This window comes from Dysgonomonadaceae bacterium zrk40 (assembly GCA_016916535.1).
Lineage (GTDB): Bacteria > Bacteroidota > Bacteroidia > Bacteroidales > Dysgonomonadaceae > Proteiniphilum.
Map to the genome: position 1 here is coordinate 2075230 of CP070276.1, position 115343 is coordinate 2190572.

The 115343-nt window shown below is 49.2% G+C and carries 98 protein-coding genes, 6 tRNA genes and 3 rRNA genes (2 of these 107 only partly in view); 60 read left to right on the forward strand and 47 right to left on the reverse strand.

Annotated features, from left to right (window positions below; translation table 11 throughout):
- The 4 genes in view from JS578_08725 to JS578_08740 are tightly spaced (at most 58 nt apart) and all read right to left on the reverse strand, a layout consistent with a single transcriptional unit that may run on beyond the window.
- On the reverse strand, nucleotides 1-233 hold the 5' portion of the coding sequence (locus tag JS578_08725) for a hypothetical protein (GenBank protein QRX62971.1). Its footprint begins 202 nt before the window's first position; the window shows 233 of its 435 coding nt (coding positions 1-233); it begins with the start codon at nucleotides 231-233; its stop codon lies off the left edge, out of view.
- A 58-nt stretch (nucleotides 234-291) separates the two neighbouring features.
- Nucleotides 292-858: a hypothetical protein gene (locus JS578_08730; GenBank protein QRX62972.1), complete on the reverse strand. Its 567-nt coding sequence runs from the start codon at nucleotides 856-858 to the stop codon at nucleotides 292-294.
- The gene (locus JS578_08735; protein ID QRX62973.1) at nucleotides 842-1153 is read right to left on the reverse strand and encodes a hypothetical protein; all 312 of its coding nucleotides are present in this window, start codon (nucleotides 1151-1153) and stop codon (nucleotides 842-844) included. Before JS578_08735 ends, JS578_08730 begins: the two co-directional genes overlap by 17 nt.
- A gap of 39 nt (nucleotides 1154-1192) precedes the next feature.
- The gene (locus JS578_08740) at nucleotides 1193-1729 is read right to left on the reverse strand and encodes an RNA polymerase sigma factor (protein ID QRX62974.1); all 537 of its coding nucleotides are present in this window, start codon (nucleotides 1727-1729) and stop codon (nucleotides 1193-1195) included.
- Between the two features lie 500 nt (nucleotides 1730-2229).
- Between JS578_08740 and JS578_08745 the strand changes: the two genes are divergently transcribed.
- Nucleotides 2230-3141 (forward strand): IS982 family transposase, encoded by a 912-nt coding sequence (locus JS578_08745; GenBank protein ID QRX62975.1) that lies wholly within the window; start codon nucleotides 2230-2232, stop codon nucleotides 3139-3141.
- 35 nt (nucleotides 3142-3176) lie between these two features.
- Here JS578_08745 and JS578_08750 read toward each other — a convergent pair whose 3' ends face one another.
- Genes JS578_08750 through JS578_08780 form a run of 7 tightly spaced genes read right to left on the reverse strand, consistent with a single transcriptional unit; the run spans nucleotide 3177 to nucleotide 8841 of the window.
- Nucleotides 3177-4238 carry a 4Fe-4S dicluster domain-containing protein gene (locus JS578_08750; GenBank protein QRX62976.1) on the reverse strand — a complete coding sequence of 354 codons (1062 nt, stop codon included), beginning with the start codon at nucleotides 4236-4238 and terminating at the stop codon, nucleotides 3177-3179.
- The gene (locus JS578_08755) at nucleotides 4238-4516 is read right to left on the reverse strand and encodes a hypothetical protein (protein QRX62977.1); all 279 of its coding nucleotides are present in this window, start codon (nucleotides 4514-4516) and stop codon (nucleotides 4238-4240) included. Before JS578_08755 ends, JS578_08750 begins: the two co-directional genes overlap by 1 nt.
- A gap of 4 nt (nucleotides 4517-4520) precedes the next feature.
- Nucleotides 4521-6245 carry a CoB--CoM heterodisulfide reductase iron-sulfur subunit A family protein gene (locus JS578_08760; protein ID QRX62978.1) on the reverse strand — a complete coding sequence of 575 codons (1725 nt, stop codon included), beginning with the start codon at nucleotides 6243-6245 and terminating at the stop codon, nucleotides 4521-4523.
- Between the two features lie 6 nt (nucleotides 6246-6251).
- On the reverse strand, nucleotides 6252-7559 hold the full coding sequence (locus JS578_08765) for a CoB--CoM heterodisulfide reductase iron-sulfur subunit A family protein (GenBank protein ID QRX62979.1): 1308 nt from the start codon (nucleotides 7557-7559) through the stop codon (nucleotides 6252-6254).
- 6 nt (nucleotides 7560-7565) lie between these two features.
- Nucleotides 7566-7961, reverse strand: coding sequence for a hydrogenase iron-sulfur subunit (locus JS578_08770; GenBank protein ID QRX62980.1), 396 nt, complete (start codon nucleotides 7959-7961; stop codon nucleotides 7566-7568).
- Nucleotides 7962-7974: 13 nt separating this feature from the next.
- Complete coding sequence (locus tag JS578_08775) at nucleotides 7975-8226, reverse strand: sulfurtransferase TusA family protein (GenBank protein ID QRX62981.1); 252 nt, start codon at nucleotides 8224-8226, stop codon at nucleotides 7975-7977.
- Nucleotides 8227-8274: 48 nt separating this feature from the next.
- Nucleotides 8275-8841, reverse strand: a complete 567-nt coding sequence (locus JS578_08780; GenBank protein QRX62982.1) for a DsrE/DsrF/DrsH-like family protein — start codon at nucleotides 8839-8841, stop codon at nucleotides 8275-8277.
- Nucleotides 8842-9041: 200 nt separating this feature from the next.
- Here JS578_08780 and JS578_08785 point away from each other — a divergent pair, with 200 nt between their 5' ends.
- Nucleotides 9042-9719 (forward strand): Crp/Fnr family transcriptional regulator, encoded by a 678-nt coding sequence (locus JS578_08785; GenBank protein ID QRX62983.1) that lies wholly within the window; start codon nucleotides 9042-9044, stop codon nucleotides 9717-9719.
- 39 nt (nucleotides 9720-9758) lie between these two features.
- Here JS578_08785 and JS578_08790 read toward each other — a convergent pair whose 3' ends face one another.
- The gene (locus JS578_08790) at nucleotides 9759-10451 is read right to left on the reverse strand and encodes a Crp/Fnr family transcriptional regulator (GenBank protein ID QRX62984.1); all 693 of its coding nucleotides are present in this window, start codon (nucleotides 10449-10451) and stop codon (nucleotides 9759-9761) included.
- Nucleotides 10452-10630: 179 nt separating this feature from the next.
- On the opposite strand from JS578_08790, the gene JS578_08795 reads away from it, so the two are divergent.
- The gene (locus tag JS578_08795) at nucleotides 10631-10978 is read left to right on the forward strand and encodes a thioredoxin (GenBank protein ID QRX62985.1); all 348 of its coding nucleotides are present in this window, start codon (nucleotides 10631-10633) and stop codon (nucleotides 10976-10978) included.
- 85 nt (nucleotides 10979-11063) lie between these two features.
- On the forward strand, nucleotides 11064-11990 hold the full coding sequence (gene trxB, locus JS578_08800; protein ID QRX62986.1) for a thioredoxin-disulfide reductase: 927 nt from the start codon (nucleotides 11064-11066) through the stop codon (nucleotides 11988-11990).
- Between the two features lie 386 nt (nucleotides 11991-12376).
- Here the strand turns inward: trxB and rpsO are convergent, their stop codons facing one another.
- Both rpsO and JS578_08810 read right to left on the reverse strand, forming a co-directional pair.
- A complete protein-coding gene (gene rpsO, locus JS578_08805; GenBank protein ID QRX62987.1) occupies nucleotides 12377-12646 on the reverse strand; it encodes a 30S ribosomal protein S15 in 270 nt (89 codons plus the stop codon).
- A gap of 85 nt (nucleotides 12647-12731) precedes the next feature.
- The gene (locus JS578_08810) at nucleotides 12732-14000 is read right to left on the reverse strand and encodes a carboxypeptidase-like regulatory domain-containing protein (GenBank protein ID QRX62988.1); all 1269 of its coding nucleotides are present in this window, start codon (nucleotides 13998-14000) and stop codon (nucleotides 12732-12734) included.
- Between the two features lie 263 nt (nucleotides 14001-14263).
- Here JS578_08810 and nadB point away from each other — a divergent pair, with 263 nt between their 5' ends.
- The 5 genes from nadB to JS578_08835 all read left to right on the forward strand — a co-directional run bounded on the left by nadB (nucleotide 14264) and on the right by JS578_08835 (nucleotide 19115).
- Complete coding sequence (gene nadB, locus JS578_08815; protein ID QRX62989.1) at nucleotides 14264-15844, forward strand: L-aspartate oxidase; 1581 nt, start codon at nucleotides 14264-14266, stop codon at nucleotides 15842-15844.
- 222 nt (nucleotides 15845-16066) lie between these two features.
- Nucleotides 16067-16864: a dihydropteroate synthase gene (gene folP, locus JS578_08820; GenBank protein QRX64972.1), complete on the forward strand. Its 798-nt coding sequence runs from the start codon at nucleotides 16067-16069 to the stop codon at nucleotides 16862-16864.
- Between the two features lie 7 nt (nucleotides 16865-16871).
- Nucleotides 16872-17636 carry a diadenylate cyclase CdaA gene (gene cdaA / locus JS578_08825; protein ID QRX64973.1) on the forward strand — a complete coding sequence of 255 codons (765 nt, stop codon included), beginning with the start codon at nucleotides 16872-16874 and terminating at the stop codon, nucleotides 17634-17636.
- A gap of 72 nt (nucleotides 17637-17708) precedes the next feature.
- Nucleotides 17709-18815: a DNA replication and repair protein RecF gene (gene recF / locus JS578_08830; protein ID QRX62990.1), complete on the forward strand. Its 1107-nt coding sequence runs from the start codon at nucleotides 17709-17711 to the stop codon at nucleotides 18813-18815.
- A 6-nt stretch (nucleotides 18816-18821) separates the two neighbouring features.
- The gene (locus tag JS578_08835; GenBank protein QRX62991.1) at nucleotides 18822-19115 is read left to right on the forward strand and encodes a DUF721 domain-containing protein; all 294 of its coding nucleotides are present in this window, start codon (nucleotides 18822-18824) and stop codon (nucleotides 19113-19115) included.
- A 16-nt stretch (nucleotides 19116-19131) separates the two neighbouring features.
- Here JS578_08835 and JS578_08840 read toward each other — a convergent pair whose 3' ends face one another.
- The 11 genes from JS578_08840 to JS578_08890 all read right to left on the reverse strand — a co-directional run bounded on the left by JS578_08840 (nucleotide 19132) and on the right by JS578_08890 (nucleotide 29619).
- A complete protein-coding gene (locus JS578_08840) occupies nucleotides 19132-19773 on the reverse strand; it encodes a hypothetical protein (GenBank protein ID QRX62992.1) in 642 nt (213 codons plus the stop codon).
- 101 nt (nucleotides 19774-19874) lie between these two features.
- The gene (gene secG / locus JS578_08845) at nucleotides 19875-20243 is read right to left on the reverse strand and encodes a preprotein translocase subunit SecG (protein ID QRX62993.1); all 369 of its coding nucleotides are present in this window, start codon (nucleotides 20241-20243) and stop codon (nucleotides 19875-19877) included.
- A gap of 3 nt (nucleotides 20244-20246) precedes the next feature.
- The gene (locus JS578_08850) at nucleotides 20247-20990 is read right to left on the reverse strand and encodes a hypothetical protein (GenBank protein ID QRX62994.1); all 744 of its coding nucleotides are present in this window, start codon (nucleotides 20988-20990) and stop codon (nucleotides 20247-20249) included.
- A gap of 3 nt (nucleotides 20991-20993) precedes the next feature.
- Nucleotides 20994-21500 (reverse strand): LptE family protein, encoded by a 507-nt coding sequence (locus JS578_08855; protein ID QRX64974.1) that lies wholly within the window; start codon nucleotides 21498-21500, stop codon nucleotides 20994-20996.
- The gene (locus JS578_08860; protein QRX62995.1) at nucleotides 21500-22765 is read right to left on the reverse strand and encodes a sigma-54-dependent Fis family transcriptional regulator; all 1266 of its coding nucleotides are present in this window, start codon (nucleotides 22763-22765) and stop codon (nucleotides 21500-21502) included. Before JS578_08860 ends, JS578_08855 begins: the two co-directional genes overlap by 1 nt.
- Before the next feature lie 46 nt (nucleotides 22766-22811).
- Nucleotides 22812-23642, reverse strand: coding sequence for a 1-acyl-sn-glycerol-3-phosphate acyltransferase (locus tag JS578_08865; protein QRX62996.1), 831 nt, complete (start codon nucleotides 23640-23642; stop codon nucleotides 22812-22814).
- Between the two features lie 98 nt (nucleotides 23643-23740).
- The gene (glmM, locus tag JS578_08870; protein ID QRX62997.1) at nucleotides 23741-25123 is read right to left on the reverse strand and encodes a phosphoglucosamine mutase; all 1383 of its coding nucleotides are present in this window, start codon (nucleotides 25121-25123) and stop codon (nucleotides 23741-23743) included.
- A gap of 40 nt (nucleotides 25124-25163) precedes the next feature.
- Entirely contained in the window at nucleotides 25164-25718 is a 555-nt protein-coding gene (locus JS578_08875; GenBank protein QRX62998.1) for a DUF4827 family protein, read from the reverse strand.
- A gap of 102 nt (nucleotides 25719-25820) precedes the next feature.
- Nucleotides 25821-26822 carry a DHH family phosphoesterase gene (locus JS578_08880; protein QRX64975.1) on the reverse strand — a complete coding sequence of 334 codons (1002 nt, stop codon included), beginning with the start codon at nucleotides 26820-26822 and terminating at the stop codon, nucleotides 25821-25823.
- 93 nt (nucleotides 26823-26915) lie between these two features.
- Nucleotides 26916-28880: a ComEC/Rec2 family competence protein gene (locus JS578_08885; GenBank protein QRX62999.1), complete on the reverse strand. Its 1965-nt coding sequence runs from the start codon at nucleotides 28878-28880 to the stop codon at nucleotides 26916-26918.
- 88 nt (nucleotides 28881-28968) lie between these two features.
- Nucleotides 28969-29619 (reverse strand): ribulose-phosphate 3-epimerase, encoded by a 651-nt coding sequence (locus JS578_08890; protein QRX63000.1) that lies wholly within the window; start codon nucleotides 29617-29619, stop codon nucleotides 28969-28971.
- Between the two features lie 388 nt (nucleotides 29620-30007).
- Here JS578_08890 and JS578_08895 point away from each other — a divergent pair, with 388 nt between their 5' ends.
- From JS578_08895 to JS578_08925, 7 genes are all read left to right on the forward strand, one after another.
- The gene (locus JS578_08895; protein ID QRX63001.1) at nucleotides 30008-31120 is read left to right on the forward strand and encodes an AhpC/TSA family protein; all 1113 of its coding nucleotides are present in this window, start codon (nucleotides 30008-30010) and stop codon (nucleotides 31118-31120) included.
- Nucleotides 31121-31223: 103 nt separating this feature from the next.
- Complete coding sequence (locus tag JS578_08900) at nucleotides 31224-32315, forward strand: N-acetylmuramoyl-L-alanine amidase (protein QRX64976.1); 1092 nt, start codon at nucleotides 31224-31226, stop codon at nucleotides 32313-32315.
- An 8-nt stretch (nucleotides 32316-32323) separates the two neighbouring features.
- A complete protein-coding gene (locus JS578_08905) occupies nucleotides 32324-33214 on the forward strand; it encodes a hypothetical protein (protein ID QRX63002.1) in 891 nt (296 codons plus the stop codon).
- A 372-nt stretch (nucleotides 33215-33586) separates the two neighbouring features.
- On the forward strand, nucleotides 33587-34990 hold the full coding sequence (dnaA, locus tag JS578_08910; protein QRX63003.1) for a chromosomal replication initiator protein DnaA: 1404 nt from the start codon (nucleotides 33587-33589) through the stop codon (nucleotides 34988-34990).
- A 136-nt stretch (nucleotides 34991-35126) separates the two neighbouring features.
- Nucleotides 35127-36044 carry an endonuclease gene (locus tag JS578_08915; protein QRX63004.1) on the forward strand — a complete coding sequence of 306 codons (918 nt, stop codon included), beginning with the start codon at nucleotides 35127-35129 and terminating at the stop codon, nucleotides 36042-36044.
- 3 nt (nucleotides 36045-36047) lie between these two features.
- Nucleotides 36048-37319 (forward strand): metallophosphoesterase, encoded by a 1272-nt coding sequence (locus tag JS578_08920; protein ID QRX63005.1) that lies wholly within the window; start codon nucleotides 36048-36050, stop codon nucleotides 37317-37319.
- Nucleotides 37320-37357: 38 nt separating this feature from the next.
- Entirely contained in the window at nucleotides 37358-37942 is a 585-nt protein-coding gene (locus JS578_08925) for a ribonuclease HII (protein ID QRX63006.1), read from the forward strand.
- Nucleotides 37943-37965: 23 nt separating this feature from the next.
- Here the strand turns inward: JS578_08925 and JS578_08930 are convergent, their stop codons facing one another.
- Nucleotides 37966-40089, reverse strand: coding sequence for an RNA-binding transcriptional accessory protein (locus tag JS578_08930; GenBank protein QRX63007.1), 2124 nt, complete (start codon nucleotides 40087-40089; stop codon nucleotides 37966-37968).
- Between the two features lie 83 nt (nucleotides 40090-40172).
- On the opposite strand from JS578_08930, the gene radA reads away from it, so the two are divergent.
- Nucleotides 40173-41540 carry a DNA repair protein RadA gene (gene radA / locus JS578_08935; GenBank protein QRX63008.1) on the forward strand — a complete coding sequence of 456 codons (1368 nt, stop codon included), beginning with the start codon at nucleotides 40173-40175 and terminating at the stop codon, nucleotides 41538-41540.
- A gap of 98 nt (nucleotides 41541-41638) precedes the next feature.
- Nucleotides 41639-41709 (forward strand) — tRNA-Cys (locus tag JS578_08940).
- A 91-nt stretch (nucleotides 41710-41800) separates the two neighbouring features.
- Here the strand turns inward: JS578_08940 and JS578_08945 are convergent.
- Entirely contained in the window at nucleotides 41801-42118 is a 318-nt protein-coding gene (locus tag JS578_08945) for a hypothetical protein (protein ID QRX63009.1), read from the reverse strand.
- Nucleotides 42119-42311: 193 nt separating this feature from the next.
- Here JS578_08945 and JS578_08950 point away from each other — a divergent pair, with 193 nt between their 5' ends.
- Genes JS578_08950 through pgeF form a run of 3 tightly spaced genes read left to right on the forward strand, consistent with a single transcriptional unit; the run spans nucleotide 42312 to nucleotide 44865 of the window.
- Nucleotides 42312-42887, forward strand: a complete 576-nt coding sequence (locus JS578_08950) for an adenylate kinase (protein QRX63010.1) — start codon at nucleotides 42312-42314, stop codon at nucleotides 42885-42887.
- Complete coding sequence (gene obgE, locus JS578_08955) at nucleotides 42887-44038, forward strand: GTPase ObgE (GenBank protein ID QRX63011.1); 1152 nt, start codon at nucleotides 42887-42889, stop codon at nucleotides 44036-44038. Before JS578_08950 ends, obgE begins: the two co-directional genes overlap by 1 nt.
- 8 nt (nucleotides 44039-44046) lie before the next feature.
- A complete protein-coding gene (gene pgeF / locus JS578_08960; protein ID QRX63012.1) occupies nucleotides 44047-44865 on the forward strand; it encodes a peptidoglycan editing factor PgeF in 819 nt (272 codons plus the stop codon).
- 95 nt (nucleotides 44866-44960) lie between these two features.
- On the opposite strand, the gene JS578_08965 is transcribed toward pgeF, so the two are convergent.
- The 4 genes from JS578_08965 to JS578_08980 all read right to left on the reverse strand — a co-directional run bounded on the left by JS578_08965 (nucleotide 44961) and on the right by JS578_08980 (nucleotide 49872).
- Entirely contained in the window at nucleotides 44961-45536 is a 576-nt protein-coding gene (locus tag JS578_08965; GenBank protein ID QRX63013.1) for a superoxide dismutase, read from the reverse strand.
- Nucleotides 45537-45823: 287 nt separating this feature from the next.
- Nucleotides 45824-47938, reverse strand: a complete 2115-nt coding sequence (gene ftsH / locus JS578_08970; protein ID QRX63014.1) for an ATP-dependent zinc metalloprotease FtsH — start codon at nucleotides 47936-47938, stop codon at nucleotides 45824-45826.
- Between the two features lie 100 nt (nucleotides 47939-48038).
- Nucleotides 48039-48398, reverse strand: a complete 360-nt coding sequence (gene rsfS, locus JS578_08975) for a ribosome silencing factor (protein ID QRX63015.1) — start codon at nucleotides 48396-48398, stop codon at nucleotides 48039-48041.
- Between the two features lie 205 nt (nucleotides 48399-48603).
- Entirely contained in the window at nucleotides 48604-49872 is a 1269-nt protein-coding gene (locus JS578_08980) for a DUF1080 domain-containing protein (GenBank protein ID QRX63016.1), read from the reverse strand.
- A gap of 185 nt (nucleotides 49873-50057) precedes the next feature.
- Here JS578_08980 and JS578_08985 point away from each other — a divergent pair, with 185 nt between their 5' ends.
- Together JS578_08985 and JS578_08990 are read left to right on the forward strand one after the other, a co-directional pair.
- Complete coding sequence (locus JS578_08985; GenBank protein ID QRX63017.1) at nucleotides 50058-51050, forward strand: bifunctional riboflavin kinase/FAD synthetase; 993 nt, start codon at nucleotides 50058-50060, stop codon at nucleotides 51048-51050.
- Nucleotides 51047-51871, forward strand: a complete 825-nt coding sequence (locus JS578_08990) for an aldo/keto reductase (GenBank protein ID QRX63018.1) — start codon at nucleotides 51047-51049, stop codon at nucleotides 51869-51871. Before JS578_08985 ends, JS578_08990 begins: the two co-directional genes overlap by 4 nt.
- On the opposite strand, the gene mltG is transcribed toward JS578_08990, so the two are convergent.
- Nucleotides 51868-52911, reverse strand: coding sequence for an endolytic transglycosylase MltG (gene mltG, locus JS578_08995; protein QRX63019.1), 1044 nt, complete (start codon nucleotides 52909-52911; stop codon nucleotides 51868-51870). The two genes, JS578_08990 and mltG, sit on opposite strands and share 4 nt — an antisense overlap.
- Nucleotides 52912-53037: 126 nt before the next feature.
- Here mltG and JS578_09000 point away from each other — a divergent pair.
- The 17 genes from JS578_09000 to xylE all read left to right on the forward strand — a co-directional run bounded on the left by JS578_09000 (nucleotide 53038) and on the right by xylE (nucleotide 73975).
- Nucleotides 53038-53124, forward strand: a tRNA-Ser gene (locus JS578_09000).
- Between the two features lie 769 nt (nucleotides 53125-53893).
- Entirely contained in the window at nucleotides 53894-55087 is a 1194-nt protein-coding gene (locus JS578_09005) for a pyridoxal phosphate-dependent aminotransferase (protein QRX63020.1), read from the forward strand.
- 344 nt (nucleotides 55088-55431) lie between these two features.
- Nucleotides 55432-58848: an isoleucine--tRNA ligase gene (locus tag JS578_09010; GenBank protein ID QRX63021.1), complete on the forward strand. Its 3417-nt coding sequence runs from the start codon at nucleotides 55432-55434 to the stop codon at nucleotides 58846-58848.
- Nucleotides 58849-58984: 136 nt separating this feature from the next.
- Nucleotides 58985-59365: a TraR/DksA family transcriptional regulator gene (locus JS578_09015; protein ID QRX63022.1), complete on the forward strand. Its 381-nt coding sequence runs from the start codon at nucleotides 58985-58987 to the stop codon at nucleotides 59363-59365.
- A gap of 98 nt (nucleotides 59366-59463) precedes the next feature.
- Nucleotides 59464-60141, forward strand: coding sequence for a lipoprotein signal peptidase (locus JS578_09020; protein ID QRX63023.1), 678 nt, complete (start codon nucleotides 59464-59466; stop codon nucleotides 60139-60141).
- Nucleotides 60131-61006, forward strand: a complete 876-nt coding sequence (locus JS578_09025) for a DUF4296 domain-containing protein (protein ID QRX63024.1) — start codon at nucleotides 60131-60133, stop codon at nucleotides 61004-61006. Before JS578_09020 ends, JS578_09025 begins: the two co-directional genes overlap by 11 nt.
- 123 nt (nucleotides 61007-61129) lie before the next feature.
- Nucleotides 61130-63850, forward strand: a complete 2721-nt coding sequence (locus JS578_09030) for a pyruvate, phosphate dikinase (GenBank protein ID QRX63025.1) — start codon at nucleotides 61130-61132, stop codon at nucleotides 63848-63850.
- A 181-nt stretch (nucleotides 63851-64031) separates the two neighbouring features.
- Nucleotides 64032-65396, forward strand: coding sequence for a peptidylprolyl isomerase (locus JS578_09035; GenBank protein QRX63026.1), 1365 nt, complete (start codon nucleotides 64032-64034; stop codon nucleotides 65394-65396).
- Nucleotides 65397-65450: 54 nt separating this feature from the next.
- Nucleotides 65451-67025 (forward strand): hypothetical protein, encoded by a 1575-nt coding sequence (locus JS578_09040; GenBank protein QRX63027.1) that lies wholly within the window; start codon nucleotides 65451-65453, stop codon nucleotides 67023-67025.
- A gap of 66 nt (nucleotides 67026-67091) precedes the next feature.
- Entirely contained in the window at nucleotides 67092-67412 is a 321-nt protein-coding gene (locus JS578_09045) for a hypothetical protein (GenBank protein QRX63028.1), read from the forward strand.
- Between the two features lie 19 nt (nucleotides 67413-67431).
- Entirely contained in the window at nucleotides 67432-69288 is a 1857-nt protein-coding gene (gene mutL, locus JS578_09050) for a DNA mismatch repair endonuclease MutL (GenBank protein ID QRX63029.1), read from the forward strand.
- Between the two features lie 25 nt (nucleotides 69289-69313).
- A complete protein-coding gene (locus JS578_09055) occupies nucleotides 69314-70279 on the forward strand; it encodes an aldo/keto reductase (GenBank protein ID QRX63030.1) in 966 nt (321 codons plus the stop codon).
- A gap of 51 nt (nucleotides 70280-70330) precedes the next feature.
- Nucleotides 70331-70783, forward strand: a complete 453-nt coding sequence (locus tag JS578_09060) for a Rieske 2Fe-2S domain-containing protein (protein QRX63031.1) — start codon at nucleotides 70331-70333, stop codon at nucleotides 70781-70783.
- A 140-nt stretch (nucleotides 70784-70923) separates the two neighbouring features.
- Nucleotides 70924-72132 carry a sodium:proton antiporter gene (locus tag JS578_09065; GenBank protein ID QRX63032.1) on the forward strand — a complete coding sequence of 403 codons (1209 nt, stop codon included), beginning with the start codon at nucleotides 70924-70926 and terminating at the stop codon, nucleotides 72130-72132.
- Between the two features lie 170 nt (nucleotides 72133-72302).
- Nucleotides 72303-72378: transfer RNA gene (locus JS578_09070), tRNA-Gly, on the forward strand.
- Between the two features lie 5 nt (nucleotides 72379-72383).
- A tRNA-Leu gene (locus tag JS578_09075) sits at nucleotides 72384-72467 on the forward strand.
- Nucleotides 72468-72583: 116 nt separating this feature from the next.
- Nucleotides 72584-73975 (forward strand): D-xylose transporter XylE, encoded by a 1392-nt coding sequence (xylE, locus tag JS578_09080; GenBank protein QRX63033.1) that lies wholly within the window; start codon nucleotides 72584-72586, stop codon nucleotides 73973-73975.
- Between the two features lie 6 nt (nucleotides 73976-73981).
- Here the strand turns inward: xylE and pepE are convergent, their stop codons facing one another.
- The gene (pepE, locus tag JS578_09085) at nucleotides 73982-74689 is read right to left on the reverse strand and encodes a dipeptidase PepE (protein ID QRX63034.1); all 708 of its coding nucleotides are present in this window, start codon (nucleotides 74687-74689) and stop codon (nucleotides 73982-73984) included.
- A gap of 113 nt (nucleotides 74690-74802) precedes the next feature.
- Here pepE and JS578_09090 point away from each other — a divergent pair, with 113 nt between their 5' ends.
- Nucleotides 74803-75468: a DNA alkylation repair protein gene (locus JS578_09090; protein ID QRX63035.1), complete on the forward strand. Its 666-nt coding sequence runs from the start codon at nucleotides 74803-74805 to the stop codon at nucleotides 75466-75468.
- Here JS578_09090 and JS578_09095 read toward each other — a convergent pair.
- The 3 genes from JS578_09095 to rlmH are packed head-to-tail and all read right to left on the reverse strand — an operon-like array spanning nucleotide 75465 to nucleotide 77539.
- The gene (locus tag JS578_09095; GenBank protein QRX63036.1) at nucleotides 75465-75650 is read right to left on the reverse strand and encodes a hypothetical protein; all 186 of its coding nucleotides are present in this window, start codon (nucleotides 75648-75650) and stop codon (nucleotides 75465-75467) included. The genes JS578_09090 and JS578_09095 overlap by 4 nt on opposite strands.
- Nucleotides 75643-77073 carry an alpha/beta hydrolase gene (locus JS578_09100; protein ID QRX63037.1) on the reverse strand — a complete coding sequence of 477 codons (1431 nt, stop codon included), beginning with the start codon at nucleotides 77071-77073 and terminating at the stop codon, nucleotides 75643-75645. Before JS578_09100 ends, JS578_09095 begins: the two co-directional genes overlap by 8 nt.
- Nucleotides 77066-77539, reverse strand: a complete 474-nt coding sequence (gene rlmH, locus JS578_09105) for a 23S rRNA (pseudouridine(1915)-N(3))-methyltransferase RlmH (protein ID QRX63038.1) — start codon at nucleotides 77537-77539, stop codon at nucleotides 77066-77068. Before rlmH ends, JS578_09100 begins: the two co-directional genes overlap by 8 nt.
- 242 nt (nucleotides 77540-77781) lie before the next feature.
- On the opposite strand from rlmH, the gene nadC reads away from it, so the two are divergent.
- The 4 genes from nadC (at nucleotide 77782) to JS578_09125 (ending at nucleotide 82787) form a co-directional block, all read left to right on the forward strand.
- Nucleotides 77782-78627, forward strand: a complete 846-nt coding sequence (gene nadC, locus JS578_09110; protein ID QRX63039.1) for a carboxylating nicotinate-nucleotide diphosphorylase — start codon at nucleotides 77782-77784, stop codon at nucleotides 78625-78627.
- A 7-nt stretch (nucleotides 78628-78634) separates the two neighbouring features.
- On the forward strand, nucleotides 78635-79072 hold the full coding sequence (locus JS578_09115; GenBank protein QRX63040.1) for a dCMP deaminase family protein: 438 nt from the start codon (nucleotides 78635-78637) through the stop codon (nucleotides 79070-79072).
- Nucleotides 79073-79086: 14 nt separating this feature from the next.
- Entirely contained in the window at nucleotides 79087-80721 is a 1635-nt protein-coding gene (locus tag JS578_09120) for a S41 family peptidase (GenBank protein ID QRX63041.1), read from the forward strand.
- A gap of 122 nt (nucleotides 80722-80843) precedes the next feature.
- Nucleotides 80844-82787 carry a polysaccharide biosynthesis protein gene (locus JS578_09125; protein ID QRX63042.1) on the forward strand — a complete coding sequence of 648 codons (1944 nt, stop codon included), beginning with the start codon at nucleotides 80844-80846 and terminating at the stop codon, nucleotides 82785-82787.
- On the opposite strand, the gene JS578_09130 is transcribed toward JS578_09125, so the two are convergent.
- Nucleotides 82782-84623, reverse strand: coding sequence for an ABC transporter ATP-binding protein (locus JS578_09130; GenBank protein QRX63043.1), 1842 nt, complete (start codon nucleotides 84621-84623; stop codon nucleotides 82782-82784). The two genes, JS578_09125 and JS578_09130, sit on opposite strands and share 6 nt — an antisense overlap.
- 16 nt (nucleotides 84624-84639) lie before the next feature.
- Here JS578_09130 and JS578_09135 point away from each other — a divergent pair, with 16 nt between their 5' ends.
- The 6 genes from JS578_09135 (at nucleotide 84640) to rrf (ending at nucleotide 90900) form a co-directional block, all read left to right on the forward strand.
- Nucleotides 84640-84996, forward strand: coding sequence for a hypothetical protein (locus tag JS578_09135; GenBank protein ID QRX63044.1), 357 nt, complete (start codon nucleotides 84640-84642; stop codon nucleotides 84994-84996).
- Between the two features lie 370 nt (nucleotides 84997-85366).
- Nucleotides 85367-86897 (forward strand): 16S ribosomal RNA (locus JS578_09140).
- Nucleotides 86898-87275: 378 nt separating this feature from the next.
- Nucleotides 87276-87349: transfer RNA gene (locus tag JS578_09145), tRNA-Ile, on the forward strand.
- Between the two features lie 14 nt (nucleotides 87350-87363).
- A tRNA-Ala gene (locus JS578_09150) sits at nucleotides 87364-87437 on the forward strand.
- Nucleotides 87438-87728: 291 nt separating this feature from the next.
- A 23S ribosomal RNA gene (locus tag JS578_09155) occupies nucleotides 87729-90619 on the forward strand.
- Nucleotides 90620-90789: 170 nt separating this feature from the next.
- Nucleotides 90790-90900: ribosomal RNA gene (rrf, locus tag JS578_09160) — 5S ribosomal RNA — on the forward strand.
- Together the 16S, 23S and 5S rRNA genes with 2 tRNA genes alongside form the textbook arrangement of a ribosomal RNA operon.
- 235 nt (nucleotides 90901-91135) lie before the next feature.
- Here rrf and JS578_09165 read toward each other — a convergent pair.
- Nucleotides 91136-92302 (reverse strand): aminopeptidase P family protein, encoded by a 1167-nt coding sequence (locus JS578_09165; GenBank protein ID QRX63045.1) that lies wholly within the window; start codon nucleotides 92300-92302, stop codon nucleotides 91136-91138.
- A 182-nt stretch (nucleotides 92303-92484) separates the two neighbouring features.
- Here JS578_09165 and JS578_09170 point away from each other — a divergent pair, with 182 nt between their 5' ends.
- Entirely contained in the window at nucleotides 92485-93861 is a 1377-nt protein-coding gene (locus tag JS578_09170) for a sigma-54-dependent Fis family transcriptional regulator (protein QRX63046.1), read from the forward strand.
- On the opposite strand, the gene JS578_09175 is transcribed toward JS578_09170, so the two are convergent.
- From JS578_09175 to JS578_09200, 6 genes are all read right to left on the reverse strand, one after another.
- Complete coding sequence (locus JS578_09175) at nucleotides 93856-96285, reverse strand: response regulator (GenBank protein QRX63047.1); 2430 nt, start codon at nucleotides 96283-96285, stop codon at nucleotides 93856-93858. The genes JS578_09170 and JS578_09175 overlap by 6 nt on opposite strands.
- 540 nt (nucleotides 96286-96825) lie before the next feature.
- On the reverse strand, nucleotides 96826-97584 hold the full coding sequence (locus JS578_09180) for a shikimate dehydrogenase (protein ID QRX63048.1): 759 nt from the start codon (nucleotides 97582-97584) through the stop codon (nucleotides 96826-96828).
- A 5-nt stretch (nucleotides 97585-97589) separates the two neighbouring features.
- Nucleotides 97590-98327, reverse strand: coding sequence for a bifunctional demethylmenaquinone methyltransferase/2-methoxy-6-polyprenyl-1,4-benzoquinol methylase UbiE (gene ubiE / locus JS578_09185; protein ID QRX63049.1), 738 nt, complete (start codon nucleotides 98325-98327; stop codon nucleotides 97590-97592).
- The gene (locus JS578_09190; GenBank protein ID QRX63050.1) at nucleotides 98324-99265 is read right to left on the reverse strand and encodes a phosphoribosylaminoimidazolesuccinocarboxamide synthase; all 942 of its coding nucleotides are present in this window, start codon (nucleotides 99263-99265) and stop codon (nucleotides 98324-98326) included. The genes ubiE and JS578_09190 overlap by 4 nt, the downstream gene beginning before the upstream one ends.
- An 85-nt stretch (nucleotides 99266-99350) precedes the next feature.
- The gene (locus JS578_09195) at nucleotides 99351-100325 is read right to left on the reverse strand and encodes a PhoH family protein (protein QRX63051.1); all 975 of its coding nucleotides are present in this window, start codon (nucleotides 100323-100325) and stop codon (nucleotides 99351-99353) included.
- On the reverse strand, nucleotides 100318-102249 hold the full coding sequence (locus JS578_09200) for an amidophosphoribosyltransferase (protein ID QRX63052.1): 1932 nt from the start codon (nucleotides 102247-102249) through the stop codon (nucleotides 100318-100320). The genes JS578_09195 and JS578_09200 overlap by 8 nt, the downstream gene beginning before the upstream one ends.
- Before the next feature lie 187 nt (nucleotides 102250-102436).
- On the opposite strand from JS578_09200, the gene dgt reads away from it, so the two are divergent.
- The 5 genes from dgt (at nucleotide 102437) to JS578_09225 (ending at nucleotide 105883) form a co-directional block, all read left to right on the forward strand.
- Complete coding sequence (gene dgt, locus JS578_09205; protein QRX63053.1) at nucleotides 102437-103765, forward strand: dNTP triphosphohydrolase; 1329 nt, start codon at nucleotides 102437-102439, stop codon at nucleotides 103763-103765.
- A 339-nt stretch (nucleotides 103766-104104) separates the two neighbouring features.
- A complete protein-coding gene (locus JS578_09210) occupies nucleotides 104105-104509 on the forward strand; it encodes a hypothetical protein (protein QRX63054.1) in 405 nt (134 codons plus the stop codon).
- Nucleotides 104510-104520: 11 nt separating this feature from the next.
- Nucleotides 104521-105072 carry a DUF4339 domain-containing protein gene (locus JS578_09215; protein ID QRX63055.1) on the forward strand — a complete coding sequence of 184 codons (552 nt, stop codon included), beginning with the start codon at nucleotides 104521-104523 and terminating at the stop codon, nucleotides 105070-105072.
- 26 nt (nucleotides 105073-105098) lie between these two features.
- Entirely contained in the window at nucleotides 105099-105482 is a 384-nt protein-coding gene (locus tag JS578_09220; protein ID QRX63056.1) for a CD225/dispanin family protein, read from the forward strand.
- Nucleotides 105483-105499: 17 nt separating this feature from the next.
- Nucleotides 105500-105883 (forward strand): DUF2752 domain-containing protein, encoded by a 384-nt coding sequence (locus JS578_09225; protein QRX63057.1) that lies wholly within the window; start codon nucleotides 105500-105502, stop codon nucleotides 105881-105883.
- Nucleotides 105884-105890: 7 nt separating this feature from the next.
- Here the strand turns inward: JS578_09225 and uvrA are convergent, their stop codons facing one another.
- Nucleotides 105891-108686: an excinuclease ABC subunit UvrA gene (uvrA, locus tag JS578_09230; protein ID QRX63058.1), complete on the reverse strand. Its 2796-nt coding sequence runs from the start codon at nucleotides 108684-108686 to the stop codon at nucleotides 105891-105893.
- Between the two features lie 154 nt (nucleotides 108687-108840).
- On the opposite strand from uvrA, the gene JS578_09235 reads away from it, so the two are divergent.
- The 3 genes from JS578_09235 to JS578_09245 are packed head-to-tail and all read left to right on the forward strand — an operon-like array spanning nucleotide 108841 to nucleotide 114008.
- Nucleotides 108841-110910 carry a cation:proton antiporter gene (locus JS578_09235; GenBank protein ID QRX63059.1) on the forward strand — a complete coding sequence of 690 codons (2070 nt, stop codon included), beginning with the start codon at nucleotides 108841-108843 and terminating at the stop codon, nucleotides 110908-110910.
- A 25-nt stretch (nucleotides 110911-110935) separates the two neighbouring features.
- Nucleotides 110936-112456, forward strand: a complete 1521-nt coding sequence (locus tag JS578_09240) for a family 10 glycosylhydrolase (protein ID QRX63060.1) — start codon at nucleotides 110936-110938, stop codon at nucleotides 112454-112456.
- Nucleotides 112457-112502: 46 nt separating this feature from the next.
- Nucleotides 112503-114008, forward strand: a complete 1506-nt coding sequence (locus JS578_09245) for an RNA methyltransferase (protein QRX63061.1) — start codon at nucleotides 112503-112505, stop codon at nucleotides 114006-114008.
- Between the two features lie 4 nt (nucleotides 114009-114012).
- On the opposite strand, the gene JS578_09250 is transcribed toward JS578_09245, so the two are convergent.
- Nucleotides 114013-115110 carry an AMP-binding protein gene (locus JS578_09250; GenBank protein ID QRX63062.1) on the reverse strand — a complete coding sequence of 366 codons (1098 nt, stop codon included), beginning with the start codon at nucleotides 115108-115110 and terminating at the stop codon, nucleotides 114013-114015.
- Nucleotides 115091-115343, reverse strand: the end of a protein-coding gene (locus JS578_09255; protein ID QRX63063.1) for an o-succinylbenzoate synthase. Its footprint extends 812 nt past the window's final position; only the last 253 of its 1065 coding nucleotides appear in the window; its start codon lies off the right edge, out of view; the stop codon is at nucleotides 115091-115093. The genes JS578_09250 and JS578_09255 overlap by 20 nt, the downstream gene beginning before the upstream one ends.

The following is a 115343-nucleotide window of genomic DNA, read 5'->3' on the forward strand; positions in this document are numbered from 1 at the left end:
CCCTTGCCATTGACTCTTCCGCTGCCGTCTAGCAGCCGTCCTTTACCGTTGGCATTGGGATTTCCGGGCGTCCCCTTCTCAAAGTTGTCGCAGATGCCGTTGTTGTCGTTGTCCACGAACGCTGGCCCATTTTGGGTGGTGGTTTCCTTTTCGGTTTCTACAGGTTCCTGTGCAGTGGCCAGACCGATGGAAAGCACGACGGCCAATGCTGAAAGAAAAATTTTTGTTTTCATCTTGTTGTTCATTTTATAGAGTTTGTATGGTTGTTTTATCGTTTGAGCCACCAATACTTCATTCGCTTCTGCCGTTCCTGCCATAGCGGTGCCGGTATCCTGGAGTAATTGCGGTACTGTCGTTCCAGTTATAACCCCTGCCCCGGTTCATGGTCCCGTCGCGAAACAGCGGAGTGAATGCCTGTTGTAGTTGTAGGCACTGCGAGGAGTCGCAAAGGGTTCGCAGAGTGAGGTAAAGATTATTGGTGATTTTTTTCAGGTCGGCATGGTGGCTCCCTACATGTTCCGAGAGAGTGTTCAGTCGGACTGTATCGGGTAAGGAAGCGTTCAGCTCGGTGAAAAGTTCATTTTTCAGTGAGTCCATCTCGAAGATCAGCTCGTTTGCCGTGTACTGGAAGTTACGGTGCGCATCCCTGAATTTCTGCATCTGTGCATCATTGAAGCCAAGTTGTTGTCTGAAAAATTTTCCCGTGAGGGGATTGGGCTGATCCTCATCCAACACGATGGCAACCTCCTGCTCCTTAGCCATTGCCCGATTTCTGACAAGGATGGTGCCAATGGTGGAGAGATTGAGAATCACCAGCAAGGCGATGACCCACCATAGAATTTTAGTCGTTCTGTTCATGATCGGTGAAGTTGTAATATCCCAGGTTTTCGATTTGTCCATCGTTGATGTTGAGGCTCATACCCGCGGTTGGCCGCTCACTGTAACTGCTGCCGATGGTGATGCCCAGAAAAACTACCGCGACGATTGTTCCCGCCAGCACGACGCTCTGCCAGATCGGCACCCTTCTGCCCGCTCTGTCGCTTCTCCGCTCAATTTCTGCCATCACGCGACTGGCAAGGAAAGGGTTGGATTCCGTTGCCCTTTCACGCCGGATAAGTTCATCGACAAGATGTTCTCTTTTCATCATTTTCATCAGTTCGTTCATTGTTTAGACACACGGTGCAGAGATTTCCTACGGACTCTGCAGTTTTTTTCTCAGTTTCTCGTTGGCTCGTTGCAATAGCTGCTCAACCGCGCCCTCCGTGCGGTTCATGATGGTTGCGATTTGCTTCTGTGGCAACTCCTCGTAGCGGCTCAGGACGAAAGCCATCCGTTGCTTTTCAGGCAGTGCGTCGATCGCTGCCCGAATCTCCCGATCCTGCTCTTCACGTTCCAGCATCTCAAGTGGTGTCTTATCACTGCTGCCCCTGTTGAAAATCGTATCGAGCGATTGCAGCAGCCGTTTCTTCTTGTTTTTGCGGAGTTGGTTGAGCGACATGTTAAGGGTGATCCGGTAAAGCCAGGTGCTGAATGCCGCTTCTCCATGGAAGGTGTGGAGCATTTCGTAGACGCGGATGAAGACCTCCTGTGTGAGATCTTCCGCATCCTCCTTAGCATGCAGGTACCCCATTACCACACGGAACACCTGCTGCTGATAACGTTCCATCAGGGTTCTGAAGGCAGTGGAGTTGCCTGATATGATCTCTTTTATGAGTTGTTGGTCCGACATGCAGTTTGGTTGGCACACTTTTGCTATGTTTGACACGATAGGAAGCCGATTCCTACGGTAAAGGTATTCTTTTTTTAGCAAGCAGCTATTCCTGCCTGGGAATGATTCGGTTGACTTTGCTCGTCATTGCCGGTTAGATTTGCCAGATGAGTATCTCATCTAGAAATAGCGTTACACTAAAAAGTGAACCTTTTCTGATATTTTTGGAAGCTCATCCTATATTTTAAGTTTATTGCACCCTTATATCCACTCCAATAATTATGGGAGTGGATATAAGGGTGCAATAAGGCTAGAGCTTTTCAGAACCCATGAAAGTCCTTGTCTCGTCCTGAAATAGGGTTCACAAAAAGGCCGTCTCATGTGATATGATGAGACGGCCTCTTTGAATTTTTTCTTTTAACGTGAGTTCGGGATAAGAAAAGCATAAAAAAAGTTGTGATATAGGGAGATTATTTGTATATTTATAGCTGATAATCAAACAAATAACAAACATCAGCCCTATGATCACAACAGACAAAGTTATTGAAATATTTTGTATTGCCGACGATTTTTGTGCAGAATATGAGAATGAAATTCAGAATCATCAACTTCAAGCCGGGGGTACAACTAAAAGGAGAAACAGGAAAACGCAAATGTCCCAGAGCGAGATTATTGCCGTGATGGTCTGTTTCCACTGCGGAACCTTCCATAATTTCAAGAATTATTACCTGTTTTATATTTGCAAACACATGAAGAGCTATTTTCCAAATGCCGTTTCCTACAACCGTTTTGTCGAGTTGCAACCCAGGGTGATTGTACCTTTCATGCTCTTGCTCAAACTCTTTGGATTTGGTGAATGCACAGGCATTACATATGTGGATAGCACTCCCATTAAAGTATGTCATAACAAGCGTATACACTCGAATAAAGTATTCAGGGATCTGGCACAAAGAGGGAAAAGTACGATGGGCTGGTTTTTTGGATTCAAGCTTCATCTGGTCTGTAACGAAAAGGGTGAATTGCTGAATTTCTCTCTCACAAAAGGCAATGTCGACGATAGAAACCCTGACGTAATCAATGTTCTTACCAAAGATCTTTTCGGTAAACTATATGCAGACAAGGGTTACATCAGCACAAAGCTCTTCGAGATGCTGTTTGACCAGGGTGTTCATTTAGTGACCGGTATACGCTCAAATATGAAAAATTCCCTGATGTCATTCCGCGACAAGATTCTCTTACGCAAAAGATCTGTAATTGAGTCCATCAATGATGAACTGAAGAATATCTGCCAGATAGAACATTCAAGGCATCGTTCCACACATAATTTCATCATGAACATAATTGCTGCATTGGTGGCATATTGTTTCTTTCCCAAAAAGCCTTCAATCAAATTTGAAGTGGAAAAGTCAAGTCAATTAACCATTTGGGGATAATATGTTATCCCGAACTCACGTTTTTAGTCTGCTGTTCAGGATTGCTGCAGACTCCTGATCTTCGTGAAATAGTGTGCGAAGGAACGGTAGAGGAAATGGGTCCACTTACCGAAAGGCACGATGATCAGTGCCCACTGAGCAAGTATGGTGAGGTGGAGGATGTGCATCCAGATATTGCTTTCGAGCAGCTGAAGGTCGATGAAGAGGCGCACCAGGAAGGCGGTCAGTCCCATCATCAGCAGCCAGATTACGAAGAACCAGTCGGAGGGTTGAGAGAACTTGTTCAACGACTTGTTCTTTTTGATCCTTCCGGAGACGAAATGGATGGTGATCACGAATACCAGCAGACTCTCCAGGTAACCCAACAGGATCACGAAGAGATGCTCTGTGCCAAACCAGTTTAGAAAGACCGTGGTGAAGAGCAGCGACAGGTAGGCGAATACCAGTACCATGTGTTCCAGCCAGCGGAAGTTGTCCTCTTCGTCGCAATCTTTGGCCCTTTTCTGGGTGAACATGTTTACGAAAAGTTCGGTGAGTGCCGTGAAATAGCTCTTCAGCGGAACCTTCACCTTCTGCTTCACGATTGTGAAATACCACATCCGTAAAAGGTTTGGCACGAAGATCACCAGGAAGACGGTTGCGATGGCCATCATCTCGAAGAGGTGTCCCGCATGGATCAATCTCTCAGCATCAAAGCCTGTGGAGCGGGCGAAGAAGAAAACACCTGCGGCTACCAGCAGCAGTGCCATGATGGTGAAGGGTAGAGAACGGTAGAGCAGTCCCGAGAGACCGGTCCAGTCATACTTGGCGGTGAGCCAGCGCCGCAGCGACATCATCAGCTCACCCGGGTTGGCAGTCTGCGGACACTGCGCGGTGCACTCGCCGCAATAGTAGCACTCCCAGGGCTTAAGCGACTGCTTCAGTTCATCCTCCAATCCCAGTGCACTGAGCCGCACCATCTCACGCGGAAAGGATTGGTCTGGGGTGGATAGTGAGCAGACAGCTGTGCAGTTACCACAGTTGTAACATGCATTGAAATTGACGGAACCGTACTTCTTCAGCTCCTCCGCGAAACGGGGATTTATTTTACTTGCCATTATTTTACCAGTTTATACGAATAGTATTCGTCCATGTCGTCGATCTCGCCGGTGGCTACCACCCCATATTTCACCAGGGTGAGCAGGTAGTATGTCGCTTCGTGGAGGGGCATCTGCAGTCGTTCAGCGAGCTGCGCGATGGTGAGCTCCTCCTGCTCCAGTGCACCGGTGATTGCCCGTTTGATCCGGTTGAACTCTTTCAGCTCCTCTTTCACCCGTTTAGGGACACCCTGTTTCTCCCGCAGGTAGCGGGATGTTTTTCCTTTTTCTACTTCCATACTCTTATACCAATGCGTCAATCATACTCATTATCTCTTCACTCGAATAGTTGATCAGGTTGATGGCGTCTGGCGGACATACCGGGGTGCACATGCCGCATCCCTTGCAGACTGAATTGTTGACTGCAGCCACCATTTTGCCGCCCACCTCCTGCTGCAGGATGGCATCGAAGGGACAAGCCTCGGCACACTTCCCGCACCAGCTGCAGGTGTCGCTGTTCACCTCCGCCACGATTGGCTCTGTTTCGAGTGTACCCTTGCTGATCAGCGAGTAGGACTTAGTTGCTGCCGAGAGGGCCGAGTTGACCGATTCGGTGATGTTCTTCGGGCCCTGACAACTGCCGGCGATGGTGACCCCGTCGATCACAGTCTCCACCGGACGCAGCTTCATATGGACCTCGTTGAAGAAGTGGTCTCTTCCCTTGGGTAACTTGAAGAGAGTTCCCACCTTGTTGTCGGCGCGCGGCACCATACCGGTTACCAGCACCACCAGGTCGGCTTCGAGCTCCAGCTCGCGGTTGGCCGAGAGGATATCACGCAGGGTGATTGTTGTCTTCTTCCCTTCCGTTACTACTGCCGGTGGGGTCTCCTCTGCCCATTGCAGATACAGATCGCCCAGCGCCAGCGACTCGGCATAGAGCAGCTCCTGCTTGCCGTAGGTGCGGATGCCGCGGTTAAGGTGGTAGTTGCTGATCTTCCGAAATCTCTTTTTTGCCAGGATGGAGGCATGGATGGCCGAGGTGCAGCAAAAGCGGGAACAGTAGGTGTTCTCCCCGTTGGTCTGACGGCTGCCCACACAGTAGATGTAAGCGATGTTGCGAATTTTCCTCCCTTTGTAGATAAGTTCTTTCCCTTCGGCATGGTCAATCAGGTGACGGAAATCAGGTAGCGTGATCACGTTGTCGCTCTGTGCAAAGCCAAACTCACCCTCCTTGGGCTGGTAGGAGTCGAAGCCGGTGGCTACCACTACCGAACCCACGGTGAACTCGGCGGTTTCTACCGGATCACCCTCCTTCAGTGGCCGCTTGCGCACCTTGAGGGTGAAGTTACCGATGCTTCCCTTGGAGGTGATTACCTCCGTACCGGTCATGATGGTCACATTCTCCCGTTGCAACAGGTCGTTGTAGATCCGCTCCGAGAGTGCACTCCCGCTCTCTTCGCTCATCGCCAGGGGACCCCAGGTGGCGGTATGTCCCCCCACGCGATGCTCCTTCTCGATCAACAGCACCTCCGTCCCTTTGTCCGCCAGGGCGGCTGCCGCCTTCATCCCGGCGATGCCGGCGCCGATCACTGCGATGGATTTCTCGGCTTCGAACAGGTTTGGGTGGAGCGGCTCAGCGTATCGTGACTTGGCGATGGCGGCTTTCACCAGTCGGATCGCCTTGTCGGTAGCACCCTCCTTGTCGTCGGAGTGCGCCCAGGAGGCCTGTTCGCGGATGTTGGTGTGTACGTAGGTATACTTGTTCAGATCACCCCGCTCCGTCACGTTTCTGAAGGTGGTGAGGTGGAGCTTCGGGGAGCAGGAGGCCACGATTACCCCGTCGAGGTTGTGGGTGTGAATGTCCTCCACCATGTCGTTCTGGTTGGCGTCGGAGCAAGCGAAGACCGTTGTCTTGGCCATCGCTACCCCTGTTTCATGTTCCACTGCCTGACGCACCTTCTCCACATCGACATAATCGGATATGTTGCCGCCGCAATGGCAGATGTAGACACCTATTCTCTCTTTCATAATCGTTTATGCTTCCTGGTGCTGTTTGATGTAACTGATTGCTTCTGATGATGCTGAGCCTGCCGAGAGGATTGAATCGGGAATATCCATCGGGGCGGCAGCGGTGCCGGCCACGAAGACTCCGTCGATGCTGGTCTTGGCTGGGCTGCCCATCAGGTCGGTCTGGGCCACAAAGCGCTGGGGATCGAGCTTCAGTGTTCCCTGCGGGAAGATCTTCCCCGCATCGGGGTTCGATTTCACCCCTACCGAGAGCACCACCATGTCGTGCTCCGCCTCCTTGACCACCCCCTCGCTAATATCCTCATATCGCAGGATCAGGTTGCCGTTCTCTTTCTCACTGATGGTGCCGATCTTGCCCTTCACGAACGAGACACCCATTCCCTTGGCCTGCTGGTAAAACTCCTCAAAACCCTTCCCGAAAGAACGGATGTTGATGTAGTAGATGGTGACATCTGCCATGGGCAGGGCACCCATAAGCAACTGTGCCTGCTTGATGGAATACATGCAGCATATCTGCGAGCAGATGGGGTTGCCCACCGAGGCATCGCGTGATCCGGCGCAGAGCACGTAGGCGATCTTGTCGGGTACCTTGCCGTCGCCCGGTCGTAAGATGGTGTTGAAGGGACGAGTGGGGGCGATCTCTCGCTCCATCTGCATGGAGGTGATCACGTTCTTGTGCTGTCCATACCCGTAGCGTGGTATCTCCAGCGGATCGAAGAGTTTGAAGCCGGTTGCCATCACCACAGTGCGGGCATGCAATTCGAACTGCTCCGGCTTCATGGTGAAGTCGATACAGTTGGTGGGGCACACCTTCTCGCAAGCACCGCAGAGCGTGCAGTTCTCGATGTCGATGGCTGCTGCCTTGGGGTTGGCGATGCTGAAGGGGATGAACGCTGCTTTTCTGCCAATGAGCCCCTCTTGGTACTCATCGCGCACACTTACCGGGCAGGCCTGTTCACAGAGCTGACAGGCAGTGCAATCCTCCACGTGCACGTATCGCGGTTTTTTTGTGATCTGCGCCACGAAATCGTTTTCCGATCGTTTGTCAATGGCGGTCACCTCACTCTCGGTGAAGATGGTGATGTTCTTGTGGCGGGCGATCTCCGACACCTTGGGTGTGGTGATGCAGGCGGAACAGTCGAGGGTGGGGAATACCTTGCTCAGCAGGATCATCTTGCCCCCCAGGGAACGTTCTTTTTCCACCAGCAACACCCTGTAACCGGTGTTGGCCAGGTTGAGCGCAGCCTCGCCGCCGGCGATGCCGCCCCCTACCACCAGGGCATCGTAGTGAATGATCTTCTTCTCTTCGTTCATCAGAATTTATGTGTGGATTGTTTTGATCAGGTATTCGTTGAAGCTGCGTATCTGCTTCACGAACGCTTCACTGCATACGGAACAGATGGCAGCCATGCGCAGACGGGCGGGGTCGAGGTTTTGTGCCTTCATCCGCTCGTGTGTATCGCCCACCAGGTTGCCCGTCTTTTCCGTGCAACTCTCTCCATAGACACAGTCGCTGCCGTCGGCCGCGATGAACACCCCGTCGAACCCTCGTTCGTAGGCATGCAGGATCCAGCTGGGCTTGATGCCGCTGGAACAGGGAACCGTGATGGTGTAGACCGTTGGCGGGTAATGGAGCTTCAGCAACCCCGCCATGTCGATGGCGGGATCGGAGATTTTTTCCGTCGAAAAAACCAGTATCCTGGCACTTTTTTTCATCGTTGCTGGAAACTTATTTCTTCTTCATGTATACCTTGAAGTAGCCGTTCTCCTCCACGGCGCCGAGGTACTCGTGTCCCTGCTTCTTGCACCACTTGGGGATGTCTGATTTGGTACCCTCGTCGGCCGAGAGAATCTCCATCACGTCGTCCGTGCCGATAGTGCCGATTGCTTTCTTCGCTTCGAGGAGCGGTCCCGGGCAGGCTGTGCCCCTTGCATCTACTGATTTAGCCACTGTCAGGGCTCTTAATTCTTCTGTTGTCATTGTTTTAATTATTTAGGTGTGAATAAATTTTATTTCAATTTTGTAACGTTAGATGAACCATTGCATGCTGCTCTCGCCGGCATCTGCCACAAAGGTGGTGGCTCCGGCATAGCGCAGGTGCGGGTAGTCGATGATCTCCTCCTTCTTGAATCCCATCAGGTTCATCGACATCTCGCAGACGGTGATCTCAATGCCCAGGTCGGCGGCTTCCTTAAACATCTCATCGAGTGACATTACATTCTGCTGTTTCATCAGCCGCTTGATCATCACCGGTCCCATGCCGCACATATTCATGTTGGAGAGCTTCAGCTTGTTGCGCCCGTTGGGTAGCATCATGCCGAACATTTTTGAAATGAAATCTTTACCCTTCGCCTTCTTTTTAGGATCGCGCAATGCGGAGAGTGCCCAGAAGGAGAAGAAGAGCTTCACCTCTGAATCCATTGCTGCGGCGGCCAGTGAGATGATCATCGCGGCCAGGATCTTGTCCATGTCGCCCGACACGATGGCGATCGAGAGCTGGTCTTTCCGTGCTTCCTCAATGTCGGAGGTTTTAGCCTTGAGCTTCTCCAACTCTTGCTGGAGCAGTTCCATTGAAAGGGGAGTTGATTTTTCCATAATTTGTCAGTATGATTTTGTAATTGAACAGTATGCAAATTACGGAAAAAAATCTGCAATATTTTTTTTTGTGCCGGTGCAGAATGATACACTATTTTGTGCGATATATCACATCTTTCCCTATCTTTGCAGGGTTAGCAGGTTAACCGGGTGAATGCCACATGTTTCTTCGGAAGACTACACATAAAAGTATAGCAGCAATGAAAAATGAATGTATCGATTGCGACTGTGTCCTGAAATCATCCGTTCAGATGAAGGATTGTCAGCTGGAGCTGCTGGGTGGCAGCCATGCAGTGGTTAAATTCAAAAAAGGAGATACCATCATCCGGCAAGGTGTCTTCTCCACCAATGTGGTATTCCTGCGCAAGGGGATGGCCAAGGTTCATCTCACCGGCCCTTCCCGCGAGCAGATCGTGAAGCTGGTGAAGGCTCCCACCTACCTGGGACTACCCACTACCTTTGGTGACAAGATCAACCAGTACAGCGTTACGGCTGTGGTGGAGTCGGAGGTTTGTTTCATCGATATCGAGGTGTTCAAAAAGCTGTTGGCCGAGAATCCAGACTTTTCTGCCTACATACTTATGGAGTTATGCAAGAGCGAGTTGGAGGCATACCACCGTTGTGCCGGTCGTACGCAAAAGCAGCTCAGGGGCAACCTGGCCGATGTGCTGCTGGAGTTTTCCGAACGGCTGTTCGAATCGGACCGCTTCCTGCTTCCCCTCTCCCAGTCGGATATCGGCAACTGGGTGGATGCCGGCAGGGAGAGTATCAACCGTGCGCTTTCGGAGTTCATCGCCGACGGCATCATCCAGATGGATGGTAAGCAGGTGACCATCACCGACAAGAAACTACTGCAGTTAATCAGTCAAAACGGATGATTGCTTTCATCTCATCCTTTAAACCCCGTTGTTTACTGCTTATCCCAGTCTTTCAATCTTCTCCAATTCTGTTTTGTTGAGAATGGTGATTCCTTTCCCCTCAAGGGCGATGATCCCATCCCGTTCAAACTCCTTGAGCAATTTGATGGCGCTTTCGGTGGCTACCGATGCAAAGTTCGCCAGATCCTGGCGCGACAGGTATTGAAACAGGTTTTGCTCACTGAAATTTTCTCCACTCAGGTAGAGCAGTGTGGATGCCAACTTCCCTCTCATCTGCTTGTAGGTCATGTTCGCAATTATGGTGAGGAGTTGTCGCTCGTTGCGGTAGTTGCGGGAGGTGATGCGCATTGCAAATTGGGCATTGTTGAGCAAGATATTGCGCATCTGCTCCTTGTCGATCATGCATACCTCCGTGTCGGTAAGTGCAACGGCAGAGGTGGCATGCAGCGTCTCGCCGAAGAGAGAAGCGAAGCCCAGAAAGTCTCCTGTCTGCGCCAGCTGCAGATTCAGTTGCTTCTCCCGTCCGGTCTGAAGGTAAACCTTGACCAGTCCCCTGGTAATCAGTAACAGGTGCGTCGAGAAAGCACCCTGTTTGAAAAGGTTCTCACCAGCCAGGTAGGTCAGCTCAGTCTTACCACTGTTGATCTGTTCCAACTCTTGCGTCGTGAGGTCACGGAAGCAGGCAACCAACTTTCCGCAGTTGTCCGGTTCATTTATGTTCCTACCATTCATAGGATTGTTGTTTGATCTCCAAAGATACAACTTTTCATGTAACTGTTCTCCATCATGCGGGAAACTGATGCATATCAACTTTACAGGCGGTATCTCTCATCCTCTCAGTCGTCGGAGGAGCAACTATTGCCGTTACCTTTGCACCCGGAAACAAAAGAACAATTTAAAGACGAAACAAAATGAATTATTTACGGACCAATATCCAGGAGGTTGAAACAGCAGATGAACTGCAGAAGATCATCAACGAGAATGAAAATGTAATGGTGTGTTGTGGACGGATGGGCCCCATGTGTATCCCTGTCTATGAGATCATGGAAGAGCTCGAGGAGGAGTACGAAAATGTGAAGTTCTATTCTATGGGCTTTGACAATCCCGAATCGGTTGTGATTCGCAGTGCACCCGAGTGCCGTGGATTCATGGGACTCCCCTTCACCATGTACTACAAGAACGGTCAGGTAGCCAAGGCAACCACCAGCATCCAGAATATGACGCAGGTGAAAGAGAACCTTGATAACCACCTTGCTTGAGGAATAACGATAATAGTGGAGGCAGTACTTGCCTCAGGTGAAAATCAATGCCGGAGTCATCCGGAGAATGGAATAGAGAAACAAAATGGACAAGATATTTGATGTGATGATTTTGGGTGCAGGCGCTGCCGGGCTAACTGCGGGGATTTATACTTCCCGCGGTAAGCTCGACACGCTGATCCTGAGCGAAGGTGTCACCGGGGGACAGATGGTGCTGACCAACGAGATTGCCAACTATCCCGGTGTGGATACCATCAAGGGGTATGAACTCTCCGCCATCATGAAGCGGCAGGCGAAGAACTTCGGTTGCACCATGAAGGCCAATGTGAAGATAAGCAAATACCGGCTCAGCGACGAGGTGAAATCGGTTGAACTGGAAGATGGCAGGATGTTCCGTGCCAAAGCTGTGATCCTGACTCCCGGCGGCAGACCAAGATCGCTCGACATCCCAGGTGAGAAGGAGTTTGAAGGAAGGGGCATTTCCTACTGTGCCACCTGCGATGCAGACTTCTTCCGGGACAAGCGGTTGGTGGTGGTTGGAGGCGGTAACTCTGCCCTGGAAGAGGCGGTCACCCTGACTCACTTTGCATCACATGTCACCATCGTCCACCAGTTCGAACATTTCCAGGCTTTTGCCCATGCGGTGGAAGAGGCGGAAAAGAATCCGAAGATCAGCTTCATCATGGAATCGGAGCTGAGAGCCTATATTGGAGGAGAACAACTGGAAAAGGTAATGATTGAGAACCTGAAAACAGGAGAGATGCGGGAACTCGAAACTGACGGGGTCTTCGTATTCATCGGTTACCAGCCCAACACTGAAGCCTTCAACGGACTGATTGAGATCAACGAACGGGGTGAGTTCCCGGTTGACCAGGCGATGAAAACGAATCTTCCGGGTGTATTTGCAGCCGGCGACTGTATTGCGAAACGCTACCGGCAGGTTACAACCTCTGTGAGTGACGGTACCATTGCGGCTCTCAGTGCCATCGAATATATCCGTACCGGGAAATAAAAAATGAAGAAGTAAATCTAAAGACTGTTATGTAACCCTTACCCGTGAAAGCCTTGCCGCTTTCGCGGGTATTTTTTTTATTTAGCAAGCATTCATATAGACACAGAAAAAGAGGCCACCTCGAACGAGAAGGCCCCTTTTGTGATGGTTAACGTGATATCAGCGTTAAGGTAAAAAAGATTGTTTTAGGTTATCGATACAAAGATAGAGGAGTATTTTGAACGGGCAAAATAAAAAAACATATTATAAAACATAGTTTTAGAATATGTTTTTGGTTTTACTTCTCTCATCTCTTCTTACTTGTCAGATTCTATGATTGTTATGGATAAAACAAAAAGAGGGAAGAAACATGATTCAACCCTCTTTTTCTTTTTTTCATGAGAAAATTATTTTCTGATACCCAATTCTTTGATGATTGCACGATATCTTTCGATATCTTTCTCAATCAGGTAATCGAGTAAACGACGACGTTTACCCACCAAAATTCTCAATGACCGTTCCGTGTTATAATCTTTTTTGTTTGACTTCAGATGCTGAGTCAAATGCGAAATACGGTATGAAAACAATGCTATCTGCGACTCAGGTGAGCCGGTATCAGTGTTAGACTTTCCGTGCTTTGCAAAGATTTCCTCCTTTTTGGTAGAATCTAAATACATACTTGTTTGTAAATATTACTTGTGTATAAATATTTGGGATGCAAAGATACTCCTAATATTTAAAAAAACAAACCCTTTTCACTTTTTATTCACTCCTGCGTTTCAGTTTGCCGCTCAGCCGTTTGATTGCATCGCTGATTTCCTGGTCCGGTTCAATCACGTTGTATGCGCCCCAGAAGTTGGGGTCGAGAAAATGCTCGACCTTCTCGGCGATCACATCTGTGGAGCGGATTCTTTCCTTGCGGGGGAATTTCACCACGTTGTCGTTATACTTGTCAGTGATGGCCATCTCCGAGCGGATGGTGTAGTTAGTGGCAAAAAGGCCGAAGAAACGATTGGTCCATCGCACGCGGAACGAAACCTCTGTACTGCTGTAATTGAAATACCATTTCCCCCCATTCTCCGTATAATCTACTACGTATCCGGCACCGGAGACCTCCACCCGCATCTTGGAGGGTTTACGTCTGATAAAGATGCTTGCCGCATCATTGCGATCTTCAACGTTCATGTTAAAAACCATGCGGGCAAAAGCCAAGGATGCTGCATCCAGGTAGATTGTTCCCCTGAAGAGAATCTCTTCGATACCTTCGTTGGGTTTAAAGGCAATGATGTAGTGAGGTTTGTTGTTGATGTTGATGAGTCCCTCTATATGGAAGTCATACTCATCACCTTCTGTGCCGAAGACTACCTCGGGGTTTTTTGCGATATCAAGCAACAGCGCGTCACTGATGCCTCCCTGGAACTTGAGCAGCACCGTGTCACGAGGTGAGATATCGGTTGCTTTCCGTCCGATGTAAATGCGAGCCTGGTCATTGCTGTAGGATCGGTATGATGCTTTGTAAATATCAAGTACCGCCTCCACCAGTGAGATGTAGTTGTTCCCCTTCTCTACCGACTCACGGTAGAAGGCAATCATCATGTTGGGATCGGTAGCGTAGTTCTCGGGGATGCGTTGCAAAGCTTCCTTCACCAGGTCCCTTCCGTCGCCCGAAACCACCAACACCTCGCTTAGCTGGATGGGTGAGGGGCTCATCATGATGTGGTTGTTGGGACTTTCAATCAGTGTGATTACCGGTATGCTCTTGTTCTGGTAGCCCAGGTGTCGTATCACAAGTTGTGCATTACGGGAAGACGAAGGTACCCGGATGGAGAAATATCCTTCCTGGTTGGTGATGCTTGAGACACTAATCTCTTCGACCATGATGCTTGCATTGACGAGTGGTTGGTTCGTGTCACTGCCTACAACTCTGCCTCTTAGTACAAAAGTGCTGTCACCCTCTTGAGTTGTCTCTGCTAAAGAGAGAGCGGGTGAAATGAGAAAAAAGATGAGAGAGAAAATTACCGGTAATTTCATCTTATTGTTGTTTTGTGTCAGATAATTCTTTTCCGCGCGATTTTATCCAATTACAATGATACCAGATGCTTTTTGCAACACCATCTACCGGTACAAAGTAAGTAAAAGGAAACAATATGACAAATAAACCACTCATTTTTAACTTAGTTTCCTTCTATTTCATTTCCTGCATCTGTGGCAACCATGTCCTAAAAAAAGGAATCTGTGACAAATGACACAATAATTGTGTAAATTTGTGGAATCATAAACCAAAATGAGAGACGATGGTACACAGGTATGATTTCCTGGTAATCGGTTCCGGCATTGCCGGGATGAGTTTCGCCCTGAAGGTAGCCAAAGAGGGCAGGGTGGCTATTGTGGCCAAAAACCCTCTTGAAGATGCAAATACCTATTATGCACAAGGTGGCATCGCCTCTGTTACCAACCCCTGGGATAATTTTGAGAAGCATATCGCTGACACCCTCGACGCAGGTGGAGGGCTTTGTGACCGAAGGGTGGTAGAGAAAGTAGTGCGGGAAGCTCCCGCTCAGATCAGGGAGCTGATCAGCTGGGGGGTGGATTTCGACCGGGATGAAACAGGTAATTTCGACCTGCACCGGGAGGGAGGGCATTCCGAGAATCGCATCCTGCACCATAAAGACAGTACCGGAGCGGAGATTCAGGTGAGTTTGATCGATGCTATCCGCAACCATCCGCAGATTGATGTTTACGACCATCATTTTGCCATTGAGATACTCACGCAACATCACCTGGGACAGATAGTAACACGCCATACGCCGGGCATAGAGTGCTACGGTGCTTATATTCTGGATCAGGAGACCAACGAGATTGATACGTTCCTTGCACGTGTTACCATGATGGCTACCGGCGGTATCGGATCGGTATACCAGACTACCACCAATCCACTGGTGGCTACCGGCGATGGTATTGCCATGGTTGCTAGAGCCAAGGGTGAGATTAAAGGGATGGAGTTTGTACAGTTTCACCCTACCGCACTCTATCATCCCGGTGCACGTCCATCTTTCCTGATTACCGAAGCAATGCGTGGTTATGGGGGCGTGTTGAAAACAACGGATGGTAATGAGTTCATGCATAAGTATGACCGTCGCGGTTCACTCGCTCCACGTGACATCGTGGCGCGTGCCATCGACAGCGAGATGAAGGAGCGGGGTGATGAACATGTCTTTCTCGATGTCACACACAAGGATGCAACAGAAACCAAAAAACATTTCCCCGGGATATATGAGAAGTGTCAGTCGTATGGTATCGATATCACACAAGAGATGATTCCTGTCGCACCTGCTGCCCATTACCTTTGTGGTGGTGTTGTTGTGGACTTACATGGATGCACCAGTATTGGTCGGCTTTATGCCAACGGCGAGTGTGCCTGTACCGGTTTGCATGGCGCCAATCGTCTCGCCTCCAACTCGCTGATAGAGGCGGTGGTGTTTGCCGATGCTGCTGCACGGCATTCGATACCCTTTTTCAGGCACTACCCTCTTAGGGAGGATATCCCTGCCTGGAATGCCGAGGGTACAAGTTCCCCCGAGGAGATGGTGCTTATTACCCAGAGTTACCGTGAGGTGGGACAGCTGATGGCCTCCTATGTGGGGATTGTACGTTCTGACCTGCGGTTACGCCGTGCCATGGATCGACTCAATATTTTGTTCCGTGAAACGGAGGATTTTTTCCACCGTTCGGTGGTGTCGCGTGAGATCTGTGAACTACGTAACATCATCAAGGTAGGGTACATGGTAATCAAGCAGGCAATGGCACGTAAGGAGAGCCGTGGGCTTCATTATACCATTGATTACCCAAATCTCGATCCGGATTCGGTGTTGTAGATGCTTGCAGGTTACATAGTTGGGTAGTTATTTAGGTGTTGGTTTGAAGTTCAAGGTTATTAAATTCACAGACTGGTAGGTTTGTAAGCAGAATAATTTGAAGAACTTCGAAGCAAGAACTAATATTTTAACAGCTTGTTGTTTTTATTACTTAAACAAATCATTTTGAGGAAAACAATCAACATCGATGGAGAACTGCTGGATCTCACCACCCCAAAGGTGATGGGGATACTAAACGTGACCCCTGACTCCTTTTACTCCGGTAGCCGAAAGCAGACGGAAGAGGAGATCCTCCAGCGCTGCCGTCAAATTCTGGAGGAGGGTGGAGCGATGATTGATGTTGGGGCACAGTCAACGGCACCTACATCTTCTTTACTTACAGCAAAGGAAGAGGCTGCGAGGCTGATGCCGGCATTAAAGCTAATCAGACGGGAGCTGCCGGAAGTCATTCTCTCAGTCGATACCTTTTATGCCGATGTGGCCAGGCAGGCTGTTGAGGAGCATGGAGTTCAGATCATCAACGATATCTCTGCCGGACAGATTGATTCACGGATGTTTTCAGTGATGGCTGAGTTGAAAGTTCCATATGTATTGATGCATATGAGAGGCACTCCACAAAACATGCAAAAGCAGACCAACTACGATAATCTATTCCAGGATATAACATACTTCTTCTCCGAACGAATTGCACAACTTAAAAGCCTTGGAGTGAACGATGTGATTGTTGATCCCGGTTTCGGTTTTAGCAAAACGGTGATGCAAAACTTTGAACTGATGGCTTATCTCAAATATTTTCATATCTTTGATGAACCCATACTGGTAGGGATCTCGAGGAAATCGATGATTTATCGGTTGCTTGGGAATACCCCGGAGGAGAGCCTCAACGGCACCACCGTCCTCAACAGTATCGCTCTGCTTTCGGGTGCATCCATCCTCCGCGTACACGATGTAAAAGAGGCGGTGGAGTGTGTGTTGCTTACAAGCCAGATTAAACAATTTGATCATCAAACTGCTCAATAGCTACTCTATGTTCGCACATTTCGGGATAAAGGACTTTATTGATGTTCTGCTGGTGGCCTTTCTTCTTTACTACCTTTTCCGGCTGGTAAAGATTTCCGGGTTGAGACCACTTTTCATCGGTATTCTTGTGTTCATGGTGATTTGGATTCTGGTGTCACGTGTCTTCAACATGGTGCTGTTGGGTTCAATCCTTGACCAGTTTGTCAGTGTGGGGCTGTTTTTACTGGTGATCCTCTTTCAGGATGAAATACGTCGATTCCTGATGTCACTTGGTTCAAAGAGAGGTTGGAACTTCATCTCGAAGCTCTTCTTCCCCAGCGACAGGCAAAAGAAAGACAATTCACACCTTACTGCAATTGTGCTGGCTTGCATGAATATGTCGAAAAGCTACACAGGTGCCTTGATAGCAATTCAGGGGGATATTCACCTGGGACTTTATGAACAGACCGGTGAGATTGTCAATGCAGAGATCTCATCCCGCCTCATTGAAAACATTTTTTTCAAGAACAGTCCCCTGCATGATGGTGCGATGATAGTTGTGGGCGATAAGATTAAGGCTGCCGGGTGTATTTTACCCATCTCTCAGAATCCCAATATCCCGACCCACCTGGGGCTGAGACACCGGGCTGCACTTGGTATCTCACAAGAGACCGATGCAAGGGTGATCATTGTCTCTGAAGAGAGGGGGAAAATCTCATTCGCATCAAAAGGACGACTTAAGGTGAATATTTCACCCGAAGATCTGCAAAGGCTCTTGCTGACAGATGAGTAGTTGGGGATGCTCCCTAAGGATTGAAATCACTGCCGGGGACATGACCTGTTCCGCATTAAACATAACTTTTAAATGATATTACAATCTCTCTCAATCATCAACTATAAGAATCTGAGGCAGGCAGAGCTGCAGTTCTCCCCCAAGATGAACTGTTTCATCGGTAACAACGGGATGGGTAAGACTAACCTGCTGGATGCGGTTTATTATCTATCGTTCTGTAAAAGCTACACAAATCCCGTTGACTCGCAGATAATATGTCACGATGCTGATGTATGCATGTTACAGGGACGCTATCACACGGAAGATGGTAAAGAGGAAGAGGTATACAGCAGTATCCGTCGCCGACAAAAAAAACAGTTTCGCCGCAACAAAAAGGAGTACGAACGGCTTTCGGATCACATAGGGTTAATTCCCCTGGTGATGATTTCGCCAGCTGACAACGACCTGATTACAGGTGCCAGTGAGGAACGGCGAAAATTCATGGATATGGCGATCTCTCAGTTTGACAGGGAATACCTCCGTGCACTGGTTCGTTACAACAAAGCTCTCCAGCAGCGCAATGTACTGCTCAAGAGCGAAGAGGGGGCAATTGATCCTGATGTTCTGGAGTTGTGGGAGGAGCAGCTTGTGGTGGAAGGCAACTATATACACCGGGAGCGGAAGGCATTCATAGACGTTTTTACTCCAATATTCAATCGCTTTTATGAACGAATCAGCGGTTCTCATGAGGATGTTTCCTTCGCTTATAGCTCCCAGCTTAACGTGGATGATTTTGGTGAAAGACTAAGACGTAACAGACAGCGAGACATGATTATGGGGCACACTACAACAGGTATTCACCGTGATGAGCTGGAGATGTTGTTGGACGGGTATCCAATCAAGAAAGTTGGCTCACAGGGGCAGAACAAGACTTTTTTTGTTTCGCTCAAACTGGCACAGTTTCACTTTCTGTTGTTGAAAGGAGGTGCCAAGCCGATACTTTTGCTCGATGACATCTTCGACAGGCTTGATGCTGCACGCGTGGAGGAAATCGTGAAACTGGTCTCCGAGCCTGAATTCGGACAGATATTTCTCTCCGATACCAACCGTGAGTCTCTCGATCGAATCCTGCAGGGTGTCGGCAACAACTCTCATATCTATACCGTCATTGATGGCGAGATTACACTGATAAACGATTAGAAGCCTATGGAGAAGAAAAATGCCCAACCCTTGTCGGAAGTACTCTCCGATTTCTTCGACAGTAACAGTCCACTAAAAATGAAACTTGCCGAACACCGCGCCGTTAAAGGGTGGTATGAGTTGCTGGGAGAGGGAGTTGCAGCATATACTCGAAGTGCATATTTCAGTCGTGGAGTGCTTTATGTACAACTCTCTTCATCAGTCTTGCGTGCTGAATTGCTGATGAATAAAAAGGGGCTTGTAGAGAAGATCAACCAACATGCAGGAATGAACGTTGTACGTGATATCGTGTTAAGATAATGAATGGCTGGTCTTCTCAGAAGAAAGCCGAAACCCCGAGGTAAAAACCTTCCGGATGTGGTGAATTCACATGCTGCACCAGGTCGTAATTCAAAGTGATATGTGATCTCCCGATACGTAGACCACCACCCACGACCAGAGAGGGGACCATGCCTCTACTCCTTTCCTTATTCCCATTTGATTTGTATATCAATGTTGAATGTATATAATTTAGCTCCGGTTGCGCAAAGAACGTGATGAATCGGGTGGGATATAGATAACCGAAGAGGTTTGCTCCCGTGAGATTGCTTTTGATCTCATAGCTGGTTGTGGCTGCGCGGGTGTAATAGTACTTGATACCCGCACCGGCCAGCAGGTAACGGTTCAGTTGGTATCCAATCTGCGGGCCTATCCCCAGGCGGGTGTAGTTTCTGCTGATTGACAATCCCAGGTCTGCTCCGAAACGAAGCTTCTTGCGGTCGAACATCGGAACGTCATTTCCATTTAACTGATTGTCTGTTGATTTGAGGGGTTTTGCCACCGTGTGGTGGTATTGCCCGTCGGCAGGATAGATGTTTCGTTCATCATCAGCAGAGACGCTGATGGTGTCGTAACGAATTGTCTGTGCTTCAGTAAGGAGGCTGAATGTGAGAAGAAGGACTGTTAGAAGCTGTTTCATAAGGAATCAGACAAAAAGGAGGGAGAGAGGTTTAACTAAAAAAAAAGAAGTTGAAAAACAATTCAACCTCTTTTTGTCATTTTTTCTATTCCTGAACAGAATTACTCTGCGGTTCCCCCTTCTTCCGGTATCGGTTGAGTTGGGACCTCCGTCGGAATGGGCAAACCGGGTGCTACATCGGGAGCCGTGGAGGGGTTGAGGGGAGCAGGCTGCTGTACTTCTACTTGCGACTGAGGGCTGTTGCTCTGAGAGGTAGTAAATTTGGCAGTCAGGACGCTCAGCACAATCATGATGCCGGCCAATGTCCAGGTGAATTTTTCCAGGAAATCGGTCGTTTTGCGTACCCCCATGATCTGATTTGATGAAGAGAACCCGCTTGCCAGGCCACCTCCCTTTGATTTTTGAACCAGTACGGCGAGTATCATCAGGATGGCTGCCAGCAGGATGAGAATTGTGATGAAAATATACATGTCTTATTTGTTTTTGTTCTTCTCGTTTGCAATCAATAATTCCAAGAAACGAATTTGGTCGGCAAAGTAAACACTTTTTTTTGGAAAATTCAAACTTAATCGTTTAATAATTGTGAGTGCCTGCTCATATTTATGCTGTTTAATATAAATACGAGCAAGTGTTTCGGTAAGGAACTCACCTCCATCCTCATCATTCCTGTTCTCCAATCTTCTTTCCCTGGGAGCCTGTTCAGAGGAGGTGAAAAGATCATCTGTCTCTGCTTTCTCAATAAAAGCATCGATGATGCCTTGATGTTGAAAAGGTTGACTCTCTGTATCCACTTGTTTATCAGTTTCGCCAAGTGACTCCAGGTAGGCGAAATAGTCGGTACCGGCAACTTGTAGATAGTCATCCGGGAGAGAGAGCTCATTCGTCTCCATTGAAAGTGTGCTCAGAAAGGAGTCGAGAAGGGTTTCGGTGCGATCTTCCGTTTGCTCCTTCCCTTCTGCGTGATTTGTCACAAATTGGGCATATTTTTCATGGCGAATCAGGTAAAGAAGCTGCCTCCTGTCGCTGCAAAGCACCGCTGTCCTTGCCAGCTCTTCCTCAAACCGTTCACTGATGTGCATTTCCAGGCTTTTGGTGAGGAGCATCCGCGAAGTGGGAAAACAGGGGTACTCCTCCACCACCTTCTCCAACACCTGGAGGCTTGTATCATCCATGCCGCCGGGGTCGTCCATCCATTTGTAAAGCAATTCTTTCGTCATAGACTACCAGTTAGCCATGGTTGCATTGAATATTTGGTCAACGATCTCTTCTATCAGTTCTCCCATCAGCTGATCCTGTACACTGTCGAAGACGGTGTTGCTGGAAAAGGTGCGGTTTGCGGATATACGCTCTTCAATTTGGGGAGCGTCAGTTTTGTTGTTGCGGAAACGCATTCTTACGGTCATGGTGAGCTTGGTCTCCGATGCGAAAGCATCCTCCTGTACCGCAAGAGGTGTTAGTTCATACCCTACGATTTCTCCTTCAATCTCCATGTCACCATTTTGGTTTACCAGTTGCAGACGGGTGTTTCGGGTGAACATATCTTTCATCTCCTCATTGAAACGTTGCTCCAGTGGTGGATATACCAGAGGGGCCTGGTTCACGAAATGAGCTATCATCAGAGTTTTCGTCAGTTCATAGTCAATCGAAGTAGTCCTGAAAGAGTAAGATATCCTACAAGAGCTAGCCATCACAGAGAGTATGAGAAGAAACAGGATTTTTTTCATCATCATCCTTCCAGTTTGTATTCCTTGATTTTGCGGTATAACGTTCGTTCGGAGATCCCCAGATCGGTTGCGGCCAGCTTTCTCTTTCCCTGATGTCTTTCGAGTGCTCTTGCAATCATCTCCTTTTCTACCTCGCTGATGGAGAGTGCACTTTCTTCGTACTCTGTGGCCTCCTGAACGTCTCCTCGCTCGTGTTCCTGCAGTTTGATTTTCTTTGGCATTGTATCAAGTTTTACCGGTAGGGAGACATCTGCCTCTTCATGACGAATCAAGGAGGAGTGCATAGCAGCTGCATCTGTATCGTATGAAGACGAGCTGTTTCCCGTTCCCTCCATCAGATTTTTCACCACCTGTTTCAGGTCGGTGATATCTTTCTTCATGTCAAAGAGCACCTGGTAAAGGATCTCCCGTTCGTTTGCAAAAGAACGTTGGTCTGAATCGTTTAGTTGCGAAACAGGCACGGGCAGCATGCCCACTTCATTGTAGGGGAGGTATTTTTGCAGGATATCAGCGTTGATCACCCGTTCCTGCTCGATAATGGAGATCTGTTCGGTGATGTTCTTGAGTTGGCGTACGTTTCCCGGCCAACGGTAATTTTTCAGCAGTTCACGTGCATCGTCGGTAAGGCTGATGGGCGGCATCATGTATTTCTCTGCACAGTCACCTGTGAACTTGCGAAACAGAAGAGGAATGTCATCTTTTCGGTCACGAAGCGGCGGGATTCTTATCGGCACGGAGTTGAGACGATAGTAAAGATCTTCACGGAACTTGCCCTTCTCAACCGCTTTTACCATGTCCAGGTTGGTGGCTGCTACCACCCTCACATCGCTCTTCTCCACCTTAGAGGATCCCACCTTGATGAACTCCCCGCTTTCCAGCACGCGCAACAGACGTGCCTGCGTGGAGAGCGGCAGTTCACCCACCTCGTCGAGGAAAAGTGTCCCACCGTCAGCCACTTCAAAGTAGCCCTTACGGCTACCGGTAGCTCCGGTGAAGGAGCCTTTCTCATGGCCGAACAGTTCAGAGTCTATGGTTCCTTCAGGGATCGATCCGCAGTTGATGGCGAAATAGGGCCCATGCTTGCGACGGCTGTACTGGTGCACAATTTGTGGAAAGTTCTCCTTGCCGGTACCACTCTCTCCCGTGATCAGCACCGAAAGGTCGGTGGGAGCCACTTGCAAAGCTACGTCGATTGCCCGGTCCAGCTCGGGAGAGCTGCCGATGATACCGAAACGCTGCTTGATTTGCTGTATAGGGTTCTTAGCCATATCTGTTTGTTGTAATGCAAATGAACTACCAAAGATACACAATTATTCAGATTCTGCCCAACGAGTAGGTTCTAGCTTTGAGAAATCTGCCCAGTGCTTGAGTGTCATCTTCAAAGTGGCCGATTTCCTCCGGCAGGATGGGATCGCCAAAGGTGAGTATCATCTCATATCCTTTTTTGTTATAGAGTTCGTGACAGAGTCGCAGGTTTCTTATACGCCACCCCAGTATGCGTGAAAGGTAGAACAGGGGACTGTTGTGGCCGGAGATGTGCAATGGGATCACTGGAGCCTTCACCTTGCGAATGATCTTCAGGGCTGCAGGTTGCCAATCCCGGTCTTCAATCACCATCCCGCTTTTTTTTAAGTAAAGGTTAGAGACAGCACCGGCAGGGAAGAAGCCCAGAGGATGTCCGTGACGGAGATGGGCAATGCTTTCACGGATGCCAGCATAGGTGACGCTCTTTTTCTCAGAATCCTTCATTGGATTCACTTTAATAAAGTTCTCCTCCATGGTATCTATAAGTCCCAGGAAGAAGTTGACCATCATGCGGTAATTGGGAAAACGAGTGGCCAAAGCCTCGATGATAGCAATGCCATCGATATGGCCATAAGGATGGTTTGAGACGGTGATAAAGGGCCGATCGCGGAACTGTTCCAAAACTTCTGAATTACGCAAGGTGCGCTTCACTCCCAGTTTGTCCAGCACATCACGACAAAAGTCCGGTCCCGTAAGGTGTTTGGAACGTTCGTAGATCTCGTTTGGTACGTTCAGTGCAGCAATCTTCATGCCCAGATCGATGAACCAGTCCCCATGTCTGCCACGGAAAATGGGGTGGATTCCCCGCACGTCATCGTGGCTTACAAGCATCTCTTTCATCCTTCTACAATGTTTTTCCGTTTATCTAACTCAAATGCCACGTCATGGAGATGAAGTGGCATGCGAGCGGTTAATCAATATGTTGTACAGGGCTTCTTCTATGTTAGTTCCCTGATTAGGTCAATAATTTCTTTGCCGATTTTCTCGGCCGCATCAGCTGAGGCTGCCTCTGAATAGATGCGAATGATCGGTTCGGTGTTGGATTTGCGTAAATGAACCCATTTGTCAGGAAAGTCGATTTTCACCCCGTCGATATCGGTCACCTGCTGGTCGCTGAAGCGTTCTTTCATTTGCTGAAGTATAGCATCGGTGTCTATGTCGGGTGTTAGCTCCACTTTTTGCTTGGCCATGAAGTAGGAGGGGTACTCCTTTCGGAGCTGCGAAGGTGTTTTCCCGGTACGGGCCAGGTAGGTGAGGAAGAGCGCAATCCCCACCAAAGCATCCCTCCCGTAGTGTGATGCGGGATAGATTACACCTCCGTTGCCTTCACCACCAATGACAGCTCCCACCTCTTTCATCTTCTCAACCACATTCACCTCTCCCACGGCAGCGGTATGGTAGGAACCTCCCCTGGCCAGGGTGATATCACGCAGGGCGCGACTGGAACTGAGATTTGAGACTGTGTTGCCGGGTGTATACTGCAGGACATAGTCGGCCATTGCGACTAGTGTGTATTCTTCACCAAATGGCTCCCCATCTTCACAATAGATTGCCAAACGGTCCACATCAGGATCGACAGCAAATCCCACTGTAGCTTTTGAACTGCGTGTGAGCGAAGATAGCTCGGTGAGGTGCTGTGGCAATGGCTCTGGGTTGTGAGAGAAGTTGCCGTGAGGGGCACAGTGGAGTTTGAAGATCTCTTTCACTCCCAGTGCGTAAAGCAATTCGGGGATAGCGATGCCCCCAACCGAGTTGACGCAGTCCACCGCAACGCGAAAGTTCGCAGCAGCGATTGCATCAACATCTACCAGCTCGAGCGAAAGTACCGACTGTATATGATCATGTAAGAACTGTTTTTGTGTGATCTTTCCCAGATTATCCACCGGCGGGAAGGTAAAGGCGCCTCCCTCAGCCAGTGCCAGAATCTCTGCCCCTTCAGCCGCATTTAGGAATTCACCTTTGTGGTTCAACAGTTTCAGGGCGTTCCACTGGCGCGGATTATGGCTTGCAGTGATAATGATTCCTCCTTGGGCAGACTCTCGGGTTACAGCAATCTCAGTGGTGGGGGTAGTTGCCATGCCGATGTCAGTAACATCGCATCCCATCGCAATGAGTGTACCTGTGAGGATGCGATGTACCATCTCACCTGATATGCGGGCGTCACGTCCTACTACAATCCTGGTTTTGCCCTCTTTCGATTGGTTCTTGATAAAGGTGGCGTAGGCTGCCGTAAATCGCACAATATCTGAAGGTGTAAGGTTGTCTCCTGGCTCACCGCCAATTGTGCCTCTGATGCCGGAAATTGATTTGATCAATGTCATGTTCTGTATCTCGGTTTTGTATGCTCTATAGGTATAATTTTCAGTATTTTCCCTGGAAACGATACTGTACAAAATCGTAGTAGGAGGGTTGGTATTGTGACCGATCGTTAGATGAACCCATGGTGAATGGAATGATCATCTTTACCTCCCCGTTGTGCCCCACACGCTCCAATGGTATCATCCAACCGGGGTTACTGTAGTAGCTTTTTGTGGTTGAGTTTACCGGGCCCAGATACTTCACTTCGACCGGATAAGCCAGATTTGAGTAGCGGATGGTGTCATCTGCCATGAAGTAGTGAAGGTCACGGAAACGAATATAGACAACCTGGTTTTGTGTTAGATTCGTAGTCGTGTCACCGTATGAGATGACATGGTAGTAAACACCTGAAGCAGGATCCTTGTAAAATTCTTTCTCCCCGAAGTTGCCACTCGCGGGATATTCGTCTAAGATGGTCAATTGTTGTTGGGCTATGAAAAGATCAATTGCTTTTTCTTCATCATTCAGGTAATCCGCATAGGTCTTCCGATCGTTGCAGGCGGGAATGATGAGCAACATTCCTAAAAGCGCAAATATGATAAGTATTGTTTTGTTCATATATCTCTGTCGTCTAATTGATACTGATTGCAAAAGTACACAATCTGTACTAAAAATAACTTTATTACGCCGAAATAAACATTATCTATTCTTAAAAATGAATTAATCCTGATTTATCGATTGTTTTAGGAGCTCTTCATACTTTTCGAGTCCTTCAGTAAATCTTTGCAAAGCCATTTCCAGGGAACCGTAAAACTCTCCACCCGATGCATTCAAGTGTCCACCTCCATTGAAAAAGTCTGAGGCAAACTCATTGCAAGGGAATGATTGTTGTGAGCGAAAGGAGAGCTTGATCAGCCCCTCATCCTCACGAATGAAGGTGGAGAAGATGATTCCCCTGATGCTGAGGGGATAGTTTACAAACCCTTCGGTGTCTCCCTTGTTGAACTGAAACTGGGCCTGATCCTCTTTTGAGAGCCAGATCAGTGCCGCATGCAGGTCGGGATATACCTCCATGCGTTTGGAGAGGGTGAACCCTAATAGGCGGAATCGTTCGGCTGAGTAGTTGTGAAACACCTTCGAGTAGATTGCATCTTTATTGATCTCTTTACGCAGAAGCAAACTGATGATCTCGAAAATTTCAGGATCACTGGAGTTGTAGGTGAATCCCCCAGTGTCGGTCATCATGCCGCAATAGATGCATTCCGCCTCTGTTTTCGACATCACTTCATACTTCCCTGCCTGAAACAGGAGTCGGAAAATTAGTTCGCTAGTGGAGGAAATATCAGGGTGGGATGCCACGATGTCGAACCCGTTGCCGGGAAGGAGGTGGTGGTCGATCAGAATCTTCGTTGCCGGTGATGCCTCCAACATGGGAGCCATCAGTCCTATTCGCTTGTGAATGTTGTAGTCGAGTGAGAAAATAAGATCGGCATGAAACAAAATATGCCTGGCTGCTTCTGGATTGTACTCTGCCACGCTGATATCACCAGCACCCTTCATCCATTTCAGGAAGTGGGGGAAAGAGTTGGGTACGATGATCCTGGCCTGTTTTCCCTGCTTCTTCAGGAAATGGTAAAGTGCAAGTGATGATCCAATGGCATCCCCGTCGGGGGAGAGGTGGGTGGTGATCACGATCTGCTCAGCCTCATTGATGGCTTGCATAATCTGATTCACCTTCCCAGGTTCAATCACGTCGGTGAGTGTTTCAGTAAACTTCATTGAGAACGTTTCTTTTGATGATAAGCGGCAAAAGTACTAAAAATTCAGTGAATAGGCTCCATCTTGTCGCACATCATGCACCGGGATACCCCTGTTGCGACAGCTCTCTCTGAATCTCACAGCCGAATAGCTCGACAGTGAGCTGTCGAGCACAATTAGTGAGGGCTGGAAGATACTGTAAAGTTGTTCCACATTGAAACAACAATATTGGGAAAGAATCAGGATATCTACTGGGAAGGTGTTGCTGTTTGTGAAATCGTTGAACGATCCATCGGAGAGACGGATGATTTTCTTGTTGGGGTGAGGCAATACCCCATTATCCGGTATCAGTATGGGGAAGTTATTCTCCTCTACATAAATCGAGATCTCACTGTAAGGTGAGTTGTTGAAAACGACCAGCTGAGGGGAGGGGGGCTGCAAATGATCCAAAAGAGAAAGCAGTTGAAACAAGAGCAGTGATGATAGGGCAAGGATTAGTACACGGGGCCGTTTTTTTTTCATGAAGTGGCTAATCAGAAAAATGAAAATCAGCAGTAGTATAGAAGAAGGCAGTGAAATCTTTAGGCCGGTGAGTTGAGCGAAGGGAAGTGATTCGATGAACTGAACAATGGTTAGCATGAGGTTTGTCAATAATTGAACAAGGCTATGGAGAATCTGAGGTAGCCACTCAAGAAAGTTCGACAGCGTTTTTGGCAACAAGCCGGTCAGCAACAACGGTATCATCGAATAGATGATGCCTCCCAAAAGCGGTACCACAAGGATGTTGGTGATGAAGAACCAGGTTGGAAAGGTGCCGAAATGGTATAACAAGAGTGGAAAGAGGCCTAGTTGAGCCGACAGAGAGAGGGTCATCAGGTTCCAGAGGTATTTTGTTATTTTCTTTTTGGTTATGACCAGTGCCGCAATCCGAGGTTGAAACCATAGAATCGAAAAGACTGCTCCGAAGCTCAATTGAAAACTGATGTCATAGAAGCTGTTTGGTTGAAATATAAGAATCAGGAAAGCGGCTGCGGCCAGTGTGTTTACGGTGAAAGAGCTTTCTTGTCTAAGGCGCCCAATGCAATAAAGTGAAAGCATGATTACGGCCCTAACTACCGATGCTGAGAGTCCTGCTAGGAAAGCATAACCGCAAAGCATCAGGATGATTGTCCATTGGCGGATGTGGAAGCCTATTCCCCTTGTACCAAGTGGTGACAGGAGCAGGGAGAGTATCAGATAGATTATCCCTGTGTGAAGTCCGCTTACTGCCAGCAGGTGAGCTGTGCCGGAGGCTTGGAAAGCCTTCTTGATGTCGTCCGAAAGGTATGCCTTGTAGCCGAGTGTTACTGCTGCTATAAAGGCATAAGTGTCCCCTACAAGCCCAAGAGAACGATAGTAACTGAGAATATTTATCCGGCATCTTTGTGCCAACAGATAAGGAGTATTAATGCTTCTTCCTGTTATACTCCATTCATTGTCAGTAATATAATCTCTGGCGGCAAATCCTTTGTTGCACATATATCCGGCATAGTCCCATTCTCCGGGATTCCCGAAGTTGCGAAATGGTTCCGGTTGTGCACTGATAACAATTTCGTCGCCAGGCAATAGTTTCATCGCACGGTTGCTTTTTTCCAGGTAGAGCATCACTTTCTTTTCCAATGGTGGAGCTGTTCGCACTGGGCATTGTACCGATCGCTCTTTCTCTTCAGGAATATCAAGTAGAACTGCGAGGTATGTTTTGCGATGTTCGGGGAAGGTGAATTTGCTGAATGCTCTCTGTTCACGGCATTGGAGCAGGGTTAAGCCAAAAAGAAAGAGGTAGGTGCCGGCACCGAAGATCCACCTGCATGCAAAGTGATTTAGGTTATGTCGTAAGAATGATAGGAAGAAGAGCAGGGCACCCAATAAAGTCAAAATCACATTCAGCAGTCCGATGTCTGAAAGGAATGGACTGGAAATGATAGCACCGACAACGGGGAGTAGAAGTCGGATAAAGGGCGTTTTACCAATCACTTCGTTCATTTCACGCGCATGGTGAAACCGATCGAAACTTCTCCGCTCTGCGAATAAAAGAGCCGAAGTCGCCTCTTTTAGAATTGTGTATTGTGTCTTAAAGCGCCTTCAGCTGTCGAATGGTCTCTTCAGGATCATCGGAAGAGAAAACGAAGCTGCCGGCCACCAGCACGTTAGCGCCGGCATCAACAAGTCTTCTGCCGGTCTCCAGATTAACACCTCCGTCAACCTGGATCAGTGTGGGAAGGTTTCTTTTTTCAATCATTTCCCTAAGCCTGGCAACCTTTCTAACAGTAGATTCAATGAACTGTTGTCCACCAAATCCGGGGTTTACAGACATCAGGAGTACCATGTCCAACTCCGGTAGAATCTCATCCAACAATGCAATCGGAGTATGGGGGTTCAGTGTAACTGCCGGCTTCATTCCTTTACGGCGAATCTCCTGAACCACCCGGTGCAGGTGATTGCATGCCTCGTAGTGAACATTCATGAAGGAGGCACCGGCTGCCCTAATCTCATCGGTGAATTTTTCAGGACTGACAATCATCAGATGTACATCCAGCTTTTTTTGTGTGACGCTCTTCAATTGATTGATCACCGAAAATCCGAATGAAATATTCGGGACAAAGACACCATCCATGATATCCAGGTGGATCCAGTCTGCCTCACTTCTGTTGAGCATCTCAATATCCCTTTTGAGATGAAGAAAATTGGCCGCCAGTAGGGACGGTGCTACAATCGTACTCATTTGTTTATTTTTTCTGCTTCCAAAGGTAAAGAAAAATCTTTATTTGTGAAAATTGAGGCCTTTTCACTCCTGATTATATTAATCAGGTATTCAATTCAGAATGAACAGTTTCTCGTTTTGAGGTATTCTTTTCTTAGGACAGTAGCATCTTGCATACTGACGAATGATCAGCAGTGATGTTAGGGAAGGGTGCACCTGTTCGCAGGGAGGCTTTTTTGCTGTTTTCTTTTCCTGTGGATTTTTTTTGTTCATCAGCTCTTTGGCTTCTTAAAGGTAAACGTCCGGAGGATACAATTATTGCCATGACCCCAAAAATAACCTTCTTGTAGTAGACAAATCCCACTCTTTTACATATCTTTGCCCACTTAAATCCATAAATACGACAATAATGAGAAAATTATTTTATCTTTTTATATCAGCATTAATTCTGATCTCTTGTCAGAATGCAAATGAGTATACCATCAAAGGTACGGTTGCTAATCCAGGTTTTGAAGGAACAAATGTATATCTGCAGGAGATGACTGACGACGCAATGGTCACAACCGATACAGCAGTGGTGGAGAATGGTCGGTTTAGTTTCACGGGTGCGTCGGATGCTACCCACCTGCGCTTTGTCCTCTTGGATGAGTCGGTTGATCCGCGACAGGAGACCCGTATACCAATTTTATTGGAACCGGGAAAGTTAAAAGTCGCTTTCGACAGCGTGGTGACAGTAAGTGGCTCAACAATCAACGAAGCATATACCGATTTCAGGTCAAAACAACGTGAATTGGGGATGCAGATTCGCGAAGTAGTGGAACGTTACAACAGTGCCCAAGCTAACGGTACAATCACCGGGGAGATGGAAGCCGAGATCAACGCCAGCTACGACAGCATCAGTAACGAAATGACCGATTTGAACTTCAACTTCATCAAAGAGAACATCGGCAACGACTTGGGGCAGTACTCCTTCATGGCTTCTTCTTCGATGTTTGAACCGGAACAACAGCGTGAGATTCTCGATTTAGCGGATGAGTCTTTCAAGTCTAAAGAGAATATTCAGCGTGTGGTAAAACGGTTAGAGAACCTGGAGAATGTAGCTATTGGAAAGAAATTTGTTGATTTCACACTGAACGATCCCAATGGCAATGAGGTATCGCTGTCACAATATGCAGGTCAGGGCAAGTATGTACTTGTCGATTTCTGGGCTGCCTGGTGTGGTCCCTGCCGTCAGGAGATGCCCAATGTGGCTGCAGCTTATGAAAAGTATAAATCGAAAGGATTTGAAGTGGTTGGTGTTTCTTTCGACAGAAATCGCGACGAGTGGCTTGAGGGAATCAACCAGATGGAAATGGGTTGGCCGCAGATGTCAGACCTGATGTATTGGGATAGTCCGATAGTGGACCTTTATGCCATTCAGGGTATTCCCCACACCATCCTGCTAGACAAGGAAGGCATTATCATTGAGAAAAACCTGAGAGGTGAAGCATTGGATGCAAAACTGGAAGAGTTGATGCCATAACCTGACCGAACAGATAAACATAAGAATGGAGCTACCCCAGGTGAGCTCCATTTTTTGTTTCAATAAAATTATTTCCTATTTTTGTGGAAAAGATATGCAGATGATGCCACGCAATCAGTTTTTGGTATTTCTATTATTGGGTTTTTTGCTAGCCCTTTATCCTGGTACCATTTCATTCGCACAAAATAGACCATTTACGGTGGTTATTGATCCCGGTCATGGGGGTAAGGACCCGGGAGCTGTCGGCGCCACCTCCCGTGAAAAAGATATAGTTCTCTCTGTTGCTCTAAAACTTGGTACACTCATCGAGAAGCACCACAAGAATGTGAAGGTGCTTTATACGCGTGACAGCGACCGGTTTGTGGAACTGAATAAACGAGCCGAGATTGCCAATAAAGCACATGCCGACCTCTTCATCTCGCTTCATTGCAATGCATTGGATCGGAAACGTACCTCACCACAAGGTGTCGAGACATTCGTGCTGGGTTTGCATCGCAGCAAGGATAACCTCGATGTTGCTAAGGCTGAGAACGCAGTGATCATGTATGAAGAAGATTATTCTCTCAAGTATGAAGGCTTTAATCCCAACGAACCTGAATCATACATCATTTTTGAGTTCATGGCCAACACGTTTCTCTCACAAAGTGTGTACCTGGCTTCCATTGTGCAAAACCAGCTGGTGACAAGTGCAAAAAGAGTAAACCGTAATGTGAGACAAGCTGGTTTTCTGGTGCTGCGTGAGGTTGCAATGCCCAGTATCCTGGTAGAGCTGGGATATATCAGCAACCCCCATGATGAAAAATACCTAAAGAGCATTAATGGGCAGAATGCACTGGCCAGTGCGATCTATAATGGTTTCAAGGAGTATAAGCGAGAGCATGATAAGAAGAGTTTTGTTTTTAATGGCAATTCATCTTCTCGGGAGGAGGATGGCTTAGCTTCCACCGCTTCTATTTCAACAGTAGAAAGTGAATACAGGATCCAGTTTCTCACCTCATCGCGCAAGTATGAGAAGGGAGCAAAAGTTTTCAAAGGATTGGATCCTGTTGAATATTATGTTGACGGGGGGTTGTATAAATACACCTACGGCAACACATACAATCAGTCAGAGATCACCCGAACCCTGCGAGAGGTGCGCCGCAAGTTCAAGGACGCATTTGTCATCGAGCTTGTGGAGGGAAAACGTGTGAAATAATCAATCAGATGAAGAAAACTTCCAGAAATGCGCTTATTGGTCTGGCATTTCTCGCCAGCCTGTTCATGATCTATTTCGGCATTCATTTCCTGAAAGGAATTAATGTGATGAAACAACAAAAGCAATATTTCGCACTCTTCGATGATGTTACCAGCCTGCTGCTCTCTTCTCCAGTTTACGTGAAGGGATACCAAGTGGGATTAATAAGCAGCATTACAATGGCCGAAACGGATCCGATGCGATTCGCAGTGGCCCTGAGTCTTACAGAGGAGTTTCCTATATCGGACGACAGTTACCTGGAGTACGGTACCGATCTTTTCGGTGCCTCTATGGCAACGCTGGTACTTGGTCGTTCGTCGGTGCTGCTACAACCTGGTGATACAATCAATGGCAGAAAAGTGACCGGTTTGATGGATGGCGCCGCTAATTTAATGCCTCGGGCCGACTCAATCTTCCTGCGTATTGACTCGCTGCTGCTATCACTGCAACGACTTACCGCCCATCCCTCTTGGGAGGAGTCCATTAACGGAATTGGTCAAACAGTGAATCAGCTGAATCAGACCAGTGTTAGTCTGAACAGGATGATGGCTGCCATCGAAAAAGATTTACCCCAGATCAGCAGCAATCTGCATGCTGTCACAGACGATTTAAACAAGGTGAGCAGCGATCTGAGTGAGATGGATTTCAAGCGTACCTTCATAGGGATTGATGAAACAGTCAATAACTTGAAAATTCTCTCTGAGAGAATTAACAGTAACGACAATTCATTGGGTCTCCTGATTAACGATACAAAATTGCATGACAGCCTTAATGTGACCATTGATGCAGCCACAAGGCTTCTGGAAGATATTAGGCTGAATCCGGGTCGATATCTTAAGGTGAAAGTGAGTTTGTTTTGATTCAATGGGGTTTCAATTGGGGATCTGTGGAATTGTCTAATTAGAATAAATCTAAATAAGACCTTGCTTGCTTTTCAGTATAAAACACGTTGATTGACTGCACTTACGTAACAAAAAAGAAACATTAAATTGGAGGGGGAGATATTAAGCCGTTTCCTTATATCGACTTGATAATCAAATTGGTCTCCATGTTTTGATTTGTTTAATGCTTTGAAAAACAGATTGATACTTCTATCCTGTTGATAAATAACGTTTTTTTTTTGAAAGTGTGAAAAACAAAAAAAAGTTCATTTTTTTTTCTCGTTTATTTTTCCAAAATTTGTAATCTCTTAGCTGGAACGGCGGGAAAACAAAGATCATTTTAGAAATTCAATGAGTAACGATTGTCAGATTTTGTGGAAAAATTGTTTGGATGTGATTCGGGATAATATCCCCGAACCGGCATTCAATACATGGTTTCTCCCAATTGTTCCACTCAATTACCAGGATCATGTGCTCACAGTTCAGGTACCCAGTCAGTTTTTCTATGAATACCTTGAGGATAAATACCTCGATCTGATTCAACAGACACTTTACCGTGAGATCGGAGAAGGGACCATACTCAATTACCGCATACTTGTGGAGACTGAAAGCAATACTGTCGTGGAATTGCGGGGTGAGAGTAAGTCGTTCGTTACAACCGACAAGAATTTTCGGAAAAAAGTTTCGGAGAAGGTGCCAAGTCCTTTTGACCGGGTTGAAACTACTGAGTTTGACTCACAGATCAACGGTAAGTATCGGTTTGAGAATTTCTTTGAAGGTGAAAGTAACCGACTGGCACGTACAGCAGCTGAGGCGGTTGCAAACAATCCGGCGAAAACTGCTTTTAATCCTTTATTTGTACATGGTCATTCCGGAGTGGGTAAGACGCACCTCTGTCATGCCATCGGTTCAAAGGTGAAGGATCTTTATCCAGAGAAGAAGGTGCTCTATCTCTCGGCACATCTCTTTAAGGTACAGTTTACCGACGCACGACGCTTCAACACCATCAACGATTTCATTAACTTCTACCAAAGCATTGATGTGTTGATCATCGATGACATCCATGAGTTGTCCGGACTGGAAAAAACGCAAAACACCTTCTTCCATATATTCAACCATTTGCATCAGAATAACAAGCAGCTGGTGATGACCTCTGATTGTGCTCCCATGGATATGCAGGGAATGGAAGAGCGGCTGTTGACCCGTTTTCGTTGGGGACTATCCACTAAACTGGAGCGCCCTGACAAGGAGTTGCGTAAAAAGATTCTTCAAAATAAAGTCTTGTCAGACGGCCTTTCAATTCCGGCCAACGTGATTGATTTCATCGCCGAGAATGTAACTGAGAACGTGCGTGACCTCGAAGGAATTGTAGTCTCACTGATGGCCCATTCCATCATCAACAACAGGGAGATTGACATGAGCCTTGCCCGCAGGGTGATGGAACAAAGCATCCGGTTTGAACGGAAAAGGATCACAGTAGAGCGGATTCAGGATACCGTTTCTCAGTTTTTTAACATTAAGAAAGAGCTGATACAATCTTCCTCACGTAAACGTGAGATTGTACAAGCCCGTCAGGTTACCATGTACTTCATCAAGAAGCACACCGAGTTGTCGCTTTCCCAGATTGGTATTCAAGTAGGAAACCGCAATCATGCAACAGTATTGCATGCATGCAACACGGTAAAAAACTTTTACGACGTGGACAAGGGTTTTCGCTCCGATATCGAAGAGATTGAACGAATCCTCAACGCCTGATTTCCTCCTTCAAATCCCCTTTTTTCAGTTCCTCCCCCTTTTTATTTCATTTCATTCTCAGTTAAAGAGAGTTTTTTTTATATTTGCCTTTTCTATCGGGCGCTCTTAGCTCCCCAATACCGAAACATCATAAGCAATGATCATTTTCCGATATTTCATTTCGCTGTTTATTCTGTCGGTTGTGACATTTCCTCTTGTTGCACAAATCCCTCACGGATACTATAACCGGGCAGAAGGGAAGAGTGGAGCTGCATTGAAGAGTGCTCTTTGTTCGCTTGTTGGTGACCCCATGGTGCTTTCATACCGAGAGTTATGGGACGCTTTTGAGTCTACGGATGCCTTCAGGAATGCTAAGGTGTGGGACATCTATTCCCATGACCCTGGTGTTGGAGGAGCTTATAACTATGACTTCATACAGCATCGTTGTGGAACTTCCCGAAAGGAGGGAGATTGCTACAACCGGGAGCATCTCTTCCCCAGGAGCTGGTTTCGAGGAACAGATGCCCTTGAGTCAGACCTTTTTCACATCTATCCTACCGATGGATACGTAAACAATCGTCGTGGAAACCTCCCCTTCGGTGAGGTTGGTATCATCAACTGGGAGTCAACCAACGGTTCGAAAGTGGGACAAAATACTTTTGGCGGTTATACCCGTACGGTCTTTGAACCCATTGATGAATACAAGGGTGATGTGGCACGCAGCTATTTCTATGTGGTGACAGCCTATGAGGATGAGTTATACAGGTGGAACTCAGACCAGACCTCGAGAGACCGCTATCCCGGTTTCAGTAAATGGTCGCTTGAGTTGTTGCTGAAATGGCACCGGGAAGATCCCGTAAGCCTAAAGGAGGTTCGTCGCAACGAAGCGGTTTACAAGTTGCAACAGAATCGAAATCCCTATATCGATTATCCGCAACTGGCCGAACATGTGTGGGGAGATACCGACAATGAGCCTTTTTATTCTGAAACCATAGCCGACAGCTTCCGTGAGATTGAACAGAGTCCTTTTGAACGATGGCTGGAGAAAATAATGGGTTTTATGATGACCAGATAGCCAATGAGAAAACTGCAACTTTCGTTACTTTTCCTAACGGTGATTATCACCGGTTGCAACGCTGTATCAGCTGACTCCCTGAAGATCGCATTGCTAAGCGATATCCATTTCTTATCTCCGAAGCTATACGACAGTGGTCAAGCACTTAAGACATACGAGCAGGTTTCCGGCAGGCAATTTGATGATCAGCAGATGGTGCTTGAGCAGGTGTGGAGTAATTTGCACCAGGAGAAACCCGATCTCCTCCTGATCTCAGGTGATCTCACCCATCACGGGGAGCGACAGAGCCACCATGATCTCGTTGCGGATCTCCATTCCTTCGAAAAGGAGGGTGTTCGTGTACTTGTAGTGCCCGGAAATCATGACATCAACATCCCCAATGCCGTTGCTTACAGGGGTGACAAAAAGCTGCCGGTAGAGAGCGTTACTAAAGATGAATTTGTTGCACTATACGAGTCGTTCGGATATGGTGAAGCGCTTCACAGGGATTCGGCTTCACTCAGTTATGTTGCCGCACTGGATCCTCAGCACTGGTTGCTTTGTTTCGATAGCAATCGTTATGAAGAACATACTACAGGATCAATTACCGCTGGCCGCATCAAAGAGCAAACCCGTGAGTGGGCGCTTTCGGTGCTTCGAGAGGCTGAGGAAAAAGGAATCACTGTGCTGGGCATGATGCACCATGGACTGGTGGAACATATGCCCTACCAGTCGGCATTCTTTCCCGGTTACCTTGTGGAGGAGTGGGAACTTCATGCGGCATGGTTGGCTGAGGCGAAGATGCCTTTTATCTTTACGGGGCATTTTCACGCGAACGACGTCACCCGTTTTGAAGCTTCCTCGGGTCACAGCATTTTCGATCTGGAGACTGCCAGCCTGGCGCAATATCCTTATGCCTGGCGAATGATGACTCTCAAGGAGAGCAGCCTCACGGTGGAGAGTCGTTTTGTTAAACAGGTAGACGGCAACAGCAATTTGGAGGAGGACGCCTTCAAGCGATTGGAGATGCTGACCCGGCGAGTGGCAGAGCAGCGACTGAGAGGAGTGGGTATTCCGTTGCCGGAGGAATTAATGCCATTGCTCACCGACCTGATAGTGAAGCTCAACATGATGCATGTGAAAGGCGATGAGAAGGCTGATCCTGAGATGCAGCTTGCACTTCGTTTGTTTGCCTCATACCTGGGGAATGAGATTGAAACGAAAGATTTTTCATTCGACTTTCCTCCGGAGGATAACAGCCTTGTTATCAGCTGGGGAAAGGAGAACGGAGAATGACGCAGCGTTTGAAAAAGTGTACCGGTTTGTTATCCTGCATGCATGAAGGCATTCTGGAAGCGGGATGTGATGAGGCAGGCAGGGGGTGTCTTGCCGGACCGGTCTTTGCTGCCGCTGTCATTCTGCCGCCTGACTTCAGGTGCGACATGCTGAACGACTCCAAGCAGCTCACCGAGAGGCAACGTGAACAGTTGCGAGTTGTGATTGAACAGGAGGCGCTCTTTTATGCCGTTGCATCCTGTACACCGGAAGAGATTGACCGACTCAATATTTTGAGAGCCTCCATAGAGTCGATGCATCGTTCACTAAGCTTGCTCTCCAACAAGCCGCAGCATATACTGGTGGATGGTAATCGCTTCCTGCCGTATGAGGGGATACCTTACAGCTGTGTCATCAAAGGTGACGCGAAATATCTGTCGATTGCTGCGGCATCGGTGCTCGCAAAGACCTGGCGCGATGATCACATGCGTGATCTGGACAAACAATACCCTCAGTTTGGTTGGAGCCGCAACAAGGGCTATCCTACACAGGAGCACCGCGAGGCGATTCGAGTGCACGGCATAACACCCCATCACCGCAAGAGTTTTGCCCTGCTAAAGAGGCAACTTGAATTCAACTTCTAAACCAAATCTGTCAGGATAATGGTTCAGACTCCTTTCATTGATAGCTGAATTCGTTTTCTCTCCTTGTTCACAGAAAGCACTTTCACTTTCACATGTTGGTGGAGTGACACCACCTCCGATACATTGGAGACAAACCGATTAGCCAGTTCCGAGATGTGAACAAGTCCGTTTTCCTTGATGCCGATATCCACAAAGCAACCAAACTGGGTGAGGTTGGTCACGATACCAGGAAGGATCATCCCCTCCTGCAGATCGTCTAACAGCCGGATAGAAGGGTCAAATTCAAGTGTCTGAACCGTTGATCGGGGGTCGAGCCCCGGCTTTTGTAGCTCTTGCAGGATGTCAACCAATGTTTCATCACCAACAGTTTCATTCTTGTATCTTTCCTTATCGATGGCGGTGATGCGTTCTATGTTGCCGATTAACTCCCTCACACTGCATTTAAGGTCTTTCGCCATCTGCTCAACGATGGGGTAACTCTCGGGATGGACTGCGGAATTGTCTAGTGGATTCTCTGCTTCAGTTATCCGTAGAAAGCCGGCGCATTGCTCGAACGCTTTCTCCCCCAGTCGTGGAACCTTCTTCAGTTCCAGGCGAGAGCGGAAAGGACCGTTTGTGGAACGCCACTCCACAATGTTGTTAGCAAGCGATTCACCCAACCCTGAGACGTAGATGAGCAGGTGCCTGCTGGCAGTGTTCAGGTTCACTCCCACCAGGTTGACGCAACTCTCCACCGTCAGGTCGAGTGAACGTTTCAGCTTCCCCTGATCTACATCATGCTGGTATTGCCCCACACCGATCGCTTTAGGGTCGATCTTTACCAGTTCCGCCAGCGGATCGCTCAGCCGCCGTCCTATGGAGACGGCTCCCCGGACGGTGACATCGTATTCCGGAAACTCCTCGCGGGCAACCTTCGAGGCGGAGTAGACTGATGCGCCACTCTCGCTTACTACAAACACATTCACCTCTTTCTCGTATCGCAGTCCGGTGATGAAACCCTCTGTTTCACGGCTGGCTGTGCCATTCCCGATGGCGATGGCATCGATACGGTAGGTGGAAACAAGCTTCACCACCTTGTTGCCTGCCTTGCCATACTCCTTCTGTGGTGGATGGGGGTATATGGTCTCATTGTGCAAAAGGTTCCCCTGCTCATCGAGACACACCAACTTGCAACCGGTACGGTAACCCGGGTCGATGGCCAGGATACGCTTTTGTCCCAGTGGAGGTGCGAGCAGCAACTGCCTGAGGTTCTCTGCGAAGACGGTAATGGCCGCCTCATCAGCCTTTTCCCTTGTAAGGTTGGCAAATTCTGTCTCGATGGAGGGTTTCAGCAATCGTTTGTAACCATCCTTCACCGCCTCGATCACATGGTCCGCCGCTTCACTGTTGTTCTTCACGAATACCTTTTCAAGTCGTCGGAAGCAATGTTCATCATCGGGGGAGATTGAGACACGTAAGAATCCCTCTTTTTCACCACGTCGGATGGCCAGCAAACGGTGTGAGGGCAGTCGTGAGATGGGTGCGACGAAGTCGAAATAATCGCTGTACTTCTCACCCTCCTGCTCTTTGCCTTTTACCATTTTCGCGGTGATCATCGCCTCACGTGCGAAGATCTGACGTACTATTTGTCGCGCTTCGGAATCCTCGTTAACCCACTCGGCAATGATGTCACGGGCTCCTTTCAGTGCTTCAGCGGTACTCCCCACGTCATCATTTTTATAACGTTCAGCCTCTTGTTCAACCGGGTGCTGTTGTTGTGACATCAGCCAACTGGCCAATCCTTCCAGCCCCTCCTTGCGGGCTATTTCGGCTCTTGTCTGCCGCTTTGGCTTGTAGGGCAGATAGAGATCTTCCAAAAGGGTGCTGTCGGGGCAATGGCGGATCTCCATTTCCAATTCCGGTGTCAGTTTCTCCTGCTCGCTGATCGATTTCAGGATATACTCCTTCCGCTTATCAAGCTCCTCCAGTTTCTCTTTCATTTCGCCGATCCGGGCGATCTGCACCTCATCGAGGCCACCGGTCATCTCCTTTCGGTAACGGCTGATAAAAGGGATGGTGGCTCCTTCCCCCAGCAGGCGGATGGTATTCTCAACGCTTCTGAGGGGTAACCCGAGCGATTGGGCAATGGATGAATGGTTCTGGGACATAAGTAGATTCTTCGATGACAGTAATGGTTCAAATGCAAATGTAAATATTTTTTCCTAACTTTACCTCACCAAATGCTATCGGTATGGCCAAACTAAAATCAGTCTATTTCTGCAGCCAATGCGGCTACGAATCACCCAAGTGGATGGGCAAATGTCCCTCTTGCGGTGAGTGGTCCACTTTCGTGGAAGAGCTGGTACGCAAGGATGTCACGGCTAAACAGGAGGACACTCGTTCCTTTCAGAGCGTAAGGAGTGAACCTCAGCAGTTGGGGGAGATTCGTGCAGACGAGGAACCACGCATCGACCTCCTTGATGGCGAGTTGAACAGGGTTTTGGGTGGGGGACTTGTTCCTGCATCGGTGGTATTGCTGGGTGGCGAACCGGGGATTGGCAAGTCTACCCTTGTCCTGCAAACCATCCTGAAGCTGAATGGATTGCGCACACTTTATGTCTCCGGAGAGGAGAGTGCCCGGCAGCTTAAACTGCGTGCCGATCGCATTGGGTTGCAGAATGATGACTGCCTGATTGTATGCGAAACGAACCTCGATGAGATCTTTAAACATGTGAAGAGCACTTCTCCCCGATTGCTGGTCGTCGATTCCGTTCAAACCATCTACAGTGAGGCACTCGAGTCGGCTCCAGGGAGCATTTCACAGGTGCGGGAGTGTGCGGCAGCCCTGCTCAAGTTCGCCAAGCAGTCTGGAACACCAGTGCTGCTGATTGGCCACATCACCAAGGAAGGAAGCATTGCCGGCCCAAAGATCCTTGAACATATTGTCGATACTGTAATTCAGTTCGAGGGCGATCAACACTATATGTACCGCATCCTGCGGAGCATCAAGAATCGTTTTGGCAGTACCGCCGAGCTGGGAATCTACGAGATGAACCAGTCGGGTCTTCGTGAGGTGAGCAATCCCTCCGAGTTGCTGTTGACGCAAAATCATGAGGGGTTAAGTGGTGTCTCCATTGCGGCCGCCATCGAGGGGATTCGTCCTTTTTTAATTGAGACACAAGCACTGGTGAGTACTGCTGCCTACGGAACACCGCAGCGCTCCGCCACCGGTTTTGATATCAGACGAATGAACATGTTGCTGGCAGTACTGGAGAAACGTGCAGGTTTCAGGCTGGCACAGAAGGATGTCTTTCTCAATATTGCCGGAGGGTTGCGTGTGAACGATCCCGGGATGGATCTCTCGGTGATTAGTGCCATCCTCTCTTCCAGCCTCGATATGAGTGTGGAGAGCAACACGGCACTTTGTGGTGAAGTGGGTCTGTCCGGTGAGATACGGCCGGTGAATCGCATTGAACAACGCATCCAGGAGGCAGAAAAACTGGGCTTTTCCCGCATCCTGATACCGGCCAATAATCTGAAAGGGTACACCAAAAAGGTGAAAATTGAGATGATTCAGGTGAAGAAGGTGAGCGATGCCTTTCGTATTCTTTTTTCCTGATACCGCCTGCCTGTTTCAACCTCTGCCAGAGAAAAAGGAGTAAACCATTTTGTATGTAGGAAAAAAATATTACCTTTGCATCCGCTTTGTGCGAGAATGGTACCTTGGCCGAGTGGTTAGGCGCCGGTCTGCAAAACCGTTTACGGCGGTTCGAATCCGCCAGGTACCTCACAGCAAAAAAACTCCAAAACCTGAGAAGGTTATGGAGTTTTTTTTTATTTGAATAATTTCATGAATATGCCCAGTCCGCAAATTGACTGTCAGTTTTCCTGTGGGGGTTCTTTTCTAAAGGCATCCGCAACCTTCCCGTAGTTCTCCTTCCATGCTTCCGCAACAGATGCAAAGAAGTTTCCGGCACTCTCCTTCACTACATCCCATTTGCCGTCTGCCATCATGTCATACTCATCCAGTTTTGCTGAAAGGCTGTCGCGTAGCTCTCTCAGTTTCTCCAGTTGTTCCTTGTATTCCTCCTTTGCATCATCTGCAATCTCGCCTGCCCTGGCTTCCAGCCTTGAGATGGTTTCAGCCAGCTCATCAATCACCAGGTGTGTCTTTTGTTTGAATTCCTCTTTTTTCATTGTTCCTTCACATTGTTGTTGTTGGACATTTTATAAATAACATCCAAATCAGTGATTGGTTCAAATGACGATAATAACCTTTTAATGCGTCATTTCAGAAATTAAAAATTGGCAAAGTGGGAATAATGGGATCAAAATGAAAGTGAAACGGATGAAAAAGTGTATCTTTGCAACTTTATTATTGTTGAGAAATATGCTGAATATAGTGATTTTTGGTGCTCCCGGATCGGGAAAGGGAACACAAAGTGAGAAGATAGCCGAACGGTACGGACTGCAACACGTGTCCACCGGTGAGATCTTAAGAGAAGAAATCGCATCATCAACCGAACTGGGTAAACTTGCCGACTCCTATATGTCGAAGGGAGAGCTGGTCCCCGACTGTGTGGTGATTGAGATGCTGGAAGAGTTAATTGCACGCAACAAAGGTGCAAAAGGATTTATCTTTGACGGTTTTCCCCGTACGGTTCCTCAGGGGGAGGCGTTGCATGAGTTACTTCTGCGACACGATGAAACCGTGAATATAGTGGTAAGCCTGGAAGTGGCCGATGAAGAACTGATTGACCGTTTGCTGAAAAGAGGTGCGATCTCCGGCAGGAGCGATGACAATCGCAAGACAATTGAGTCAAGGTTGAGAGTCTATTACCGACAGACCGCCCCCCTGAAGGAGTTTTACCGCAATCAGGATCTGTTGAAAGAGATAACAGGTGTCGGATCGGTCGAATCGATCTTTGAATCGATTGTGAAAGAGATTGAAAGGGTAACATTATAATGGCTGAAACAAATTTTGTAGACTACGTAAAAATTTTCTGTCGATCTGGAAAGGGAGGACGCGGATCCGCCCATTTCAGGCGCGAAAAGTATATTCCCAAAGGTGGTCCCGACGGAGGCGACGGAGGGGATGGTGGAAGCATCATCCTGCGTGGCAATCGCAACTATTGGACTTTGCTTCACCTTCGCTACCAGCGCCATCTCTTTGCCGAACATGGTGAGAATGGCTCCAAGGCGCAACGCTCCGGCAAGAAGGGTGAGAGCCGCGTGATTGAGGTTCCCTGTGGGACCGTAGCCTATGATGCCCACACCGGTGAGTACCTTTGCGACATCACCGATCACGACCAGGAGGTGGTGTTGCTCAAGGGAGGGCGCGGCGGTCAGGGCAACCAACATTTTAAGACAGCAACCAACCAGGCACCCCGCTATGCACAACCGGGTGAACCCTATGAAGAACGTTGGGTTATACTGGAGCTGAAGCTGCTGGCTGATGTGGGACTGGTAGGTTTCCCCAATGCCGGCAAGTCAACCTTGCTCTCCGTGGTCTCGGCAGCCAAGCCTAAGATCGCCAATTATCCCTTCACCACACTGGAGCCCAACCTGGGTATCGTCAGCTATCGCGACACCAAGTCGTTTGTGATGGCTGACATTCCCGGTATCATTGAAGGTGCCAGTGAGGGTAAAGGGCTAGGACTCCGTTTCCTGCGTCACATCGAACGAAACGCACTTCTTCTCTTCGTAATCCCTGCCGATGCCGAAGATATCCGAAAAGAGTATGATATCCTGCTGAACGAGTTGCGGCAATACAACCCCGAACTGATGGACAAGAGACATGTGCTGGCCATCTCCAAGTCCGATATGCTCGACGAGGAGCTGATGCATGAGATTTCTTGCGATCTGCCGGAGATACCCTATGTCTTCATCTCTTCAATCACCGGTTTTGGGATTCCCACCTTGAAAGATATTCTCTGGCGGGAACTTAACACCGATATGACGGTCCCAATGACAGTCACACGTGAGTCACTGGTTCATCGCAACCTGGATCTGTCGCAACTAGGCTTTGAAGAAGATGAAACAATCCCTGACGATGAGTCATCTGTGGATGATGATGTGTGGGGTGGTGACGATGAGCCTTATGATATTGATGAATAAACAGGCAGATGAGGCAGCATCCCCATTATAACAACCTGTTGTTATCTGATCTGTTCGCGGCGGAAGAGAAGGTGATGCATTTCTTCACCACGCGCGTCGGAGGTGTGAGCAGTGGTGCTTTCTCCTCCTTTAACATGGGTAATTTCTCCGATGATGATCCACTGAAGATTAGTGAGAACCGTGAGATCTTATCCAGAATGTTTTGCCTTGCCCCCAACCACTTTATCACTCCTCATCAGACACACGGTACTGGTGTGCTGACCATAGATCAGGATTTTCTCTCTCTCGGCAGGAGTGAAGTGATGGAACGGCTCTACGGAGTGGATGCCACCCTTTCCGCTGAGAAGGGACTCTTTCTCTGTGCCACTACTGCCGATTGTGTTCCCATCCTCCTCTATGATAAGGAAAAAGAGGTGATAGCTGCAATTCACGCCGGTTGGCGGGGCAGTGCGGGCCGCATTGTGGAGAAAACCATCCGTGAGATGGGTGATCGATTTGGATCATCTCCTGCCAATCTGCTTGCTGCCATCGGACCCGCCATCTCAAAGCATCACTATGAGGTGGGGGAGGAGGTGATGAACTCTTTCTCCCTGAATGGTTTTGATTTGAATGACCCGCTATTGTCGACGGCTAATGGAGCCTCGTCACGCTGGCACATCGACCTGAAGGAGATTAACCGGAGGGAGCTACTCCGCTTGGGAGTCCTGCGGGAAAACATTGAAAAGAGTGATCTCTGCACTTATGAACGGGAGGATCTCTTCTTTTCTGCCCGTCGGCAGACTGTTCATTCAGGAAGAATGCTGAGCGGCATCATGATGCTTCCGTAAGTAGTAAAAAAAAGAGAAGGAATCCCGGTGGATTCCTTCTCTCATAGTTTATCACATAGACTGGGCTTAGTTGATGCCAGTCTATTTTTTTTTGATCAGTAACGTGCGCTCACCACATCCCAGTCGATGATGTTCCAAATCTCCTTCAGGTGATCGGCACGACGGTTCTGATAGTCGAGATAATAGGAGTGCTCCCATACGTCGAATCCGAGTACCGGAGTCAGGCCGCTGGTGAGCGGATTACCGGCGTTGCTTTCTTTCAGGATGGAGAGCTTGCCGCCTTCATCCTTGGCCAGCCATACCCATCCGGAACCAAATACCCCCATACCGGCAGCGTTGAACTCCTCTTTAAATTTGTCGAATGAGCCGAACTGCTCATTGATGGCATCTGCCAGTTTTCCGTTCGGTTCACCTCCGCCGTTTTTCTTAAAGGAGGTGAAATAGAGATTGTGGTTGAGTGCCTGGCCTGCGTTGTTGAAGATCGCACCATCGCTCTCCTTCACAATGGTTTCCAGATCTGCGTTCTCGAATTTTGTTCCCACTATCAACTTGTTGAGGTTGTCAATATAGGCCTGGTGGTGCTTGCCATAATGCAGTTCTACGGTTTGTTTACTGATAACCGGCTCCAGGGCATCGGTTGCATAAGGTAATGCTACTTTTTCAAATTTCATATCTACACTGTTTTTAGTTTGTTGATCTTTATTATTTGCGTTTGATTGGTTGCAACTGACCATTGTCAGTGCCATCAGTCCAATTGTAAGATATTGATGAATCGCTTTCATATCTCTGTTCTTTTGTTTGTTTATATAACGAGAAGGAGAAACAATTTGTTCGCCATAGTTTGAAATGATTCCGGATAGCGAGATCACTCGCCTCCATCATAAAAGCCTGAATGTTGTCATTCAGGCTTTTATGATGGAGGCCGACCGGGATCGGTTCTCTCTATCGGGTGTTGAGATTATTTATGGGTCTTGATTTCCGTCTCCTCGGTCTCATCGTTTAACTTCTCCTCATCCTGTTGCTTTAGATTGGAACCATGACCGTCGGTATCAGTGTCAATGAAAACCGAGTCGCTTGAACCTGAAGGACGTGAGGGGATCACCTCTTCTTCCGCCACTTCTGTCTTGCTGTCGAGGATCTCCTGTGAGCGCGATACCCATCTGCGTTTACCAAAAATATGTTCAAGGTCATCCGAATAGATGATCTCTCTCTCCAGCAGAATCTCCGCCAACTGATTGTGGCCTGCGGTATGATCATTCAGAATCTGTTTGGCGCGTTCGTACTGCTGGGCGATCATCGCCTTCACTTCGGTGTCGATTAACTGTGCTGTCTCATCACTGTATGGCTTTGAGAAAGTGTACTCCTGACCTGTAGAGTCGTAATAGCTCAGGTTGGCCAGCTTGTCACTCATACCCATATAGGTGATCATCGCATAAGCCTGTTTGGTGACGCGTTCCAGGTCATTCATTGCTCCGGAGGAGATCTGGCCGATGAATATCTCTTCGGCGGCTCGTCCCCCCAGCAGGGCGCACATCTCATCGAGCATCTGTTCTTTGGTGGTGATCTGACGCTCTTCAGGCAAGTACCAGGCCGCGCCCAGCGCCTTGCCGCGTGGCACTATGGTTACTTTAACCAATGGGTTGGCATGCTCCAGGAACCAACTGAGTGTGGCGTGACCCGCTTCATGAATGGCAATAGATCGCTTCTCATGCTGCGTGATGATCTTGTTCTTCTTTTCCAGACCTCCCACGATGCGGTCAACCGCATCCATGAAATCATTCTTCTGCACGAATTTCTTTTTGCGGCGGGCGGCAATCAATGCTGCCTCATTGCATACATTGGCGATGTCAGCGCCTGAGAAGCCGGGTGTCTGACGAGCCAGGAAATCGATGTTGATCGACTCATCTATTTTGATGGGGCGTAGGTGCACCTTGAAAATCTCCTTCCGATCGTTCAGGTCAGGAAGTTCTACGTATATCTGTCGGTCGAAGCGGCCGGCGCGCATCAACGCTTTATCCAGTACGTCTGCCCGGTTGGTGGCTGCCAGGATGATCACACCGCTGTTGGAGCCGAAGCCGTCCATTTCGGTCAGCAGCTGATTGAGCGTGTTCTCCCGCTCATCGTTCGAGCCGAAGTTGGTGTTCTTGCCACGTGCACGCCCTACGGCATCGATCTCATCAATAAAGACGATACAGGGTGCCTTCTCTTTCGCCTGTCGGAAGAGGTCGCGCACACGTGAGGCTCCCACCCCCACGAACATCTCCACGAAGTCAGATCCGGAGATGGAGAAGAAAGGTACGTTGGCCTCACCGGCCACTGCTTTTGCGAGAAGGGTCTTGCCGGTGCCCGGGGGGCCTACCAACAGCGCTCCCTTGGGGATTTTACCTCCCAGGTTGGTGTAGTTGCCCGGATTTTTGAGGAACTCAACAATCTCCTGCACCTCCTCTTTTGCCTCCGAGAGGCCGGCTACATCTCTGAAGGTCACCTTCTGGCCCGAGTCCTTGTCGAATAGTTGTGCTTTCGACTTGCCAACGTTGAAAACACCTCCGCCGGCACCACCACCGCCACCACCCTGCATGCGGCGCATCATCCAGATCCAGAAGACGATCAGCAGCAGGAATGGAGCGAAAGTGATCAGGATGCCCCACATCTCCGAGGTAGTGTCGAACCGCACATCGATGTCGTAGTTCTGTTCTGTCTTGACAGTCTCGATAAACTCTGCAATGGCATCGGCAGATGCTCCTTCCACCTGGATCACAGGAGTGCGTCCCGCCTTGGCTGCATCCTCTCCAAAGATATGGTTCACCGACTCTTCGCGTACCATCGCCTCGGCTGTACCCTTGTTGCTGAAAACCACGATGCTTTTCACCCGGTTCTCTTTCACATATTGTTGGAATTCAGACCATGTCACCTCCTTCACGGAGGTGTCCTGACCAAAGAACCACATTCCCATTAAGATGGCCAGTGCGATGGCGTAGATCCAATAGGGGTTGATGGGGCTTTTGGGATTGGTGCCACCCATCTTGGGGCGCATCGTAGGTTGCTTATCTTTATTGCTGTTTGTATTGCTCATGTTTGAAATGTTCTATTGCCTTTTGGCTTATACCGGCGTGGTGCATGAAGTTGATTCGCTTCGTCCGGATAAATTGTAACAAATATTCGGTAAATTAGTTTTACAAGAGTGAGGGAATGCGTTCACTCTTTGCATCGTCCCATAGGTTGTCGATGTTGTAGAATGTTCGCAGTTCGGGTAGGAAAATGTGCACAATCACATTGCCATAATCAATGGCAATCCATTCTGCTTGTTGTTGTCCATGGATTCGTATCGGTTTCTCGGTTGTTTTCTTTTGAACCATCTCCTCAACCGAGTTTGCCAGTGCCGATACCTGGGTAGGGGTGTTTCCCTCGCAAATCACAAAGTAATCGCATATAGCTCCGGGGATACCTTTCAATCGTATGGAGCTGATATTTTTACCTTTTTTCTCCTGGATGCCTTCAATAATAGTTTCTACCAGTTCGTTTTTTTCTGTCATTCTGAATGATAAGTCTGTTGTTGTTACAAAGATAGGCTGTTTTTTTGGAAGGGATGCATCCAGGCACAACCTTTCTCTCTTTTAGAATATGTTTTGCAAAAACAATGCCACGATCATCCAGGCTATATCAGCACAAACCCTGTCTCGGGATAAGAAACAGGGTTTGTGATATTGATTCTTTGCGCAGTGTTTATTTTGGAATGAATCAGAGGGTTTGAAGGCTCATGTTGCGCCACCGTACCTTGATGCCACCCCCGTCGTGGATTTGAAGTGCAATCCGTCCCTGTGCCGCACCAATTTTCTCGTCGGTCAGGTCCACCATCTCTTCCCCGTTGAGGTAGGTTTTCACGTTGTCGCCCTTCACCAGGATACGCAGCGTGTTCCATTCACCCTCTTTCAGGATCTCCTCCTTCTCGTCGGGGATCTGTACCAGCCATCCACGGCCGTAAGATTCATAGATGCCGCCGGTATCATTCCCTTTGGGGGCTACCTCTACCTGCCAGCCGTTTACCATGGCTACCGGTTCGATAAATGAACGGATGAAGACACCGGAATTTCCGTCTGCCTCCTGTTTGAATTGAACTGAAAGATCAAAATCATCATAGTAGGCGCGGGTGGCAAGGTAGCCATACTGTTTGTCGGGACCGCTCTCACAAATCAGTTCTCCGTTTTCTACGTACCATTTCTCGGTGCCGTACACCTCCCATCCGGTCAGATCGACGCCGTTAAAGAGAGAGACTTCCTCTTCCCTACGGGGCAGCTCCCTGATCTTGATGTTGCGGAACCAGGCTGCTGAACCGTGGTCTTGCAAGCAGATCACACCCTTGCGGGCAAGACCGTATTCGGGTGCGTTCTCCCATTTGCCGCTCTCTTTGCGGGCAAACCAATCCTCGCTCCAGGCCTCAAATTCTACTACCTTTTCACCGTTAAGCCAGTGTTCCACGTGGCCGTTGTCGAAGAGGATTCTGGAGCTGTTCCACTCTCCTGCCGGTTTGATGATTGTTTTCTCCGGGTCGGTGGTGTGCATGGCATAGTCTGCTGCCGTCTTTTGCCAATCCTCAAGTGGCTCGGGGAAGTTCAGTTCATCGATGAGTTGATACTCCGGCCCGGTAACATAGGGGACCGCAAACTTGGGATTCTCTACCACATGATACAGCACGCCGCTGTTGCCTCCGTCGGCAATTTTCCAATCCCACACCAGTTCAAAGTTTTCGTAAATTTTCTCGGTAACGATGTAGCCATGCTCATCGGCTCCCTCTCCCTTGGCCTGAATCATCCCATCTTCGGCGTACCAGGGCGCCGTCAAATTTTCACCATTGTAATCACGCCATCCGTTCAGGGTTGTTCCATCGAACAGCAGCTCCCACCCCTCGGCAACCTCTTCCTGAGTGAGGCTGTTGTGTTTCGTTGTACTACCGCAGGAGGTGATTGCGGTAGCTGTTGCAATTGCGATCAGAAAATTAAATTTTGACATTTCTCTATTACTTTTAGGTTGACAGATTATCTTTGCAGAAGGATTTCCTTTTTGCAAAGATATTGAATAATTGTATCTTCACACCGAGTTACTTAATTTTTTTAATATTTTGCAGACAATGACAAGCACTCTTCATCAGGATGATCAAAGTGGATGGTGAAAACCAAACAGTCTGGTAAGATGTTATGATCATTCAAAGAGAGAAAGGGAAGAGGACTGAAAACAATCGGGTTATTTTGGAACACATTGATCTAACAAACAATCAAGAAACGACGGAAAAACGATTTGTAGCCACGGTCGGTTTTTTTGACGGCGTGCATGCCGGGCACCGTTATCTGATAAAGCAGGTAAGAGAAGAGGCCGCACGAAAACAACTACCCTCGGCAGTGGTTACCTTTCCGGTACATCCCCGCAAGGTGCTACAAACAGATTATCAACCGGCATTGCTCTGCGGATACGAGGAGAAACTGGCCTTGCTGGCATCCACGGGAGTGGATTATTGCATCACACTGCCCTTCACCAAGTCGCTTTCACAACTTTCTGCAAGTGCCTTTATGCAACAGGTGCTGCAGGAGCAATTGCACGTTTCCACCCTTTTGGTGGGATATGACCATCGCTTCGGCCATGATCGGAAGGAGGGTTACGCAGACTACGAGCGATATGGTGAGGCGATTGGCATGGATGTGATCCGTGCTGAGGAGTGGCAGTCCGATGGTGAGAATGTCAGTTCCACCCGTATCCGCAAACTCTTGAAAGAGGGTGACGTGATGCGTGCAAACAGTCTCCTCTCCTACAGATATACCTTGTCGGGTAAGATTGTGGAGGGGTATCGCGTGGGGCGCACCATCGGTTTCCCGACAGCCAACATCCGTTCATGGGAGCGATACAAGGTAGTGCCTGCACTGGGTGTCTATGCCGTGCGGGTTCACTTGCTGGGAGAAACCTATGAGGGGATGTTGTACATTGGCACACGCCCTACACTACATGCTGATCCGGAGGTGAGCGTAGAGGTGAACATCTTCAATTTCAGCGGTAACCTCTACAACCAATCCCTAACGGTTGAATTCATCGATTTCATCCGGTCAGATCAGAAGTTTGAAACGATGGAACAGTTGGTGGAACAGATACATATGGACAAAAAGAACGTACAGCAACGTTTGCGAAAAGAACGATTATGAAAACCATTGAATTGAATAACGGAATCGCAATTCCTTCACCGGGCCTTGGTACCTATCGCCTGGGCAGAAATGATGCCGAGGTGGAGCATGCGGTTCGCACTGCCCTTGATGCCGGCTACCGTCACATCGATACCGCCACCCTTTACGGGAATGAAAAGCCTATCGGCAAGGCACTGCGCGAAAGCGGTATTCCCCGGGATGAGTTGTTTGTGACCACCAAGTTGTGGGGCAGTGACATCCTGCAAGGAAGGATCACGGAGGCATTTGAAGAGAGTATGCAGAAGCTCGATGTTGGCTTTGTTGATCTTTACCTTGTTCATTGGCCCGTGAAGGGTAAGGTTGTTGAGGCCTGGCATGAAATGGAAAAGATTTACGCTTCTGGCGCCGTTCGTGCCATCGGGGTGAGCAACCACCTGATGCACCATCTGAAAGAGCTGCTTGATGGGGTAGATGTTGTTCCTGCTGTGAACCAGGTGGAGTTGCATCCTTATCTGGTGATGCAGGAGCTGCAGGATTTCTGCCGCGAGAAGAGCATTGTGGTGGAGTCCTGGAGCCCACTGGGGAGCAGCAAGATACCCCTGTTGACAGATCCCGTTTTGCTGGAGATTGCATCCAAAAAAGGAAAGAGCACCGCACAGGTGATCCTCCGTTGGAATTTTCAGAAAGGGTTGTTGCCCCTCCCCAAGTCATCCAACAAAGATCGACAGCGGGAAAACATAGAGCTGTTTGATTTCTCCTTGACAGCCGATGAGATGTCGATGATCGACATGCTTGACCGGAATGAACGTACAGGTGTTCATCCCGATGAGATCGAATTTTAGTAGATCCCCCGCTCGTTGAGCGCTCTTTGGTAGCGCGCGGCATTGCGTGCATGCTCGGCATGTGTGACAGCGAAGTTGTGCCGTCCTGAGAGGTCATCCTTTGCACACATGAACAGATAGTTGTGTTGCCCTGGTGACAGGGTGGCATTGATGGCTGCGATGGAGGGTATTCGGATGGGACCGGGCGGCAATCCCTCTCTCCTGTAAGTGTTATAGGGTGATTCCACCTCCAGGTGTTTGTAGAGGATGCGCCGCAATGTGAAGTCGCCTACGGCAAACTTCACCGTGGGATCAGCCTCCAGCCGCATCCCTCTGTTGAGGCGGTTCAGGTAGAGCCCCGCCACAACGGGGTATTCATCTGCATAGGTGGCTTCCTCTTCTACAATTGAAGCCAGTGTGGAGACCTCCATGGGTGTCAGTCCCAACGCTTCAGCCTTCTTCCTTCGTGCCTCGTTCCAGAAATGGTCATATTCACTTTTCATCCGCTGCAACAGCGACTCTGCATCCGTGTTCCAGTATACCTCGTAGGTGTTGGGGATAAACATGGCTGGGAAGTTCTCAACGTTGAACCCCAACTCCTCAGCCACTGCCGGATCATGGAGTAACTTCAGGAGCGACAGGCTGTCGACCATGAGCTGTCCGGCGAGTCGTCCGGCAAGATCCTCCCTTGTGCGGATATTGTTGAAGGTGATGTTGACTGGGGTCTGATTCCCCGAGCGCAGCAGGCGTATCACATCGGGCATGCTCATTCCCGCGCTGATCCCATATCGCCCGCTTTTCACCTGTGACGGATAATTCATCTTTTCGGCCAGCAGGCGAAAGATTTTTTCGGAGGGAAGAGACGCTTTTTCCTTGAGCTGACGGATCACCTCTTCATAGTCGTGCTTCTCCTCAATGTAAACATAGGCTGTCTCGGCCGGATTCAGGGGGGCGAAAACCTGCCGGTATGCATAGATTGCTGCCGCAAGCAGCAACAGCAAAAGCAGTCCCGCTGTCCAGAGGATTATTTTATGCGATTTTCGTTTGTGGGTTTGTTCCATTTTAATGCTGCTTAGTGGAAAAAAATCAGCACAAAAGTAGGAAGATTCAATTGAAATTATCGCTTTTTCTTTGACAAGTTAAAAACTATCTTGTATATTTGCACCCGATTTCAGGCGAACACAGAAGGAAGTGTGGGTGAGTGGCTGAAACCAGCAGTTTGCTAAACTGCCGTACGGGTAACTGTACCACGAGTTCGAATCTCGTCGCTTCCGCAGATTGGGGAATTTTGCATTGTCAAGAATGCAAATATTCCCCTTTTTTTGTCTTGAATCACACCCTCATAGTTTCTCCGCTCTTCTGTGTGGTTGAAGTGGCATATGGATCGCCAGTTTCAAAAGTTTATATATTTCAGTCATAAACAAAATCGATGCATCTTTTGTAGAATCAATCAAAAACATGTTGTAAAACATATTTTTTGTGGTATCTTTGCAGTGATTTAAATGGCAAGCGAGTTATTTGAAATCATTTTTTAGGTTATCACAGACATCTTGAATGGCTTACAAAGACGGTTGCCGATAAATCATAACTTTTTAATTGAAAAAAGAATTATGACAATCAGAAACCTTACCAAAGAAGAAATTTTGGGACAGATCAGGTATCTGGAACAAAACATCTCAAACGGGGCTGTCTCATATCGCACAAACAGAATGAACAGACTTCGTCTATTGAGAGCGAGCTTGCGCAATGCGGGCTGAATGAATGCCACATCTTCTCAGGAGCAGAAAGCAGGATTCCCTGCAAGTATGCTGATGCCCGAAGGAGTGAAAATGAAGGTTGAAGCTGAATGTCCGAAAGGGGCATGAACGCTTTTTTTTTGAATCAGTACGAAACAATTATAGATTGGGCTGTCTTAGGACAGCTTTTTTTGTTTTTATGAAAGACATTTCTGTGTATTATTGCCTTTTATTCAGAAAAAACAGGAATATGATGTGAAATATATATATCTTTGTGCGATTATCTAACAAAAAGAACAATTTAATTATGGATGTATTATCTGCCAGATTGACTGCTTTGTCGCCTTCCGAAACCTTTGCGATGGCACAAAAGAGCAATGAACTCAAGGCTCAGGGTATTGATGTGATCAACATGAGTGTGGGTGAACCCGATTTCACCACGCCGGAACATATCAAACAGGCAGCCAAAAAAGCGATCGACGATAATTTTTCATTTTATTCGCCCGTAGCCGGTTTCCCGGACCTCAAAAAAGCGATCTGCACCAAGCTGGAAAATGAAAACGGACTCACCTATACTCCTGCACAGGTTGTCGTGTCAGGGGGAGCCAAGCAATCTCTCTGCAATGTGATTCTCTCCATTGTGGACAAGGGGGATGAGGTGGTGATTCCCGCACCCTATTGGGTGAGCTATCCAGAGATGGTGAAGTTGGCAGAGGGAACACCGGTGTATGTGTACGCAGGCATTGGACAGGATTTCAAGATTACACCTCAGCAACTCGAGGAGGCCATCACACCGCGCACGAAAGCGCTGATTCTCTGCTCTCCTTCCAACCCCACCGGGAGTGTCTACACGCAGGATGAGTTGAAGGCGCTGGCTGCCGTGTTGGAGAAATATCCCAATGTTTACGTGATTGCCGATGAAATCTACGAGCACATCAACTATATAGGGCAACACCAATCTATTGCACAGTTCGAGTCTATTCGCGACCGTGTGGTGGTGGTGAACGGTGTATCAAAAGGGTATGCCATGACCGGTTGGCGCATTGGCTGGATCGCAGCACCCCAGTGGATCGCTTCTGCATGCAGCATGTTGCAGGGGCAATATACCTCCGGACCCTCATCCATCTCGCAGAAAGCAGCCGTCGCAGCCTACAACGGTGACCAGTCTTGTGTGGCTGAGATGCGTACCGCTTTTGAGAGAAGACGCAACCTGATTGTCTCACTCCTGAACGAAATTCCCGGATTGCAGGTGAACAACCCGATGGGAGCTTTCTACATTTTCCCTGAGTGCACCAGTTACCTCGGCAAGTCATTCAACGGCCGTAAGATCGCAACTGCTACCGACCTGGCCATGTATCTCCTGGAGGAGGGACATGTGGCTTGTGTGGGGGGCGATGCATTCGGTGCCCCAGGCTGTATCCGTCTCTCTTATGCCACTTCCGACGAGAACATCAAAAAAGCGATTGCCCGCATCAAAACGACACTGGTAAAGCTCTCCTAAAGGGAGATGTCGCAAAAACCTGAAGCTGTCTCATGATTTCTCATGAGACAGCTTTTTTTTTCTTCTTACCTCGGAAAATGACCTTTTAGAAGCATATCATATGTTTTGAGAGGGTACAGGACGTGTGCCTCTCCCATACCTCTCCAATGCCCCTCCCATGCCTCTCCAAAAAATCTGGGAGGGGCACAAGCCCATGTCTTGAGAATTCCTCTCGGATTCGTTATTCCCTGAGTCTGCTATTAACAGCAACAATCACTTTTTGATCCCATCTATTTTCAATTGTCAATTCTCAATTTATTGCTACCTTTGCATCTTCAAATTTGCATGGTATAAATTCATTGACAATGAGTAATAGGTTTCCGGAATACAATCAGTTGAATCTTTCAGATATAAACAAGGAAATGCTGAAAGAGTGGGATGACAAGGATCTGTTCAGAAAAAGCCTGGAGATGCGTCAAGGGCATCCCCAATTTGTTTTTTATGAAGGGCCCCCATCGGCAAACGGAATGCCCGGTATTCATCACGTCATTGCCCGCTCCATCAAGGATATCTTCTGTCGCTACAAAACAATGAAGGGGTTCCTGGTCGACCGGAAAGCGGGTTGGGATACCCACGGTTTGCCGGTTGAGCTGGGTGTGGAGAAGTCACTCGGCATCACCAAAGAGGATATCGGCAAGAAGATCAGTGTGGAGGAGTACAACGCTGCCTGTCGTACCGAAGTGATGAAATATACCCGTGAATGGGAGGAATTGACCCGTAAGATGGGTTACTGGGTTGACATGAGTGATCCCTACATTACCTATGACAATCGTTACATCGAAACACTCTGGTATCTGCTCAAGGAGCTTTACAAGAAGGGGCTGCTCTACAAGGGATATACCATACAACCCTATTCGCCCGCCGCGGGTACCGGGCTGAGTACCCATGAACTGAACCAGCCGGGATGCTATCGTGATGTGAAGGATACCACCTGCACGGCCCAGTTTCTGGTGAAGAACCCCCTGCCGGAATGGCAAGACTTTGGCGATCCCTTCTTCCTGGCATGGACCACCACCCCCTGGACACTGCCCTCGAACATGTTGTTGGCTGTCGGGAAAAACATCGAATATGTAGCAGTCCAAACCTACAATCCCTATAGTGGAAAACCGATAACGGCAGTGCTGGCGAAGAGCCTGGTGCATCTCTATTTCCCGGAAAAGAATGCCGCGCTGTCGCTCAACGACTACAAGGCCGGTGATAAGAATATTCCATACAGGGTGCTCGACAAGGTCTGGAATGGATCGGAACTGGCGGGTATCCGTTACGAACAGCTGATCCCTTGGGTGAAGGTGACCGACAACGCCTTTCAGGTGGTGACCGGTGATTTTGTTACCACCGAGGATGGTACCGGCATCGTGCACATTGCCCCCACCTTTGGGGCTGATGATGCCCGTGTGGGCAAGGAGCATGATGTGCCGGGTCTGACCCTGACCGACAAGGAGGGGATTCAACGTCCCATGGTGGACCTCACCGGTAAGTTTTACCCCATTGAAGAGCTTGATCCGCAATTTGTGAAGGAGCATATCAACAGCGACCTCTATGGTGAGTTCGCCGGCAGGTATGTGAAGAATGCCTATGACGATGCGTTGACAGAGGAGGATGCCACGCTCGATGTGGATCTCTCCGTGATGCTGAAACAACAGAACAGGGCTTTCCGCATCGAAAAGCAGGTCCATAACTACCCCCATTGCTGGCGCACAGACAAACCGGTGCTCTATTATCCCCTCGACAGCTGGTTCATCCGCTCCACGGCCTGCCGTGAGGAGATGATCGCGTTGAACGACACCATCAACTGGAAACCCCAGTCCACCGGTAGCGGCCGCTTCGGCAAGTGGCTTGAGAACCTTCAGGACTGGAACCTGAGCCGCAGCCGTTATTGGGGTACACCGTTGCCCATCTGGCGTACCGACGACGGGAAGGAAGAAAAGTGTATCGGCAGTGTAAAAGAACTCTACGAGGAGATGCAGAAAGCCGTTGAGGCCGGTGTAATGCAGGAGCTTCCCTGGAAAGAGTTGGATCTGAGGGATTACAAGGAGCTGGATTATGAGCAGATCGATCTGCACCGGCCTTACGTAGATCAAATTTTACTGGTCTCCAACAGTGGACAGCCCATGCGTCGTGAGACGGACCTGATTGACGTCTGGTTTGACAGTGGTGCCATGCCCTTCGCACAGGTCTTCTATCCACACATCACAGAGGATGCGTTCGCAAAGGTGTTCCCCGCCGATTTCATTGCGGAAGGGGTAGACCAGACACGCGGCTGGTTTTATACCCTGCATGCCATTGCAGCCATGGTGAAAGGGAGTGTGGCTTTCAAGAACGTTGTTTCTAACGGTCTGGTACTTGATAAGAACGGAAACAAAATGTCGAAACGACTCGGCAACGCTGTCGATCCGTTTGAGACCATCGGCAAATATGGCTCAGACCCACTCCGCTGGTACATGATTACCAACGCCGCACCCTGGGAAAACTTGAAGTTTGACATCGAGGGCGTTGAAGAGGCAAGGAGGAAGTTCTTCGGTACTCTCTTCAACACATACTCCTTCTTCGTACTCTATGCCAACGTCGATGGGTTCCATGCGCAATATCCCCAAATCGAGATCTCCAGACGGCCGGAGATCGATCGTTGGATTATCTCGTTGCTGAACAGCCTGGTGGAGGAAGTGGATAAGGCCTACGACGCTTATGAACCCACGCGTGCAGGACGTGCCATCGCCGATTTCGTGAATGACAACCTGAGTAACTGGTATGTACGCCTTAACCGCAAACGTTTTTGGGGCGGAGAGATGAGCGACGACAAGCTGTCGGCTTACCAGACCCTTTATCAGTGCCTTGTCACGGTGGCGCAGTTGATGTCTCCCATCGCACCCTTCTATGCCGACCGGCTCTATCTCGATTTGATCGCACCCGGAAGCAAAGAGACGGATCAGTCGGTACACCTGACCGACTTCCCGCAAGCGGATGAGACGCTCATAGACAAGGAGCTGGAGGAACAGATGTACCTGGCCCAGACCGCATCTTCCATTGTGCTGGCGCTTCGCCGGAAGGTGAACATCAAGGTGAGGCAACCGCTCTCTAAAATCATGATCCCGGTGCTGAATGATCAGCAAAAGAGGAATGTTGAAGCGGTGAAGTCTTTGATCATGAATGAGGTGAATGTGAAGTCGCTCGATTTTATTGATTCAGCAAGTGAGATGCTGGTGAAGCGGGTGAAGCCCGACTTCAAGAAGCTGGGTCCGCGCTATGGGAAGATCATGAAACAGCTTGCAGCACACATTCAACAGCTCGAACAACAGGAGATCAACACTCTGGAGCAGGGGGGTTCGCTGCGGATGATGATCGATGCGCAGGAGGTCATCATCACCACAGAGGATGTGGAGATCCTTTCGGAGGATATTCCCGGCTGGCTGGTGGGTAGTGAGGGGCGTCTCACCGTGGCCCTCGATATCACGATCACTCCCGGGTTGGAGAAGGAGGGCATTGCCCGCGAGTTGGTGAACCGTATTCAGAACCTGCGTAAGGCCAAGGCATTTGAGATCACGGATCGTATCACCATCCGACTCTCCTCACACCCTGCATTTGATGAAGCGGTAACCGAACATGCGGTTTATATCTGCAACCAGGTACTGGCCGACGAGATCACGCTGACAAATGAACCGTTGGGAGATACCATTGAGATTGATGAACAGACGCTCACCATTGGCATTGAGAAAAACAGTTGAAAGATATCCGATTTATCGTTATCTTTGCGCAACCATGCGGTAGCATGCATATGTGAACTTTATGGAAACCAAGGTTGTTGTATATAGACTCTGATTCCGAAAAGAGAGACACAGCCCATTTTATACATTAATCATTATGAGCGAAAAGACGAGATATTCAGATGAGGAATTGGACGAATTCCGTGCAATTATCAACGAGAAATTGCAGATTGCCCGGCAGGAATATGAGAATTACCGTGCTGCGGTGACCAACACTGACGGGAACGATACAGTGGATACCTCTCCTACATACAAGGTGCTGGAAGAGGGGGCATCTACCCTCTCGAAGGAGGAAGCCGGCAGACTGGCTCAACGGCAGATGAAGTTCATACAGAACCTGCAGGCCGCCTTGGTTCGTATTGAAAATGGCACCTATGGTATCTGCCGCGAGACCGGCAAACTGATCCCGAAGGAGCGTCTCCGTGCCGTACCCCATGCTACGTTGAGCATTGAAGCCAAGTCGGCAAAGAAGAGATAACCCTTGCAACCATAAAATGAGAGTTGTGAGGTTGGCATCGTGTGTGATGAGGGGGATTGTTCCCCATTGGTAGCCAGTCTCCCCCCAAACAGTTAGGTATGAACAATAGAAATCACAAAGGTTGGATTCCCGTTGCGGTTGTTTTTCTGGTACTTCTCGTCGATCAGCTCTCCAAGATATGGGTGAAGACGCATATGGCATTGTATGATGCGATACACATTACAGACTGGTTTCAGATCTATTTTGTGGAAAACAACGGGATGGCGTTTGGGATTGAAGCCGGGGGCAAATTGTTTCTTTCGATCTTCCGGATCATTGCTGTTATCTTGATAGTCATTTATCTCTCCCGGCTGGTGAAGGAGAATTACAAGAATGGGTTCATCGTCTGTATCACGCTGGTGCTGGCAGGTGCCGCGGGAAACATTGTGGACAGCATTTTTTACGGAGTGATCTTTGAAGCCAGCTATCCGGGACATGTGGCCTCTTTCGTGCCATGGGGAGAGGGTTATGCAACGTTGTTGCACGGAAAGGTTGTAGACATGCTTTACTTCCCCCTGATCAAAGGGAATTATCCTGACTGGTTCCCCTTTGTGGGAGGTGAGGAGTTTCTTTTCTTCCGGTTCATTTTCAACCTGGCCGATTCGGCCATCACGGTGGGTGTAATATTGATATTGCTCTTTTATCGAAAGACTCTGTCCTATTCACTGATGTCGAAAAGTGAACGGGACAAGCTGGAAAAAGAAGTAGCGGAAAATAGCGTTACAGGTGAAATATAACATTGCATCATATCTTCCTTTTTTACTTGCGTGGCTCCTTGTTGTCTCATCCTGTCAGAACCGTCCGAAGGAGGTGCTCAACAGAAAAGAGATGGAGCAACTCCTCTACGATGTCTACCTGGCGGAAGCTACCATAGAGAATGAATATCAGTTGTTTAACTCTGCTGAAAAAAAAGAGGCATACATCAACCGTCTTTTTGCGTCACATGGTGTCACACCGGCTGAATGGGACAGTTCGCTTTCCTGGTACTCAGACAGGATTGATCTCTATCTACAAATGAATGACTCGGTGAAGGCCCGACTTGAAAGGGCCCGGAAAGTGACAGATGCCGAAATTTCAAGGATGGCAGCAAGGAAGATACTGGATCCTCGCACACTCTCCCCCTCCTACATTCCTCCTCACTACTCCTTTACCTCCTCGGCAGCAATGAGAGGATTCAACTTCCGTCTGATGGAGTCTGAACTTAATGCACGGATCACAGACGATCAATTCAGTTTCTCATACAACGTGATTGGGATTCCCCCCAATTTTTCCAACCGACTCTCTTCGCGGCTCACGCTCGAATATGGAGATACCACCATCTATCTGCCACAGATGATTACTGAAAACAAAACATATCGTGTTACCGCCATGAAATATCTTCCGGGCGATAGCATCAATGAGATTCAGGAAGACACTCTTAAACGCATTTACGGATACCTGCACCTGCATGACTCGTTGCAGTGGAACACACTCATTCAACTACATGACATCCGGTTGGGGAGTGTTGGGGCAGATTCTGCCCGCAACCCGCAAACTCAGGTGGAGGATCGTGTTCCGCGTGACAGGGTACGTTTGCTGAATGACTCACTTGTGGCTCGGTAAAATAATCACATATTGATAAAAACTATTTATCATAAAAAAATCATTCGTGGGGAAAATACTATATTTGCAGTAACAATCGAAAAATCAACATTTAACATTTAATTTATCATAACTGTACATCAAATGGAAAAGAAAAGAGTTTACACCTTTGGTAACGGCGCAGCAGAAGGGCGAGCGGATATGAAGAACCTGCTCGGAGGTAAAGGGGCTAACCTGGCCGAGATGAATTTGATTGGAGTGCCCGTACCACCGGGATTCACTATCACCACCGAGGTTTGTACCGAGTACAACGAGCTGGGACGTGACTATGTGATCGATGCTTTGAAGGAAGAGGTAGAGCAGGCAGTTGCGCAGATCGAATCACTGACAGGTACCAAGTTTGGAGACAAGGAGAACCCCTGCCTCGTGTCGGTTCGATCGGGAGCACGCGTCTCCATGCCCGGCATGATGGATACAGTGTTGAACCTCGGACTCAATGATGATGCCGTGGCAGGAATCGCGAAAAAATCGGGCAACGAGCGCTTTGCCTGGGACTCCTATCGACGTTTCGTGCAGATGTACGGCGACGTGGTGCTTGGATTGAAGCCACAGAGCAAAGAGGATATTGATCCTTTCGAGGAGATCATGGATGAGATGAAGGAGGCTAAAGGCATTGAGCTGGATACCGATCTTACTACCGACGACTTGAAAGAGCTGGTGAAGAGGTTCAAGGCAGCGGTGAAGGAGAAAACCGGCCATGATTTCCCTGTGAGCCCCTGGGATCAGCTCTGGGGTGCAGTATGTGCTGTTTTTGACAGCTGGATGAACGAGCGGGCCATCCTCTACCGCAAGATGAATAACTTCCCCCATGAGTGGGGCACTGCAGTCAACGTGCAGGCGATGGTTTATGGCAATATGGGTAAGACCTCCGGTACCGGTGTGGCTTTCACCCGTGATGCTGCAACCGGTGAGGATATCTTCAACGGTGAGTACCTGATAGATGCTCAGGGTGAGGATGTGGTTGCCGGTGTGCGTACACCACAGCAGATCACCCTCGAGGGATCACGCCGCTGGGCTAAGTTACAAGGCATCTCTGAAGAGGAACGCGCCGCCAAATACCCCTCACTGGAGGAGGCAATGCCTGTGTGTGCACGTGATCTGATTGAGGTACAGCAGAAACTGGAGGATTATTTCAAGGATATGCAGGACCTGGAATTTACCATTCAGGATGGCAAGCTCTGGATTCTGCAGACCCGCAGCGGTAAACGTACCGGAGCAGCCATGGTGAAGATTGCCATCGATATGCTGCACCAGGGATATATTGATGATAAGACTGCACTGCGCCGTTGTGATCCGGAGAAGTTGGATGAACTGCTTCACCCCGTTTTCGACACAAAAGCACTGGCAAACGCCCAGCGTGTCACCCACGGGTTGCCTGCATCACCGGGAGCTGCTGCCGGACAGGTGGTATTCCATGCTGACGAAGCTGAAGAGTGGAGCAAGGAGGGTAAAAAGGTGATTCTTTGCCGTATCGAGACCTCACCCGAGGATCTGAGGGGTATGGCCACCGCCCAGGGTATCCTTACAGCCCGTGGCGGGATGACCTCTCACGCAGCTGTGGTAGCCCGTGGCATGGGCAAGTGCTGTGTCTCTGCTGCCAACAATCTGATCATCGACTACAAGTCACGCTCCATGACCATCAATGGGCAGGAGGTGAAAGAGGGAGACTGGATCTCACTCGATGGCTCCACCGGAAATGTGTATGTTGGGAAAATCACCACGCAGGACGCTGAGCTGGATGCTGATTTCGCCGAGCTGATGGAGTTGGCCGATAAGTACTCCCGCATGGATGTACGCACCAATGCCGACACACCGCACGACGCCACTGTGGCTCGTAACTTCGGTGCAAAGGGGATTGGTCTTTGCCGTACCGAGCACATGTTCTTCGAGGAAGACAAGATTATCCCGATGCGCGAGATGATCCTGGCAAAAGATGAAGAGGGACGTCGCAAGGCACTCAACAAGCTGTTGCCTCTCCAGAAGAAGGATTTTGAAGGTATCTTCCGTGCGATGAGCGGTCATGCCGTGACCATCCGACTGCTCGATCCCCCGCTGCACGAGTTTGTGCCGCACGATGAGAAAGGTCAGATGGAGATGGCGAAAGTGATGGGCATCTCATACAAGGACATTCACGACAGGGTAGAAGGACTGATGGAGGCCAACCCGATGCTCGGTTTGCGCGGTTGTCGTCTGGGAAACCTCTATCCCGAAATCACTGAGATGCAGACACGCGCCATCATGGAGGCTGCCATTGAACTGAAGAAAGAGGGTATCAAGGCTAAACCTGAGATCATGGTGCCGCTCACCGGGATCGTTCATGAGTTCAAGGCTCAGAAAGATATCATTGAGAATACCATTCAACAGGTGTTTGCCGAGCAGAATGTTTCCGTGAAGTATAAGATCGGAACCATGATTGAAATTCCGCGTGCCGCACTTACGGCGCATAAGATAGCTGCCGAAGCCGATTTCTTCTCATTCGGGACCAACGACCTGACGCAGATGACCTTCGGTTACAGCCGCGACGACGTTGCCAAGTTCCTGCCAATGTACATTGACAAGGGAATTCTGAAACATGATCCTTTCGCGGTGCTCGACCAGAATGGTGTGGGACAACTGGTGCGCATGGCTGTTGCCAAGGGACGTGAGGTGAAGCCCACCCTCAAGTGCGGTATCTGTGGAGAGCATGGGGGAGAACCTTCTTCGGTGAAGTTCTGCCATACCGTGGGACTGAACTACGTTTCCTGCTCACCTTTCCGCGTGCCTATCGCACGGCTGGCTGCTGCACAGGCTGCCATTGAAGGCTGAGAAGCTTGATCATTCTTACAATGGGGAGATGTCCGTCGGGATATCTCCCTTTTTTTTCGCTCTGCAATTGATGGTTGTGCCTGCCGGACGCATTGCTTATAACTACTTTTAACCATCAAACTATTTTGCTGCTTAGCGGATTATCACTACTTTTGGGTTGCTTTTATTAACAGAAGATTCTATGAAGTATACATTACAGATATTGTTCTTCCTGGTGGCTCTTATATCAGCCCTGCCGGTGGTCTCACAAAACAATGTGATTGACGAGATCGTATGGGTGGTAGGCGATGAAGCCATCCTTAAATCGGAGGTGGAAGAATACAGAAAAGAGATCCTGATGCAGAACCAACGCATTGAAGGTGATCCCTACTGTTTTATCCCCGAACAGCTTGCTGTTCGTAAGTTATTCCTCGATCAGGCCAAACTCGACAGCATTGAAGTAGAGGAGACTGCCGTAAACCGTCAACTCGAATATCTCATCAACGAGTACATCGCCTCCTCCGGATCGGCAGAACGTCTTGAGGAATATTACGGCAAGAGCATCGCAGGCATTCGTGAGGATCTGAGAGAACAGATTCGTGAGCAGCAGCTGGTAGAAGGAGTCCAGCAGAAGCATTTCGGCAACATTCAACTCACCCCTTCCGAGATCAGGAAGTACTATAACAGCCTCCCACAGGATAGTCTTCCCTTCATTCAGACAACGATGGAGGTGCAGATCATCACAGTGGAGCCTAAAATTCCGCTAGAAGAGATCGATAAGGTGAAGGCCCGTCTGAGGGAATACACCGATGAGGTGAACAGTGGTGGAAGAGAATTCTCTACGCTGGCCTTGCTTCATTCAGAGGATCCCTCAGCCATGAGGGGGGGCGAGCTGGGTTTCATGAGCCGTTCGCAGCTGGTGCCGGAATTTGCCAACGTAGCCTTTGCCCTCAACGATCCCAAGAAAGTGTCGAACGTGGTTGAGTCGGAGTATGGTTTTCACATCATCCAGCTCATCGAGCGAAGGGGTGACATGGGCAACTTCAGGCACATCCTGCTCAAACCGCGTGTGCCCCAGGAGTCGCTCGATACGGCCCTGGTGCGTCTTGATTCAATCCGCAACGGGATCATGGAGAAGAAAATTACTTTCGACGACGCAGCTACCTATCTCTCTTTCGACAAGGATACACGCAACAACAAGGGTATCATGGTGAACAATACACCTCGCAGCGCCAATGCTGGTACGCCCCGGTTTGCACTCAATGAGCTGAACCAGGACATTGCAAAGATTGCGGGTGAGATGCAGCAGGGGGAGATCTCCAAGCCTTTCATCATGCTCAACGACAAAGGACGACAGGTTGCAGCCATGATCCGGATCACCGCCCGCAACGAGGGACATAGGGCGAACATCAATAACGACTATCAGATTATCAAGCAGATGGCCGAAAGTTCGCGACAACAGGAAATGGTGGATGAATGGCTGCAAAAGAAGATTGAGCAAACCTACGTGCGCATCGATCCTGACTGGCAGGGATGTGAACTCAAATACAAGGGTTGGGAGAAATAATTGCCTTTGTCCCCGACAATGAACAGAGAAATCATACAACGGTTAGGGAAAAGCATGCTTCTTTTATTTGGTATGCTTCTCGTCCTGATGGCGTCAGCAGTGGCGCAACAGCCCCCCGTAGCCGATACTGAGGTCGTTGAGCTTCGGCAGGCAGACCTCTGGAGCAAGCGTACCGGCTTTGACGCGGAGATACTGACGGGCAACGTGATCTTCTTTCACGAGGGGGCCTATATGTTTTGCGACAGTGCCTATCTTTTTCAACAGACCAACACTTTTGAGGCATTCAGCAATGTGCGAATGGAGCAAGGTGATACCATCTTTGTATATGGTGACTACCTGCACTATGAGGGCAACAGCCGCCTGGCGCGCCTTCGCAACAATATTCGCATGGAAGATAGAAATGTGACGCTCTTTACGGACAGTCTCGATTACGACCGTGCAGGCAACCTTGGATATTACTTTGAGGGTGGGATGCTGATTGACGAAGAGAATGAACTTACCTCATTCTGGGGACAGTATGCCCCTGACACGAAGATAGCGCTCTTCAGCGACAGCGTGAAGTTGGTCAATGAAGATTATACCATCTATGCTGACACGCTCAAATACAATACCGAGTCGAAATATGCAGATATCCTGGGCCCTTCGCGCATCGTGTCGGACAGTGGTTATGTCCATACCAGCAATGGTTGGTACCATACGGTTACCGAGGATGCCCGGTTGCTGGATCGCTCGGAGGTATACAGCAATGATGGTTCCAAGGTGTTGATTGGCGATACCATCCTCTACAATCGCCTGAGTGGAGAGGGTGAGGTGTTTGGCAATATGTATCTCGAGGACACAGTCCGTAAAGCAATCCTTCAGGGCAACTACGGGTTCTACAACGAGAAGACTGAGTATGGACTGGCCACCGACTCTGCTTTTGCCATCGATTATTCTCAGGAGGAGAGTATGTTCATTCACGGTGATACGCTGGTGATGAAAGCCGATTCCACCTATCGTGACATCAAGGCTTATTACCAGGTGCGTTTTTACCGTTCCGACATTCAGGGTCTCTGCGATTCACTGCACTACTCTTCACGCGACTCAATGGTCTACCTCACCGGCAATCCGGTGTTGTGGAATGAAAACAATCAGATACTCGGTGACCGTATAAGTCTTTTGCTCAATGACTCTACCCTGGAGAAAGCAGTCATCAGCGATTATGCCTTTGCCATTCAGGACAGGAATGCTGGTGGCCAATACAATCAGTTGAGTGGCAGAGATATGACAGCCCATTTTCGTGATGGGGAACTCTATCATTTGCTGGTGGAAGGAAATGCACAGTCGTTATACTATCTGCTGCAAAAAGATAGTACCATCATCGGACTCAATAAAACCGAGAGTCCCTATTTATCCATGGACATCGAGAACAACCAGATCAAACGATTGAAGCTATGGTCTACCACCTCGGCGGTGACCACCCCTCTGCCACAGCTCAATGAGGGAGATGATCGGCTGGAAGGGTTTGCCTGGCTCGACTATCTGCGCCCCACGGGGCCGGATGATATCTTTCGCAGCAACGAACGCCGCGCCTCGGAGGCTACCGAAGAGCGCCCACGTCGTTTCAAACGCGAGGATATCACCCTTTAAGGGGATCAGTATTTGTCATTGCGCGCTCAATCCCCTATCTTTGTATCAAACAACATGCATTCATCTATGGCATTCTTCTTTTACAACAACAGAAAACCCCGCAAATTCGGGTACACTCCCATCCTTTACAACGAGGATGAGGAAGCCCGGAAGAAGAAGCTGGAGAAACGGATCCTTGAGATCAAAAAGGAGATGGGGGTGATCCCGGATGAGCCGAAACAAGAGCCCAAAGCGTTCAAGTCGGAGTTTGTCTCTCAGACACGCCACCTCAGGAAACGTAAGGAGAGGGAGTCAGCTGGCAAAGGCTCTTTCCTGACGAATAACCTGGTGCTCATTTTGATCATCGCTCTTCTGTTTGCCATTTTCTACTTCTGGATCATACGATAGTTACAAAACTGAATTGCCTATGCCTGACATTATTCAGTTGCTTCCCGACTCCATTGCCAACCAGATTGCTGCCGGCGAAGTGATTCAGCGACCCGCATCGGTGGTGAAGGAACTCGTGGAAAACGCACTTGACGCTGGAGCTACCAAAATCCGTATCCTTATCAAGGATGCGGGGCGAACGCTTGTGCAAGTGATTGACAACGGAAAGGGCATGTCTGCGACCGATTTGCGAATGGCGTTCGAGCGCCATGCCACCTCAAAGATACGCAGTGCAGACGATCTCTTCGCCCTCTCCACGATGGGTTTCAGGGGCGAGGCGTTGCCTTCCATCGCTGCCATCTCACAGGTGGAGGTGAAGAGCCGCAGAGGGGAGGATGAGCTGGGCAGCAGCCTGTTGATTACTGGCTCGAAGCTGGAGAAGCAGGAGTTTCTTGCTTGTGCTGCCGGCACCTCCATCGCCGTGAAGAATATCTTTTTCAATGTGCCTGCACGACGCAAGTTCCTGAAGTCGAACGAAACTGAAAGACGCAATATTTTCACTGAGATAGAACGGATTGTGCTGGTGAATCCGGACATCGAGTTCACACTGGTTGAGAATGAGATTGAGACCCTTCAACTGCCGATAACCAATACGAGACAACGGATTGTTCAGCTGGAAGGTAAGAGCATCAACCAGCAGCTGATAGAGATCAACGAAGAGACCACTCTTGGTAAGATTTCCGGCTATGTGGCTCGTCCTGAGTTTGCCAAAAAGGGTAGGGCAAGCCAATTCTTTTTTGTCAACAACCGTTTCATACGCCATCCCTATTTTCACAGGGCAGTGATGCAAGCTTTTGAGCCGTTGATCGCGGCCAATGAAAAGCCGAGTTATTTCATCTATTTTCAGGTGAATCCTGAGACCATTGATGTGAACATCCACCCCACCAAGACTGAGGTGAAGTTCGAGAATGAGCAGGCACTCTGGCAGATTGTGCTGGTGACCATCAGAGAATCACTGGGTAAGTTTAATGCGATGCCCAGCATCGATTTCGATCGAGAGGATGCCCCCGAAATACCGGTCTTTGATCCTTCACACAGCTCCCCCATGCCAAGGGTGAATGTGGATCCCCATTACAATCCATTTCATCACAACGGATCCAATTCATCACAACGGAAGTCATCCTCCATGGGATGGGAACAGCTTTATCGCGATTTTGAAAAAGAGAAAGAGGGTGTTGTGGAGCAGGAGGTCCTGCAAGGTGAAGATCCGGATAGGTCGCAGGGTAGCCTGTTCAGTCAGTCTGAGAAGGATCGGAACATCCCCGAAACGGATCTTTTCCCGGAACATTACCAATACAAACAGCGCTTTATACTCACTTCGGTGAAATCAGGACTGATGATCATCGATCAACACAGGGCTCATGTGCGAATTCTGTATGACAAGTACCTGGCACAGATCATCAACCGTAAGGGTATCTCGCAAAGGGTGCTCTTCCCTGAAGTGCTCGAACTCTCCGCTGCTGAGGCTGCTACATTGCCTTCCATTCATGACGATCTGGAGGCTCTGGGTTTTGAATTGAGCCATCTCGGGAACCACAGTTTCGGGATTCAAGGCACGCCATCAGAAATAGGCAATACCGATCCTTCGCAGTTGATACGGGCGATGATAGACAGTAGCATGCACACTGGCAACGATGTGAAAGATGAACTCCGTGAAGCGCTGGCACTCTCATTGGCCCGCATGACAGCCATTCCCTATGGGCGGGTACTCACCTCGGAAGAGATGCTGCTGGTGGTGAGTGAGCTATTTGCTTTACCCTCTCCCGGTTATACCCCTGACGGGTTGAAGGTGATCAGTGTCCTCACTGATGTTGAAATAGAAAGAAAAATGCAATGATTAACTTCCTAAATTGTGAGATACTATGAAATATTCTTATTGTGGTAAAAGTGGCCTACAACTCCCGCAAATATCGCTAGGATTGTGGCACAACTTTGGATTTGCAGATGATTACGAGTCTGCACGCGAAATGATCATTCACGCTTTTGAACAGGGAGTCACCCATTTCGACCTGGCCAACAACTACGGTCCCCCGCCGGGATCGGCAGAGAGCAATTTTGGTCGCATCCTGAAAGAGAATCTCTCCTCGCATCGCGATGAGATGATCATCTCATCGAAGGCGGGGCATCTGATGTGGGAGGGGCCCTATGGAGACGGATCCTCGAGGAAACAGCTGATGGCGAGCATCAATCAGAGCCTCAAAAGAACAGGGCTTGACTATTTTGATATATTCTATTCCCATCGATTTGACCCATTCACCCCGATAGAGGAGACGATGCAGGCTTTGGTAGACATTGTTCGTGCCGGGAAAGCTCTCTATGTGGGCATCTCTAAATATCCCCCCGAAGAAGCACGAATAGCGATGCGTTACCTGATGGATAGTGATGTGCCCTGTCTCATTTTTCAGGATAAGTATAGCATGTTCAACCGGAAACCGGAACAGGAGATCCTGGGTTTGACGCGTGAGTTCGGATCGGGATTCATTGCCTTCTCACCTTTGGCACAGGGACTCCTCACCGACAAGTATCTGCACGGCATCCCTGAGTACTCGCGTGCAGCTGATCCTGCCGGCTTCCTGCAAAGGGAACAGGTCTCATCGATGCTTGTGGAAAAAGTGACAAAGCTGAATGAGGTGGCTGCCAATCGTGGACAGTCGATGGCTGAAATGGCACTTGCCTGGGCACTGCGCGATGAGGGGGTGACATCACTTATTGTAGGGGCACGCAACGTGGATCAACTGAATGAAAACCTGGATGCACTCGATAACATCTCCTTTAGCCAGGAAGAGCTGTTGCTGATCGACCAGATCCTCGATGGGGCTACATTGTGATAGCATCCGGCAGTGAGAGCCTCAAAGAGATGGGGGCGTTTTTTCAAGACAATGTTTAAAAAGATATCTCTCCTGATTTTTATGGTGGCGATGGTTTCCTCCTGCGGGGAGGAATCCATTCGCAACACCATTCCCTATGCACCGGTAAATTTCAACATCGATCTCAACGGAATGGATCACGATCTTCGTAACCCTTTGTCATACAAGGTTTACGGGAGTGATGACCGTCGTCTGGAAACTGACCGGATGGGATATGCCGGCCTGCTTGTGGTTACTGGTGCCGATGGGACAATATATGCCTACGACAGCTGTTGTCCGCACGAGGACAGCAAACAGGTTTCCGTACACCCCGAGCAGGACGGGACAGCAAGCTGTCCCCTCTGCGGATCGCAATATGTGACAATCTACGGGTTGGGGAGCCCGGTGTCCGGACCTTCCACCGAACCGCTTCAGCTCTATCGGGTGATACCACATAAGGAAGGTATCTATCAGATTGTAAACTGAATGTTCGATCATCAGATCTGTCAAAAAGATAATTTAACAACCTTGAACGTCGAATAAAAGTGAAAATTTGTATCTTTGTTCCCTGATTCGTTATTAGGTTTTTTTAAGAGTATTCACACGCTTACCATAACACTTTTTGGATGAGGAAAGTATATATTTTTTCTTTTTTACTTGTTTTAGGCCTCGTATTATCACAAATTTTACCGCACCTGCTGGGGGGTAACTTCGGAGTTTTCAAATCGGTTACCGACAGTATGCTCTACATCTCTCTTGCCTTCATCATGATCAATGTGGGGCGTGAGTTCGAGATAAATAAGAAGCAATGGCGCAGCTACACCGTCGACTATTTCGTTGCGATGGGTGCGGCAGCCTTTCCGTGGATACTGGTGGCACTCTACTATATCTTTGCCGTTGCTCCCCCGGAGCTGCAAATCTGGAAGAACGGAGACATTTGGAAAGAGACTTTTTTGCTGAGCCGATATGCCGCACCCACCTCTGCGGGCATCCTCTTCACTATGCTGGCTGCTGCCGGATTGCGTTACACCTGGGTTTACAAAAAAGTACAGGTATTGGCTATCTTCGACGATTTGGATACGATTTTGTTGATGATTCCACTGCAGATCCTCATGATTGGGATGCGTTGGCAGATGTTTGTGATCCTGGTGGTAGCAGTTGTATTGATTTGGTTGGGGTGGAAGAAGATGAACAGCTACGGATTTCGTCAGGACTGGAAGGCGATATTATTTTTCTCTGTGCTACTTTTTGTGGTGATTCATGCCATCTATCTTACATCAAAACATTTTTACGGGGAGAGTGGCAGTATTCATATCGAGATCCTGCTCCCGGCCTTTATCCTGGGGATGATTATGAGAGCAGATCACTCTATAGAGCCGGGTAAAACTGAATTACGGGTTTCCAATTCAATATCCTATCTCTTTATGATGCTTGTTGGGTTGAGTATGCCTCTTTTCCTGGGAGTCGACTTTGTGGAGGTGGCTGAAAATTCAGCTTCACATATCTCCCAGATACCAATGTTACCTTGGGGTACGATCGCATTCCACGTGTTCATGGTGACGCTCATCTCCAATCTGGGGAAACTCTTCCCCCTGGCATTTTACCGTGACCGGAAAATGGACGAACGGTTAGCCGTATCCATCGGGATGTTCACACGTGGTGAGGTGGGTGCAGGTGTACTCTTCATTGCCATTGGTTATCATATGAGTGGTGTATTGCTAATCATTTCCGTCTTGGCAATGTGTCTCAACCTGCTCTTTACCGGTTTTTTCATTGGATATGCCAAGAAACTGGCAATGAAGTCAGCACAAGAGGAACTCGCCGGCGAAGAGTAATAGTTGCTCACCCATTCTTTTTTTGGCACGATGCTGCCAAAATATGGGAGAAATGCTTTGTAAACCCGATAAACCTGTTTACATTTGCAGTCGCTTTAAAAATGAATACAGACCTTGGTAAGGTGTTCGGCAAAGTGATGCCGGTTTTCAAGAATTTAGATGAAATTATTGCGGAAGTAGCTCAGTTGGTAGAGCACGACCTTGCCAAGGTCGGGGTCGCGGGTTCGAGTCCCGTCTTCCGCTCCAGGTCTGCTCGGATGGTGGAATGGTAGACACGCAAGACTTAAAATCTTGTGACCATAACGGTTGTGCGGGTTCAAGTCCCGCTCCGAGTACCTTGAAACATGGTGAAGTCCTGATAAGAAAGTTTTATCAGGACTTCATATTTTATAAAAGCTTCCAACCCTGTCTATATTCCATGCTGAGAACGTAACAAACATATTTTCAACCCATGAACAGCTCTTACAACAAAACTTACATTTTTGCCATCACATTGGTTGCAACCCTAGGGGGATTGCTTTTTGGATATGATACTGCCGTGATTTCAGGAGCGGAGAAATCAATACAGGCATTTCTGATTGAACCGTTGGGGCTAAGTACCTGGATTCATGGCGCTACCGTTTCGAGTGCCCTAATCGGTTGTATTCTGGGGGGTGCCATATCCGGTTTTTTCTCCAATAGAATCGGGAGAAGAAATACTCTTCGGATGGCAGCCACTCTCTTCTTTCTCTCGGCGCTCGGATCTGCCTTTCCGGAAACGATATTTTTTCCACAGGGAGAGCCCTCAGTAGCCCTGCTGATTACTTTCAACCTATACCGGGTGCTTGGAGGAATTGGTGTCGGTCTGGCATCCGCCGTTGCTCCCATGTACATCAGTGAGATTTCCCCGGCCCATATCCGTGGGAGGCTGGTCTCCTTCAACCAGTTCGCCATCATTTTTGGTATGCTGGTGGTCTATTTTGTCAATTGGGGCATTGCCAAGGGACAAACAGTGGAGTGGATCAATAGTGTGGGCTGGCGTTACATGTTTGCCTCTGAAGCCATACCGGCTACACTTTTTGGTTTATTGCTGCTCTTGGTGCCTGAAACACCCCGTTATCTGGCGCTTCGAGAAAGAGAAGATGAGGCTCTTGGGGTGTTGAGAAAGGTGAATGGCAGCATGGAACGTGCCAATCTCATCATGGGTGATATCAAACGTTCGTTGGGCAACCAGACCAAAGCGAGGTTATTCACTTACGGAAAAAAAGTGATTGTGATTGGGATTCTCCTCTCTGTATTCCAGCAGTTTGTCGGAATCAATGTGGCTCTCTATTATGCACCACGCATCTTTGAAAGCATGGGTGCTGCCAAGGATGCTTCAATGCTTCAGACCATCATCATGGGACTGGTAAATGTGATCTTTACAGTGTTGGCCATCATGACCGTTGACAAGTGGGGGCGGAAGCCGCTGTTGATCACCGGCTCCATTGGCATGGCCATCGGGATGTTTGCGATCTCTGCGCTCTCGTTCAACAATGTCATCGGTATCTCCACGCTGGTGTTCATCATCATCTATACCGCCTCCTTCATGATGTCATGGGGCCCTATCTGTTGGGTGTTAATCTCTGAGATCTTTCCCAACAAGATTAGGGGACAGGCGGTGGCAATGGCTGTTGCCTTCCAGTGGTTTGCCAATTATCTGATCTCTTCTACCTATCCCGCCATGATGGAGTTCAGTGGTGGGGTGACCTATGGGTTTTACGGGTTGATGGCCCTCCTCTCCGCACTGTTCGTATGGAAGATGGTACCTGAAACGAAGGGACGATCCCTGGAAGAGATGGAAACGCTTTGGCGGAAATCTTAACGATGATTACCGAAGCAGGAAATTGAAATCATCCTCATTGGTCAATTCGAGCGGTTCTTCTCCATAATAGAAGATGCGGGCTTTCCTGTTGCCCATCAGCACCAGTTCATCATCCTCGAGGAGCAACATGGTGCCCTCGCGGAGTCCTACCACATAGGTCTCCCTGTTCACCTCGATAAATTCCCTGATGCGTGTTTCCCGTGTTTCCCCGCCATGGTTGGCAGGATTGTCGTCCAGGTAGTGAGGGTTGATCTGGAAAGGAACCAGTTTCAGTGTCTTGAACTTTAACGGCTCCACGATAGGCATGTCGTTGGTGGTGCGCAGGGTTGGGCAGGCGATGTTAGAGCCGGCACTCCACCCGATATAAGGGGTTCCTTTTTTCACTTTTTTGCGAATTACCTTCATCAGACCCTTTTCTTGCAGCATCTTTACCAGTTGCCAGGTGTTCCCGCCACCCACCACAATCGCATCGGCATTTTCAATCGCTTCAACAGGGTTGATGTATCGGTGGATACCGGTGACATGGTGCCCGATCTCAGCAAACCGATCGTTTACTTTATGCTCATATTCATCATATGAAAAAGTAACAGCTGCATAGGGGATGAACAGGGCATTCATGGGCTTGTCTCCGAGAAACTCCCTGATATGATTTTTGGGATAATCGAGATAGGCCTCGCCAGGGTTGGTGGAATTGCTGATCAGTAATAGTCTCATAATGGAAAAGGTTTTTATGGGGTCCAAATGCAAATGTAATGAAAATTGAGGAAATCAGATTGTATCAAGCCACTTTCTGTTAATTTTGTACTCCAGAACTAAAAGATGTGACGATGGAGACAATAATCAGAAGCATACGCAACGACCTGCGCTTATCCATGAATGGAATCGCGTCAACCAGCATGCGTGAAAAGGGAGTGCATTATCGTATGAATTTTGGCGTGGACCTGATGCGTATCAGGGAGATCGCTTCCTGCTACGCCCCTGATACGGCTCTGGCAGAGATGCTCTGGAAAGAGGATGTGCGGGAACTCAAGATCCTAGCCACGTTGCTCTACCCAGTCGACAGGTTCACTCCTGAGGCCGCCAACCGTTGGACTGCCACCATCACCAATCAGGAGATTCGTGAACAGGCCTGCCGTAACCTCTTTCAGCAAATCCCTTTTGCTGGAGAGCTGGTGAACGTTTGGAGTGTTAGCGAAACAGAGGAGATACGGGCTACCGGTTACTGGCTTTTTGCCCGCCTCTGTATCACGCAAGCTCCCTCGCTGGGGAAGGTGGAGAGTGTACGGATCCTAGAGCGTGCAGTCGGAGATCTGAAAAGTGAGTCGATGTTGCTGCGTCAGGCTGCACTGAACGTGCTGAAATATCACGGTCGCCTCACTGTAAGGAATAGCGAGGATGTGCTAGAAAAGGTGGCAGGCTTCAACGATTCAACTGACCCCTACGAGCAGGAGGTGCTGGATCAGCTCCGCTTTGAGTTTGGCTTGTCTGATTAATTGCGGAAGTTCTTACGGATAAAGAACATTGAAATCAGCAGATTCAGGATCAGAAAGCCACCCATACCGGCGAAGAAGATACCCTTCCATTGGGGGAAGATGATCAATGAGCTCACACTGGCGGCAGCAATCAGTGCAATGAGGATCCAGAGGATGGTAAGTGTAGTCTTTTGTTTATTCATCAGTAGGATTGATTTCTTCATTTGAGTTGGAGGGATATGCAATTTTTTTAAGCCATTCACCCAGCTCGTTTAGCATTACCGGTGCGAGCGTCTGATCCGATTTTGCATATTCATCGAACTGTCCGGTGAGGCTTTCCTGAAAGAGGTGATTCAGCCCCGGGTAGATTCTACTCTCCACATTTTTGTTGTCTGCATTTTCCAATGCCATACAGATTGCCGCAATATTTTTTTCGGCAGGTACCTGGGTGTCTTTCTCACCGTTGAGTGCCAGCAGTGGACAGGTTACCTTTTTAAGATGTAGTGAAGGATCACTCCGAAGGAAACTAAGATATCCGGGCGAGATCATCCCATTGAATTGGCTTCTCAGGAATGAATCCTTGTTTGTTTTCATACGGATGAGCAGCGGCAGCCGCTCCCAGAAGCGAGAGAGTTGGTCACGCAGGGTGGTACGCTCTTCTTCCGTTCCTTTCCATTCAAGCAGCATGCCGAAAGTCTCTCTGTTTAGTTTCTGCAATTCTGCTATCGTTTCAGGTTCGACACCTTGGTGCCGTAACGAGATTTCATTCTGATCCAGCACAATCTCAATGCCTGTTGTGCCGGGTGCAGCCATCAACACCACAAATCCGATGTCACGGTTGTCCGCAGCCAACATGGAAGCTACCAGGCCGCCCTCGCTGTGTCCCAGTAGTCCGATACGTTCAGCATCTATCTCTCCGTGCTGTTTGAGGTAGTCTACAACCTCGTTGGCATCTTGTGCGAAATCTTCCACCGTGGCTTTGCTGAAACTGCCTGTGGACTTCCCAACGCCCCGCTTGTCATAACGCAGTACCGCGAATCCCAAACGTGTGAGGTGGTCGGAGATAACAAAGAAGGGTTTATGCCCGAATATCGTTTCGTCGCGGTCGTTGGCACCACTGCCGGCTATCAACACCACTGCCGGAAAGGGTCCCTTCCCGTTGGGGAGTGTCAGCGTCGCACCCAGTAACCGCTCATCTTTACCTGTGGGTATCAATAGCTCTTCCGAATGGTAGGGAAGTGGTTCCTGGGGAGTCTGAGGACGTGCCACTAACGGTTGTTCAATCCGGTAAAGGGTGAGGGGCAGCGGAATCCCTCCCTGATTAAAAATGCCTGCAATGGTATCCTGACCAAGAGTGCCACGGTAAAAGAGTCCCAGGCCGGAGGCAATGATCTCCAGCTTGTTGTCACGAAAGGTAGTACGAGTAGTGGGCAGATCAAACGCTCCCTGATCGGGACTGTCCATTCTGCTGCTGTAGGCTGTGTCGTTCATTTCAATGTGAAACCGTATCCGCAAAGAGTTGTTTTGGATCTGCAGCTTTCCTTCCCAACTGCCGCTAACCTTTTCCTGTGGGAGAATGTTGCTGCTAATCATCAGCAACATGAGAAGTAGAATAATCTTATTCATGATGGTAGGGTTCGTTGTGTATGATTGTCATCGCACGATAGAGCTGTTCGGTGAAAACAAGCCTTACCATTTGATGCGTGAAAGTCATTTTGGAGAGTGAGATGGTTTCGGTTGCACGATCGTACATCTCTGGAGCGAATCCATAGGGACCACCCACTACGAAGACAAGCTGTCTGGGAACAGAGTGGCTCTTCTTCTCCAAATAACGGGCAAACTCAACTGATCGGAATTGTTTCCCCTTGTCATCCAGCAGTACCACCTGGTCCGTGGGTTGCAGTATCTTCAACAACAAGGTAGCCTCTTCTGATTTTTGTTCGTTCTCCGATAAGTTCTTCCTGTTCTTCGGGTCAGCTACAATCTTCATCTCGAAGGGAAGGTAGTGGTTCACTCTCTTCCGATATTCTTCAATGATCTGAGACAACAGAGGGTGGTCAGTTTTGCCGACCGAAAGTAGAATAACTTTCATTCAGATGTTTTATTTGTTTTGCGCCAGGCCGACGGTTCTTAAGGCCTGTTGTATTAAGTTGACTACCAGTTTTGACAAAAGTCTCGCCACAAAAAAAGAATAAATGTCCCATCAGCCGAAAAAAGCATCTGTTAAGAACAAATGTAACTGTTTATTTCCTATTTTTGCATAGATTTTAGTAAATTTATAACAAAAGGGGACCGCTGGACGTTAACTCTCCGGTAGTTCTGTTTCAATAAAACATGATAGGAAAGGAATTGATTCATCAACTTATTCAACTCTCTTTTGCTGAGGATATCGGAGAGGGCGATCATACCACCCTCTGCAGTATCCCTGCCGATGCTGAGGGGGCTTCCAGACTTTTGGTAAAGGAGCAAGGTGTGCTGGCCGGAGTAGAGGCGGCCAGGGAAGTGTTTCATCAGTTTGACCCGACCCTGCAGATGGAGGTTTTCATCGGTGATGGGGAGTCTGTTAATCCGGGGGATGAGGCATTCCTCGTCAAGGGCAAGGTTCAATCTATTCTTCAAACCGAGCGATTGGTGTTGAACATCATGCAACGCATGAGCGGTATTGCTACCATCACCCGTGAATATGTGAAGCTACTGGAGGGAACCAAAGCCAGGGTGCTGGATACGCGCAAGACCACTCCCGGGATGCGCATGCTTGAGAAGCAGGCTGTGAAAATTGGGGGTGGCGTGAATCACCGTATCGGTCTTTTCGATATGATTCTTTTGAAGGATAACCATGTCGATTTTGCCGGTGGCATTGAACAGGCCATTCGTGGAGCCCAGGCCTACCTTCTCGAACACAACAAACAGCTCCAGATTGAAATTGAGGTGAGAAGCCTTGAAGAATTGAAGCAAGTGTTGCTGCTGGGAGGAGTAGACCGAATCATGCTCGACAACTTCACCCCCGAGAAGACGCGTGAGGCCGTCGAGCTTGTGGGGGGACGTGTGGCGCTTGAATCTTCGGGAGGCATCACCTTCGACACCATCCGCAGCTATGCTGAGACGGGTGTTGATTACATCTCAGTGGGAGCCCTAACCCACTCAGTTAAGAGTTTGGATATGAGTCTTAAAGCAATATAGTCAGGCGATGAATCAAACGGATGAAAAGCAGGTACTGCTCGACCGGCGTTACATGCGCATGGCATTTATATGGTCCGAGAACTCATATTGCAAGCGCAGGAAGGTGGGGGCACTACTGGTAAAGAACAAGATGATCATCTCCGACGGTTACAACGGCACGCCGTCAGGATTTGAAAATGTATGTGAAGATGAGTCGAATGTGACCAAGCCTTATGTACTACATGCCGAAGCGAATGCCATCACCAAGGTGGCACGCTCGGGCAACAGCAGTGAGGGGGCAACACTTTATGTCACCTCTTCACCCTGTATTGAATGTGCCAAGCTAATCATTCAGGCCGGCATCAAACGTGTTGTATATGCGGATGCATACCGGTTGAGCGATGGTATTGAACTGTTGCAGAGAGCCGGTATTGAGCTGGTTGCAGTTGAGCCTGAGAAAGCGTAAACGTTTATTTAGAGATGGATGCAGAGAAGAAGGTGAGAACATGGCTGCCCCTGTGGATTGGGATCGGTATTGCACTGGGTATTTTCATCGGCAGCAAGTACGGCCAGTTTGGTCGTTCGGGCAGGGTCGATGGGACGGGTAAGATCGATGCAGTCATGAGCTATATTCGTGAATCGTATGTGGATACCGTCAACATGCGACAGCTGGTGGAGGATGCTCTGCCCAACATTATCCAGGAGCTGGATCCCCATTCTGAATATATCTCTGCAGCCGATATGAAAAGGGTGAACGAGGATATGGAGGGTCATTTCTCCGGTATTGGTGTCACCTTCTATCTCTTGCGAGATACCATCGTTGTTACCGGAATCGTACCGGGTGGCCCCTCGGAAGCAGCAGGCATCATGCCGTGGGACCGGATTGTCATGGTGAATGACAGTCTTGTTGCCGGGAGCAACCTTCACAACGAGGATGTGTTGAAAATTCTCCGTGGTGAAAAAGGGTCAGAAGTGAAACTGGGAATACGCCGTGAGCAGGAAGAGCAGCTGAGGGAAATCACCGTCACTCGAGGTGACATACCAATGAACAGCATCAATGCTGCTTATATGGTATCGGAAGAAGTAGGATTGATTAAACTGGGGAAGAATTTCGGCTTTCAGACCTTTAGCGAGTTTATCTCAGCCATCTCCAAGTTGAAGAGGCAGGGAGCTACCGCCTTCATCATTGACCTGCGGGGAAATGTGGGGGGATCGCTCGAAACAGTGGTTGCCATGGTAAATGAATTCCTACACAAAGGAGATTTGATTGTTTATACCGAAGGTCGCAGCTTCCCCCGTAGTGATAATTATGCCAACGGTTCAGGAACCTGCCAGAATGATGATGTAGTGGTCCTGATCGACGAGCTGAGTGCTTCAGCCAGTGAGATCTTTGCCGGTGCCATACAGGATCACGACCGTGGACTGGTTCTCGGACGCCGTTCCTTTGGCAAGGGGCTGGTGCAGAGTCAGCGCAACTTCCCCGACGGATCAGCAGTTCGTTTGACTGTCGCCCGGTATTACACCGCCTCAGGCAGATCTATACAGCGTGGATATGAGAAAGGGAAATATGCTGATTATGAAATGGATGCCATCAATCGTTACCTGGACGGCGATTACGTCAACGTGGACACGGTTTCGAATAACCTGACCCCCTACCAGACAACTGGAGGGAGAACGGTTTACGGGGGTGACGGGATCATGCCTGACATCTTTGTGGCACGAGACACTGCCGGCATCAACCCCTATTACAACCTGATTGTAAACAATCGGTTGGATGAACAATATGCGATGCTCTATTCCGACATGAACAGGGACAAGCTTAGCCAATTCGATGGATGGGAGGAGCTCTACCGTTACCTGAAGCAGCAACCGCTCCTGTTAAACCTGGTCAGCTTTGCCGACCATAATGGTATTCGCAGACGGCCATATTACCTGCAGGAGTCGGCAGAGTTGTTGGAGAATACGATGGTTGCCTACATTGTGCGTAATTTCTTTGGTGAAGAAGCGTTCTGGGCGGCTTATCACAAGAGAGACCAATTAATTAAACAGGGAATAGAATTGATTGAAACGGGAAAAGCATCTCCTGAATCAATCGTTCAGGAAGCATACCGGTGAGATACGAAGCAATTTTCCTCGATTATGAACTTCTACGCCTGCCGACTGTTTCTGTAATATGGATTTGTTTATCTTTGCGTTGTGCTTAATGATTCAATGGATGTCAATTTGAATGAAATTTTATGAGTAAGATCTTTGAAAATTTTCTCTCCAACAGAGTATTGTCGAGATTCTCCATCTTTCTGATCGATCACCTCATGATCCTCTTCTCCTGTATCTCAATCTACCTGGTAAGATATGGTTTCAGCGGCCTCACTCCCGAGGTGAATGCTGACGGGATTACGCTCACCCTGCTCCTCATCCTCTTCAACACCATTTTTTTCGTCTCATTCCGCACCTTCAGCGGAATCTTGAGGTTCTCCTCTTTTACCGATCTGATGCGCATCTTCTATGCACTGGTGATGGGATATCTGCTCACCTTCATCGCTGTGCAAGTGATTAAACGTTTTGATCCAGAGTTTGCGGCAAGCAATGTGACCTTCATCGCCATCTTCTTCCTGAACATGTTCCTGATGATCTTCTCACGCATCCTTGTAAAGGAGACCTATGAAAGCATCACCGGCAGAGGTGTGAAACCGGTCAACATATTCATCTACGGTACCAAGCAGGCGGGTATCAGCGTAGCAAAAGCACTGAAAGGAAACAACGAGTTCAACTACAGGGTCATGGGCTTTATCTCCGATGAACATCATATGATTGGCAAGCAACTGATGGGGGTAACCATACACGCCAACGACGAGAACCTCTTCCGTACGCTCGAGACAAAGGATGTGAAAACCATCATTGTCTCCCCACAGAAGATGCAGGAAATCAAGAACTCCAACTTGCTGGTCAACTTTGTGGACCACAACATCGCCCTGCTGACCACCGTACCGGTGAACGAATGGAGCGGCACCATGATGAGCAAGGCACAGATCAAGGATGTACAGATTGAGGATCTCCTGCCACGGGATCCCATTCAGGTGAACATGCTGCAGATCGCTGAGAACCTCGAAGGAAAACGGGTCATGGTAACCGGAGCCGCCGGCTCCATCGGTAGTGAGATTGTACGCCAGGTAGCGACTTTCAACCCCTACAGCATCATCTTAATCGACCAGGCGGAGACTCCCTTGCATAACATGCGACTGGAGCTGCAGGAGAAGTGGCGCGACCTGCGCACGGAGATCATCGTAGCGGATATCAGCAATGCTCCCCGAATGGAGAAGGTGTTTGCCCGAACCCGTCCACAGTATATTTTTCATGCGGCGGCTTACAAGCATGTGCCCATGATGGAGGACAACGTTTCTGAGTCGGTGCAGACCAATATCCTTGGAGCCAAGATCGTGGCCGACCTGGCGGTGAAGTACAACGCCCGCAAGTTCGTGATGGTCTCAACCGACAAGGCGGTAAACCCCTCCAACGTGATGGGTTGCTCCAAGCGTATCTGTGAGATCTACGTGCAGTCGCTGGCGAAACACCTGGAGAAGACGGGGTTGCACACCACACAGTTTATCACCACCCGTTTCGGGAACGTGTTGGGTTCCAACGGATCAGTGATTCCTCTCTTCCGGGATCAGATTCGCAGTGGGGGACCTGTGACGGTGACCCACCCCGAGATTATCCGTTACTTCATGACTATCCCAGAAGCTTGCCAGCTGGTGATGGAGGCAGGTGCCATGGGTCACAACGGTGAGATCTACATCTTCGACATGGGGAAGCCGGTCAAGATTCTTGATCTGGCCAAACGGATGATTCGTCTCTCAGGGACGCCCAACGTGAAGATCGAGTTCACCGGCCTGCGTCACGGTGAGAAGCTTTACGAGGAACTGCTCAACCTGAAGGAGCTGACCAAGCCAACGCATCATGAGAAGATTATGATTGCTGAAGTGAGGGAGTATGAATATGCAGAGGTATCCAAGCAAATAGAAAACCTGATCAAGGTGTCGTACGATTACGACGACATGCGCACTGTGAAGAAGATGAAGGAGATGGTGCCTGAATTTCAGAGCATCAATTCACCCTTTGAGGCAGTCGATCGCCTTTTGGAGAAAATCACGAACGGAGCGGAGATCGCCCGTAAATCATGATTCGTTGAACTCGCCCTGGGTGTCGCATAGCTTGGCGTAGTATCCACCCTGCGCATAAAGGACCGCATGCTGTCCCGATTCCACGATCTTGCCTTCCCGCATCACATAAATCTCATCGGCATTCTTAATGGTAGAGAGCCGGTGTGCAATCACGATGGTGGTCCGGTTCTGCATCAACTTCTCCAGTGCCTCCTGTACCAGTCGTTCGGAATCAGTGTCTAATGCCGAGGTGGCTTCATCCAGAATCAATATCTGCGGATTCTTCAGGATGGCACGCGCGATGCTGATACGTTGTCTCTGCCCCCCCGAGAGTTTACCCCCCCTGTCGCCAATGTTCGTTTGGTAGCCGTTCTCCGTGGCCATGATGAACTCATGTGCGTTTGCAATCCTGGCCGCTTCTATTACCTGCTCCTCTTTTACATTGCTCACACCAAAGGATATGTTGTTGTAAAAAGTGTCGTTGAAGAGAATCGCCTCCTGGTTCACGTAACCTACCAGTGAGCGGAGATCGTGTAAACGAACATCCTTGATGTTGGTGTCGTCTATAAAGATGCCACCTTTCTGGATATCGTAAAAACGAGGCAGCAGGTCGGCCATGGTTGACTTGCCTGAGCCGGATTGTCCCACCAGTGCGATTGTTTTGCCTTTATCGATTTGCAGCGTCACATCGCGGATTACCCAGTCGTTGTTGTAGCGGAACCATACATCTCTGTAGGCAATTTCCCGTTTGAACGTGAGTGTCGCGGGTTGTTGTGGTTCAGCGATTGGGTTTTCCGCCTCCAGGATACGGTCGATACGTTCCATCGAGGCCAGGCCGCGTTGTACTGCATAGGCCGATTTAGAGAACTCCTTTGCCGGATTGATGATGCTGTAGAAGATGGTGAGGTAATAGATGAAAGTGGCGGCGTCAATCACCCCGTGGCCGCCCAATATCAGTGATCCACCGAACCAGAGGACGATGGCGATGGTAATGGTCCCCAGCAGCTCACTCATGGGGTGAGCCAGCTGCTGCCGGCGTGCAATTCGGTTCGACATCCGTCGGAACTGGTTGCTCCCTGTATGAAAGCGCTCTGAGATTTTCCCTTCTGCATTGAACGCTTTGATCACCCTTAGCCCACTCAGTGTCTCCTCCACCTGCGACATCAGTTCACCCCACTTATTCTGGGCATCAAATGACTTTCGCTTCAGCGATCTGCCCACGCGTCCCATGATGAAGCCCATGCCGGGCAGCACCACCAGGACAAACAGGGTGAGCTGCCAGCTGAGGATGAGCATCGTGGCGAGGTAGATCACGATCAGGAGCGGATTTTTGAAGAGCATGTCGAGCGAGCTCATCACTGAGCTCTCCACCTCATTCACGTCACCCGAGATGCGGGAGAGGATGTCTCCTTTACGTTCCTCTGTGAAGAACCCTATCGGCAGGGCGAGAATCTTATCGTTGATCCTGTTGCGGATATCCTTCACCACACCGGTGCGAATGGGAATCACGAAGTAGGAACCCAGATATGCAGTGCCTGTCTTCAGAAGGGTCATCACGATGAGTATTACCGCCAGCATCATCAGGGTGAAACTGGCCCCGTTGGTTTCGATGAGCTGGGTGATATACCAGTTCACATTGTTGAGCGCGATGTCGATGAGAGAACCGTTCCCGCTGCCCCATGCGATGAAGGAGTAGGTTTCGGTGTTTACCCTGAAGAGCACCTGCAGGATGGGGATAATCGTCGCCAGTGAAAAAACATTTAATACTGCGGTAAGTATGTTGAAAAGAAACGTCAGTATAAGATGCTTCCTGTAGGGTGGTATAAATCTCTTTAATATATGTATGATCCCTTTCATTGTATCTTTATTTGTAATGGCTGCTGGCATACAGCCCGAATTGATTCCTTATTTTTGTGCGAAGATACACAATTATTGGCATCGTTTTTTACATTTGAACGCTTTTTCCCATGCCATGAACGTTGCTACACTCGCCGGGAAACTTCGTGAATCATGCAAAACATTTGCTTTTTCACCCCAATTCTTTGATCAAAATCAACTTTTCACCCCTATTCTTTCGGAACCTGGTTTCAACTGTAAAACCGAAAAAAATAGTCTTTTTCCCGCTACGTCATTTTTTTCTCAAAAAAAGTCATTTTTTATTTTTGTGATTACATTTATGGAAATCATGTTGTTAAACATGTTTTCGAAAAAATGTGCAGAAAAAGATTGAAAATTTATCGTGAATATGTTTGGATGGTATGAAAACTCTCCCTATCTTTGCACCCGCTTTTGAGAGGAACGCCTCAGAGAAAAGCGAGCAAGAAGCGATCTTTAGGTATTTACATACACATTTTGATAAGACATAAAGCAGAGTATACAAGGGTCTGTTTTGAAAGAACCGCCGGGCAACCGACGGAGATATAGAAGCAGACAAATTGGTACCCGTTCAATTTAAACAGGAATATAAATCGTGAATCCGGGAGTTATTTTGAAGGGATCGACAAGAGCTCATAGACGTTGAGGTATAGATTTGGCAAATTTGCGACCGCGAAGTAGCCCTTCACTTGAAGGTTGTTTCAAGGAAACAAAAAAACAAATTTACAACGAAGAGTTTGATCCTGGCTCAGGATGAACGCTAGCGATAGGCCTAACACATGCAAGTCGAGGGGCAGCACATGAAGTAGCAATACTGATGGTGGCGACCGGCGCACGGGTGAGTAACGCGTATGCAACCTACCTACAACAGGGGAATAACCCGTTGAAAGACGGACTAATACCCCATAATACAGGGATCCCGCATGGGAATATTTGTTAAAGATTTATCGGTTGTAGATGGGCATGCGTTCCATTAGCTAGTTGGTGAGGTAACGGCTCACCAAGGCAGCGATGGATAGGGGAACTGAGAGGTTTATCCCCCACACTGGTACTGAGACACGGACCAGACTCCTACGGGAGGCAGCAGTGAGGAATATTGGTCAATGGACGCAAGTCTGAACCAGCCACGTCGCGTGAAGGAAGACGGCCCTACGGGTTGTAAACTTCTTTTGTAAGGGAATAAAGTGAGCCACGTGTGGCTTTTTGCATGTACCTTACGAATAAGGATCGGCTAACTCCGTGCCAGCAGCCGCGGTAATACGGAGGATCCGAGCGTTATCCGGATTTATTGGGTTTAAAGGGTGCGCAGGCGGGAGATTAAGTCGGCGGTGAAATTTTGCAGCTCAACTGTAAAAGTGCCTTCGAAACTGGTTTCCTTGAGTGTAGATGAAGTAGGCGGAATTTGTGGTGTAGCGGTGAAATGCATAGATATCACGAGGAACTCCGATTGCGCAGGCAGCTTACTAAACTACTACTGACGCTCAGGCACGAAGGCGTGGGGATCAAACAGGATTAGATACCCTGGTAGTCCACGCAGTAAACGATGATTACTAGCTGTTTGCGATACAATGTAAGCGGCTGAGCGAAAGCGTTAAGTAATCCACCTGGGGAGTACGTTCGCAAGAATGAAACTCAAAGGAATTGACGGGGGCCCGCACAAGCGGAGGAACATGTGGTTTAATTCGATGATACGCGAGGAACCTTACCCGGGCTTGAAATGCATCTGACCGGCCTTGAAAGAGGCTTTCCCTTCGGGGCAGATGTGTAGGTGCTGCATGGTTGTCGTCAGCTCGTGCCGTGAGGTGTCGGCTTAAGTGCCATAACGAGCGCAACCCTCATCATTAGTTACCATCAGGTCAAGCTGGGGACTCTAATGAGACTGCCATCGTAAGATGTGAGGAAGGTGGGGATGACGTCAAATCAGCACGGCCCTTACGTCCGGGGCGACACACGTGTTACAATGGGTGGTACAAAGGGCAGCTACCTGGCGACAGGATGCTAATCTCCAAAACCACTCTCAGTTCGGATCGGAGTCTGCAACTCGACTCCGTGAAGCTGGATTCGCTAGTAATCGCGCATCAGCCACGGCGCGGTGAATACGTTCCCGGGCCTTGTACACACCGCCCGTCAAGCCATGGAAGCTGGGGGTACCTGAAGTTCGTAACCGTTAAGGAGCGACCTAGGGTAAAACTAGTGACTGGGGCTAAGTCGTAACAAGGTAGCCGTACCGGAAGGTGCGGCTGGAACACCTCCTTTCTGGAGAGACGCCTTAACGACAGGTGATAGGTGAAGGTCACAATACAAGCCAAACCGTTAGAAGTACCGACAATGTAAGAGATTCTAAAAGATCATCTTCAGGGTGTACTTCCGGTTCACGATTTTTTTTACTTTTTCAAATTGAAAAACGGAGTATCAATTAAAGAGCTATATTTTGCAGGATGTCAGATGTCAGAAGTGTGTATTAAATGATATAACCCGCCCATCAGGCGGGAAGGGAGAACCCCGGTGATGTACCAGCGCAAGCGGTCCGTACGGGGGGGTACCGCCAGACATCCCGTTTTGGGTCAGAGGCAGATGATTCTTTCTGTATCTGGGTTAGCCAGGAAAGCCAGGGATGCCGACAGCAAACCAGCCAGTCCTATAGCTCAGTTGGTTAGAGCGCTACACTGATAATGTAGAGGTCGGCAGTTCAACTCTGCCTGGGACTACAAGAAGAAAAAACGGGGGATTAGCTCAGCTGGCTAGAGCACCTGCCTTGCACGCAGGGGGTCAACGGTTCGAATCCGTTATTCTCCACCCAAGAACAAGACAAGCGAGTCTGTTCGAAACAAAAGAAATAATTATTGATGTTTGAAAGCCGGACGGCGGCGAGAAAAGAAGAACGGTTCGATTCCGTATCAGACAGCTATCGATCAGCGGAACCCTTTTTAGGGGCGAGGCAGCGATTGAAGCGATCTTTGACATGATGAAATAAAAACAAGAGCAAATAACAAAGTAAATAAAGTTCATTTTAAAGAACATTAGACGCTAGTATTTATCAAGCCCGGCTGCAAGAGGAGCAATCCTTGTGTAGAACCGGACGGCGAAAAGAAAGTGAATAAGGGCACATGGGGGATGCCTAGGCTCTGGAAGGCGAAGAAGGACGTGATAAGCTGCGAAAAGCCGCGGGGATTGGCAAATACGAATCGATCCGCGGATATCCGAATGGGGCAACCCGGTACGAGAAGATTGTACCATTCCATGTAAGTGGAAGGCGAACGTGGGGAACTGAAACATCTAAGTACCCATAGGAGAAGAAAACAAAAGTGATTCCCGAAGTAGTGGCGAGCGAAACGGGAATAGCCCAAACCGGTGTTGTTTCGGCAACAGCGGGGTTGTAGGACTGAGACGTGGCAAGAAATCAGGGAAGCGGAACCGCCTGGAAAGGTGGATCACAGAGGGTGATAATCCCGTACGCGACTCCCTGGCGAAGCCTATCAGTATCCTGAGTAACGCGGGACACGAGAAATCTTGCGTGAATCTGGCGGGACCATCCGCCAAGGCTAAATACTCTCCAGAGACCGATAGTGAACCAGTACCGTGAGGGAAAGGTGAAAAGAACCTCGAACAGAGGAGTGAAATAGACCCTGAAACCATGTGCCTGCAAGCGGTCGGAGCCCTTTAGGGGGTGACGGCGTGCCTTTTGCATAATGAACCTACGAGTTACTCTTGCCTGGCAAGGTTAAGCATTTAAGGTGCCGAGCCGCAGCGAAAGCGAGTCTGAACAGGGCGCATAGTCAGCAGGAGTAGACGCGAAACCAAGTGATCTACCCTTGGGCAGGTTGAAGTTTTGGTAACACAAAATGGAGGACCGAACCGGTAAACGTTGAAAAGTTTTCGGATGACCTGAGGGTAGGGGTGAAAGGCTAATCAAACTTGGAGATAGCTCGTACTCCCCGAAATGCATTTAGGTGCAGCCTCGGATAATGAGCTTGCATGAGGTAGAGCTACTGATTGGATGCGAGGGCTTCGCCGCCTATCAAGTCCAGACAAACTCCGAATGCGTGCAAGTGATCTCCGGGAGTGAGGGCGCGGGTGCTAAGGTCCGTGTCCGAGAGAGGAACAACTCAGACCATCAGCTAAGGTCCCGAAATATATGCTAAGTTGCATTTAACGAAGTTTTGCCGCTATAACAGCTAGGATGTTGGCTTGGAAGCAGCCATTCATTTAAAGAGTGCGTAACAGCTCACTAGTCGAGTGGCGAAGCGTGGATAATAATCGGGCATAAGCATATTACCGAAGCTATGGAATTCTTATGAATTGGTAGGGGAGCATTCCAGTCTGCGTTGAAGGCGTACCGTAAGGTATTCTGGAGCGTCTGGAAAAGCAAATGTAGGTATGAGTAACGACAAAGGGGGTGAGAAACCCCCTCGCCGAAAGACCAAGGTTTCCTGATCAACGCTAATCGGATCAGGGTTAGTCGGGGCCTAAGGATAAGCCTAATGGCGATTCCGATGGAAGAAACGGTTAATATTCCGTTACTAAGATGATAAGTTACGCGGGGACGCAGGAGTGACACCACTGCCTACTGACGGAATAGTAGGTTGAAGGGGGTAGGCGTTGATGGGTGTAGGCAAATCCGCACCTTGAGCTGAACCTGAAAGTATGGCAAGTCTTCGGATGAGCCAATAATGTGGGTAAGCAGACTGCCGAGAAAAGCCGCTACACGTTAATTATCATATTACCCGTACCGTAAACCGACACAGGTAGTTGGGTTGAGAATACTAAGGCGCTCGAGTGATTCACGGTTAAGGAACTAGGCAAAATAGTCCTGTAACTTCGGGAGAAAGGACGCCCACAGCAATGTGGGCCGCAGAGAAATGATTCAGGCGACTGTTTAACAAAAACACATGGCTATGCGAATTCGAAAGAAGCGGTATATAGCCTGACACCTGCCCGGTGCTGGAAGGTTAAGAGGAGATGTCATCGCAAGAGAAGCATTGAATTGAAGCCCCAGTAAACGGCGGCCGTAACTATAACGGTCCTAAGGTAGCGAAATTCCTTGTCGGGTAAGTTCCGACCTGCACGAATGGTGTAACGATCTGAATACTGTCTCAACCGTGAGCTCGGTGAAATTGTAGTATCGGTGAAGATGCCGATTACCCGCGATGGGACGAAAAGACCCCGTGAACCTTTACTATAGCTTTACATTGAATTTGGGCATCCGATGTGTAGGATAGGCCGGAGGCTATGAAGCGGTGACGCTAGTCATCGTGGAGCCGACGTTGAAATACGGCCCTTCGGATGTTTGACTTCTAACTCCCTTGTGGGAGGACACTGTATGGTGGGTAGTTTGACTGGGGTGGTCGCCTCCAAAAGAGTAACGGAGGCTTCTAAAGGTGCGCTCGGGACGATTGGTAACCGTCCTTTAAGAGTATAATGGCATAAGCGCGCTTGACTGAGAGACCTACAAGTCGATCAGGTAGGAAACTAGAGCATAGTGATCCGGTGGTTTCAGTATGGAATGGCCATCGCTCAAAGGATAAAAGGTACTCCGGGGATAACAGGCTGATCATTCCCAAGAGCTCATATCGACGGAATGGTTTGGCACCTCGATGTCGGCTCGTCACATCCTGGGGCTGGAGAAGGTCCCAAGGGTTGGGCTGTTCGCCCATTAAAGTGGCACGCGAGCTGGGTTCAGAACGTCGTGAGACAGTTCGGTCTCTATCTATCGTGGGCGTTAGAGATTTGCGAGGCTCCGACACTAGTACGAGAGGACCGTGTTGGACAGACCGCTGGTTTACCGGTTGTGCCGCCAGGTGCATTGCCGGGTAGCTAAGTCTGGGCAGGGATAAGTGCTGAAAGCATCTAAGCACGAAGCCTACCTCAAGATGAGATCTCTTTTAAGGGTGGTTGTAGACGACGACCTTGATAGGCTGCAGGTGTAAAGGCGGTAACGTCAAAGCCGAGCAGTACTAATTGCCCGTAAGCTTTTTTTCGACGAATCAAACCGGGAGAAAAAGGCTTGACAAATACATCGTGTCTGATGGTTCTACATTGAAGTAGACGGAAGTTTACGCTTGTTACTTTGCCTCTTGTTTTCATCATGTCATTTCTTATAAGCACTCAAGTTGCGAGCCGTAAGGTTCCAGTCAACAGCGAAAATCATTAAGGTGGTTATAGCGTTGGGGTTCCACCTCTTCCCATTCCGAACAGAGAAGTTAAGCCCAATAGCGCCGATGGTACTGCACACAAGTGGGAGAGTAGGTAGCCGCCGTTCTTTACAGAAGCCCCCGGGAGAAATCCCGGGGGCTTTTTTGTTGTGGGACGGGCGATGAATTCGTTTATGATACGGATTAATACCACGCATTGGGTATCTGGTGACAAAGTATTCTTATGGGTCGCAACTTGGCTTTAACTCACTCTAATCTGCTTCGAATCTATTAGAACCAGATTAGAACCAGATTAGAACCAGATTAGAACGAGATTAGAACGAGATCCGATCAAATCATATGCTAAAGCACAATCATCTCCTCCTCGCAAAGCGTGATGTTTTCCACCCGGTTCTTATGGATGATATAGGTGTTCTCTATACCCACGGGTCCGATGCCGGGGAGTACGAACTTGGGCTCTACTGCTAGGGCCATACCCGCTTCCAGGATCTCTTTAGAGCGGGGTGTCAGCACCGGAGGCTCGTTGATTTCAAGTCCCACGCCGTGACCGATGAATTTCGCCTGCTGGGTGGTGCCCATGAAATAAGATTGCATTCCTTTCTCCTGTACCATTTTCTCCGCCAGGAGGTAGAGGTCGGCACAAGGGGTGCCGGCCCTCCCGGTCTCTTCTATGGCACGAATGATGTCGATTGAGAGTTGGTGTGCCTTACGGGCGATATTGGGTACCTCCCCAATCGCGAAAGTGCGGCTCATGTCATCCATCCAGGGTCGGTAGTTCCCCGCCATATCGACCATCAGGGTCATCCCCGGCAGTAGCTTCGTCCCGTTGGCTCCCAGCGGCAGCAGCGGTGAGATGCCACCGCCCCCCAGTGCATAGTCGAAGGGTGATGCGGCCTGGGCATTGTCACCTGCCAGCATGCTGCCCATGAAGATGTCCATGTTCTCACCAAATGAGCGAAAGATCCCTACCGAACCATGGAGGCGCATCTCCCGCTCAATCTCGATCTGCAGCTCAAGGTCGCTCATCCCCCGTCGGTAGAGTGAGGGAATCAGCTCATAAACCTGCCGGTGGACACGGGCACTTTCCCGTATCTGATTCTGTTCCCAGTCTGATTTCACCGCGCGAAGCCTGCGCAGTTCGCCCGAGAAGTTCAGGGTTTCCGGCATCTCCATGGCAGCCTGCAGTCGCGTGGCACTGCTGAAGGTGAGTTGATCAGCCTCCAGCAACATCCGTCCTGGCAGAGCATAACCTGCCTCGCGCAACAACGAGGGGATCTGCTCCGGCTTGCGGATATCGGTCGCATGTTTGTCGGTGATGCCGGCGGGACGCCGGACGAAAAGCAATGCCTCTCCCTCTGGGTAGAGGAGCAGGTAGCCATCGAATACAAATCCGCAGAGCCAGTACTGGTTGACCGGTGAGGTGATGATGCAGGCATCGGCCTGCATGGTGACAATGGATTGTTGCACCCTTTTCTGCCGAAGGGCGTGCTCATTCTTCTGATCGTACATGAAACAAAATTTTCTGTCAAAGATACAATTTTCTGACGAGTGTTGAAATCCCGCTCTATTCCTTAGTTTAACTTGTGTATTGGAAATGATGCATCAAACGAGGTTAGAAAAATGGTTTCATTCAGTTTGCAGCAATCGGGATAAATAGAGTATCTTTACAATCTCTCATTAAAAAACAAGGTGTGAACAGAAGCATACTGATTGTGGAAGATGACCGTTCCTTCGGAGCGATGCTGCACAAGTGGTTCGAGCGAAACGGTTTCGGGGTGACCCTCGCCACCGGAATGGAGGCTGCGCAGGAGATACTCTCCAGACAGGCTTTTCAGGTGGTGCTGTCGGATCTTCGTCTGCCGGACGGCGACGGTATCATGCTCCTCTCCTGGCTCAACGGAAATGGGCGGAGGGAGCCGGTCATCATCATGACAAGCTACGGAGATATTCAAACTGCCGTCTCAGCCATCAAACTGGGGGCGTTCGATTACCTGGAGAAACCGGTCAACCCCTCTATCCTGTCACAGAAGATAGAATCTGCCTGCAACTCCGGAGGAGAAGAGGTTGCGTCGGTGAAGATGCCACAATCACAGCAACAGGTGAGCTTTGAAGAGCCCGAGGCGATTGTCTACGGGAAAAGTGCACCAGTGCAATTGATGTATGAACATGTGGGACTGGTCGCACCAACACAGATGGCAGTGATGATCACCGGTGAGAGTGGTACCGGAAAGGAGCATGTGGCGAGACTCATCCACCAGCGTAGCAACCGTTCTGAAGGACCCTTCGTGGCGGTCGATTGCGGGGGACTCTCACCCGAGCTGGCACCCAGCGAACTGTTCGGTCACAAGAAAGGATCATTCACTACTGCACTGGAGAATAAGAGCGGATTTTTTGCTGCAGCCGACGGTGGTACTCTTTTCCTCGACGAAGTGGGAAACCTGCCATACGGTGTACAGATGCAGCTGCTACGCACCCTCCAGGAGAAGAAAATTCGTCCTGTGGGATCGGCTACCGACCAAGAGGTGGATGTGCGAATCGTCACCGCCACCAACGAGGAGTTGCAAAAGGCCATCGCCGAAGGGCGCTTTCGCGAGGATCTCTACCACCGTATCAACGAGTTTACCATCACCATACCGCCATTGCGGGAAAGAAAAGAGGATATTGCACTCTATGCAATGCATTTCATGAAAGAGGCCAACCGTGAGCTCGAGAAAAATGCATTGCGCATTACCCCTGAGGCGTTGTCACAACTGACACAGTACGGCTGGCCTGGGAACCTGCGGGAGCTGCGTAACGTGATGCGGCGTGCCGTGCTTTTCTGTCGCGACAGAGAAATTACTCCGGCAACGCTACCCTATCTGCCCGAAACAGGGCAGATTCACAGAGAGGAAATGGCCGAACCTCAGCAGCGTGAGATTTCGCTGGCCCGCGATCCAGGAAACGAAAAAGACAAAATTCTGCGTGCCATGGAGTTATCGGGTGGAAACAAGACCAAAGCTGCCACCCTGTTGAAGGTGGATCGCAAGACACTCTACAATAAGATGCACCAGTATGGAATTGATCTATAAATGATTGCGCCGGATGGCTGCTGTAAATTCTCTTACTTGTTTCACCGTCTCCCGCAACGCTTCCTCCCATTCCGGCCAGACATCCTCCACATTATCCCGCAAACGGTCCATCCTGCGCATCTGCATTGTCAGTTCCTCTGCACCAATCTGACCGTAAAAGGGATGGATCCGGTGACATAGTTGCTGTGCCTCACGATACCGATGCTCGTCGATCAGTTCCGACAGTGTTGACATATCCTCTTCTGCCGACTCCACAAACTCCGCCAATATCTCCCGGATAGCCTCCCGGTCGTTGCCGAAGAGGGCCGTCAGTCCCGGAAAGGAGTCTCCTCTCCCGACTCCATCTTTGCGCACCCCTAAATCTTTTCGGGAAATGAGGGTGAGCAGGTTCTCCAGTCGCACGGGCTTGGCAAGCAAGCCGGCGAAACCCTCCTGCACGGCGCGTTCGGGGGTGTAGTCGTCGTGGGCTGTCATCAACCACACCGGAATCAGCGGATCTATTTCCCGTACCAACCGAAGGATCTCGGTTCCGCTTACCTCTCTCATCTGCAGATCGGTAATCACCAGATCGAACGAAGATACCACCCGAACGAAACCGTTCACATCGCGCGGATCACTGCACAGCTTCACCCTGCACCCCTGACGTGTGAGGTACTCCCTGAGCATGTTCCCCAGCGACGGGTCATCTTCAAAGATCAAAATCTTCTCCGTTGCAGCACCCTTTGTAGTGGAGGTCTGGAGATTGTTTGTCGTGGTGTTTTCCTCTAAGGGTGTTAGCGGAAGCCGCATCGTCACACGGGTGCCCTTTCCTTTTTCGGAGGTGAGTGAGATCTCCCCTTTCAGTGCCTCAACCAGCCCACGCGTGACATAGAGGCCGAAGCCGCTGCCCTCCGACTTGGAGGGATCTCCCATGCGAGAGAAGGGCTTGAAAATCTCTTTCAGATCGGCCTCTCCGATGCCGATACCGGTGTCAGTAATCGTGACTTCCAATTTAACCTGGTGACGAAGATCGATGGTCACACTTCCCTCATGGGTGTACTTCACACTGTTTGAGATTACATTCACCAGGATCTGTTTCAGGAGGGTTTGGTCGCTTTCCGTAAAAAAGGGGTGGGGGAGGTGATTATGATACTGCAGCAGTAAGCCTTTTTCCTCTGCCAAGGGACGGAACATGTCGAGTATATCCTCCATCAGTGCGTGCAACTCGAATCGGTTGTTGCGCAGCATCCCCCTGTTTCGTTCCATACGAGAGAATTCAAGCAAATTGGAAAGCATGCTGAGGATATGTCTGGCGGAATTTCTGGCGGAATGCAGCTCACGCCTTCGCGTCTCTTCCATCTCCTCGCTTTCCCACATCTCCATGTAGCCCATCATCGAGCTAAGTGGGGTCTTGATGTCGTGCGACACCGATAGGAGCAGTTTGTGTCGGCTCTCGATTAGCTCCTCGCTACGCTTTTGCTCTCTGACCAAGTTGCTTCGTGCCTTCTGTCCCTTGTTCAGGTCGTCCGCAATTAACAGTACAATGAAGAGGATCAGTATAAACGAGAGGATGCCCACGGTGAGGGCGAAAGAGAATATGCGCCGGGTGAGGGCCTCGCTTTTGCCGGCCCCTTCCTTCGATTTCTCCATAGCCTCATGGTAGTACTGGGTGACTAGCTGAGAGATGCGTAGAGAGATGTTTTGCTCTGCAAAGATCAGTTCACGCACTTGTCGCTCGATACCGGCCATCCGAGTGGTGTAATTCTCTGTAGCCTCGCGCGTTATCTGCTTCAGGTCACTGTATATTACGGTGTCGAGCCGAGAGGCACTCCAAGCCTCCTGCTGCACATGGGCGATGGTGATGGCTGTGTCAACATCCTGTTTCGGATCAAAGAGGTTCTTCAAACGTCCCCAGAAATTTCGTTTACTGCTCTCCAGTGTCCGTACCGTATCCTGGCTGGTGGTCACCACCACCGTGTCGCGTACCATCTCATCGTAAGTCTCAATCTTGTTGTCAATCGTGGTGATTGGGTTCTGTGAACGGATTAGCAGAGCAAGCCGTTCACCGATCAGTTGTTTCTCCTGTAGCAGGGAGTCTACATCCTCCAGTAACAACTCACTTTCGGTATCGGAAGAGAGCTTCTTCACAGCCAATATTTGCCGTTCGATCTCCAGCGTGAGCGAATCATACTCCTGGATCCATCTTTTGCGGTGGGAGAGCATATAGCTATTCAGCATCTCCTGTGCGAGCTGTATAGAGAGGATCAACCCATTGTTGAGGGAGACCAGTTGTTGCGATTGCTCCATCTCTATTTTTTGCTGTCTGATCTCTTCCCTGACGCGGCCGGAGTAGAGAAACAATCCGACAAAGTAGAGGATTACCACCAGCAGGATCAAACCGATTTTGATTCTGATGCGCTGTTCCGGTGAGTTATTGGTCCCCATTTCTCCTTGCCTTTAAGTGATGGTTGCATTGATAGACCCAAATATACGGTAATTATTTTAGATGAAACAGGAAATCTTTACTGATACAATCTTTTCTGTTTGTGGAATTTCCCCAACGAAATGTGGAGGGATTCCACACTTTCCCCGATTAAATTGTGATCTAACAGATGGGTAATGAAAGCCTGAGTGTTTTATAATATACTGTAAATTAGATATATGAGATTTTTTTTCTGATTGATCCGATTTCTTTAGCATGGTAATTGTATATTAGATAGTATAGGAACAGTCTGACATGAAAGTGCTGATCGATGAAAAAGGCAAAGAGGTGAGCAAGGATCCTGTAGTAAAGGAACAAACTGAAAAGATTGAAGAACAACAGCCGTAAGCTGTAAGGATTGATATGAAATGAACTACCCTGTTATGGACAGAAACAGACTACACTATCGCACCACTATATATATTCTACGTTAAGACACTCTTTATGCGTAACAGGGATGAGCCGCCCTCTCAATGTGATATCTGAGAGGGCGGACATTTTTTTTATCCCTGCAGTTGCCAGATCTTCCAGGCGGCTTCTGCCTGTAGTTCCAGCATCTCTTTTCCGTTACGGGTGGTGGCACCTGCCTCTTTCCCCTTTTTAAGATAGAGCGTCTCTGCGGGGTTATAAACCAGGTCGTAAAGAAGGTGGTTTGAGGTGATTGCTTCATAGGGAATAGCCGGACAATTGTCGATTTTTGGATAGCTTCCGACCGGTGAAGCGTTCACAATCAGTTTGTGTGTAGCAATGATTTCGGGGGTCAGATCATCGTAACTGATCTGTCCCTCACCAGGGGTGCGTGAGACAAATCGGTACGCGATATGCATATCCTTCAGTGCCTGAGCAACCGCTTTGGAGGCCCCCCCTGTGCCCAGTATGAGGGCACTTGTATGGATCTCTACCCTAAGCAGGGGGCGAAGTGATTCCCTGAAACCAATATAATCGGTATTATAACCGGAGAGATGATAGGAATACATCTCTCCGGGGGATCGAGTTACCCTGATCACATTCACTGCCCCTATCTCTTTCGCTTCAGGTGAAAGCGTGTGGAGAAAAGGGATCACCTGTTCCTTGTAGGGGATCGTGACGTTCAGACCCTTCAGCGAGGGATTGAATAGGATCACCCGGCGCAATTCCGTAATATCTTCGATCTCGAAGTTGAGGTATTCGGCATCAATCTTCTCACGAGCAAACTTCTCACTGAAAAAACGCGCGGAAAAGGAGTGCTTCAAAGGGAAGCCTATAAGTCCATACGTTTCCATATTTCCTATTTCTCTGCCATATAGAGGGTGGCCACACCCATTGTATATCGTCGCAACCGGATGTTGCGGAAGCCGTTCTTTTTCAGGATCAGCATCATCTCCCTCCCTTGTGGGAAGGCTGCAATCGATTCCGGAAGGTACTCGTAAGCTTTACGTTCGGTATGAAATAAGCCCGAGAGAAAAGGCATTACATGTTTCGTGTAACTGTTGTACAGTGATCGCATAGGGTTTCGCTCGGGAGTGGTGAGCTCCAGGAAGAGGAAGATGCCCCCCGGCCGGAGCACTCGCAGTACCTCACGGAAACTCTTGTCAATATCCTCGAAGTTACGCACCCCAAAAGCTATGGTGACAGCATCGAAGGTCTCATCGGAAAAGGTGAGGTTGGCACAGTCCTGCTGCTCAAAGGTGATGACATGCTCCAACCCTTTCGCTGCCACCTTCTCTAATCCAACGGCCATCATCCCATCTGAGATATCAACCGCGGAGATCTTTTCCGGATGGAGAATCTTCTCTGCCAGCAGTGCAAAATCGCCGGTACCGGTCGCGATATCGAGGATGTGTCCTGGCCGATAACGACGTAGTTCACGAATGGCATCTTTGCGCCAGTAGTCATCGATGCCCAGTGAGAGGGCTCCGTTCAGCTTGTCATACTTAGGTGCAATCTCATTGAACATCTTTCTCACCTGTTCATTCTTGCGTTGATCCCCGTTATAGGGATTCACCTGTTCCACCTTGTAACTCATGAGTTCAGATATGCAGTGATGTTTTTTTCGATGCGGGCTGCCAGGTTGGCGGCATCTGCCTTTACAAATTTTTCCCCAACGATTTTTTCATACAGTTCAATGTAACGTTCCGATACACTCTCGCAATAGGCATCGGTCATCTCTGGCACTTGCTGTCCCTCCTGTCCCTGGAAGCCATTTTCCATGAGCCACTTCCTCACGAACTCTTTCGAAAGTTGCCGCTGCTCTTCCCCTTTTGCAAAACGTTCTTCGTAGCCCTCACTGTAGAAGTAACGCGATGAGTCGGGGGTGTGTATCTCATCAATCAGGTAGATCTTTCCATCCTTCTTACCGAACTCATACTTGGTGTCCACCAGGATAAGTCCCTTCTCGGCAGCCATCTCTGTACCCCGCTTGAAGAGAGCATAGGTGTACTTCTCTAGCATTTCATATTCCTCACGGCTAACCAGTCCCTGTGCGATAATTTCCTCCTTCGATATGTTCTCGTCGTGACCTTCATCCGCCTTAGTTGTTGGAGTGATTAGTGGTGTCTCGAACCGCTGGTTTTCACGGAGACCTTCCGGGAGGGGGATGCCGCAGAGAGTTCGTGCTCCCTTTAGGTACTCACGCCAGGCGCTGCCGGTGATGTAACCGCGGATTACCATCTCCACCTTGTAGGGTTCGCAACGCACCCCCACGGTCACCATCGGGTCAGGCGAATCCTGCTTCCAGTTGGGCACGATGTCAGCGGTGGCATCGAGAAACTTCGAGGCAATCTGGTTCAACACCTGTCCCTTGAAGGGAATCCCCTTGGGGAGCACCACGTCGAATGCCGAGATGCGGTCGGTGGCGATCATCACCAGTTTGTCCTCGCCGATGCTATATACATCACGTACTTTCCCGTGATAGACAGCGGTCTGTCCAGGAAATTGATAATCTGTTCTTGTAAGCGTATCCATAGGGTTCATATATTGATGTGTTGATTAGAAGATATACTGATATTTTGAACTGATTCCGGGATGAATCATTTCTCTATGAATGATTTTACCCCTCAATTTGTTCACCGGGTCTCCTGTTCTGGGTTTCCCGTTCCTCTCCTTCGTAGGCCTCCACAATCTGCTGTACCAGCCTGTGGCGCACGATGTCTTTCTTATTGAACTCCACTGTGCCGATGCCTCTGATATGCCTTAGCACGCGCATTGCGTGAACGAGTCCTGATTGTTGTGTATGGGGCAGGTCTATCTGGGTGACATCACCGGTGATAATCATCTTGCCGTTGATACCCAACCGCGTGAGGAACATCTTGATCTGCGGTCGGGTAGTGTTCTGTGCCTCATCGAGGATTATCACTGCATCGTTGAGTGTTCGTCCCCTCATGAAGGCGAGCGGTGCGATCTGGATAACCTTGGTTTCAAGGTACTCCTTCAGCTTCAGGGGAGGAATCATATCCTCCAGTGCATCATAGAGCGGCTGCAGGTAAGGGTCGATCTTCTCCTTCATATCCCCCGGCAGGAACCCCAGCTTCTCTCCCGCCTCCACAGCAGGGCGACTCAGGATGATCTTGCGTACCTGCTTGGTCTTCAGTGCCCGAACTGCAAGGGCAATTGCGGTGTAGGTTTTGCCCGAGCCTGCAGGTCCGATGGCGAAGAGCATGTCATTCTCCTCGAAGGCATCCATCAGCTTTTTCTGGTTGGCGGTGCGTGCCACAATCGGTTTGCCGTTCAGGCCGTGGATGATTAGGTTGTCTGCGTTGACAATCGCGGGAGCTTTTCCTTTCACCATGTCCAGGATGTCCTCTTCCCGGAGCAGGTTCATCTCGATGCTGAATTTCTGCAGCTCGTGAACCTTCTCCTCGAAGGCTGCAAGTTCCTCCTCCTCACCAATCACCTTGATGACGTTACCGCGGGCCACGATTCGCAGCTTCGGGTAGAGCGTTTTCAACAGCTGGATGTTACTGTTGTTGATGCCGAAGAAAACCACCGGGTCAATGCTCTCAAGGATGATGATGCGTTCAATCATGCCGCTCCCTCTTAAAGTCAATGGTCAGCTGCTGTGGACCGTGTTCATCTCCTTCAATGTAATTGATGAAGGCGTTGTTGACCAACCGGTTCCCGCCGGGAGTGGGGTAGTCGCCTGAGAAGTACCAGTCGCCGCTGTTTCCGGGACAGGCTCTGTGGAGATCCTCAATGCGTTGGAAGACGATCTGCACCTCGGCCTTAATGTCGGGTGTGGTGAGCATCTCACCGATTTTACCGGAGATTTCTTCATCGGTGAAGGGTGCATAAATCTCTTTCACGTAATTCACAATCGCCTCCTTTGGTTTGTATTTTTGTGCCACTGACTTGCGGTATACTTCGTCGATGAGCTGCTGCATGCCCCGCTCCTTGAGCAATGCAATCGCTGCCTTAAAGGCGATGAACTCGCTCATGCGCGACATGTCAATGCCGTAACAGTCGGGATATCGTATCTGGGGAGAGGAGGAGACAATGATGATTTTCTTCGGGTCTAGTCGGTCCAGAATCTTGATGATGCTCTGCTTCAAGGTGGTGCCCCGCACGATGCTGTCATCAATGATCACCAGGTTATCCTTGCCGCGACGCAGTGATCCGTAGGTGACGTCGTAGACATGTGCAGCCAGGTCGTTTCGTGTCTCCCCCTGCGCGATGAAGGTGCGCAGTTTGATATCCTTTATAGCCACTTTTTCAGCCCGCACACGCTTGGATAGAATGTTGTCAATCTCCTCCTTGCTAAGAGAGCTGCCCCGTTCCAGGATGGTCTGTGCCTTACGGTGGTTGAAGTGATCTTCCAGCCCCTGTTGCATGCCGTAGTAGGCAACCTCCGCCGTGTTGGGGATGAAAGAAAAGACGGTGTTGTCGAAATCATCGTCGATCGCCTCTATGATCTTTGGGACCAGCAGTTCTCCCAGCTTCTTGCGCTCCCGGTAGATGTCATAGTCAGACCCGCGGGAGAAGTAGATTCGCTCGAAAGAGCAAGGGGTAATCTTCTCCTTTGGTTCCTGTATTTGTTGCAGGCTGATGGTACCATTGCGCTTCACCACGAATGCTTCACCCGGTTGCAGCTCATGCACCTGCTCCTTTTTTAGGTTAAAAGCGGTCTGAATTACCGGACGTTCGGAAGCCACCACGGCCACTTCCTCGTCGTGGTAGTAAAATGCGGAGCGGATGCCCCAGGGATCACGCAAGGCAAAGGCATCACCGCTGCCAATCAGCCCACAGAGAGCATAACCACCATCCCAAATGCGAGAGGCACGTTTCAACAGGAAGGGGATATCCAATCTCTCCTCTATCTGATGACTCACCTGCGAGCCGTTCAATCCTTCCCGCTGTAGGTGGTCGTATTGGTACTGTACTTCTCTGTCGAGGTAGTGACCAAGGGACTCCAGCATTACGAAGGTGTCGGCGTAATCTCGTGGGTGCTGTCCCTCTTCGATCAATTGGCGAAACATCTCATCCACATTTGTCATGTTGAAGTTGCCTGCCAAGGCGAGGCTTCGTGAGGCCCAGTTGTTTCGCCGCAAGAGGGGGTGAACATAGGAGATGCCGCTCTTGCCGGTGGTACTGTAGCGGAGGTGACCGATAAACAGTTCCGCAGCAAAAGGTACCGATTGCTTCACAAAAGAGAGATCCTTGAGTTGATCAGTGCTAAATTGTCGAAATGAATCGTGTACCCGAGTGAAAATCTCTGAGATAGCGCTTGATCCCAGCGCCCTCTCCCTCGAAATAAACTCGTTTCCTGGAGAAGCTTCCAGCTTCACAGCACCTATTCCGGCGCCTTCTTGGCCACGGTTGTGTTGTTTTTCCATCAACAGATAGAGCTTGTCGAGGCCATACTGCCAGGAACCATATTTCTTGTAGTAATAATCGAGGGGTTTGAGGAGACGAATTACGGCTATACCGCACTCATGCTTGATGATGTCAGTCATTGATAAACCTTTCAGTAATTTTGTTACAAATTTACGCTTAATTACGGGAATTGCATCTCTTTTTTGATGCAATATTATCAAAAAAATAATAATGGTGTTGAACCATTGCTCTTCGAAAAGCAACCTTATCACAGAGGCCATGTTTGAGAAGATTGTCATATCTTTGTGTCAGATGAAACAGAGCAACATGAACTGGGAACAGTTGTTATCGGCGAAACGATTCGGGATGGAGCACTATGCGGGTGTACGCACACACGAACGTACAGAATATCAACGTGACTATGATCGACTGATTTTCTCCTCCCCATTTCGCCGTCTACAGAACAAAACACAAGTATTCCCGCTGCCGGGAAGTGTATTTGTACATAACAGGCTTACCCATAGCCTGGAAGTAGCCAGTGTGGGTCGCTCTTTGGGTGAGAGCGTGGCGCGACAGCTACGTAGCCGTTATCCTGCATCAGGTGCTCATCTTGAAGAGATTGGTGCCGTTGTCTCAGCAGCATGTCTGGCGCACGACCTGGGCAATCCCCCTTTTGGGCACTCGGGTGAAAAGGCGATCTCCACCTTCTTCTCCGAGGGAAAGGGGGCCTGTCTTCGGGAAGAGGTGGAAGCAGAAGGAGGTCGCTGGACCGATTTCACTTTTTTTGAGGGAAATGCCAACGCTATTCGGCTGTTGATGCATCAGTTTCGGGGACGCAGGAAGGGTGGTTTTGCCATGACCTATGCCACGTTGGCTTCTACCGTGAAGTACCCCTACTCTTCAGAACTGAGCGCAGGGAAAAATAAGTTTGGCTTCTTCGCCTCCGAGGAGGAGGATTACTGGCGCATTGCCGATGATCTTGGCATCAAGCGACTCAGTGACAACCCTCTCCGTTTTGCCCGCTATCCGTTGGTGTATCTGGTGGAAGCTGCTGATGATATCTGCTACCAGGTGATGGATATAGAGGATGCCCACAAGCTACACCTGATTACCACCGAGAAGGCGATGGAGCTCTTCCTGGGGTTCTTCGAGGGGGAGAGCAGAAGACGTCGAGAAGAGATCCTTTCGATGGTGAGTGATCTGAACGAGCAGATTGCCTATCTCCGTACATCGGTCATCGGACTTCTTATTGAGGAGTGCGCATCAATTTTCATGGCAAACGAAGCGGAAATCCTTGCTGGCAGTTTCAGTGGTTCGCTCATCAGACATCTCTCACAGACCACTTCTACTGCTTACAACGCCTGTTCTGCATTTGCAGTCCAGAATATCTATCGCTCCAGGGATGTGCTTGACATTGAGCTGGCCGGTTACAGAATCATCGGGTTCCTGTTGGAGGTGTTCACCGATGCCATTCGCAAACCGGAGCATGCCTATTCCACGCTTTTGCTCAACAGGATTCCCGTTCAATATGAAACAGATGCAACAACGCTTTACGGCAAGTTGCAGTCGTTGGTCGACTTTGTTTCGGGGATGACCGATGTCTATGCACTCGACCTTTACCGAAAGATTACCGGGATGGGTTTACCGGTGGTATGATTGCAATTGCTCTGACGTATCTTACAGATTGATCGAAAAGAAATATTTTTATTTTTTTATTGAAATTATTTGGCCGGTTTTGATTTCTTTTTTATATTTGTCCCGTGGTTTTTTCATAATAGTATTAGATTTAAGGTTAACATGATTGGCAGGATGTCGAGAGACATTCTGCCAACTTCATTTTAAAGGGAGTTTTCAAACACGACATCATCGAAAGTAATTGTGTGCGGGAACACAAATTCAAATGCTAGGTGCTCGGTTGGCATGTAAAATTAAAAATCCTATTCCTGATATATAATGGTAAAGTTTTTTTATTTTTGTAAAATAAAACAATGCTGCATGAGAAAATTATCCCTTCTGTTCACCTTGCTCATCCTCGCATCCTTCTTTATCCAATGTAACAGGAAAACAGACGGTCGCCTGAATGACAGGCTCACGGAAATGGCAAAAGAACTCAATGAGTCTGCTCCCGTGATGCTCGATCCTTATACACGTTTTGATGAGGCCAGTGTGACTGGAGACAATCACTTCCGCTATCGTTATTCTGTACTCAATACGAAAAATCCTGACTCTCTGCTGTCGGAACGGTTGGCGACACTCACCGACAACATTCGTACCATGTTCTCCACCAACGAAGAGCTTGCCATCTTTCGTGAAAACAGTGTGGTGCTGGAATATGTCTATAACAACGAACAACAACAATTACTACGTACCATCACCATCAATCCTGAAGATTACCAATAAAATAATAGCATATGAATCGTTATTTTTACATTGACACGTTTGGGAAACAGAAAGGGACCTTCTCACCCGAGGAACTCAGAATGGAGCAGATTAGAAAAGAAACACTTGTCTGGACACAGGGGATGGAGCAATGGAAGCCTGCAGTAGAGGTGGAGGAGCTTGCGCCACTTTTCACCGGTGATGCTGCTTTTGTTGCACAACAACAAGTGGCATCGCACGATCAGGTTCAGCATGCCGGTTACAGTACTGCAGCAGGCACTCAACAGATGCCCAAGAGTTGGTTGGTGGAGTCTATCCTGGTCACCATCCTGCCTTTCCTGCTTTGTAGCAGTTTTCTAAGCCTGCTTGGCATTATTGCCATCGTATATGCGGCACAAGTGGAGTCGTTCTTCAACAGGGGTGATTATGCCGCTGCTGTCGAAGCCTCACGTGCCGCCGGTAAGTGGACTAGGATTGCCATGTGGATCGCCATCGGTTGGGTGTTGTTGATCATCATCGCAATAATTCTCGTTTTTGTCTTTGTAGGATCAATGGCAGGACTGAGTGAGTTGTTAAATAGCTAATTGAAAGAATTGCATATAGATAGAATATGGAAGATCAAATGTATAATCACGAGAGTGATATTCCTCAATCGCTCCCACCCATTCCCCCATCCGCTTCGGATGTGCAGGACGAGATCCCACCCCTGAAGCCGAACAACTGGCTCTGGCAGTCAATTATTGCCACCGTACTATGTTGTCTTCCATTCGGGATTGTGGGGATCGTATACGCCGCAAAGGTCGATTCAAACTATTACAACGGCCGATATGCTGAAGCTGAAAGAGCGGCAGCGAAGGCCAAAATCTGGACTCTTCTAGCGGTTGGCGCCGGGCTGCTCTATATCATCATATGGGGTCTCCTGTTAGCAACAGGACAGCTGCCTGATACGATGGAGCAAATCATCGAAAACAACGCCAGCGGGTATAACTTCTGATTGTTTGTTTATTTGTGGTGAAAAAAATAGTAAAAAGAGGAATGGTCACTCTCTTGCTGCTGTTGCTGCCGGTAGTGCTTTTCCTCTTTTATTCGTACGATCCTGCCACCGACCCCTTTTTCCCGCTCTGCCCCTTCCGTGCGGCTACAGGCTTGGAATGTCCAGGTTGTGGCTCACAACGGGCTATTCATAGCCTGCTGCACCTTCAACCAGGGGATGCTCTTGGTTATAATCCGCTGATGGTGTTGGCGCTGCCTTATATTTTGTTAGGAGTTTGGCTGGAGTGGCTGGGAGGTGGACACCGTTACCCCAGACTGCAACGCTTTTTCTTCGGCAGATGGTCGGCATTGGTCGTGTTGTTGTTTGTGCTTTCCTACTGGATAGGCAGGAATATCTTCTAAGATCTCTTTAGCCCAGCTTCTCCTTCAAGTAACGGCCGGTATGTGATGCAGGCGATGCTGCCACCTGCTCAGGTGTACCCTCGCAAACTATGTATCCACCTGCTTTTCCCCCTTCGGGACCGATGTCGATGACGTGGTCGGCGCACTTGATCACCTCCATGTTGTGTTCGATGATCAGCACGGTATGACTCCGTTCTATCAGTGCATTGAATGCCTTAAGGAGGGTTTTGATGTCATGAAAATGAAGTCCCGTGGTGGGCTCGTCGAAGATAAAGAGGGTTGGTTGCGCCTTTTCCTCCCCCAAGTAGTAAGCCAGTTTCACCCGCTGGTTCTCCCCTCCCGATAGGGTGGAGGAGGATTGTCCCAGCTTCAGGTAACCCAGCCCCACATCCTGCAGCGGTTGCATTTTCTTAACGATCTTTTTTTCAGTGGCACCTTTCTGTTGGCTGAAAAACTCGATAGCCTGGTTTACCGTCATTTCAAGTACAGCATAGATGCTTTTTCCCCTGTATTCAATCTCAAGAACTTCGGGGGAGAAACGTTTGCCGTGGCAAGACTCGCATTCCAGTCGTATATCGGCCATAAACTGCATCTCCACGGTGATGGTCCCTTCTCCCTTGCACTCCTCGCAACGGCCTCCTTCCACATTGAAGGAGAAGTAGGCGGGTGAGAAGTTGAACTGCTTGGATAACGGCTGTGCTGCAAAGAGCTTACGAATCTCGTCGAATGCCTTGAGATAAGTAACAGGGTTGGAACGGGATGATTTCCCGATGGGGTTCTGGTCCACATATTCCACTCCCTTCATCAGGTTGAGGTCTCCACCGATACCGTTGAACTCAGCCCTTTCGAGGGCGGTGCCCTTGTAGTGATGTTGAAGCGCGTTGTAAAGCACGTTGTTCACCAGTGACGACTTTCCTGAACCGCTCACACCGGTGACTACGGTCATCACGTGGAGTGGGAACTTCACGCTTATATTCTTCAGATTGTTATGCCTAGCCCCCTTCACTTCGATGTAGTTGTTCCACTTCCGGCGGCTGTCAGGTAATTCAATCAATTCCTCACCTGTGAGGTATTTCACCGTGTAGCTGTTGCTTTTTTCCCTCAGGTCTGCCACAGCACCCTGGTAAACCACTTCACCTCCCAATCGTCCTGCCTTTGGACCGATATCAATGATGTGGTCCGCTGCGCGTATGATTTCCTCATCATGCTCCACCACCACCACGGTGTTACCCAGTTGTTGGAGGTCACGCAGCACCCCAATTAACAGGCCTGTATCGCGTGAGTGAAGTCCGATGCTGGGCTCATCGAGAATGTAGAGCGAACCCACCAGGCTGCTGCCCAGTGAGGAGGCAAGGTTGATGCGCTGGCTCTCACCCCCCGAGAGGGTGTTGGAGAGGCGGTTGAGGGTGAGGTAACCCAGTCCCACGTTGATGAGAAACTGCAGCCGGTTGTGGATCTCTGTTAGCAGTCGTTCGGCCACAGCCGCATCGGTTTCGTCGAGGGAGAGCTTGCTGAAAAAATCCTTTAATTCCGTCACAGGCATCATCACCAGCTCTGAGACCGACCTACCACTGACTTTCACGTGGAGCGCTTCCGGCTTCAGCCGAGCCCCCTTGCAAAGGGGACAGTCGGTCTTCCCACGGTAACGCGCCAGCATCACACGGTACTGTATCTTGTAGAGGTTCTTCTCCAGCATGCTGAAGAAGTCGTTGATGCCGTAAAGGTCCTGGTCGTGACGCCCATTCCAGAGGATATCTTTCTCCTCCTCCGTAAGGTCATAATAGGCACGATGAATGGGGAAATCTACCTTGTAGGCATTGTGTACGAACTCCCTCCGCCACTCGCTCATCTTTTCTCCCCTCCAGCACTGCACACACTCTTCCTGCAGGGAGAGGCTCTTGTCGGGTATCACCAGGTTCTCGTCGATGCCCATCACCTTGCCGAATCCTTCACACTTGGGACAGGCTCCCACGGGGTTGTTGAAGTTGAACATCATCTCGGTTGGCTCCTCGAAGGTGATGCCGTCTGCTTCGAACCGGTTAGAGAAAGTGAAGCTTTCCATCCCCTCCTCTCCCCAAAAGCGGACGATGCACTCCCCGTTGCCTTCCAGAAAGGCAGTCTGTACCGAGTCGGAGAGGCGGTTCACGGTTGCCTTGTCAGGAGAGCAGGAGAGACGGTCGATCACCAGTAACACCTCTTCCGCTGGTGGCAGCTGCTGTTGTTCGAGCAACTCGTCAATGCGGTAGAACTGTTCTCCCACATCTACGCGACTGAACCCCTCCTTCATCAAGATATCAAGTTGTTCCCGTAGGTTACGCCCATTTCGCAACTGTATGGAGGAGAGCACTGCCATTCGCGTACCGGGTCGGTATTCTTTCATCTTCTCTACTACATCCTGCACGTAGTGCCGCTTCACCTCCTCACCCGAAACAGGCGAAATAGTCTTGCCGATGCGTGCATACATTAGTCGCAGGTACTCGTAAATCTCGGTTGAGGTGCCCACCGTTGAGCGGGGATTACGGGAGGTGGTCTTCTGCTCGATGGCGATGGCAGGGGGGATACCCCTGATCTGGTCACATTCCGGTTTGTTCATCCTGCCCAGGAATTGGCGCGCGTAGGCTGATAAGCTCTCCACGTATCGGCGTTGTCCCTCTGCATAGAGGGTGTCAAAAGCGAGAGAGGATTTGCCGGAACCTGAGAGGCCGGTAATGACGGTAAGACTGTTACGGGGAATGGATACATCGATGTTCTTGAGGTTATTGACCCGGGCACCGATGATTTCAATATTTTTTGAATTGCTCATGTCGCTGTTTTATAACCAACAAAGATAATCACTTTGCAGGCACCTAAAAAGGATGAAAGGGGCAAATAAATCAAATATTTTTATTTATTTTTGTCCATGATAGGGGTGGTCTATGTTTCAGCCGTTCCATTTCGAAAACAAAAAAGTAACTCCAATGACAGATTTTATCACCGAATTACAGCATGAATTTGCATTGCCGTTTACCAACCCAGTTTTAATATTTGCCATCCTCTTACTCATCGTTTTGTTGGCACCCATCTTGCTCAAGCGAATCAACGTACCCAGTATCATCGGTCTGATCATTGCCGGAGTGCTGATTGGCCCCCACGGTCTCAACTGGATAGACAATGCCCACGGCGGAGTGGAGATGTTCTCCTCCATCGGTCTTCTCTACATCATGTTCCATGTCGGATTGGAGCTCGATTTAGGTGAATTTAAGCAAAATCGTAATAAGAGCTTTCTCTTCGGCTTGTATACCTTCATCATCCCTCTCCTTATCGGGTACCCGGTATGCTTCTATCTGCTGGGGTATGATCCCAATACCAGCTTCTTGGCAGCCAGTATGTTCTCTACCCACACACTGGTGGCATACCCCATCGTAAGCCGTTTGGGAGTGGCCCGGAATCAGGCTGTTGCCGTCACCGTGGGGGGGACCATCCTGGTCGATACTGTGGTGCTGATCATATTGGCGCTGGTATTGTCCAACAGTGATGGTGGATTGAACATCGGTTTTATGGTAGGGCTCATAATCTCGCTACTTCTCTTCTCGGTAATCATCTTTCTGATTGTTCCGCGCATCGCTAAATGGTTTTTTCAACGGTCTGATACAGAGAAATATTCCAACTTTATCTTTGTGCTATTTATCGTCTTTTCTTCCGGATTCCTGGTCGAACTGGGAGGGATTGAACCGATCATCGGTGCTTTCGCTGCCGGTCTGGCTTTAAACCGGCTGATCCCTAACTCTTCCGCTTTGATGAACCGGATCGAGTTTTTCGGCAATGCGCTCTTTATTCCTGTTTTTCTTATATCGGTGGGTATGTTGGTGGATATATCGGTTGTGCTGAATGGCTTCCGTACGATCATCGTGACGTTGACACTCACCTCGATGGCGCTGCTAGGGAAGTGGGTTGCCGCCTTCGTTACACAAAAATCATTCCGTTACAGCTCAACACAGAGAACACTTATCTTCGGTTTAAGTAGTTCGCGTGCGGCAGCCACCCTCGCCATCGTTATCGTGGGTTTTAATGCCGGTTTGTTCGATGAATATATTCTGAACGGGACGATCATCCTGATCCTGATCACTTGTATCGTCGCATCGGTCTATACCCAGCGGTCGGCAAAGAAGATTGCCCTCAGTGAAGAGAACGAACCCCTTACGCCCTCTTCTATGGGAGAGTTTGCACAAGAGAAGATTTTGGTGCCGATTGCCAACCCCTCTCATATTGGTCACCATGTAGAGTTGGCCCTCCTGCTGAAAGATAAGAAATCGATAAACCCCATCTCGCTGCTGGGGGTGGTGCCAAACAACAGGGAGGCAGAAAAAAATATTGTCAGCTTTCGAAAAAAGCTTCAGGAGTTTGTCGCTACAGCCAAAGCTGCCGAGGTGAACGTGGATATTCTCACCACTATTGACCACAACCCTGCTGATGGAATCGTGCGAATTGCCCGTGAAACCATGTCTGACATCGTCATCATGGGGTGGCCCGGCAAGGCTGGATTATGGGATAAGCTGTTGGGAGAGAAGGTGGACCTGGTGGTTAAGAACATGGATAAGAACCTCTTTGTTTGTCATGTCGAACAGACCCTGATCACCCACAAACGGATCGTAGTAATCTCACCACCATCGGCTGAGAAGGAAGAAGGATTCGGGATGTGGGTCAACAAAGTGACCAAACTCTCCTCTGAGCTCTCCATACCGGTGCTGCATCTAGGACACCCCGAGACACAACAGGTGATGTCCGGTTACAAAAAGGCGAGTAGCTTTACGTTCCAACCTTTCACTGACTGGGACAATCCACTCTCCTGTGGTGACCGGATCAGAAAGGATGACATGGTGATTCTAATCTCTGCTCACGTGGGTTACATCTCCCACCTCCCTATCATGGAAAGTCTCCCCACCCGACTGGAGAATCGTTTTCCGCACCACAGTCGCATCGTGGTCTATCCCAAGCAACAATTGGCTGATCTGTTGCTGGGGAGTGATGATTATATATTTGTCCCATAAAAAACCTGTCTATTTCTGCTTCATAATGAGAAAAATCTTCCTCCCGACTGCTTTTCTACTCTTGCTGTTCTTTTTTTCTGCCTGCGGTACCGCACGTCGCCTGCCGGTCGATGTAGCCATTGAGACTCCCAAACGGGAGTTTAGAGGCGCCTGGATCCAGACTGTGGGACAGTCGCGTTACCGCCAGATGAACAGTGCTGCCATGAGGCATTATCTGAGTGAGATGGTACGCAAACTCGACGAAGCTGGCATCAATGCGGTAATCTTTCAGGTGCGTCCCGAGGCAGATGCTTTTTATCAGTCTGAGTTGGAGCCTTGGAGCCGTTTCCTCACCGGAGATCAGGGCAAAGCTCCTGATGACCCGACCTTCGACCCGTTGACGTTTCTCGTTAATGAATGCCATAAACGAGGTATGGAATTGCATGCCTGGCTCAACCCCTATCGGGTAAAAACCAGCATGGGGAATGCACTTGCTCCCGATCATCTCTATCACCGTCATCCCGAACGCTTCTTGCAGTACGGTAACCAGCTCTTCTTTGACCCCGGCTTACCAGAGAACAGGGGGTACATCTGCGAGGTGGTGCGCGATATTGTGTCCCGTTACGAGGTGGATGCCATCCATATGGATGATTATTTCTACCCATACCCCATTGCCGGCACTCCTTTTCCCGATGACAACAGTTTCGATGCTTATGCCGCATCGCAGGGATTCAACGCCTCTCAGCGTGGCGAGTGGCGCCGCAACAATGTAAACCTGCTGATACAGCAGATCAAATACACCATCGCGGGGATTAAACCCTGGGTGCGTTTCGGTATCAGTCCGTTTGGTATCTACCGTAATAAGCGCAACGATCCGGAGGGGAGCGACACCAACGGATTACAGAACTACGACGACCTTTATGCCGATATCCGTCTCTGGGTGGAGAAGGGATGGATCGACTACAACCTGCCGCAACTCTACTGGGAGAGAGGGCATAACGCAGCAGACTACACCTCTTTGCTTAAATGGTGGAACGACCACAATTATGGGAAGCACCTCTACATCGGGCAAGACCTCAAGCGGAGTCTAGACAGGCAGGAGTTACAGACTAAGATTCGTATGACACGCGAGATGACGCAGGTACATGGCAACTGCTACTGGTACGGTTATCAGATCCTTGAAAATGTTCAGGGTACAGCCGACACCCTCCGCCAGGCCATACACCGAAGCAAGGCGCTGATTCCTGCTTACACCCATATGCACGAGGGAAGGCCAGAAAAGGTGAAAAAGCTTATCGAACAATTTACCGAAAATATGCATTTCCTTACCTGGGAGCACAAAAGAGAACCGTTACAGCCGGAAAAAGCACAGAAGTTTGTCCTCTATCGCTTCCGCGAGAGTGAGAAAATCGACATTGAACAGGCGGAGCATCTGTTGGCTGTGACACATGACAATTTCTTCATTCTCCCCTATGAAGGGGGTGAAAATCGATATACCTATGTGGTGACTGCACTTGATGCCTTCGGCAACGAATCGAAAGTGAGAAAGATCAAGGTGACGTTGTGAAGCTTAAAATCGTTATATTTGCAGCCGATTAATCCCAATAACTAGAATGATTGAATCCCAACGATTCTCACTGATTGCCAAAACCATGGCGGAACTTGAAGATGTTCTTGCCGAAGAACTGATCGCCCTTGGCGCTGACAACGTGGAGATAGGCACCCGAATGGTATCCTTTACCGGTGATAAGGCGCTGATGTACAAGGCCAATATCCATTGCCGGACTGCATTGCGCATCCTTAAACCAATCCATTCCTTTAAGGCGGAGAGTGCCGATGAGGTATACGAGGCGCTGAAACAGGTGAACTGGGAGGATTATCTTTCCCTGGATACCACTTTTTCGATTGATGCGGTGGTTTATTCCCACATTTTTACCCACTCGAAGTTCGTCGCCTATAAAGTGAAGGATGCCATCGCCGACTGGTTCATGGAGCGTTACGAAAAACGTCCCTCGGTGAGTCTCACCAACCCAGACATGGTGTTTAACATCCATATCTCTCATAACAAATGCACCCTCTCTCTCGATAGTTCGGGCGAGTCGTTACACAAACGAGGCTACCGTGTGGCACAGACCGAAGCACCAATTAGTGAGGTATTGGCCGCCGGCATGATCCTCAAGTCGGGCTGGCGTGGTGAGAGTACGCTGGTGGACCCCATGTGCGGGTCTGGCACCATACTGATTGAAGCGGCCATGATCGCCCTGGGAATTCCTCCGGGTATCCATCGCCAGCACTTCGGCTTTGAGAGATGGAAAGATTTTGATCAGGAACTCTTCAGTCAGATCTATAATGATGACTCGGGGGCGAAGGAGTTTAAACACCGCATCATCGGGTCCGACAGTTCACCCGTTGCAATTTCAGTTGCAGAGCGTAACATTAGAAACGCGGGACTTAAAAACAAGATAGAGCTCAGTGTAAAGCCTTTCCAGCAGTATACCGAAGCCCCTGCACCGGAGGGATTAGTGATCACCAATCCCCCTTACGGAGAACGAATCAAGGTGGATGAACTGGATGAACTCTACGGGATGATTGGTGAACGGTTGAAACATGTATTTACAGGGTTTAATGCCTACATCTTGAGCTACCGCAAGGAGTCGTTCGATGCCATCGGGCTGAAACATAATCGCCGCTTCTTTCTCTACAACGGAGCACTAGAGTGTGAGATGCGAGAGTATGAGATTTTCTCCGGCAAGCGTAAGGAACAATCTCGTGAGGAGCGTTCTCGCAATCGACGCGACGACGCCTTCCTGAAGGAGCGCAACTCCAGAGAGGGTTATCGCCGTTCGCGACGGGAGGAACGTGAAGAAAGAGAGGCACCCGCCGAGAAATCGGAGAGACGTTCATTTAATTCCGAACGCAAGCCTGCACGTCGCTCATCTGATGGAGAGCGTGATGGCAGACGATCATTTGGGAGGAGTGACGATAAGCCAAAGAGTATTCAGAAGAAACCCTACGGTAAACGTGAGGAGAATTCCTCACGTGACCAGAAAGGAGATGGGACAAAAAAAGTATTCCGGTTACGCCGGTCCCCCGGAAAGGGAGGCGACAGGGATTCTTAATGTATCAACCGTTTCCTGATAAATTACCCGGCATCGGAACTTGTTCCGATGCCATTTTTTTGGCCGCCTTTCGATCAGTCTTGCCGCTCCCGGTCAGCGGAATATGCTCCACTACAAGGATATGTTTCGGTTGCTCCAGGCGGGGAAGAAATAGTGAACATATTTCGCCGGCAGATGCGGGGTCTGAGTAAGGTGTGATTAGCAGTACCAGTACTTCTCCCAGCTTAGGGTCCGGCACAGAGGTGACCGCAAAGGGATAGCCCATATGGGGGCGCAGCACCTCCTCAATCGCTTCGATCTGTATCTTGATGCCTCCGCTGTTCACTACGTTGTCTTTTCTTCCCATAATGCGGAAGGAGCCATCAATCGCTATCTCCGCGATGTCGTTTGTGATCACCGGTACATCGGCCACCAGGGGGGCATCGATCAGTAACGTTCCCTCTTCCGTCATCTTCACCCGGACCCCAGGCAGAGGGATATATCCTTCAGTTGCCTCTTGGCCACTGATCCTACGCAGTGCGATATGGGATAGTGTCTCTGTCATCCCATAGGTGGAATATATCGGATGAGGGCAATCTTTTAAAACTCCTTCCAGTTGCGGGTCGATGGCACCTCCACCGATGATCAGTTTACCGATACCCAAGAGCCGCTCTCTCTCCTCTTCTCTTTCAAGGGAATTGTATACCTGCAGCGGCACCATCGCAGCAAAGTCGATCTGACCACCGATTCCAGCCAGAGGGCGACCAGAAGGCTCCGCCAGAAGCAGGTTGAGTCCCCCGTAAAGGGCACGCACCACCATCATCTTCCCGGCAATATATTCCAGCGGGAGGCAGAGCAGTGCTGTCTCATCCTCTTTCAGTTTCAGGTAGTGGCAGGTGATGGCCGCGCTCTGCATCATCTGCTCCTTCCGAACTGTGATCGCTTTCGGCTTGCCGGTCGAACCTGAGGTGTGCAGGGTTAGCAGCGGGGAGGGGGCATACCACTCTTTCAGGAAGAGGGCCAGCTGACGATGGAAAGGGGTGAGTGAGGCAAAAGAGGGAAGATTCTTACCTAAAAACGACTCATGCCGATAGCATACCCCCTCAATCGTGATGGAATTCATATGTTTGCAAGGGTTTATCGGGAAAAGTACCCGACGGGTTGAACCATAGATTGTCACCCCTGATCGACAACGGCAGAGGGATGTTATTGTGGTAAAGCGAACCGGTGCCGAGTCCCTGCGGCAGTTGATTGCCGAGGGTGGCGCACCATTGGGAGATGCTGTTGAGGCCGATATTGGACTCCAGGGCTGAGGTGATCCACCATCCGATCCCGAGTTCGGTAGCCAGTGTGATC

Bases quoted from the DNA above. Each gene is read 5' to 3' on its own strand.
- JS578_08930 (QRX63007.1), bottom strand. From the start codon at position 40,089: ATGTCCCAGAACCATTCATCCATTGCCCAATCGCTCGGGTTACCCCTC.
- rpsO (QRX62987.1), bottom strand. From the start codon at position 12,646: ATGTATTTAGATTCTACCAAAAAGGAGGAAATCTTTGCAAAGCACGGA.
- JS578_09045 (QRX63028.1), top strand. From the start codon at position 67,092: ATGGCATTCTTCTTTTACAACAACAGAAAACCCCGCAAATTCGGGTAC.
- JS578_09015 (QRX63022.1), top strand. From the start codon at position 58,985: ATGAGCGAAAAGACGAGATATTCAGATGAGGAATTGGACGAATTCCGT.
- JS578_09200 (QRX63052.1), bottom strand. From the start codon at position 102,249: ATGACTGACATCATCAAGCATGAGTGCGGTATAGCCGTAATTCGTCTC.
- JS578_08860 (QRX62995.1), bottom strand. From the start codon at position 22,765: ATGGCTAAGAACCCTATACAGCAAATCAAGCAGCGTTTCGGTATCATC.
- JS578_09240 (QRX63060.1), top strand. From the start codon at position 110,936: ATGAGAAAAATCTTCCTCCCGACTGCTTTTCTACTCTTGCTGTTCTTT.
- secG (QRX62993.1), bottom strand. From the start codon at position 20,243: ATGTATATTTTCATCACAATTCTCATCCTGCTGGCAGCCATCCTGATG.
- mutL (QRX63029.1), top strand. From the start codon at position 67,432: ATGCCTGACATTATTCAGTTGCTTCCCGACTCCATTGCCAACCAGATT.
- JS578_08905 (QRX63002.1), top strand. From the start codon at position 32,324: ATGAAGAAAACTTCCAGAAATGCGCTTATTGGTCTGGCATTTCTCGCC.
- JS578_09245 (QRX63061.1), top strand. From the start codon at position 112,503: ATGATTGAATCCCAACGATTCTCACTGATTGCCAAAACCATGGCGGAA.
- pgeF (QRX63012.1), top strand. From the start codon at position 44,047: ATGAGGCAGCATCCCCATTATAACAACCTGTTGTTATCTGATCTGTTC.
- JS578_08740 (QRX62974.1), bottom strand. From the start codon at position 1,729: ATGTCGGACCAACAACTCATAAAAGAGATCATATCAGGCAACTCCACT.
- JS578_09130 (QRX63043.1), bottom strand. From the start codon at position 84,623: ATGAAAGGGATCATACATATATTAAAGAGATTTATACCACCCTACAGG.
- JS578_08865 (QRX62996.1), bottom strand. From the start codon at position 23,642: ATGAAAGAGATGCTTGTAAGCCACGATGACGTGCGGGGAATCCACCCC.
- trxB (QRX62986.1), top strand. From the start codon at position 11,064: ATGGACAAGATATTTGATGTGATGATTTTGGGTGCAGGCGCTGCCGGG.
- JS578_09095 (QRX63036.1), bottom strand. From the start codon at position 75,650: ATGAATAAACAAAAGACTACACTTACCATCCTCTGGATCCTCATTGCA.
- pepE (QRX63034.1), bottom strand. From the start codon at position 74,689: ATGAGACTATTACTGATCAGCAATTCCACCAACCCTGGCGAGGCCTAT.
- JS578_08875 (QRX62998.1), bottom strand. From the start codon at position 25,718: ATGAACAAAACAATACTTATCATATTTGCGCTTTTAGGAATGTTGCTC.
- JS578_08750 (QRX62976.1), bottom strand. From the start codon at position 4,238: ATGGCAAGTAAAATAAATCCCCGTTTCGCGGAGGAGCTGAAGAAGTAC.
- JS578_08945 (QRX63009.1), bottom strand. From the start codon at position 42,118: ATGAAAAAAGAGGAATTCAAACAAAAGACACACCTGGTGATTGATGAG.
- JS578_09190 (QRX63050.1), bottom strand. From the start codon at position 99,265: ATGGATACGCTTACAAGAACAGATTATCAATTTCCTGGACAGACCGCT.
- JS578_08785 (QRX62983.1), top strand. From the start codon at position 9,042: ATGAAAAATGAATGTATCGATTGCGACTGTGTCCTGAAATCATCCGTT.
- JS578_08755 (QRX62977.1), bottom strand. From the start codon at position 4,516: ATGGAAGTAGAAAAAGGAAAAACATCCCGCTACCTGCGGGAGAAACAG.
- recF (QRX62990.1), top strand. From the start codon at position 17,709: ATGATATTACAATCTCTCTCAATCATCAACTATAAGAATCTGAGGCAG.
- JS578_08920 (QRX63005.1), top strand. From the start codon at position 36,048: ATGAGAAAACTGCAACTTTCGTTACTTTTCCTAACGGTGATTATCACC.
- JS578_09215 (QRX63055.1), top strand. From the start codon at position 104,521: ATGAATCGTTATTTTTACATTGACACGTTTGGGAAACAGAAAGGGACC.
- folP (QRX64972.1), top strand. From the start codon at position 16,067: ATGGGGATACTAAACGTGACCCCTGACTCCTTTTACTCCGGTAGCCGA.
- JS578_09195 (QRX63051.1), bottom strand. From the start codon at position 100,325: ATGATTGAACGCATCATCATCCTTGAGAGCATTGACCCGGTGGTTTTC.
- JS578_09010 (QRX63021.1), top strand. From the start codon at position 55,432: ATGAGTAATAGGTTTCCGGAATACAATCAGTTGAATCTTTCAGATATA.
- JS578_09235 (QRX63059.1), top strand. From the start codon at position 108,841: ATGACAGATTTTATCACCGAATTACAGCATGAATTTGCATTGCCGTTT.
- JS578_08790 (QRX62984.1), bottom strand. From the start codon at position 10,451: ATGAATGGTAGGAACATAAATGAACCGGACAACTGCGGAAAGTTGGTT.
- ftsH (QRX63014.1), bottom strand. From the start codon at position 47,938: ATGAGCAATACAAACAGCAATAAAGATAAGCAACCTACGATGCGCCCC.
- JS578_08765 (QRX62979.1), bottom strand. From the start codon at position 7,559: ATGAACGAAGAGAAGAAGATCATTCACTACGATGCCCTGGTGGTAGGG.
- JS578_08925 (QRX63006.1), top strand. From the start codon at position 37,358: ATGCATGAAGGCATTCTGGAAGCGGGATGTGATGAGGCAGGCAGGGGG.
- dgt (QRX63053.1), top strand. From the start codon at position 102,437: ATGAACTGGGAACAGTTGTTATCGGCGAAACGATTCGGGATGGAGCAC.
- JS578_09020 (QRX63023.1), top strand. From the start codon at position 59,464: ATGAACAATAGAAATCACAAAGGTTGGATTCCCGTTGCGGTTGTTTTT.
- JS578_08795 (QRX62985.1), top strand. From the start codon at position 10,631: ATGAATTATTTACGGACCAATATCCAGGAGGTTGAAACAGCAGATGAA.
- JS578_09035 (QRX63026.1), top strand. From the start codon at position 64,032: ATGAAGTATACATTACAGATATTGTTCTTCCTGGTGGCTCTTATATCA.
- JS578_09250 (QRX63062.1), bottom strand. From the start codon at position 115,110: ATGAATTCCATCACGATTGAGGGGGTATGCTATCGGCATGAGTCGTTT.
- JS578_09180 (QRX63048.1), bottom strand. From the start codon at position 97,584: ATGGAAACGTATGGACTTATAGGCTTCCCTTTGAAGCACTCCTTTTCC.
- JS578_09115 (QRX63040.1), top strand. From the start codon at position 78,635: ATGAATCAAACGGATGAAAAGCAGGTACTGCTCGACCGGCGTTACATG.
- nadB (QRX62989.1), top strand. From the start codon at position 14,264: ATGGTACACAGGTATGATTTCCTGGTAATCGGTTCCGGCATTGCCGGG.
- JS578_08855 (QRX64974.1), bottom strand. From the start codon at position 21,500: ATGATGAAAAAAATCCTGTTTCTTCTCATACTCTCTGTGATGGCTAGC.
- xylE (QRX63033.1), top strand. From the start codon at position 72,584: ATGAACAGCTCTTACAACAAAACTTACATTTTTGCCATCACATTGGTT.
- JS578_08895 (QRX63001.1), top strand. From the start codon at position 30,008: ATGAGAAAATTATTTTATCTTTTTATATCAGCATTAATTCTGATCTCT.
- JS578_09060 (QRX63031.1), top strand. From the start codon at position 70,331: ATGTTTAAAAAGATATCTCTCCTGATTTTTATGGTGGCGATGGTTTCC.
- uvrA (QRX63058.1), bottom strand. From the start codon at position 108,686: ATGAGCAATTCAAAAAATATTGAAATCATCGGTGCCCGGGTCAATAAC.
- nadC (QRX63039.1), top strand. From the start codon at position 77,782: ATGATAGGAAAGGAATTGATTCATCAACTTATTCAACTCTCTTTTGCT.
- JS578_08890 (QRX63000.1), bottom strand. From the start codon at position 29,619: ATGAGTACGATTGTAGCACCGTCCCTACTGGCGGCCAATTTTCTTCAT.
- radA (QRX63008.1), top strand. From the start codon at position 40,173: ATGGCCAAACTAAAATCAGTCTATTTCTGCAGCCAATGCGGCTACGAA.
- JS578_09120 (QRX63041.1), top strand. From the start codon at position 79,087: ATGGATGCAGAGAAGAAGGTGAGAACATGGCTGCCCCTGTGGATTGGG.
- JS578_08810 (QRX62988.1), bottom strand. From the start codon at position 14,000: ATGAAATTACCGGTAATTTTCTCTCTCATCTTTTTTCTCATTTCACCC.
- JS578_08730 (QRX62972.1), bottom strand. From the start codon at position 858: ATGAACAGAACGACTAAAATTCTATGGTGGGTCATCGCCTTGCTGGTG.
- JS578_08880 (QRX64975.1), bottom strand. From the start codon at position 26,822: ATGCAAGCCATCAATGAGGCTGAGCAGATCGTGATCACCACCCACCTC.
- JS578_08775 (QRX62981.1), bottom strand. From the start codon at position 8,226: ATGACAACAGAAGAATTAAGAGCCCTGACAGTGGCTAAATCAGTAGAT.
- rlmH (QRX63038.1), bottom strand. From the start codon at position 77,539: ATGAAAGTTATTCTACTTTCGGTCGGCAAAACTGACCACCCTCTGTTG.
- JS578_08885 (QRX62999.1), bottom strand. From the start codon at position 28,880: ATGAACGAAGTGATTGGTAAAACGCCCTTTATCCGACTTCTACTCCCC.
- mltG (QRX63019.1), bottom strand. From the start codon at position 52,911: ATGGAACAAACCCACAAACGAAAATCGCATAAAATAATCCTCTGGACA.
- ubiE (QRX63049.1), bottom strand. From the start codon at position 98,327: ATGAGTTACAAGGTGGAACAGGTGAATCCCTATAACGGGGATCAACGC.
- dnaA (QRX63003.1), top strand. From the start codon at position 33,587: ATGAGTAACGATTGTCAGATTTTGTGGAAAAATTGTTTGGATGTGATT.
- JS578_08835 (QRX62991.1), top strand. From the start codon at position 18,822: ATGGAGAAGAAAAATGCCCAACCCTTGTCGGAAGTACTCTCCGATTTC.
- JS578_08780 (QRX62982.1), bottom strand. From the start codon at position 8,841: ATGGAAAAATCAACTCCCCTTTCAATGGAACTGCTCCAGCAAGAGTTG.
- JS578_09135 (QRX63044.1), top strand. From the start codon at position 84,640: ATGGCTGCTGGCATACAGCCCGAATTGATTCCTTATTTTTGTGCGAAG.
- JS578_09090 (QRX63035.1), top strand. From the start codon at position 74,803: ATGGAGACAATAATCAGAAGCATACGCAACGACCTGCGCTTATCCATG.
- JS578_09005 (QRX63020.1), top strand. From the start codon at position 53,894: ATGGATGTATTATCTGCCAGATTGACTGCTTTGTCGCCTTCCGAAACC.
- obgE (QRX63011.1), top strand. From the start codon at position 42,887: ATGGCTGAAACAAATTTTGTAGACTACGTAAAAATTTTCTGTCGATCT.
- JS578_09055 (QRX63030.1), top strand. From the start codon at position 69,314: ATGAAATATTCTTATTGTGGTAAAAGTGGCCTACAACTCCCGCAAATA.
- JS578_08745 (QRX62975.1), top strand. From the start codon at position 2,230: ATGATCACAACAGACAAAGTTATTGAAATATTTTGTATTGCCGACGAT.
- JS578_08915 (QRX63004.1), top strand. From the start codon at position 35,127: ATGATCATTTTCCGATATTTCATTTCGCTGTTTATTCTGTCGGTTGTG.
- rsfS (QRX63015.1), bottom strand. From the start codon at position 48,398: ATGACAGAAAAAAACGAACTGGTAGAAACTATTATTGAAGGCATCCAG.
- JS578_09165 (QRX63045.1), bottom strand. From the start codon at position 92,302: ATGTACGATCAGAAGAATGAGCACGCCCTTCGGCAGAAAAGGGTGCAA.
- JS578_09030 (QRX63025.1), top strand. From the start codon at position 61,130: ATGGAAAAGAAAAGAGTTTACACCTTTGGTAACGGCGCAGCAGAAGGG.
- JS578_08950 (QRX63010.1), top strand. From the start codon at position 42,312: ATGCTGAATATAGTGATTTTTGGTGCTCCCGGATCGGGAAAGGGAACA.
- JS578_08985 (QRX63017.1), top strand. From the start codon at position 50,058: ATGATCATTCAAAGAGAGAAAGGGAAGAGGACTGAAAACAATCGGGTT.
- cdaA (QRX64973.1), top strand. From the start codon at position 16,872: ATGTTCGCACATTTCGGGATAAAGGACTTTATTGATGTTCTGCTGGTG.
- JS578_09175 (QRX63047.1), bottom strand. From the start codon at position 96,285: ATGGGGACCAATAACTCACCGGAACAGCGCATCAGAATCAAAATCGGT.
- JS578_09210 (QRX63054.1), top strand. From the start codon at position 104,105: ATGAGAAAATTATCCCTTCTGTTCACCTTGCTCATCCTCGCATCCTTC.
- JS578_09220 (QRX63056.1), top strand. From the start codon at position 105,099: ATGGAAGATCAAATGTATAATCACGAGAGTGATATTCCTCAATCGCTC.
- JS578_08735 (QRX62973.1), bottom strand. From the start codon at position 1,153: ATGAAAATGATGAAAAGAGAACATCTTGTCGATGAACTTATCCGGCGT.
- JS578_08980 (QRX63016.1), bottom strand. From the start codon at position 49,872: ATGTCAAAATTTAATTTTCTGATCGCAATTGCAACAGCTACCGCAATC.
- JS578_09040 (QRX63027.1), top strand. From the start codon at position 65,451: ATGCTTCTTTTATTTGGTATGCTTCTCGTCCTGATGGCGTCAGCAGTG.
- glmM (QRX62997.1), bottom strand. From the start codon at position 25,123: ATGACATTGATCAAATCAATTTCCGGCATCAGAGGCACAATTGGCGGT.
- JS578_09100 (QRX63037.1), bottom strand. From the start codon at position 77,073: ATGAATAAGATTATTCTACTTCTCATGTTGCTGATGATTAGCAGCAAC.
- JS578_09065 (QRX63032.1), top strand. From the start codon at position 70,924: ATGAGGAAAGTATATATTTTTTCTTTTTTACTTGTTTTAGGCCTCGTA.
- JS578_08965 (QRX63013.1), bottom strand. From the start codon at position 45,536: ATGAAATTTGAAAAAGTAGCATTACCTTATGCAACCGATGCCCTGGAG.
- JS578_08850 (QRX62994.1), bottom strand. From the start codon at position 20,990: ATGACGAAAGAATTGCTTTACAAATGGATGGACGACCCCGGCGGCATG.
- JS578_08990 (QRX63018.1), top strand. From the start codon at position 51,047: ATGAAAACCATTGAATTGAATAACGGAATCGCAATTCCTTCACCGGGC.
- JS578_08760 (QRX62978.1), bottom strand. From the start codon at position 6,245: ATGAAAGAGAGAATAGGTGTCTACATCTGCCATTGCGGCGGCAACATA.
- JS578_08900 (QRX64976.1), top strand. From the start codon at position 31,224: ATGCCACGCAATCAGTTTTTGGTATTTCTATTATTGGGTTTTTTGCTA.
- JS578_09125 (QRX63042.1), top strand. From the start codon at position 80,844: ATGAGTAAGATCTTTGAAAATTTTCTCTCCAACAGAGTATTGTCGAGA.
- JS578_08840 (QRX62992.1), bottom strand. From the start codon at position 19,773: ATGAAACAGCTTCTAACAGTCCTTCTTCTCACATTCAGCCTCCTTACT.
- JS578_08770 (QRX62980.1), bottom strand. From the start codon at position 7,961: ATGAAAAAAAGTGCCAGGATACTGGTTTTTTCGACGGAAAAAATCTCC.